Raw genomic sequence first — 115,343 nt, 5'->3', positions numbered from 1 at the left:
GGCCGTCGTGCCGGGCCGCTGTGGGTCCTCGTCCCCGTGCTCGTCGTGCCCACCGCCGTCGTGGTCGGCTACAGCCTGCTGGTGAGCCCGCTCTACAACCCCCGCTACTTCACCTTCGCGGCGCCGGCGTGCGCGGCGCTGGTCGGAGTCGGCGTGACCGCACTCCGCCACCGTGGCGCCCGGGTGGTCGCCCTCGCCGTGATCGTCGCCCTGTGCGTCCCGGTCTGGCTGTCGCAACGTCAGGTCACGGGGAAGAGCGGCACCGACTGGTCCGAGGCGGCAGCGGTGGTCGAGCGGGGCGCGCGGCCCGGCGACGGGGTCTACTTCGCGCCTCTCGACGCCGATCCGCCTCGGGTCGTCGAGCGGTCGACGTCCAACGTCGCCGTCGTCTACCCGGATGTCTTCGACGGTCTCGTCGACGTCACGGTCCGCAGCCGGCCCGTCGACCAGGACAGCCTGCGGGGGACGGCCTGGCCCCTCGGCTCGCCGGAGGCGAGGCTCGACGCGGTCGACCGCCTCTGGGTCGTCGAGCCCGCCGACGAGCCCACGGCCCGCGCCGACGACGTCGTCCTCGAGACCGCCGGCTTCGAGGTCGTCAGCCGGTGGGCTGGCGGGATGACGGCAGTCGAGGAGTGGCGCCGACCCTGAACCGGTCGATCCCGTCGCGGGCCACCGGCACGAATGCCAGGGCCAAGGCGACGACCAGGGTCGGGAACGCGCTGTAGAACGGCGCGAAGAAGAGGTTCCAGCTGCTCTGCGCCGCGGTGTAGAGCAAGATGCCGCTGGCGGTGCCCTCGGCGATGCGACGGACGACGCCGACCCCGAGGATGCCGAGGACGACGGCGGACAGCACGAGCCCCACCACGCCCGACTGCGCCCAGAGGTCGCCGACGACCGAGTGCAGCTCGAAGTGCCCGCCGAACATGAACCGCTCGACGTAGCCGTTGTCGGGTTGGTACCCGATGCTGCTCATGCCTTCTTTGGCGATCTGGATGTCGCCCGCCGTCGGGACGACGCCGGCCCCGAAGCCCCAGGGGTGGTGCTCCATCAGGGCGGCGGTGGCCGCGAGCTCGGGGCGCCCGCCCAGGATGAGGGAGCCCGAGACCCTGAGCTGCTCCACGCTGCGCGACTGGGTCGCGAGGCCGAGGTAGCCGTCGAGGATGAGGGCCTGACCGAGCTGGAAGACGACGACCCCGAGGACGCCGAGCCCGATCAGGACGGCGGCGGCCGACGGACGCCGGTGCGGGCGGACGATCGCCAACTGGGCGAAGACCAGCAACGCCGCGAGGAGCAACAGGCCGAACGCCGAGCGGAAGTCGCTGAGCGCGGCGACGATCGTCAGGGCGAGCAGGACGGCCAGTTCCCACCGGCGTCCGTACCGGGCGGCGAGGGCGAGGGCGATGACCGTCACCGGCAGGGCGAACCCGAACTTCCAGGGGTTGCTCGCGAAGAGCGGTGTGCCCGTGCTGAAGCCCAACGCCAAGCCGATGCCGAACCACAGGACGGCCCGCTCGGGCGTCAGGACCTCCGTTCCCCACAAGAAGAGGCCGACGCCGAGGAGGGTGCCGAGGAGGATGACCGTCATCGGCACCGTCGAGGGCGACGACGAGACGTGGTCCCCCGAATTGGCGACGCCCAGCCAGAGCCCGAGCGCGACGGCCAGGAGGCCCGCCACCATGAACGGGACCCCCCAGTGGTGGCGCCGCAGCGAGCCCCACCACACGGGCAGCAGCAGGGCGGCCACGACGAAACCCGCCTGCATGCCCTGCGGCAGGGTGAAGCGCATGCCGAGCACGACGAGCGCGGCGGCGGCGATCGCCCGGACCCAGGCGCGCGCGTCGCCGGGGGAGGCGCGGGACCGCTCGGGACGGCCGGCCGCCGGCGCCGACGGGGCGGCTCGGAGCAGCGTCATGGGACGAACTCTAGGCGACGCCCGCGACCTCGACGACCCCCGTCCTGGTGTCCCCCACAGTGCCGACACCCGAGGGGGAGCCACCTTGTTGGGGGCTGACGCCCCCTTGCGGAGTACGCGTGAATGTAACAAGATCACCTCTTGTCCTGACCGGGTGAGATTCCGTCCCCTCAGATCCATCCCGCGCAAGCCCCCGTCCTGGGGGCACGGCGTGGTGTTCTTCCTCTCGCACGAGCCTCCGTCCCCGAGGCATGTCGCGGGATCGCCCACACCTTCCCTTGATGAAAGCAGTGACGATGCCCAGCGCCCCCGAGCACCGCCTCTCTCCGCCCGTCCGCGTCCGCACCGCCGTGGGTGCCCTGGCGACGGCCCTCGCCGTCGTGGCCGGGGTCCTCGTCCCGGTCACCAGCGCCTCCGCGGCCCCGACCACGGTCGCCACCGACTCGTCGGCGCGCACGTCGACCACCGGTTGGGGGTCCGCCGACAAGGGAGGGGCCTGGTCGACCTGGTCCGGTCCGTCGAAGGCGTCCTTCACGGTCGGGTCCGGCACCTCCACCATCTCGGACCTCGCTCCCGGTTCGACCGCGACGGCGACCCTCGCGAGCGTGTCGGTCAAGGACGTCGAGGTCGAGGGCACGGTCTCCCTGCCGAAGACCAAGGCCGGCTTCTACCAGGGCTGGGAGCTCCGTCGCCAGGGTGACGGCTCCGCCTACCGAGGCCGACTGGAGTCGGGCAGCTCGGGCAAGGTGGCCCTCGCGGTGACCAAGGTGAAGAAGTCCGGCGAGACCCTGCTCGGCCGCGTCGCCCTTCCCGCCAGCGTGACTCCGGGTTCGACCCTGGCCGTCTCGTTCCGGGCCGAGGGCACGACCGCCGTCGCCCTCAAGGGCAAGGCCTGGGTCGACGGTTCCGCCGAGCCGGGTTGGCAGCTCGCCGTCTCGGACTCCGCGGCGGACCGTGTCTCGCAGGGCGGGTCCGTGGGCCTCTGGCAGTACGCCAGCGCCGGCAACACGGCCCGCTCGAGCACGTCGTTCGACGACCTCGTCGTCATCGGCAGCCCGTCGGACGCCACGCCGGCGCCCACGCCGACGCCGACGCCGACGCCGACGCCGACGCCTGCACCTGCACCTGCTCCTGCGCCTGCTCCAGCTCCAGCTCCTGCTCCGGCGCCCGCGCCCGAGGTCGCTCCCGCCGGCTCGCGGGGTTCGCTCCCCGTCGGCTCGGCCTCCTACCCCGTTCCCTCGGGCGCGATCGTCGTGTCGCCGTCCGGCGACGACGGCGCGGCCGGAACGCAGGCGGCGCCGCTGCGCACCCTCGCGGCAGCCGTCGCCAAGGCGAAGTCCGGGGCGACGATCGTCCTCCGTGCCGGCACCTACAACGAGAGCGTCGTCGTGCCCTTCCAGAAGAAGGTCACGATCCAGTCCTACCCCCGCGAGGCCGTCTGGCTCGACGGCTCCGTCCCGGTCACGTCGTGGTCGCGGTCGGGTTCGGGGTGGAGCACCCCGTGGTCGGCGTTCCCGTCGTCGGTCATGGACAACGTGGCGGACAACCCCCGCTTCGTGTCGCCGTCCTTCCCGCTCGCCGCTCGTCCCGACCAGGTCTTCCTCGACGGGGTGCAGCTCACCCAGGTGACTCCCGACCGTCTCGTCCCGGGCACCTTCGCGGCCGACCCGGGCTCCGGGCGCATGCTGATCGGCAGCGACCCGGCCGGTCACTCGATCCGCATCAGCAACAAGGCCCAGGCCATCTGGGTGCAGTCGCCCGACACGACGGTTCGTGGCTTCGGCGTCCGCGGATACGCGACTCCCTACGCCGAGCGAGGCGCCATCCGCCTGGGCAACACCGGGGCGACGGCCGAGAACCTCGTGATCCAGGACAACGCCATGATCGGCATCAACCTCGAGAACAACGGTGGCACCCTGTCGAAGCTGACGGTCGAGCGCAGCGGCCTGCTCGGCATCGGCACCAACGCCTCGTACGACCTGAGCATCACCGACTCGGTGATCCGTCAGAACAACTGGCAGCGCTTCAAGGAGGCGCCGGTCTCGGGCGGCATCAAGATCACGCGATCACGCGGCGTCACCGTGTCGAACAACGACATCAGCCGCAACTACAGCTCGGGTCTCTGGCTCGACGAGTCCGTCTACGACAGCAAGGTCATCGGCAACACGGCCGAGGGCAACGAGTGGACGGGCATCCAGCTCGAGCTCTCGAGCAAGGCCGTCGTCGCCGGCAACACCATCACGGGCGGCAAGGCCGGACTGCAGATCTTCAACACCGACGACGTCCGCGTCTACAACAACTCGATCGGCGGCTTCAGCCAGTTCGGCATCAAGGTCACGCAGGACGAACGTCGGCAGGCCACGGCCTCCACCGGCCAGGACCGTCGCCGTCCGTTGCCCGACCCGACGGTGACCTGGGTCACGGGCAAGATCACCATCGCCAACAACGCCTTCGGCAGTGGTGGTTCGTACCAGATCTTCGTCCTCGACGGCAAGACGAACCGGTCGGCCGACTCCATGGGCATCACGGTGACGGGCAACGCCTTCAACCAGCGACGCACCACGGCGCAGGCGACGCTCGTCGGCTGGGGGGCCGGGGACAACAAGACCGTGACCCGTCTCGACTCGGTCGCCGCCCTGTCGGCCAAGAACGGATCGTGGCGCAACGTCGAGACGTCCGGGGTGCTCGACCTCGGCGGCATGGGCAGCCTGCTCGCCTCGTCGCTCGGCATCGTGTCCACCCTGCCGGCGGACGTCGCGGCGCTCCTCGGGCAACCCGGGACCGCCCGCCGCATCGGCGCCTTCTGATCGACCGACGACGCCCGGCACCTCGTGGTGCCGGGCGTCGTCGCGTCCGGTCCGGGGTCGATCGGGCGACCGGTCGAGGAGGCGCGGGTCGCCTCGTCGACACCGCCTACGATTGACCCCGTGATCCTGGCCATCGACACCTCCGCCGGCTCGTCCGTCGCCGTCGTCGACCGCGACGGCGGCGTCCTCGCCGAGCACACGGTCGCCGACACCCGGCGACACGCCGAGGTGATCGGCCGTCTGATCGACGACGCCCTGCGCGAGGCCGGCGTGACCCCGTCCGAGCTCTCGGCCGTGGTGGCCGGTCGGGGCCCGGGCCCCTTCACCGGCCTGCGCGTCGGCATCGCCGCCGCCCGGGCCTTCGCCTTCGGTGCCGGGGTGCCGTGCCTCTCGGTCGGCAGCCACGACGCGGTCGCGTTCGAACGGCTCTCGGCGGCGGCGGGCCGTTCCGTCGGCACCGCCGGCGGGTCCGTCGACTCGCCGCTCGTCGTCGTCACGGACGCCCGTCGCCGCGAGGTGGCACACAGCTCGTGGTCGGGGCTCGACGACGACGGCCTGCCCGTGCTGGTGGCCCGCCCCGCCCTCGTGAGGCCGGCCGACCTCGACGAGGCGACCGGCGCCTCCTCGTCCTGGCCGCGCACCGACCCCGACGCGACGACGGTCTCGGCGGCCGCGCTGGGAATGCTCGCCGAGCGGCTCTTCGAGCACGGCCGCGCCTTCGCCGCCGCCGAGCCGCTGTACCTGCGCGAACCCGACGTCACCCCGTCGGCCGGCCCGAAGCCGGTCACGCAGTGAGCGTGCTGCTGCGCACGGCCACCCTCGACGACCTCGACGGCATCATGGCCATCGAGACGTCGACGTTCCTCACCGACGCCTGGTCGCGGGCGAGCATGACGCACGAGCTCACCGCCCCCGGCGGTCGCTACCTGGTCGCCACGGCCGAGGGCGACGACACCACCGTCATCGGTTACGCGGGCATGCTGGCGCTCAAAGGGGCTCCCGAGGCCGACATCCAGACCATCGCCGTCCTCGCCGAGCACCAGGGGCGCGGGCTCGGACGGGCGATGCTGACCCAGCTGCTCACCGAGGCCCGTCACGGCGGGGTGCGCGAGGTGTTCCTCGAGGTGCGGGCGGACAACCCCGGGGCGCAGCACCTCTACGAGACGCTCGGCTTCGAGCGCATCGCCGTCCGTGCCCGGTACTACATGCCCGACGGGGTCGACGCCGTCGTCATGCGACTGCGCGTCCCGCCGGCCGTCACCGAGACCACCGCGGGCCCCCTCGAGCCGATCGACGACGTGCCCCTCGACGAACAGGACGTCCGCCCGTGACCGCGACCCGCGCCTCCTCGTCCGCCGCCGAGCAGGCGGCCGCCGAGCCCGCCGTCCGCGAGCCCCTCGTGCTCGGCATCGAGACCAGCTGCGACGAGACCGGCATCGGCATCGTCCGCGGACGCACCCTCCTCGCCAACGTCATCTCGTCGTCGATGGACGAGCACGCCCGCTACGGCGGCGTCGTGCCCGAGGTCGCCGCGCGCGCACACCTCGAGGCACTCGAGCCCGCCCTCGCCGCAGCGCTCGCCGAGGCCGGCGTGACGACGGCCGAGCTCGACGCGATCGCCGTGACGAGCGGACCCGGGCTCGCCGGGGCGCTCATGGTCGGCGTCGGTGCCGCCAAGGCCCTCGCCCTGGCGACGGGCAAGCCCCTCTACGCCGTGAACCACCTCGTCGGCCACGTCGGGGCGGACGTGCTCCGCGCCGACGGCAGCGAACTCGAGTTGCCGACCATCGCGCTGCTCGTCTCGGGCGGTCACACCTCGTTGTTGCACGTGCGCGACCTCGTCGACGACGTCGAACTGCTCGGCGAGACGATCGACGACGCCGCGGGTGAAGCGTTCGACAAGGTGGCCCGCCTGCTCGGCCTGCCCTACCCCGGCGGGCCGCAGATCGACCGCGTCGCCGAAGGCGGCGATCCGAGGGCCGTCCGCTTCCCGCGCGGGCTGACCCTCCCGAAGGACCTCGCGAAGCACCGGTACGACTTCTCGTTCTCGGGGCTGAAGACGGCCGTCGCCCGGTGGGTCGAACAGCGTCGCAGCGAAGGAGGCGCGGTGCCCGTCGCCGACGTCGCCGCCAGCTTCCGCGAGGCCGTCGCCGACGTCCTGCTCACCAAGGCCCTCGCGGCCTGCGCCGACCGGGGCGTCCCCCGCCTGCTGCTCGGCGGGGGAGTCGTGGCCAACGCCCGCGTGCGCGAGCTCGCGGCCGAACGCTGCGCGGCGGCCGGGGTCGAGCTGCGCGTGCCGCCCCTCTCGCTCTGCACCGACAACGGTGCCATGATCGCGGCACTCGGTGCCGAGCTCGTGTCGCGGGGTCGGGCGCCCTCGCCTCTCGACTTCGGGGCCGACTCGACGCTGCCCGTGACGACGGTCCAGGCCGTCTGAACCCGCTGCGGGGCCCGGGCGGCCGGCCCCCGGTCGCAGGCCATGGGTCGCCGATAGCATGGGCGCTCGACCGACCGCGGCCGTCACCGGCCGACCCTCAGCAGAAGGACGTCTCCGATGACCGACCAGAACCCCGCCCCCCACGGCCAGCCCTCTCCGCAGAATCCCTACCAGGGCCAGCAGCCGGCCTACCCGGGGCAGCCCTCCGGTGGTCAGCCCTCGTACCAGGGGCAGAACGGCGCTCGTCCCGGTCAGCGCAACACCCTCGCCCTCGTGTCGATGATCCTCGGCATCGCGGGCTTCGTGACCTCGATCACGGCCATCGGTGCCATCGTGACCGGCCACATGGCGTTGAGCCAGATCAAGAAGCGGGGCGAAGAGGGCCGGGGGATGGCCCTGACGGGGCTCATCCTCGGCTACGTCGTCGTGGCGCTGACGATCCTGACGATCATCCTGCTCTTCGTCGTCTTCGGTGCGATCGCCAGCAACCCCGACCTCTACGACGGCAGCTACAACTCCTGAGGCCGCGGGCACGCCCCCGAGGGCGTTGCCTCCCAGGGGCCGCTCATCGGCGGCCTCGCTAGCATGACGGGGTCCGCACCGGACGGTGCGGGCCCTTTCGTGTCCCGGGACGCGACCGTCACGGGTGTGACCGGCCGCTCCGGTGGCACGACCGACGCACCGCTCGCGAAAGGCAGCTGATGGCCACCGACGACACCACCCCCGAGAAGCCGTCCTCGGCGCCGACCGCGCCCTCGGCTCCGACGCCGCCCGCGGCACCCACCGCGCCCCCGACGCGCCCGACCGAGGGTGGCGACGCGGCCACCGCCTCACCGCCGCTGCCTCCCACCGCCTTCCCGGGAGCCGCGTCACAGCAGCCGTCGTCCCAGCCGCCCGCGTCGTCGCCCTACGCCGGGGCCGGCGTGCCGCCGACGGGGTCGGCGCCGTACGGGGCACCCCAGGGCGCCCCGGCGCCGCAGTCCCGTCCGGGTCAGGTCCCGCCGGGTGCTCCTCAGCCGCCCCGGCCGCCCTACGGCCAGCCGGGTGCACAGCCGTCGACAGGGTACGGCCAGCAGGCCTACGGGCAGCAGGCGCAGAACCGGCCGCAGGGCTACGGGCAGCAGCCCGGGTACGGCCAGCAGCCGGGGTACGGCCAGCAGCCTCAGGGTCAGCGACCTGGCTACGGGCAGCCACAGGGGCAGCCCTCGGGCCAAGGCCAGCCTCAGGGCCAGCAGTCGGGGTACGGCCAGCCTCAGGGCTACGGCCAACAGCCTCAGGGGCAGCGGCCCTCCGGGCAGTCCGGTGCGCCGTACGGTCAGCAGTCGTTCGGCCAGCAGGGCCAGCCCGTCGGACAGTACGGACAGCAGCCCTACGGTCAGCAGGGCCAGCCCTACGGCCAGCAGCCGTACGGCCAGCAGGGCCAGCCCGGCGGAGCGTACGGCCAGCAGGCCTACGGCTCGCCCTACCCGCCGTACGCCTCGGCAGGCGCCGCACAGCCCCCGCGCCTCCTCAGCCTCCTGGCGATGATCGGCTCGATCGCCGGTCTCGTGCTCGCACCCGTCACCTTCGGGCTCTCGATCGTGGCTTCCATCGCGGGCATCGTGCTCGGGCACCTGGGCATGTCGCGTGAGCGTCACGCGAGGGGGTTCTGGCTCACCGGGCTCATCGTCGGCTACGCCGGCGTCGTGCTCATCGTGATCGGCTGGATCGCCTTCGGCCTCTTCATCGCCGGCTTCTCGTCGGGTTCCGACTACTACGGCGGGTACTGAGTCCGGCCCCACCTCGGTGGGGCACGAGTGGGCAGGAGGCGTCGCCGCAGGGGCGAGAAGCGTCTTCTGCCCACTCGTGCGTCACCACGAGGGCGCGACGGCGGGGGTCGGGCAGCAGCGAGACCCGCCGCTCTCGCGTCCCGCCCGGCGTCAGACCAGGCGCTCGCAGAGCACGGCGGTGTGCCGCCCCGCGACCCGGGTGAGGACGAGGGTCGCCGACCCGGTCCCCTGCAACGAGAGTCGCTTGCGGAACGTCGCGGGGTCGACGTCGACTCCGCGCTTCTTGATCTCGAGTCGCCCGATGCCCCGGGCCCGCAGCTCGCGCTTCAGCGTCCGCTCGTCGAGCGGGAACGTCTCGAGCACGCGGAATCCCTGCGCGAAGGGGGTGTCGACCCGCGCCTCCGTCGTCAACCAGGCGATGTCGCGACTGATCATCCGGGCGTCGATCGAGCGGGCCAGGTCGCCGATGAGGCGTGCCCGGATCACCGCGCCGTCGGGTTCGTAGAGGTACTCGCCGAGGTCGCCCGGGTCGACGTCGTCCGAGTCGGCTGCGGCCGTCAACTCCGACGCCCCGGAGGCGCCGATCACCAGGGCGGACCGGCCCACTCCCGGCCGCGCGAGCGGCCCGAACCACACGCCCACCTCGACCACGTCGCGGTCGACCGATATCCACTGGCATTCGGCGTCCGTCGGCAGGAGCTCGCGGTCGACGCCCGGACCGAGCTTGACCCCGGTGGGCAGGCGGTCGGCGAAGCCGAAGGCGACGTCGAGGCCGGGGGACCAGTCGGCCGGATCGGCGAGGCGCTTGGTGGCGGTGTGGCCGGACGTCCGTCGCGCCGGGTCGAGGAAGACCCCCTCGACGCCTGCGAGGTCGGTCGTGGCGGCGTCCCCCTGCTCGACCCGTGACGACGGCCACGGCGCGAGGTTGTACGAGGCGACGGCCGCGGTCACCTCGTCGCGGTCGACGGCGAGCACGTCGAGGTCGAGTGCGGCGAAGGCCAGGGCGTCGCCCCCGATGCCGCAGCCCAGGTCGGCGACGCTGCCGATCCCCGCCGCGGCGTAGCGTCCGGCGTGGCGGGCGGCGACCGGGAGGCGCGTGGCCTGTTCGAGGCCCGCCTCGGTGAACAGCATGCGGCTCGCGAACTCGCCGAACTTGGCCACGGCCCGGCCGCGGAGCCGGGCCTGCGTGAGCACCGCCGACACGAGGGCGGGGGAATGGCCTTGCTTGCGCAACGCGGCCACCGTGCCGACGACGTCGTCACCGGAGGCGCCGCCCGCCGGCAGCGAGTCGAGCAGCCGCAGCCCCTCGGGCGAGAGGACTTCGAGCAGCTCGGAGGAATCCATGTCGTCCAGTGTGACGCACGCGGGCAGACGCGTTGGCACTCGGATTGACCGAGTGCCAGTCTCGTCCTACAGTTGTTCTGGCACTCGCCCCCGGCAAGTGCCAGCCCCCATGTTTTCGTAGCACCGAGAAAGAAGAGGTCACCCGTGTCGGTCAGCATCAAGCCGCTCGAAGATCGCATCGTCATTCGTCAGGTCGAAGCCGAGCAGACCACTGCTTCGGGTCTCGTGATCCCCGACACCGCCAAGGAGAAGCCCCAAGAGGGTGAAGTGGTGGCGGTCGGCCCGGGCCGCATCGACGACAACGGCAACCGCGTGCCGCTCGACGTCGCCACCGGCGACAAGGTCATCTACAGCAAGTACGGCGGAACCGAGGTGAAGTACGGCGGAGAAGACCTCCTCGTGCTCTCGGCCCGCGACGTCCTGGCGGTCATCGTCCGCTAGCACCACGGCACGGCTCCGGCCGTGCTCCGCGACCCCGGTCGCCGTCCCGAAGGCCCCTGCTCCGGCAGGGGCCTTCGCCGTGTCGGCACCGTGTCGGCCGACGAGGGCCCGTCCCCAGGCGTCGTCGTCCGTCGATCGATCCACGGTGGCAGGAGTGGCCGTTCCGGCGGCGGGCGCAGCCACCTAGAGTCGCCTGGTGACCTCGACCCGCGCCTCCTCGTCCCCCTCCGCCCCGACTTCGGGGCTCGGCGTCGACGGGGCCGGCGGGGCGGGCCTCGCCTACGCCCTGGGGGCCTACGGGCTCTGGGGCGTCCTGCCGGTGTACTTCCTGCTGCTGGCCCCGGCCGGCCCGTTCGAGATCGTCGCCTGGCGGGTGCTCTTCTCGCTCGTCTTCTGCGCGGTGCTGCTCGTCGTGACGGGGGCGCTGCGCTCGTTCCTGGCCCTGCTGCGACAGCCGCGCCTGGTGGCCACCATGGGGGTGGCCGGCGCGTTCATCGTCGTCAACTGGACGGTCTTCATCTCGGCGACGCTCAGCGGGCACGTGGTCGAGGCGGCGCTCGGGTACTTCATCAACCCGATCGTCACCGTCCTGCTCGGCGTGGTCGTGCTGCGCGAGCGTCTCCGCACGACCCAGTGGGTGGCCGTCGGGCTGAGCGCCGTCGCCGTCCTCGTGATCGCCGTCGGGGCGGGCCGGCCGCCGTTCATCTCGCTCGTCCTCGCGTTCTCGTTCGGGCTCTACGGCCTGGTCAAGAAGCAGGTCGGCGGTCGGGTCGACGCGGTCGGCGGGCTCACGCTCGAGACGCTCTGGATCGCCCCCTTCGCGGCCGTCACCCTGATCGTGCTGCACGTGACGGGCCTCGGCGGCGGCGTCGTGCTCGGCACCGTGAGCGTCGGGCACACCCTCGCCACGATCGGCACGGGCGTGATCACGGCCGTGCCCCTGTTGCTCTTCGCTTCGGCGACGCGTCGGTTGCCCCTGACAACCGTGGGGTTGACCCAGTACGTCGCTCCCGTGCTGCAGTTCGTCGTGGGGGTCGTCGTGCTCGGCGAGCACATGTCGACCGCGCGGTGGGTCGGCTTCGCCATCGTCTGGGTCGCATCGATCGTGCTGACCGTCGACATGGTCCGTGCGGGGCGACGATCACGCCGGCCCCTCGCCGTGGCCCCGACCGCCTAGAAGCGACCATCCCTCGCAAAGTCACGAATGGCTAACGAAACGTCACTTTGACGTCGAGAACACACGCCAGAAACATTCGACCCCTAGTTTCGGACCAATCGCGGCAGGTTCGACCGCCACCGGTCGGGCTGCACTGCCGCTGTCCACGAAAGGGTTCCACGGATGATCCGATCCAGCACCGCCCTCCGAGCACTGGCTCTCGCCGGCGCAGCCTCCGTGCTGCTCGCTGCCTGTTCGACGGCATCTCCCTCTGACGACGCCTCGTCGTCGTCGTCGGCCAAGGCCGATCCCGCCGCCAAGTGCGAGGTCGGGACGCCCAGCACCGATCCCTTCGCGATCGGCACCATGCTGCCGCTGACCGGAACCCTGGCCTACCTCGGCCCGCCCGCCATCGCGGGCGCCAACCTGGCCATCAGCGACATCAACGCCGCCGGCGGCGTGCTCGACCAGCCGGCCGAGATCTCGACCAGCACCGACTCGGGCGACAGCAACGACATGACCGTGTCGAGCAACGCCGCGACGCAGCTGATCGACGCCAAGGTGCCCGTCGTGCTCGGTGCCGAGTCGTCGAGCGTCACGCTCAACGTGGTCGACCAGCTCACCAGCAACTGCATCATCGAGATCTCGCCCGCCAACACGGCGAGCTCGCTCAGCGGCTACTCGTCCTACTACTACCGCACCGCTCCGCCGGACTCGGTGCAGGGCTCGGCGCTCGGCCAGCAGATCACGGCCGACGGCAACGCCAACGTCGCGTTCCTCGTCTTCAACGACACCTACGGCACGGGTCTGCGCGACTCGACGCAGAAGTCGATCGAGAGCTCGGGCGGCACCGTCGTGTACGGCGGCACCGGCAAGGGCGAAGAGTTCCCTCCCGGTCAGACCACCTTCTCGTCCGAGGTGTCGGCGGCCATCGCCGCCGAGCCCGACGCGATCGTCATCCTGGCCTTCGACGAGACCAAGTCGATCGTGCCCGAGCTGAAGAGCCAGGGCTGGGACATGAGCAAGGTCTACATGTCCGACGGCAACACGGCCGACTACAGCGCCGACTTCGAGCCCGGCACCCTCGCGGGCGCCAAGGGCACGATCCCCGGTGCCGACGCGAGCGCCGACTTCAAGTCGAAGCTCGTGGCCGGCTACAAGGCGAGCGAGGGCGGCGACCTGGCCGACTTCTCGTACGCGGCCGAGTCGTACGACGCTGTCATCCTGACCGCTCTCGCGGCACAGGCCGGTGGCGGCACCGACGCCGGGACGATCCAGGCCAACATGGCCGCGGTCTCCGGCGCCGACGGCGGCACCGAGTGCACGACGTACGCGGACTGCAAGACCGCGCTCGACGCCGGTGACGACATCCACTACACCGGCCCCTCGGGCATCGGAGCGTTCAACGACAACAACGACCCGTCGTCCGCCTCGATCGGCGTCTACACGTTCGACGACGACAACAAGCCCGTCTACCAGACCGGCATCGAGGGCAAGGTCGAATAACGGCACCTCGCACCACCCGGGGCCCGGCACGAGTCATCGTGCCGGGCCCTTCGGCGTGCCGAGGGGCGCCGTGTCGGGTCTCCGCCTCGGCCCCGCACCTGTCCGCCCCGCCCCACACCTCGTCACACCGCGTTTCGTGCACCGCACCGCGTCGAGACCGGGTGCGCTGCACGAAACGCGGTGTGCACGACGGCACGTCCCGGCGCCAAGGCCCTTCTGCGTGCCAGGGAGGCGCGGAGGCGGGCCGCAGGACGGTCGCGACGTCCGCGCCCTCCGGGGCCGCGCCTCCTCGTCCCCTGGCCCCACCGGGCGTGGCGTCGCACTCCCTCCGCACCGCGTTTCGTGCACCGCACCGCGTCGAGACCGGGTGCGCTGCACGAAACGCGGCGCGCAGCACCCGCGTCCCCGACGCCAGCGCCCGACGCCAGCGCCCGACGCCGGCGCCCGACGCCGGCGCCGGCGCCGGACGCACGCACGAGGCCCCGACCACGCCGGGGCGTGATCGGGGCCTCAGGGCACCACCGGGGGCGTCAGGACGCGTCGACGTCCTTCGCCAGGGTGCCGAGGTAGAGCTCGATGACCTTGGGGTCGTCGGCCAGCTCGCGGCCGGTGCCCGAGTAGGCGTTGCGGCCCTGGTCGAGGACGTAGCCACGGTCGCAGATCTGCAGGCAGCGGCGGGCGTTCTGTTCGACCATGATCACCGAGACGCCGGCCTTGTTGATGCGGCGGGTGCGGATGAACGTCTCGTCCTGGCGCACGGGCGACAGGCCGGCGGACGGCTCGTCGAGCAGCAGCACCTTCGGGTCCATCATCAGGGCCCTGGCCATGGCGACGGACTGCCGTTCGCCGCCCGAGAGCGAGCCGGCACGCTGGCCGCGACGGTCGGCGAGCACCGGGAACAGGTCGTAGATGACCTCGAGGCGTTCGGCGAACTTCTTGGGCCGCAGGAACATGCCCATCTGCAGGTTCTCCTCGATGGTGAGCGAGGGGAACACGTTGTTGGTCTGCGGGACGAAGCCGACGCCCGCCTCGACCAGCTTGTTGGCCTTGAGGTTCGTGATGTCGGTGCCGCCGAGCGTGACCGATCCCGAGTGGATCTTGACCTGGCCGAAGAGCGCCTTGAGCAGCGTCGACTTGCCGGCGCCGTTCGGGCCGATGATGCCGATCAGTTCGCCGGGGTAGCAGACGAGGTCGCACCCGTTGAGGATGTTGACGCCGGGCAGGTAGCCCGCGACGAGGTCCGTCGCGTTCATCACCGGCTCGACGCCCGCGAACTTCTCGGTGCCCGGGTGCTTGGCCGCGGTGGTGGCGCCCGCGCCGTCCTGTGCCGTGCTCATCGCTTGTCTCCGCTCTGCCGTCCGTCGGACAGCTGGTCGTCGGCCGCGTTCGTGGCCTGCGGGGTCGAGGGGTCGGGGTGGCCGGGCAGGTCGCGTCCGGCGACGCCGCCCGTCGACGAGGAGGCGCTGGTCGCCTCGGCCGCGCGGGCCGCGTCCTCGCGTGCCACCTCTTCTTCGAGTTGTTCGAGCGTGGCGTCGTCGAGCAGCGAGTCGTCGCCCAGGTCGGTGTCGTGGTGCGCGCCCAGGTAGGCGTCGATGACGGCCTGGTCGTCCATGACCGTGTCGGCCGGGCCCTCGGCCACGATGCGACCCTCGGCCATGACGATCACCCAGTCCGAGATGTGGCGGACCATGTGCATGTCGTGCTCGACGAAGAGCACCGTGGTGCCGTCGTCGCGCAGGCTCTGGATGTGCCCCAGCAGCGACTGCGTCAGCGCCGGGTTCACGCCGGCCATCGGCTCGTCGAGCATGATCATGGCCGGATCGCTCATCAGGGCACGGGCCATCTCGAGCAGCTTGCGCTGGCCGCCCGAGAGGCTGCCGGCGAAGTCGTCCTTCTTCTCGAGCAGCTTGAACCGGGCGAGGAGGTCCTCGGCCTTGGCCTCGATCTCGCGCTCGCGCTTGCGCCAGAGCGGCGCGACGATCGCGACGAAGAAGTTCTCCCCGGGCTGGTCCTTCGCGCCCAGCAGCATGTTCTGCATCACCGTGAGCCGCGAGAGCGCCTTGGTGAGCTGGAACGTGCGCACCATGCCCGAGCGGGCGACCTTGGCGGCGCCGACGTTGCCCATGGCCTTGCCCTCGAACACCCATTTCGCGACGCCCGGGCCGCTGCGCTTGAACGCCGTGGGGGCCGACGAGGCCTTGTCGAAGCCGGTCAGCAGGTTGAAGAAGGTCGTCTTGCCGGCGCCGTTGGGGCCGATCAGCGCCGTGATGGCACCGCGCTGCACCTCGACGTGGCCGACGTCGACGGCGGTCATGCCGCCGAAGCGTCGGACGACGTTGTCGACCGTGAGGATCGGGTCGGGCTTGGCCGACCCGGGGGTCCGCTCGACGGTGGTGAGCTTCGAACGCAGGACGCTGCGGTCGTAGTCGTAGCCCTCGCGTCGGGGCAGCGTGCTGCCGCTCGAGGCCGGTCCGTTGGTGGTGCTCGAGGTGTCAGACACTGAACGCCAACTCCTTCTTCTTTCCGAGGATGCCCTGTGGCCTGAAGATGATCAGCAGCATGAGGGCGATGCCGACGAGGATGTACGAGAACTGCTCGGCCTGCTGGCCGTTCATGATGCTCGACGGGATGAAGTCGCCGGCGAGGGTGCGCACCAGCAGGCGGGTGACGAAGAACAGGATCGCTCCGAGCACCGGGCCGAAGACGGTGGCGGCACCACCGAGCAGCAGGGCCGTCCAGATGAAGAAGGTCATCGACCGTCCCATGCTGTCGGGCTGCACCGAGCTGGGCAGCACGTAGATGATGCCGGCGAGCGACCCCATCAGCGCGCCGAGCACGAGCGCCTGCATCTTGTACGAGTAGACGTTCTTGCCGAGGCTGCGCACGGCGTCCTCGTCCTCACGGATGCCCTTGAGCACGCGGCCCCACGGGCTGCGGCTGAGCAGGAAGACCAGGAGGCTGAGGAGGGCGACGATGCTCCAGCCGGCGATGCGGATCCACCAGCCGTTGACGCCGTTGTTCTCGTAGGTGAACCACAGGATCGTCGTCTGGCCGTCGGGCAGCGGCGAGAGGGCGGTGAAGGCCTCGCGGTACGAGGCCCCGGGGATGCCGTTCGAGCCACCCGTCGTGGTCGTCAGGATGCTCGACCGTCCCACGTACCGGATGATCTCGGCAGAACAGATGGTGACGATGGCCAGGTAGTCGCCCCTCAGCTTCAGCGTCGGCACGCCGAGGATGAGCGCGAAGACCAACGAGCAGAGCAGGGCGATGATGACGGCGAGCCCGAGGGGCAGGCCGTTGCTGATCGAGATGGCGAAACCGTAGGCACCGAGCAGCAGGAACGCCGCCTGGCCCATGTTGATCAGGCCGGTGAAGCCGAAGTGGATGTTCAGGCCGATCGCCGCGATGGCGAAGGCGGCCGTCGTGGGCGCGAGGGCCTCGGCGCTCAGCGCCCGCAGGAGTTCGATGAAGTACATGGTCGTGTCCCCTTAGCCCACTCGTTCTTTTCGCCCGAAGATGCCCTGTGGTCTGAACACGAGGATCAGGATCAGGATCAGCAGCGCCGTCGCGTACTTGAAGTCGCCGGGCAGCCAGATGTTGGTCAGCTCGACGATGATGCCGATGATCAGCGAACCGACCAGGGCCCCGAAGGCCGTGCCGAGGCCGCCCAGGGTGACGGCGGCGAAGATCAGCAGCAGGATCTGCAGGCCGGTCATCCAGTTGACGCCGTTGAGCACGAGGCCGAGCATGACGCCCGAGAGGCCGGCCAGGCCGGCGGCCAGCGTCCAGACCAGGCGGATGATGCGGTCGACGTCGATGCCCGAGGCCGCGGCGAGGGCCGGGTTGTCCGACACGGCGCGGGTGGCGCGGCCGGTGCGGGTCTTCAGCAGGAACAGTCCCGTGCCGACCAGCACGACCACCGAGATCGCCATGGCGACGTACGACTGGACGGTGAGGGTCACGCCGAGGAAGTCGACGGTGGTCGGGTTGTCGCGGTCGATGCGCACGGTGCCGGCGCCGTAGAAGTACTGGAAGGCGTACTGCAGGGCGATCGAGAGGCCGATGGTCACGATCATCAGCTGCGTGAGGCTGAGTCGGCGCTTCCGCAGCGGTTTCCAGATCGCGAGGTCCTGCAGGTAGCCCGTCGCCGCACAGATCACCGTGCTGAGCACCGCGGCCAGGATCAGTGGCACCCCGATCGAGGTGAACGAGTAGGCCAGCAGACCGCCGAGGGTCACCTGCTCGCCGTGCGAGAAGCTGCTGAGGCCCGTCGTGCCGTAGATCAGCGACAGGCCGATGGCGGCGAGGGCGAGCAGCAGGCCGAGCCGGATGCCCGAGGCGAACTGCTGCGCGAAGCGGTCCCAGTTGAAGCTCGACGCGGTCGCGGCTCCGCTCGTGGCGCCTTCCTCGGCGGTGAGGGCGAACAGGGCGCTCGCCGTGGCGCCGAGGTTCACGGTCACGGTGCGCTCGGCGTTGTCGGCGTTCACCAGGAACTGGCCGTCGGGCAGGGTGTCCTGGTCGACCGTCACGGTGTAGCTGCCGGCCTCGGTCACCGCGATGCTCCACCGACCGGTGTCGTCGGTGGTCGCGGTCTGCTCGTCGCCGGTCGCGTTCGTCGCGGTCACGTCGACGCCCGAGGCGGGTTCCCGCTCGCTGTCGTTGATCGTTCCCTGGATGCAGCCGGTCGTCGCGTCGGTGGTGCAGGCGGCGGCCGCGGCGTGGGCGGCCGTCGGGGCGAAGGCCCCCATGAAGGTCGCCAGGAGTCCGAGCAGTACGGCGGAGGCCGTCACGATCAGGGACTGCCGCAGCCGTGGCCGCGACGCGATGGTCGTCGAGAGTCTCACAAAACCTCCTGGTGGGAAGCGCCCCGTCGAGATTCGGGCGGTCTCGTTCTGCTCCCGGGGCGTCGTCGTCGCTGACAGTAACTCCGCTGTGTGTCGAGCATGTTTCAGGTGCGCGACGGAGTGGAGTCGGTACAGAATCCCCCATGTCGAGCGAGAATCACGAATCTTCCGTGTGTCGGATCGGTAACGGTGCCGTTCCGTTGCGTCCCGGGGGGCCGCGCGCGCCTCCTCGGCGATGCGGCGGGTGCGCCGCCGAGAGGAATGCAGGAGGCGCGGGCTGGGTTAATATCGACTACCGGGCTCGACGGCGATCCGGTGCCAACCCACCCACCCTCATCTCGCTCCTTCGAAGGGGACTCATGGACCAGCCGGACCCGTTCGGATTCATCGGACTCACCTACGACGACGTCATGCTGCTTCCGGGCCGCACCGACGTCATCCCGAGCGAGACCGACACCTCGTCGCAGCTCACCAAGCGCATCCGGGTCGCGGTGCCGCTGCTCTCGGCCGCGATGGACACCGTGACCGAGTCGCGCATGGCCATCGCCATGGCGCGCCAGGGCGGCATCGGCATCATCCATCGCAACCTCTCGATCGCCGACCAGGCCGCGCACGTCGACAAGGTCAAGCGCAGCGAGTCGGGCATGATCACCAACCCCGTCACGACGACGCCCGACGCCACGGTGGCCGAGGTCGACGCGCTCTGCGGGCAGTTCCGCGTCTCGGGCCTGCCGGTCGTCGAGGGCGACGGCACGCTGGTCGGCATCATCACGAACCGCGACATGCGATTCGTCTCGCCGTTCGAGATGTCGACGACGCTCGTCCGCGACGTCATGACGAAGGCGCCGCTGATCACCGCGCCCGAGGGCGTCGACCCCGACTCGGCGATCGCCATCTTCGCGCAGCACAAGATCGAGAAGCTTCCCCTGGTCGACGAGTCCGGGCACCTGCGCGGCCTCATCACCGTCAAGGACTTCGACAAGAGCGAGAAGTACCCCGACGCCACGAAGGACGACGAGGGCCGCCTGCGGGTCGGCGCCGCGATCGGCTTCTTCGGCGACGCGTGGGAGCGCGCCAGCGCCCTGCGCGACGCGGGGGTCGACGTGCTCGTGGTCGACACCGCCAACGGCGAGAGCTCGGGCGAGCTCGACATGATCCGTCGCATCAAGGCCGACCCGAGCTTCGCGCACATCGACGTCATCGGCGGCAACGTCGCCACGCGCAGCGGCGCCCAGGCCCTGATCGAGGCCGGCGCCGACGCCATCAAGGTCGGCGTGGGTCCGGGCTCCATCTGCACCACCCGCGTCGTCGCGGGCGTCGGCGTGCCCCAGGTCACGGCCGTCTACGAGGCGTCCCTCGCCGCTCGCGAGGCCGGCGTCCCGGTCATCGCCGACGGTGGGCTGCAGTACTCGGGCGACATCGCCAAGGCCCTGGTGGCCGGCGCCGACACGGTCATGCTCGGTTCGCTGCTCGCCGGCTGCGACGAGAGCCCTGGCGACCTGGTGTTCGTCAACGGCAAGCAGTTCAAGAACTACCGCGGCATGGGCTCGCTGGGTGCGATGCAGACGCGTGGCAAGAACACGTCGTACTCGAAGGACCGCTACTTCCAGGCCGACGTGCCGAGCGACGACAAGCTCATCCCCGAGGGCGTCGAGGGTCAGGTGCCCTACCGCGGCGCGCTCAACAACGTCGTGTACCAGCTCAGCGGTGGTCTCCGTCAGTCGATGTTCTACGTCGGAGGCCGCACCGTGGCCGAGCTCAAGGCGAACGGCAAGTTCGTCCGCATCACCGCCGCCGGCCTGAAGGAGAGCCACCCGCACGACCTGCAGATGGTCGTCGAGGCCCCCAACTACCGCCGGTGATGCCGCCGGGCCGGGGGCGCGACCCCCGGCTCCGGTAGGGTGGCACGGTGACTGAGGTAGAGATCGGCGTCTCCAAGCGAGCCCGCCGCGCGTACGCGTTCGACGACATCGCCATCGTTCCGAGCCGGCGTACGCGCGACCCGCGCGACGTCTCGGTCGGGTGGTCGATCGACGCGTTCCAGTTCGAGTCGCCGGTCATCGCCGCGCCCATGGACTCGGTGGTCAGTCCGGCCACGGCCATCCGCATCGGCCAGCTCGGCGGCCTCGGCGTCCTCGACCTCGAGGGCGTCTGGACGCGCTACGACGACCCCGAGCAGGTGCTGGCCGAGATCCGCGAGCTCTCCGACGACGACTCGGTCGCCCGCATGCAAGAGATCTACAGCGAGCCGATCAAGCCCGAGCTCGTCCGCGACCGCCTCGCCGAGATCCGCGCCGCCGGGGTCACCGTGGCCGGCGCCCTCAGCCCGCAGCGCACCCAAGACCTGTACCAGACGGTCGTCGACGCCGGCGTCGACCTCTTCGTCATCCGGGGCACGACGGTCAGCGCCGAGCACGTCGCGAAGAACAGCGAGCCGCTGAACCTCAAGAAGTTCATCTACGAGCTCGACGTCCCCGTCATCGTCGGTGGCGCCTCGACCTACACGGCCGCCCTGCACCTGATGCGCACCGGTGCCGCCGGCGTCCTCGTCGGGTTCGGGGGCGGCGCAGCCAGCACGACCCGCGCCTCCTTGGGCATCCACGCTCCCATGGCGAGCGCCGTGGCCGACGTGGCGGGCGCGCGCCGCGACTACCTCGACGAGTCGGGCGGGCGCTACGTGCACGTCATCGCCGACGGGGGCCTGGGCACCTCGGGCGACCTGGTCAAGGCCATCGCCTGCGGCGCCGACGCCGTCATGCTGGGCGCCGCGCTGGCCCGGGCCGACGACGTGCCCGGCGGTGGCTACCACTGGGGCGCCGAGGCGCACCACCCCGAACTGCCCCGCGGCCGACGCATGCACGTGGGCACGATCGGCTCGCTCGAGAAGATCCTCTACGGTCCCGCCACGACGGTCGACGGCACGTCGAACATCATGGGCGCGCTGCGTCGTTCGATGGCGACCACCGGCTACAGCGACCTGAAGGAGTTCCAGCGCGTCGAGGTGGTTGTGGCCCCCTACCAGCCTCACTAGCGTTTGATGGGGTGGTCCGGTCGAGAGACCGGGCCGACCGAATCCAACGATGGAGGCTCGCATGGCCAAGTCCGCGTCCGTTTCGCTCTCCACGAAGCTCGGCCCCGACGAACGGGCCGCAGCCGTCGAGGCGTTGAAGACGAAAGAACTCGACATCCTCGTGATCGGGGGTGGCATCGTCGGTGCGGGTTCCGCGCTCGACGCCGTGACCCGTGGGTTGAGCGTCGGCATCGTCGAGGCCCGTGACTGGGGCTCCGGCACGTCGAGTCGCTCGTCGAAGCTCGTGCACGGTGGCATCCGCTACCTCGAGCAACTGAACTTCCGTCTCGTGCGCGAGGCACTGATCGAGCGTGGCCTGCTGCTGCAACGCCTGGCACCGCACCTGGTGAAGCCCGTGCGGTTCCTCTACCCGCTCAGCAAGCCGGTCTACGAGCGGTTCTACATCGGTGCCGGAATGGCGCTCTACGACATCTTCAGCTGGACCGGTGGTCGCCCGCCCGGCGTCCCCCACCACCGTCACCTCACCAAGACGCAGGTGCTCCGCGCCATCCCGAGCCTGTCGAAGGACGCGGTCGTCGGCGGCCTCACCTACTACGACGCCCAGGTCGACGACGCCCGGTACGTCTCGTCGCTGGTGCGCACCGCGTCGAGCTACGGCGCCCACGCGGCGAGCCGCATCCGGGTCGAGGGCTTCGTCAAGGTGGGCGAGCGGGTCGTCGGCGTGAAGGCGCACGACTACCAGACCGGCGAGCACTTCGAGATCCGCGCCAAGCAGGTCGTCAACGCGACCGGCGTCTGGACGGACGACACGCAGGCCATGGTCGGCGAGCGGGGACAGTTCAAGGTGCGGGCGTCGAAGGGCGTGCACCTCGTGGTGCCGCGCGACCGCATCCACTCCGACATGGGCATGATCTTCCGCACCGAGAAGAGCGTCCTGTTCGTCATCCCGTGGGGCCGCCACTGGCTCGTGGGCACGACCGACACCGACTGGGACCTCGACAAGGCCCACCCCGCGGCGACGGCGGCCGACATCGACTACATCCTCGAGCACGTCAACAAGGTCATGGCCGTGCCGCTCACCCGGGCCGACGTCGAGGGCGTCTACGCCGGTCTGCGTCCGCTGCTGGCGGGCGAGTCCGACCAGACGTCGAAGCTCTCGCGCGAGCACATCGTCGCCCACACCGTGCCGGGCCTCGTCGTCGTGGCCGGCGGCAAGTGGACGACCTACCGGGTCATGGCCGAGGACGCCATCGACGAGGCCGTCGCGGCCCTCGACGGCCGCATCCCGTCGAGCACCACGATGGAGATCCCGTTGATCGGCGCCGAGGGGTACCACGCGGCGTGGAACAAGCGCGGCAAGATCGCGAAGGCGTTCGGCGTCCACAAGGTGCGCATCGAGCACCTGCTCAACCGGTACGGCACCACGACCGACGAGATCCTCGACCTCATCCGCGACGACCCCTCGCTCGCCGAGCCCCTCCCCGGGGCCGACGACTACATCCGCGCCGAGGTCGTCTACGCCGCGAGCCACGAGAGCGCCCTGCACCTCGAGGACGTGCTCGCCCGCCGCACCCGCATCTCGATCGAGGCGTGGGACCGGGGCGAGTCCGCCGCTCCCGTCGCCGCCAAGCTGATGGCGGGCGTGCTCGGCTGGAGCGACGACGAGGCCGAGGCCGAGGTGGCCAACTACCTCAAGCGGGTCGCCGCCGAGCGGGCGAGCCAGCTCGAGCCCGACGACGAGTCGGCCGACCGCGTCCGCCTCGAGGCGCCCGACATCACCTTCGGCTTCGACGAGGACGACATGGTCGTCGCCGGTGCCGACCAAGGAGGCGCGCCCAAGCCGGGCGAGGAGGTCACCGAGCCCGCGGGCACACCGGGCGACGACACCTCGGCGGGCAGCCCGGGCGGCCGCCAGGGTTGATGCCCGGTCGCTCGCGCGACCACCTGCAGGAGGCGCGGTGCCCGTTCGTCGGGCACCGCGCCTCCCGCGGTTCCTCCGTCCGCGGACGCGGGAACACCTGTGGAGGGTGACGGGTTGTCCCCACCGTGAGCAGCCCGGCTGTCGCGGCCGAACCCGCCGCTAGGCTGAGACGACTGCCCCCGAGTCCACTGGAGACGAACCATGGTTGACGTGCGTCGAGTCAAGCTCCCCGGCGTGGGTGTGCTGCACACCTTCATCACCGACGACGGCGGCAAATGCGGTGTCATCACGCACCGCTCGGGTCACAGCGACCTCATCACGTTCAGCGACGACGTCGACGGCGACCACGTCAAGAAGGTCTCGCTGCGCCTCAGCGAGGATGAGGCGCACACGCTCGCCGAACTGCTCGGCGGCACGCGCATCACCGAGTCGCTCTCGGCCCTCGACCAGATCCCCGGCCTCAGCATCGACTGGTTCACGGTCGACTACGACGACCACATCGCCGGTCAGCCGCTCGGCGACCTCGGCGCCAAGGGCGTCGTCGGCCTGACCGTCGTGGCGGTCGTCCGGGGCGACGCGGCCAACCCGGCGCCGTCGGGCGACTTCAAGGTGTTCCCCGGTGACACGCTCGTCGTGGCCGGTTCACCCGAGAAGGTCGCCAAGGCGTTCTCGTTCTACCGCACGGGCGAGCTCAAGCACCGCTCGCCGGTCGACGCCCCGCCCGGGGGCTAGGCCGATGCATCTGGGTGAAGAGCTGATCGTCCTCGGCATCCTGCTGCTGATCGCGTACGTGCTCGGCCGCGCCGGCAAGCTGATCGGCCTGCCGTCGATCCCGATCTACATGATCGTCGGCCTGCTCGCCAGCACGAACACGGGGTGGTTCCCGCTCAGCTTCGAGTCCGACAACATCGAGTTGATCGCCATCTTCGGGTTGATCCTGTTGCTGTTCAACCTCGGCCTCGAGTTCGACCAAGACGAATTCTTCTCGAACGCGGGGCGGCTCATCGTCTCGGGCGGCAGCTACATCGCCATCAACATGGGCGTCGGGCTGATCTTCGGCTTCATGCTCGGGTGGGGCACGCGCGAGGCGCTGATCATCGCGGGCATGACGGCGACGTCCTCGAGTGCGATCGTCACCAAGCTGCTGATCGAGTTGAACCGCCTGGCGAACCGCGAGACGCCGATGATCCTCGGCGTCACGGTCGTCGAAGACATCTTCATCGCCATCTATCTCGCGATCGTGTCCGTCGTGCTCAGCGGCGAGACCGACCCCGGGCCGGTGATCCTTAAGCTCGGCATCGCCTTCGCGTTCCTCGTCGTGATGTTCGGCGTGGCCCGATGGGGTGGTCGCGTCGTCTCCCGGCTCATGCGCACACGTGACGACGAACTCTTCACCGTGCTGTTCTTCGGGCTGGCCGTGCTCTTCGCGGGACTCGGCGAGGTGCTCGGGGTGACCGACGCGATCGGCGCGTTCCTCATCGGCCTGATCATCGGGGCCACGAAGTTCCGCAACCGGGTCGAGCAGTTCGCCCTGCCCATGCGCGACGTCTTCGGGGCGTTCTTCTTCCTGAACTTCGGCCTCGGGCTCAACCCGGCCCTGTTCCCGAGCGTGCTCGGCCCCGTGGCCATCGCCGTGGGCATGACCGTGCTGCTCAACGTGGGTGCCGGGCAGTTCGTCGCGTGGCTCAACAAGCTGGGGCCGCAGGCGGGCATCAACACTACGGTCATCCTGGTCAACCGGGGCGAGTTCGCGTTGATCCTGGCGACCTTGTCCGCGGGTGCGGGTCTCGACGAGCGGTTGCAGCCCTTCGCCGGTCTGTACGTGCTGATCATGGCGGTGCTCGGGCCGGTCCTCGCCTCGAACAGCGAGCGCATCGGCTCGGTGCTGTTGCGGTCGCGCAAGAAGGCCGAGCGTGCCGAGGCCGAGGCCCGTCGTCTCGAACGCGAGGCGCGCAGCGGTGACGAGATCGCCCTGATGGAGGCCGCCCTCGCCGGTGACGACCTCGACCAGGCCGAGGTCACCGAGGACGACGACGAGCGCGAGACCGAGCGGGTCCGGGCCGGTGCGGCGCGGGCCGCCGCAGGCCGGGTCGACACCACGCGACACGGGGCCGACGGTGATGCCGACGCCGACGACGACCTGGACGACCTCGACGCGATGGACGCCGACGAGGCCCGCATCTGGGCCGAGCAGGCGGGCCAACAGAGCGACCAGCGGGCCACGCGCCGACGCGACCCCGAGTACTGAACCGCTCGCCGTCGTCCCAGCGGGTTCGTGGGCGACGCGAGGTACGATCGCCTCCGTGACCCAGACCGAGCAGCGCCCCGCCCTCCTCGGCGTCGACGGCGAACCGCTGCCCGCGACCATGTGGCACGTCGCCCGTCGACCCCGCTGGATCGCCCTGCTCGGCCTCGCCCTCGTCGTGGCGGCGATTTTCGCCTGGCTCGGGCACTGGCAGATCGAGCGCAGCGTCGAGAGCGTGCAGGTCGTCAACCCCGAGACCGAGACCAGCAAGGTGCTGTCGTCCGTCGCGGCCCCGCAGACGCCCTTCGCCGATTCGCTCGGTGCCCAGCGCGTGTCCGTCACCGGTGAGTTCGACCCGGACGACTTCGCCGTCATCGGTGACCGCGTCAACGGTGGCGAGACCGGCTACTGGCTGATCGGCCGTTTCGTCGACGACGCCAACGGCGCCTCGCTGCCCGTGGGGCTCGGCTGGTCCGCGACCCGCGAGGGCGCCGAGGCCGCCGAGCCGTCCGTGGCCGCGACCTCGACCGTCACGGTCGAGGGCCGTTACTTCCCGTCCGAGTCGCCGACCGAGAGCGACTTCGAGAGCGGTGCGCAGACCGTCGTGTCCGTGGCCGCGCTGATCAACGAGTGGCCCGGCTTCGACGGCCAGGTCTACGGCGGCTACGTCGTCTCCGACTCCGCACCCGCGTCGCTGAGCGAGATCGACTCCGCGCCTCCGGCGTCCGACGTGCAGTTCAACTGGCTCAACGTCTTCTACGCGATCGAATGGGTCGTCTTCGCCGGCTTCGCCGTCTTCCTCTGGTTCCGGCTCGTCCGCGACGCGTTCGAGCGCGAGCACGAAGAAGCCGAGGAGGCGCGGGCCGAGGCGGACGCGCGCGGCGCGACCCAGCCGACCCGCGCCTCCTGACCCCGCGCGTCCCGACCTTTCGACGTCGACAGGTGCCGTCCTGGCGCAGGGGTGGGCGCGGCTAGAATCGTCCCCATGCCTCTGAAGCCCCGGCAACGCGACATCCCGAAGATCCCGGGTGCCGTCAGGTTCTACAAGATCTCGGCGTACGTCACCGGCGTGATGCTGCTGCTGCTCATCTTCGAGATGCTCTTCAAGTACACGCCCCTGCAGCTCGAGATGCAGCTCGGCGGTCAGGGCGGGTTCCTCGTGCCGGTCGACTCGACCACGGGCTTCAACCTGTCGACCGCGATCCTCATCGCGCACGGTTGGCTCTACGTCGTCTACCTCTTCGCCGACTTCCGTCTCTGGAGCTTGATGCGGTGGCCGTTCTCGCGGTTCTTCCTCATCGCGCTCGGCGGCGTCGTGCCCCTGCTCTCGTTCTTCGTCGAGAGCCACATGACCAAGCTCGCGACGCGGCAGTACGAAGCCCTGACCGCCGAGACCACCCCCACGACCGAGGGAGCCCCCGCGTGACCGACGCACCCGAGACCGCCGAGGCGTCGGCGACGACCGCCGCCACGGCCCCCGCACCGGCCGACCGCGCGCCCGAGACCGCGCAGAGCCCCGTGCTCGTGGTCGACTTCGGCGCCCAGTACGCGCAGCTGATCGCCCGGCGCGTGCGTGAGGCCAACGTCTACAGCGAGATCGTGCCGCACACGATCACCGCGGCCGAGATCGCCGAGAAGAACCCCGTGGGCATCGTCCTCAGCGGTGGTCCGTCGAGCGTCTACGAAGAAGGCGCGCCGAGCATCGACGCGGGCATCTTCGACCTCGACATCCCCGTGCTGGGCATCTGCTACGGCTTCCAGGCCATGGCCAAGGCGCTCGGCGGCGAGGTCTCGCAGACCGGCCAACGTGAGTACGGCGCCACCGACGTCACGCTCGCCGAGGGCGACAGCACGCTGCTGTCGGGCCAGCCGGCCTCGCAGACGACGTGGATGAGCCACGGCGACTCGGTGTCGAAGGCCCCCGAGGGCTTCGACGTGCTGGCCTCGAGCGCGTCGACCCCCGTCGCCGCGTTCTCGAGCGACGCCCGCAAGCTCTACGGCGTCCAGTGGCACCCCGAGGTCAAGCACTCGTCGTACGGCCAGGCCGTGCTCGAGAACTTCCTGCACCGCGCCGCCGGCATCCCCGCCGACTGGAACAGCGGCAACGTCATCGCCGAGCAGGTCGCCCGCATCCGCGAACAGGTCGGTGACTCTCGCGTCATCTGCGGCCTCTCGGGCGGGGTCGACTCGGCCGTCGCGGCCGCCATCGTCCACGAGGCCGTCGGCGACCAGCTGATCTGCGTCTTCGTCGACCACGGTCTGCTGCGCGCCGACGAGCGTCGTCAGGTCGAAGAGGACTACGTCGCCTCGACCGGTGTGCGACTCGTCACGATCGACGCCGAGCAGCAGTTCCTCGACGCCCTCGCCGGGGTGACCGACCCCGAGCAGAAGCGCAAGATCATCGGCCGCGAGTTCATCCGCAGCTTCGAGGCCGCCGCCGAGGCACTGGTGCTCGAGGCCGCGGCCGAGGGCGACTCGGCCGTGAAGTTCCTCGTGCAGGGCACCCTCTATCCCGACGTCGTCGAGAGCGGTGGCGGTACGGGCACGGCGAACATCAAGAGCCACCACAACGTGGGCGGCTTGCCGGAAGACCTGCAGTTCGAGCTCGTCGAGCCGCTGCGCACCCTCTTCAAGGACGAGGTGCGCGCGATCGGGCGCGAGCTCGGTCTGCCCGAGGTCATCGTCGGGCGTCAGCCGTTCCCCGGCCCCGGTCTCGGCATCCGCATCGTGGGCGAGGTGACGCACGAGCGACTCGAGTTGCTGCGTGCGGCCGACGCGATCGCGCGGGCCGAGCTGACCGCGGCCGGCCTGGACGACGAGATCTGGCAGTGCCCCGTGGTGTTGCTCGCCGACGTCCGCTCGGTGGGTGTGCAGGGCGACGGTCGTACGTACGGCCACCCGATCGTGCTGCGTCCGGTGTCGTCCGAGGACGCGATGACGGCCGACTGGACGCGTCTGCCCTACGACGTGCTGGCCCGCATCTCGAACCGCATCACGAACGAGGTGGACGGCGTCAACCGCGTCGTTCTCGACGTCACCTCCAAGCCCCCGGGAACGATCGAATGGGAATGACCGGGCTGTTTTCGATGCGAAGCATCGAGCCCGGTCATTCCGGGGGAGCCTGCGACCCCGGTGCCCACCAGTAGCCGCGAACGTGGAGTGAGGGAGACCTCCCGCGAAGCGCAGTGACGCGAAACCCCCTCCGGCAGACACCTGCCCGAGGGGGTTTCGTCGTCTCCGCGGGATGTCGTCGTTGCTGGATCTAGGGGTGGTCTCGGGCCAGGGCGCAAACGAGCGGGCAGAACGTGCTCTTCACCCGCCCGCGAACAGCACCTTCTGCCCACTCGGCCATCGACCCCCACCCCCTCGGCCGTCGACCCCCACCCCCTCGGCCGTCGACCCCCACACACGGAAGCGGGGCCCGTCCCGGTCGGAACGAGCCCCGCTTCGGGGTGCTGCTGGTGGCGCCGCGCTGGCTAGTCGCTGCCGCGCAGGATGGCGAGCATGCGCAGGATCTCGACGTAGAGCCAGATCACGGTCATGACGATGCCGAAGGCGGCCGACCAGGCATAGATGCGGGGTGCGCCGCGCTCGACGCCGGTCTTGACCTGGTCGAAGTCGAGGACCAGCGAGTACGCGGCCATGATCACGACGAGGATGCCCAGGATGAAGCCGAGCGGGATGCCGAAGATCTCCATGCCGCGGAGGCCCCAGGGGTTGCTGTTCGCACCGAAGATCATCAGACCGAAGTTGATCAGCGAGAAGACGCCGTAGCCGATCATCGCGATCATGAAGACCTTGGTGGCCTTGGCCGACGCGCGGATCTTGCCACTCTTGAAGAGCAGCAGGGTCGTGGCGAACACCGCGACGGTGCCGATCAGGGCCTGGGTGACGATGCCGTCCCACTGGCTCTCGAAGATCGACGAGATGCCACCGACGAAGAGGCCCTGTGCCGCCGAGTAGGCGAGCACGAGCCCGGGGGAGGGCTTCTTCTTGAAGATGTTGACGAGCGCCAGCACGAAGCCGGCGATGGCCCCGACGAAGGCGAGGGCCGGGATGAACCATCCGATGGCCGCACCGACGAGCACGACACCGAACGCGAACAGCGTCTTGGTGATGGTGTCTTCGTAGGTCATGCGGTCGGTCTGCGTGGGGCCGGCGGCGGGCTGCGAGTAGAGCTGCTGCAGCTGTTCGGCGGTCATGCCGTTGTACTCGACCGGCTGGGCTGCGCCCTGCTGCTGACGGATGACGGGCCCGCCGTTCTTCGAGAAGGCCGGCGACTGACTGAAGCCGGGATTCGAGAATGCCAAGGGGTTCCTCTTCTGATCGCTAGGGATGTGTGGATCGCCCGCGCAGGTTCACGAAGGCGTTTCCGTACAGATGAGGCTAACGCCTGTCGTGCAACGAATGGCTGAAGATCTGCCTGATGAGAGCCGCATTCTCGCAGGGCGAACGTGCGTGCCGTGCATCTTTTGCGTCTGCGGGGGGCGAGACGCCTCGTCCCCAGGGACCGCGCCTCCTCGTCTCTCCACAGACGCTCTTTCCGCAGACGGCCTCTCGCCGGGAGGTCGGGCGGCTCGGGCTGCGCACGGGGACGCCGGTTAGCGTGACCGGGTGTCCATCTCGCCTCTCGTCATCGCCCATCGCGGCGCCAGCGGTCACCGACCCGAGCACGGCGAGGACGCCTACCGTCTCGCGATCGAACTCGGGGCCGACGCCATCGAGCCCGACCTGGTCGCGTCGAGCGACGGCGTGCTCGTCCTGCGGCACGAGAACGAGATCTCGGGCACGACCGACGTCGCCGACCACGACGAGTTCCGGCACCGCCGCACGACCAAGACCATCGACGGCACGAAGGTCACGGGCTGGTTCACCGAGGACTTCACCTGGGACGAACTCAGCACGCTGCGCATCCGCGAACGGCTGCCCGAGCTGCGGCCCGAGAGTGCGGCGCACGACGGCGAGGGGCGCATCCAGCGGCTGGGCGACCTGCTCGACCTGCTCGACGCGGCGGATCGGCCCGTCGGGCTCGTCGCCGAGGTCAAGCACGCCACCTACTTCGACTCCATCGGCCTGCCGCTCGGCGAGCTGCTCGCCGACGAGCTGCGGCAGCGGCGCTGGGTCGACGACCCGCGGCTGACCATCGAGTCGTTCGAGCAGACCGTGCTCGGTCGGCTCGCCGACCAGCGGCTCGGTGCCCGGCTCGTCTATCTGCTCGAGAAGGCCGGCGTCGCAGCCGACCTGGTCGCCTCGGGCAGATCGTCGGTGGGCTACCGCGACCAGCTGCACGCCGAGTCGCTCGAGTCGTTCGTCGACGCCGGGCTGCACGGCGTCAGCCTCGACAAGCACACGCTCGTCGACGCGCAGGGGGCGACCGACGGTCGGGTCGTCGACCGGGCGCACGCGGCCGGCCTCGACGTCTTCACCTGGACGCTCCGCGCCGAGAACGCGTTCCTGGCCAAGGCCCACCGCGGCCCCGGTGGCAAGGCGGCCTTCGGCGACTGGCGCGCCGAGTTCACCTCGCTCATGGCGCTCGGCGTCGACGGAGTCTTCGCCGACCAGCCCGAGCTCGCCGAGGAGGCGCGGGTCGCCTTCGCGTCCCGCTGACCCCGCGCGACGCCGCCTGCGACCGTGGTCGCCCCGCACCCTCTCGCCATGTCGGTGGTCACGCTTAGACTCGACGGGCCATGACGATCGTGCTCGAGCCCTCTGACGCTGCCGGCGGTTCCGGCGACCCCCTGACCGCCGGTCTCAACCCCCAGCAAAAAGAGGCGGTCGAGTACCGCGGGCAGTCGCTGCTGATCGTGGCCGGTGCCGGCTCGGGCAAGACCAGTGTGCTGACCCGCCGCATCGCGGGCCTGCTGGCGACGCGCGAGGCGTGGCCCAGCCAGATCCTCGCCATCACCTTCACCAACAAGGCCGCGGCCGAGATGCGCGAGCGCGTGGCGCACCTCGTCGGTCAAGCAGGCGAGGGCATGTGGATCAGCACGTTCCACTCGGCGTGCGTGCGAATCCTCCGGCGCGAGGCCGAGCAGTTCGGCTTCACCAAGAGCTTCACGATCTACGACTCCGCCGACTCGAGGGCCCTGCTCAAGCGCATCCTGAAAGAGCTCGACGCCGACCAGCTCGGGCTGACCGTCAGCATGGCCTCGGGCAAGATCTCCAAGCTCAAGAACGAGCTCAGCGACGTCGAGTCGTACTCGCGCCAGATCAATATGAACGACCCGCAAGAGGTCATGTTCCTCGAGATCTTCCGGCAGTACACCCGCGAGCTGCAGCGGGCCAACGCCTTCGACTTCGACGACCTCATCGCCCAGACCGTCTACCTGTTCCGCGCCTTCCCGCACGTGGCCGCCCAGTACCAGCGGCGGTTCCGGCACATCCTCGTCGACGAGTACCAAGACACCAACCACGCGCAGTACTCGCTCATCCGTGAGCTGACCCGGCCGGTGCAGGCCGACCTCGTCGACGAGCTCGAGAGGGGCGGCCAGTTCGTCCAGTCGATGCGCGACGGCAGTGGCGGCATCCCCGGGGCGTCGCTCACCGTGGTGGGTGACTCCGACCAGTCGATCTACGCGTTCCGGGGCGCCGACATCCGCAACATCGTCGAGTTCGAGCGCGACTTCCCGAACTCGAAGGTCATCCTGCTCGAGCAGAACTACCGCTCGACCCAGAACATCCTCGACGCCGCCAACGCGGTCATCTCGAACAACTTCGACCGTCAGGCCAAGAACCTGTTCACCACGGTCGGCGCCGGCAAGAAGATCGTCGGGTTCACCGGCTACACCGGTCACGACGAGGCCCAGTTCGTCGCGGACGAGATCGCGGCGCTGCACGAGTCCGGCACCGACTACAAAGACATGGCCGTCTTCTACCGCACCAACTCGCAGACGCGTGCACTCGAAGAGATCTTCATCCGCTCAGCCATCCCCTACCGCGTGCTCGGTGGCACCAAGTTCTACGAGCGTGCCGAGATCAAGGACGCCATGGCGTACCTGATCACCGTCGCCAACCCGGCCGACCCGCTCGCCCTGCGACGCATCATGAACGTGCCCAAGCGCGGCATCGGTCCCGCGACCGAGACCGCGATGCAGCGCTGGGCCGACACCAACAAGGCGCCGCTGCGTGACGCGATGCGCAACGCCGACCAACTCGGCCTCGGGCCGAAGGTCACCGGCGCGATCACGGGCTTGGCGAAGCTGCTCGACGACGTGCAGGCCACGGCGGCGACCGCGCCCGTCCACGAGATCCTGTCGGCCCTGATCGCGGGCAGCGGCCTGGTCGAGGTGCTGCGGGCGTCGCGTGACCCGCAAGACGAGGCCCGCGCCGAGAACATCGACGAACTCGTCGCGGTGACGAAGGAGTTCCAGAAGAACAACCCCGACGGCACGCTGCTCGACTTCCTCACCGAGGTCACGCTGGTCGCAGCCGCCGACGACCTCGACGACACGAGCGGCACGGTGTCGCTGATGACCCTGCACACCGCCAAGGGGCTCGAGTACGAGGCGGTGTTCCTCACCGGCGTCGAAGAAGACCTGTTGCCGCACCGCATGTCGGCGAACGAGCCCGGTGGTCCGTCCGAAGAGCGACGACTGTTCTACGTCGGCATCACTCGCGCTCGACAGCGGCTGTTCCTGTCGCTCGCGATGACGAGGGCGCAGTTCGGCGAGGTCAACGTCGCCATGCCCTCGCGGTACCTGCAAGAGATCCCGGTCGAACTGATCGACTGGAAGCAGTCGCCGGGCATGGCCACGAGCCGTGGGGGCACACAGCCGCGGGCGCTCAACGCCCGTCGCGAGGGGGGCGACGGCAACCGCGGTGCGACGCCGCGGGCCTCGGGCGGCTACGGCTCGGGCAGCTACGACCGGGCCACCGCGGCGGCGAAGACGAAGCCGAAGACCGAATGGGCGAACCGGGTCACGGGCACCGTACGCGACAACGGTGACATGGAGCTCGAGGCCGGCGACCGCATCTCGCACGTCGACTTCGGCGAAGGCCGTGTCATGGCCGTCACCGGCATCGGCGCCCGTCGCATCGCCGAGGTGCTCTTCGACGGAGCCGGGCGCAAGAAGCTGCTGATCAAGGTCGCTCCGATCGAGAAGATCTAGCCCCCTTCCGCGTTCTCGCGAGAGGTCGTGTCGTGTGTCCTGGAAGGCAGGAGGGCCGCGGTCGTGTCGCTCTCGGGTCGGTGCCGGACGACCGTCACGCTGTGGTCGCCGATCGACAGCAGCGATCCGACCCGGGCGCGCGCCGGGGTGTGAGCCTCGAGTTCAGTGACCTCGCCGCTGGGCGACACGAGGGTGGTGCCGTTTCCCGAGCCGAGATCGGTGACCCAGACGGCCGCGTCGGCCCCGATCGCGATCGAGACGTGATGGCGAGACAACGATCGGCCGGCGTCGTCGAGCGCCACGACATCCGCGTCGGTCGGAACGGGCAGGGGGCGGTCGGTGCGACGCCCGACGACGATCGCGCGCCGTGTGACGGGGACGACGCTCTCGTCCGGCAGCCGCAGGCCGTAGTGCCGAGGGCGCACCGTCGTCGCCTCGAGATCGGGAACGGGTGGCACCGCGTCACCGCCGGCCGGCTGATCGGGGGCTGACCGCCTCGGGGTGGTGGCGGCAAACTGCGGCGCGTGAGGGATCGGGGCAGCGCGGGGCGCGAGGGGCGCGAGGGGTGCGACCGCGGACGGTGCCGTGCTCTCCGGAATGACGGGAGCGTGCTGCGCCGACTCGCTTCGACGCTCCTCGACGACGAACCCCGAGGAGGCGCTGGTCGGCGGGGGAGGGGACGTCACGATCGGTGCGGGCAGCTGGAGGGGCAGGGTGGTGACGCGCGAGAGCAGCCCTGCGGCACGCTGCTCACGAATCGTCTCGGCGGTGATCACCGGAGGTGGCGTCGGGTGTTGCTCGCGCCTCCTGGGCTTGTCCTTCTTGCGACACATGTCGACTCCGATCTGTGGAGAACCGTTACGCAAACTATCAGGCATGACATATTGGTCGAGTCCGACCGACCGGTCGGCACCACCAACGAGAGGGACCACCTCATGGCCAATGTCACCGTCACCTACGACGACCTGCGCACGCAGGCCACCCAGCTGCGCAACGGGCAGCGCGCGATCGAAGACCAGCTGGGCCAGATGAAGTCGCAGATCGACAACCTCGTCGGCTCGGGCTACGTGACCGACAAGTCGTCGAAGGCATTCGACGCGACGTACACCGAGTTCACGACCGGGGCGTCGAAGACGATCTCGGCGGTCGAGAGCATGGCGACGTTCCTCGAGAACGCGGCCAGCACCCTCGAGGGCGCCGACCAGCAGCTCGCCAGCAGCCTGGGCTGACCGACCACACACAGGGACGGCCGGGGCGGGTCGCGGTGAGACGCGACGCGCTCCGGCTTCCGGCACGAGGGGAGGACCTCATGGCTCGAACGAGCCTCAACATCGACGGTGCGGGTCTCGAGGCGTTGCTCGCCGACCTGGCCACCGTGAAGACCGAGTTCGAGTCGAGCGACTCCTCGGCGTCGGCCACGGCCGAGGCTTGCGGGCACGTCCGGCTGGCGGCGAAGGTCACGTCGTTCGCGACGAACTGGAACGACCGGCGGGCGAAGCTCGCCGAGCAGATCACCGAGCTGGGCAAGGCGTTGTCGACGATCGACGAGACCTTCACCGAGGTCGACGGAGAACTCGAGGGCGTCTTGGTCGGGGGCGACAGATGACGGCCGGCACGCTCGCCGGTGTGGCGGCCGATTCGTTGGTGGGGGTGTCGGGCGACCCGGTGCTGTTGAACTCCATGGCGAGCCACTACGAGTCGGTGGCGGCCTCGATCCGAGGTGCGGCAGCGAAGCTGCGATCGCTCGAGACGGGGTCGTCGTCCAGCGACGCCCTGGATGCGTTCGTGGTCAAGGCCGAGGAGGTCTCCGCGAGTCTCGGCAAGGCCGAGGGACGATACGGAGAAACGGGGGCTGCGCTCAAGGCGTACGCGTCCGAATTGTCGCTGGCCCAAGAGGCGGCTGCGCCGGCCCTCGCGAACCACCGCGACGCCGCCGACGACCTCGCCGCGGCCGAGAAGCTGGTCGAGCGGTACGAGCACTTCGCGCTCGTGGCTGTCGACGACGTGACGAAGCAGGAGCACCTCGACCAGGCCGCGGCGCAGCGCACGAAAGCCGAGGAGGCGCGGGGCCGGGTCGCTCTCTACGCACGCCGCCTCACCGATGCGCACACGTCCGTCGAGACCGCCGCGACGGCTGCCATCGCGAGGATCGACGACGCCACCGACGACGGCCTCGCCGACACCCTCTGGGACGATCTCGGGGGCGCGTGGGACGCCGGCTTTACCGCCTTCCAGAAGTGGATGGAGGAGAACGACTCGTGGATCAGCGAGCTGATGAATGGGCTCACGATCGTCGGCGGATTACTAGCCGCTCTGGCCTTCATCGTTCCTGGTTTGAATATCGTCGCGGCAATTGTGGCCGTCCTGGCTTTCGCCATCACGGCAGCTCGAGCGAGCGCAGGCACAGCCACTCTTGGAGATGTCCTTCTGGCCGGGTTGTCCTTGGCGACCATGGGGATAGGAGGTGCTGCGGTCGCCTCGGCTCGCGCAGGGATCAAAGGCATCGCTGCCGCGCGAGCCGCGGGCCTCGTGTCCCACAGCGGAGTTTCTCGTGGATCTGCGATGGCGTGGGTTAGTAGGAGTTGGTCGAGAGCTCAACCTGGGTTGGGGGATTGGACCCTCGTGAAAGCGCTTGGCGACAGTGAAGTGGCAAGGATGTTGCACTTCCTTCGGACCAGCAGGCCGGGCGCATTCGCGGATGACGCCGATGAAGTCGCTCGCATCATGCGCAGGTTGAACGTCGCGCGCGCCGTCCAGGCGCTTGACCACGCTCTGACGGCACACGGACTTGCGGGGGTGGGAGTTTCCCGTGTGACATCTCGGGAATCGAACACTGCGACCTGGTCGACTGCTGCTGGAGGTGCCCTTTGAGCTCCGGCCGCCGCGCTGCTCCGGTTTCGTACCGATCCCTGGCTTTGAGGGGTCTTCCTCTCTTCGCTGGGATCGCCGGGATCGCATCGCCGCTCTACATGCAGTTGTCACGACTTGTCTTCGGATCTCTGGCTTTACCCAAGGGAGGGGGGTTTCGAACAAACCCTGCGGGTGATGTTCTCTTCCAAGCCAGTGAGGGGTGGCCCCCGTTCGTCTTGCCGTCCGGCATCTTTTGGTTGGTGAGCGCAGCGATGCTGACCTTGGTCGTGATCGTGTACCGAAAGAGAACGGAATCACTCGACTTCGCACTTCAACCTTGGGTGTTGGCGTTCTGGTGCGGACTAGCTGCTTTCTACGGCTGGCTTCATTCGCGGTTCTTCATCGAGCTCGCGGAGTGGCCGCGCGATTCGTTCGCTGCAGCGCTCGTGCTGGCGGCCGAGTGTCTCGCATTCTTCGCGTTAGGAGCCGAAAGGGCGGTCCGATCCATCGTCGTTCGGCGCGAACTCAAAGCTGCTCAGAGAGGTGACGGCCCCCGTCTTGCGAGGGCCGGGCTTCGCCCCGAGGACCAGTCATGAGTGGCCCGGGGTACGTGGGGCGGACGGCCGGGACGGTGGCGGCGTCGTATTCGATCGTCGTGCCTCCAGGGTTCGTCCGGGTGCCGGGTGGAATGGACGCGCCTGACGCAGCGGCGTTCGTCGCCGAGCAGCTGGGAGACCAACCCGCCCCCGGAACCGGAACGGCCCCCGACGACTGGCGACTGCGGTTCGGGTCGGCACTCGGGCGTGCGCTCGCGGCCGACGTCAACGGCCGTGTGCTCGACTCGTACCTCAGTGCGGGCCCGCTGCCCGGCACCGACATCGTGTGCTCGATCGTCGTCGCGTCCGTGCCCGTCACCCGGACTCCGCATGCCGACCTCGACCGGCTGCTGCTGCGACGCGTCGCCACCCACGGGGCGGCTCCGATCGTCCTCGCCGGCGACCCGGCCGTTGTCTGGACCGACCTCGCAGCTGAAGCCCCGGCACAGGACGGCCATGCCGTACCCGACGAGGTCGCCGACCTCACGCCTCTCCGCCGTCGGACCGTCCTCACACGAGTCGCCGGTCATGACGACCGGCTGCTCACCCTCGTCCTCACCATCGGTTCAGCGACCGATGCGTCGGCCGCACCGGGCGACGCCGACGCCGACACCGGGTCCGACATCGACGCACGAACCCGCATCGTCGACGCCGTCACCGACGTCTTCGACGCCATGCTCAGCACCTTCCGCTGGCGTGACGCCGAAGGGCGCCTGGTCACCGACCGGCCCCTCGCCTGAACCCTCTCGACTGCCACAGAAAGCGACCTGCACCATGACCGAAACCGACACCGACGCCACCACCGACTTCGACATCCTCATCGGGCACGACCCCGAGACCTGGGTGGCCCTTCCGACCTCCTGGCCGCACGACGGCCATCGTGCGCCACGCTCGTGGATCAAGGCGACCGTGCGCACCGTGGCCGAGCGGTCCGAGGTGTCGACCCGCGCCTCCCGGTCCTGGCTGACGGAAGTGCTCTCGGCCCTCGCGCGCTGGTCGCCCGAGGACGAACGCCGGTACCTCTACCTGCCGGACATCGCGACCCCTCCGTCGCTGCTGCGCGTCCAGTACGGGTTCGTCGGAGGCGATCGTGATGTCGCCCTCCGGGCCATGGTCTTCGACAGCGACGTGGCCGCGGTCGAGCCTCCCGTCGTCGAGCAGATCGAGGCGAGCGGTCTCGGGCAGGGGCTCCGGGGCGTGCGGTACGCGGCCGTCGACGGCGACGCCGGCCTCCACGCCACGCTCGTCTACGCCTTCCGGGCCGAGCCGTACGACCTCCGCGTCACCTGCCAGGTCGGCGGGCCGGAGGGCGTCCTCGGCATGATCGACGAAGTCGACGTGTTCGTGGACGACATCAGCGTGGTGCCCGCCGCGTGAGGCTGAGCGTCACCGTCCTGCACGTCCCGACGGGCCACCGGGCGGACCGCTCGGTCCTGGTCGATCCGGACACCACCGTCGACGCCGTGGCGCGGCACCTCGCGTCGTCACTGGGTCACTCGGGTCACGCCCCGCCCGCTGAGCCCTGGAGCATCACGGTCGACGGGGTGCCGGTCGACCCGACTGCGCGCATGAGTTCGGGAGTCCTGCTCGACGGCGCCGTCGTCGGCTTCGGCGGCCCCGCGACGCACCTCCGTTCGCCTGCCGATCTGCCCACCATCCGCATCATCGGAGGCCGCGGGGCAGGGACCATCCACGTCGTCGACGTCGGGCTCGTGCACCTCGGTAGCGGTCTGGACTCGGGCGTGAGACTGGACGACGCGCGGGTGCCCCCGATCGTCGCGACGATCGAACTCGACGGCGCCGGACGCTTCACACTGACCCCCACGGCAGACGCCTTCCCCGAGTCCGACGACGAAGCGCGCGGGCCACTCGTCCTCGTCGACCGGGTTCCCGTCCTCGGCGCAGCCGTGGTCGACGAACACTGCGTCATCACGATCGGCGACGTCCTCCTCGCCGTCGCACCGGCCGGGCGGCCGTCCGCCGCGATCACCGTGAGCGAGGGGGGAGGCGCCCTCGACCACGCACGCCCACCGCGCCTCCTGCCCGAACCGCCGACCACGACGTTCCGGTTCCCCGCCGAACCCCAACAGGGTGCGAAGCGGCCCCTGCCGATCGTCGCGGCGCTGGCGCCGATGCTGATGGCCGTCGTCATGGTCAGCGTGTTCGGGAACGTCGCCTTCCTCGCCTTCGGGCTCATGTCGCCGGTGGTCATGATGGGCAACCACCTCTACGACAAGCGCAACGGGAAGGTCTCGCACCGGCAACGCCTCGCCGACCATCAGGCCACGAAGGAGGCGGTGGCGGCGGATGCCGAGAGCGCCGTGCGCCAGCTGCAGCGCGAGTTGCGACACCTCAGTCCCGACGCCGCCACCGTGCTCGACATCGCCGCCCGGCGTCGCTCGCGGTTGTGGGAACGCCGTCGTGACGACCCGGATCACCTGCGCGTCAGGATCGGCACGGCGGATCTGCCCTCGGGTGTCACCATCGAGGACCCGGCCGAACTCGAGCACCGTCGGACCGTCGCTCGCCCCGCGGTCGACGTGCCCGTCACCGTCGATCTGGCCGACCACGGGGTCGTCGGGGTGGCAGGCCGATCCGAACACGCCAGACCTCTCGTCGCGTGGATGCTGGCTCAGCTCGCCGTCGCCCAGAGCCCCCGCGACGTGCGGTTGGTCGTCCTGACCGAACACGCTGCGGGCGACGACTGGTCCTGGCTGGCCCATGTCCCCCATGCCCGTCCCGAGAACGGTCGTCCAGCCGCCGCCTGGGTCGGCAACGACGCCGAGACCGTCGCCCGCCGCATCGCCGAGCTCGGGGCCGAGATCGACTCTCGCCGCCGGGCGGTGCGGGAGTCGCAGGGGACCCTCCGTGCGGCCACCGACATCGTCCTCGTCGTCGACGGTGCGCGGCGGTTGCGGGCACTGCCCGGGCTCGTCCGCGTCCTGCGGGACGGGCCCTCCGTCGGCGTGTACGCCGTGTGCGTCGACGCCGAACGCCGATCCCTTCCCGAGGAGTGCGTCGCCGTCGTCACCTGTGGCCTCGCGCGGCATTCCCTCGACGTGCACCGCACCGCCGACGTGCGCGAGGTCAAGGCCGACCTGCTGCCCGCCGGTTGGTTCGAGGCCGTCGCCCGGGCCGTCGCCCCGGTGGTCGACGTCGACGACGGCGGCGGAACGGGCGGGCTCCCGGCGCGTTCCCGGCTGCTCGACGTGCTGCAGCTCGAACCCCCCACCGCCGAGGCCGTACTCGACCGATGGGCTCGCACGGGCCCCACGACCGAGGTCGTCATCGGAGAGAGCCTCGACGGCCCGTTCGCCTTCGACCTCCGCAGGGACGGTCCGCACGGTCTCGTGGCCGGCACGACCGGCTCCGGCAAGTCCGAGTTGCTGCAGAGCATGGTCGCGTCGCTCGCCGCCGCGAACACCCCCGAGTCGATGACGTTCGTCCTCGTCGACTACAAAGGTGGTGCCGCGTTCCGGGACTTCGCGCCGCTGCCCCACACCGTCGGGATGGTCACCGACCTCGACACGCACCTCGTGGAGCGGGCGTTGCACTCGCTCGGGGCCGAGCTGCGACGCCGCGAGCACCTCCTCGCCGACGCCGGAGCGAAGGACCTCGAGGACTACGTGGAGGGCGCGGTCGGTGACGATGCGAGGCCTCCGTTGCCACGCCTCCTGATCGTGATCGACGAGTTCGCCAGCATGGTCCGCGAGTTGCCGGACTTCGTGACCGGCCTCGTCAACATCGCCCAGCGCGGGCGTTCTCTCGGAATCCACCTCGTGCTCGCGACGCAGCGGCCGACGGGCGTCGTCACCGGCGACATCAGGGCGAACACGAACCTGAGGATCGCCCTTCGCGTGACCGATGCAGGTGAGAGCAGCGACGTCATCGACGCGGGTGACGCGGCCGGCATCTCCAAGTCGACACCGGGTCGCGCCTTCGTCCGATTGGGGGCCAGTGCACTCGTCCCGTTCCAGGCTGGCCGTGTCGGTGGCCGACGCCCCGGGGCGGTGGCCGAGGTCGTGCCCGAGGTGTGGTCGAGTCCGCTCGACTGGCAGGACCTCGGGCGGGTCGTGGCCGAGCCGCCGCCACGGACGACGACCGAGTCCGTCGGTCGCACCGACCTGGCCGAGCTCGTCGACGCGCTCGCCGCGGCCTCCACCCGTCTCGGGATTCCTCGCCCGCATCGTCCGTGGCTCGACGCCTTGCCCGACAGGCTCGTGCTCGACGACCTGGCAGGGTCGCGGACGGGCTCGGACGTCGACGCGTGCGTCCCCGGCGACGTGGCCGTGCTGCCCTTCGGTCGGCAGGACTTCCCGGCCGAACAGCACCAGGCCCCGGCCGCGCTCGACCTGCAGACCCTGGGGCATCTCTTCGTCGTCGGCGCCCCGCGGACGGGACGCTCGCAGGTGCTCCGCACGGTCGCGGCATCCCTCGCCGACCGGACGAGCTGCGCCGACGTGCACCTCTACGGCATCGACTGCGGCAGCGGTGCCCTGTTGCCGCTCGAGAGCCTTCCGCACGTCGGAGCCGTCGTCCAGCGGACCCAGCTCGACCGGGTCCGGCGCCTGCTGACGAAGCTCGTCGACGAGACCTACCGGCGGCAACAGGTGCTCGCAGGGGGAGGTCATTCGGGAGTGGTCGAGCAGCGACGAGCCGCTCCCGAGGGGGACCGCCTGCCGCACCTGGTCGTCATGATCGACCGGTGGGAAGGGTTCACGGGCAGCTTCGCCGAGATCGAGCACGGCAAGCTCGTCGACCAGGTGGGGGTGCTCTTGCGTGAGGGTGCCGCGGTCGGGCTCCACGTGCTCGTCACGGGTGACCGGCAGCTCGTCGCGGGCCGGCTCGCCGCCCTGGTCGACGACAAGCTGCTCCTGCGCCTGACCGACCGGGCCGACTACGCCCTCGCCGGTCTGAACGCGCGGACTCTGCCCGACGTCCTGCTCCCGGGGCGGGGCTTCACCGCCGAGACCTCGATCGAGACGCAGGTCGCCTTGATCGATGCCGAGGCCACGGGGCAGGCGCAGGCCGAGGCGCTGAGACGGCGGGCGGCGTCGGCGGCTCACCGTGACCGTCATGTTCCTGCCGTCCGTCGGCCCTTCCGCGTCGACGAACTGGCGGGCCCCATCTCGTTCGACGATGCCTGGTCCCGCCGGGGAGCGGCTGACCCGGCGAGCGTCTTCGCCTTGATCGGCGTCGGTGGCGACGACCTCGTGCCGTGGGGTCCCGACCTCGCCGACGGCCCCGGCAGCTACGTCGTGACGGGCCCCCCGAAGAGCGGGCGCAGCACCGTCCTGGCAACCGTCGTCCGGTCGCTCACGGCCCAGAGCATCGGAGTGGTCGTCGTCGCCCCACGGCGATCGCCGCTGCGGGCGCTCGAGGGGTCGCCCGGCGTGGTCGCGGTGATCACCACCCGCACCGTCGAGGAGGCCCTCCTCGCGCCCTTCTTCGCAGACGCCGACGGTCCTCGCGTGCTCGTCATCGACGACGGCGAACACCTCAAGGACTGCCCCGCGGCCGAGTGGCTCGCGGAGTTCCTCAGGTCGTGCCCCGACACCGGTCGCGCACTCGTCGTGGCCGGGACGACCGGTGAGGTGTTGTCCGGGTGGGCCGGCTGGCAGGTCGACGTGAGGAACAACCGGTGCGGCGCCGTGCTCAGCCCACAGCTGCCCAACGAAGGTGACCAGGTGGGGCTCCGGCTGACGAAGTCCGACCTCGCCGACCGGCCGACGCCCGGGTTCGCCCTCGTTGACGACGGCAGCGGTCGAGCCGTCCGGGTGCAGGTGCCGTTCGATCGGGCCGGGTGAGCCCGGGCCGGTTCGGGGCAGCTGCACCCGGGGGCTCATCGCGCCTCGCCCAGGCCGAACGACGACAGGGCGTCGGGCTCGCCTGCACGGCAGGCCGTCTCCGACCCCATGTCCGGGCGGCGCCTCCGGAGGTGCAGCGCACCTGCCGCCGTCACGAGCACCAAGCCGGTACCCACGATGCCGAGGGCGACGAGCAACGGTTGCCCTCCACCGGTCGAACCGGTGAAGGCCAGCCGCGCCCGAGGCGCGGGGGCATCGGCCGGCACCGGTTGTCGGACGGTCGTCATCTCGCTCCGGTAGACGGTGGTGTCGGCGAAGGCCGGCACGATCCTGCTGCCGTCCTCGGCCGCCGCCGACCCCTCCGACGAGAACAGGAAGACGTACGTGCCGGGTCGCTCGAGCGTGACGCAGGGCGTGGCGTAGGTGCCGTCCTCGCTGGTGGACACCGTCTCGCGGGCCACGATCAGGTCCGGGTCGAGGCGGCCGATCGGTCCGAGGTCGCTTCCCACCTCGGGGGCCTCGGCGAACGGTCCGACGAGCACCGACTCGACGTCGACCCCGCCGGGCACGTCGGGGTGGAGGTCGACGACGGTGAGTTCGTCGCTGACGCAGGCACCGGGGTCGATCTCGGCGTCGGACACCACGGTCGAGATGGTCGGCGTCCAGGGCACGAACGTCGTCTCGGTCGCCGTGCCGAAGGGAGAGCGCCAGGAACCCACCCGGTCACGCCCCGCTTCGACCGGAGTGTCCGCAGGATCGATGGTCTCGACCCACGTGTAGTAGCCGCCGGCGGGCAACTCGCAGCCCGGCGTCGAGTAGGTGCCAGGACCGTCGAGTACCTCGAGGGCGACCTCGCAGACCAGCGGGGCGTCGTCCGGCCACGCGGCGGCCTCGATCACGGGAGCGAGGAAGGGCCCGAGCAGGCGGCTCCGCACCGTGACCGGTACGGGACGCCAGCTCCCCGCGTCGTCGTATCGCCCCCACTCGGACAGGAGCCCGTCTCCGGGCCGTACGCCGAGCGACACCTGGTCGGTGACGACCGTCCCGGTCTCGGCCACGGTGTCGCTGGTGACGGTCGACACCGTGGGCTGGAACGGCAGGGGCGACAGCTGCTCGACACTCGCGGCTTCGGAGGCGGAGGCCGCGACCCCGCCCGAGAAGAGGATCATCTGTGAGCCCGCGGGGCTGTTCCCCACCGTGGTCACCCGTCCGTACGGCAGGTCGACGAACTCGACCGAGGCGTTCACGGTGACGTGGGCAGCGTCACCGGTGGCGACGACGGACACGCTCTCGCCGTTGCGGACCACGGCCGTGGTCGAGCCGTCCGCGAACACGGCGCCGTCCAGGGTGACCGTGCCTGCATGTGTCGGTTCGAGACTCGTCGGCCCGCCCGCCACACGGTCGACCGTGAGGTCGGGGCGGATCAGCCCGGTGCCGTCGTCCGAGAGTTCGACGGTGATCGATGCCGCGACCGATTTCGACGCGGCGGACGAGGCCTCGGCGAGCATCTGGTTCGCGCGTTCGAGCACGATCGGCCACCGCTCGTTGGCACGGCCGGCGTAGTACCGCTGCGTGTGGCCGTTCAGGCCGGTGATGGTCCAGACCGCGAGCTGTCCCGCGGCGGCCGTGTCGGCGTCGGTCGTGCCGCCCCAGGTGCGGGCGATGTACGCGAGCCGCGCGTGGTCGTCGGTCGAGACGCCGATCACGTCACCACCCGTGGTCGTGTCGTAGTGGTTGCCGACGGGCGAGCTCTTGCCGGCTTCGAGGCAGAACGCCTGGGTGCCGTCGTCGAGTCGGTAGGTGCCGAGCCACGAGACGTCGTCGCCACGCCAGAGGTGGCCCGGGCCGAGTCCCGTGCCGGTCACGGCGGCGGCCGGAGCGTGGCCGAGCAGCCCGACGGCGACGGAGAACAACAGGGCGAGGGCGAGCGCGAGGCGCCGTCTGGGGGGCCCGAGGGCCTTCGTTGGTGATGTCATGCACCGACGATCGGGCAGCGGCCCCGGCTGCCGAGGCCGGCACCGCGCCTCCTGTGCACGGTTCCCGCTGACGCAGGGCGGGGGAGGAGCCGTGACGCGACGACGCCCCGCCGCGAGCTGCGGCGGGGGCGTCGTCAGACGGTGGTGACCGAGGTCACTCGGTCTCGTCGAGGTCGATCTCGTCGCCCTCGAGGTCGTTCGAGGCGTACTCGGGCGAGCCCTCGCGGGGCGCGCCACCGGTGGGGCCGTCATTGCCCTCGCCGACGCCGGGGAAGACCGTCTCGCCGGCCACGGCGTCGTTCGTCGCGATCTGCTCGGACTCGGCGAACTCGTCGGCCTGGTCGTAGGGCTGCTCGCCCGATGCTGCGGGGGTGTTGGTGTCGCTCATGATGCGTCCTCTCGAAGGCGGTGCGGGGTGGTGGGGGAGCGGCTCAGGCCAGACCGAGCTGCTGCTTCATGCCGGCCTCGTCGGTGGCGCCCCAGCGCTCGACGAGCAGGCCGTCCTCGTCGAACCGGCCGACCTGGATGCCGCGCACGGTGAACGACTTGCCCGTGGGTTCCGCGCCCTGGAACGTGCCGGTGTGCGTGCCCGAGATCGTGAAGACGGCGGTGACGTTCTCGTCGTCGGCGACGAGGGTCTCGACCGCGAGGTCGGCGTCGGGGAAGGCCGCGAAGAACTCGGTCCAGAAGGCCTGGATGCCGGCGAGGCCGGCGGGTGCGTCGGGGGCCGGGTCGTGGTCGACGACGTCGGCGTGGAAACCTTCGCCGAGGCGGTCGATCTCACGGGCGGTCAGGATCTCGCCGAGGCGCTCCTGCGTGGCGAGGTTCTTCTCTTTCGACATGCGTGTCTCCGTCTTCTGGTTCTGTCGGGGGTGTCTCTCGTCTACTCCCCAGGCGGCAGCGGGCCCCCGATGCTCACAGCAGACGCCACGCTCGGCGTACCCCTGGGGTCGCCCGCTAGGCTGACCGCGGCCCATATGTCTTCATGTCGAGATGGCTCGATGTCGAGACGGATCATGGTGAGACAACGCAGCGATGCGGATTGGAAGAACAGCGTGGATCTTTTCGAGTACCAGGCCAGAGACCTGTTCGAGCAGTACGGCGTGCCCGTGCTGCCGGGCATCGTGGCCGACACCCCCGAGGAGGCGCGAGCGGCGTCCGAGAGGCTGGGTGGCGTCACCGTCGTGAAGGCCCAGGTCAAGGTCGGCGGCCGCGGCAAGGCTGGCGGCGTCAAGGTGGCGAAGACCCCGGACGACGCCGAGGCCGCGGCGAAGGACATCCTCGGGCTCGACATCAAGGGCCACGTCGTCAAGCGCGTCATGATCGCCGGCGGCGCCCAGATCGCCCGCGAGTTCTACTTCTCGGTGCTGCTCGACCGTGCCAACCGTTCGTACCTGTCGCTCTGCAGCGTCGAGGGCGGCATGGAGATCGAGCAGCTCGCCGTCGAGAAGCCCGACGCGTTGGCGCGCATCGAGGTCGACCCCCGCGCGGGCATCGACCTCGCGAAGGCCACCGAGATCGCGAAGGCCGGCGGGTTCCCCGACGAGCTCGTCGAGAAGGTCGCCCCCGTCCTGGTGAAGCTCTACGCCGTCTACGAGGGCGAGGACGCGACCCTCGTCGAGGTCAACCCGCTCGTGCTCACCGAGCAGGGCGACATCGTCGCCCTCGACGGCAAGGTCTCCATCGACGAGAACGCCGAGTTCCGTCACCCCGGCCACGCCGAGCTCGAGGACGCCGACGCGGCCGACCCGCTCGAGGCGAAGGCCAAGGCCGCCGGCCTCAACTACGTGAAGCTCGACGGCGAGGTCGGCATCATCGGCAACGGTGCAGGTCTCGTCATGTCGACGCTCGACGTCGTCGCGTACGCCGGCGAGGCGCACGGCGGCGTCAAGCCCGCCAACTTCCTCGACATCGGCGGCGGAGCGAGCGCCGAGGTCATGGCGGCGGGGCTCGACGTGATCCTGGGCGACGCCCAGGTCAAGAGCGTCTTCGTCAACGTCTTTGGTGGCATCACCGCCTGTGACGCGGTCGCCAACGGCATCGTCGCCGCCCTCGGCATCCTCGGCGACGCGGCCACCAAGCCGCTCGTCGTGCGACTCGACGGCAACAACGTCGACGAGGGTCGACGCATCCTGGCGGAGGCGGCGCACCCGCTGGTCACCGTCGTCGCGACCATGGACGAGGCTGCCGACAAGGCCGCCGAGCTGGCTTCGAAGTAAGGACTGCACAGAACAATGTCGATCTTCCTCAACAAGGACAGCAAGGTCATCGTCCAGGGCATCACCGGCGGCGAGGGCACCAAGCACACCGCCCTCATGCTCAAGGCGGGCACGCAGGTCGTGGGCGGCGTGAACGCCCGCAAGGCCGGCACGACCGTCACCCACGGTGACGTCGAGCTCCCCGTCTTCGGTACCGTGACCGAGGCCGTCGCCGAGACCGGCGCGGACGTCTCGATCGTCTTCGTGCCGCCGGCGTTCGCCAAGGACGCCGTCGTCGAGGCCATCGAGGCCGAGGTGCCGCTCGTCGTCGTCATCACCGAGGGCATCCCCGTGCAGGACAGCGCCGAGTTCTGGGCGCTCGCCAAGGCCAAGGGCGGGACGACCCGCATCATCGGCCCGAACTGCCCCGGCATCATCACGCCCGGCGAGTCGCTGGTGGGCATCACGCCCGCCTCGATCTCGGGCTCGGGGCCCATCGGCCTGGTCTCGAAGTCGGGCACCCTGACCTATCAGATGATGTTCGAGCTGCGCGACCTCGGCTTCTCGACCGCCATCGGCATCGGTGGCGACCCGGTCATCGGCACGACGCACATCGACGCCCTCGAGGCGTTCGAGGCCGACCCCGACACCAAGGCGATCGTCATGATCGGCGAGATCGGCGGCGACGCCGAAGAGCGTGCCGCCGACTACATCAAGGCACACGTCACCAAGCCCGTCGTCGGCTACGTCGCGGGCTTCACCGCCCCCGAGGGCAAGACGATGGGCCACGCCGGTGCGATCGTGTCCGGCTCGGCCGGCACCGCCCAGGCGAAGAAAGAGGCGCTCGAAGCCGCCGGCGTCAAGGTCGGCAAGACGCCGAGCGAGACCGCGGCGCTGCTCCGCGAGGTCTACGCCTCCCTGTAGGGGCCGACCCGCGCCTCCTCCACGGGCGTGTTCGTCACGGCTGGTCGTCCTCGGACGCCGGTCACGACGGACACGCCCGTCGTCGTGCGTGCGGGCCGGCGGGTGCGGAGCGGCGTCGTCGTGGCGGGCGGCGGGGCAGCAGGCCGGCCCCGGTCGGCACCGGTACAGTCGCTCGCGATGAACCGCCCAGTCACCGCTCTCTTCTCCGCGCTCGAAGCCCTGCTCGTCGTGGCCATCGGCGTCGGCATCCCCCTCGTCGTGCTGACCTCGCTCTGGGCGTTCCAGTACGGCCTGCAGATCGACTGGGTCGTCTTCTGGCGCGCAGCCGTCGACTCGTGGCTCGTCGGGCACGGCGCCGACCTGACCGTCCAGCTCAGCGCCGACGCAGCCGCGGCGACCGGCATCCCCGGGGCGGACGCCCCCATCGTCATCTCGCTGGCCGCGCTCGGCTTCGCCCTGCTCACGGTGCTGATGGGCATCCGCGCGGGCCGCGCCGCGGCCGAGACCGCGCACCGCCTGACGGGCGTGCTCGTGACCATCGGCACCTTCGGCCTGCTGTCCCTCGCCCTGGCGGCCTCCGCGCAGCACGAGCTCGCACGCCCGTCGTTGTGGCAGGGCACGCTCCTGCCCGCGCTCGTGTACGCCGTGCCGGTCGTGGCCATGGCGGAGGTCACGCGTCGGCGTCGGGGCGAGGCCGCCGACCCCGTGACCGGTGCCGTGATCGGCCTCCTGTCGCGACTGCCCCGACAGGTGACCGGCATCGCGGCCGCCGGACTGCGGCTCGGGACCGTGGCCGCATCCGCCGTCCTGGCCGTGTCGGCCCTGATCGTCTCGGTGCTGATCGTGACGAACTACGCCCAGATCATCACCCTGTACGAAGGCGCGCACGGCGGGTTCCTCGGAGGGCTCGCGTTGACGCTCGGTCAACTCGCCCTGCTCCCCGACGTCGTCGTGTGGGCGGCGTCGTGGCTGGTCGGCCCAGGCTTCGCCATCGGCACCGGGTCGTCGATCTCGCCCCTGGGCACCGCCGTCGGCCCGATGCCCGCGATCCCCTTCCTCGGCGCCCTGCCCACCGCCGACCTGACGTTCGGTTTCGTCGGGCTGCTGGTCCCGGTCGTCGCCGCGTACGTCTGCGCGACCCTCCTGAGGCCGCGGCTGCACCGGATGCTCACCGGGTACGGGGTCGACGACCTGGTCCGTCGCATCGTCGTCGCGGTCGTCGGCGGGGTCGTCGGGGGAACGCTGCTCGGCCTGCTCGCCTGGGCGGCCTCGGGCTCGGCCGGGCCCGGACGCCTGACCTACGTCGGACCCGACCCGCTGCTGGTCGGCGGGTTCGCGGCGCTCGAGTTCGCCGTCGCCGGCGTGCTCGCGATGGTCGTGACGCCACCGAGGTTCGCGGGTGATCGAGCCGAGACGACGCCGGACGGTTCCGATGCGAAGCGGCACGACGACCCGCTCGTCGACGACGACACGCCGACGGGCCCTGTGCCCGGGACCACCCTGCGGCGCGACGGCGACGACACCGAGCGCATAGAGGGCATCACGCGCTGACGCCGTCGTCCGACGGACCGCCACCGCATCCACCACCACCGCCGCCGCACGGGGACCATGGCCGCCACCGCCCTCCGGTGCGCGCGCCCGGGCCGCTAGGCTTGCCGGGTGCTGAAGCTCGTGGTGCTCATCTCCGGTGGCGGCTCGAACCTCCGGGCTCTGCTCGAGGCCGCGAGCGACGCCGAGTACCCCGCCCGGGTGGTCGCCGTCGGCGCCGACCGCGAGGCCGACGGCTTCGAGCACGCCGAGCACTTCGGGGTGCCGACCTTCTCGGTCGCCTTCTCGAACTTCGCCGACCGTGCCGCCTGGGGTGACGAGCTGCTGGCCCAGATCGAGCAGTGGCAGCCCGACCTCGTCGTGCTCAGCGGTTTCATGCGACTCGTGCCGCCACGGGTCGTCGCCGCCCTGGCACCGAACCTGATCAACACGCACCCCGCCTACCTGCCCGAGTTCCCCGGCGCGCACGGCGTGCGCGACGCGCTCGCGGCGGGCGTCGAGCAGACGGGCGCGAGCGTCATCGTCGTCGACGAGGGCGTCGACAGCGGCCCGATCCTCGCCCAGCGTCGCATCCCGGTCCTGCCCGGCGACGACGAGTCGTCGCTGCACGACCGCATCAAGGTCGTCGAGCGCGAACTGCTCGTCCAGACCGTGCTCGACATCGCCAACGGAACGACCACACTCGAACAGGAGCCCACCGCATGAGCGGCCACGCCATCGACCCCAGCCTCTACCGCGACCGTGACGCCGTGACCGTGCGTCGTGCCCTGATCAGCGTCAGCGACAAGACCGGCCTGCTCGACCTGGCCGCCGCCCTCTCGGCCTCCGGCGTCGAGATCGTGTCGACCGGCTCGACCGCCCAGACCATCCGGGACGCCGGCCACGCCGTCACCGAGGTCAGCAGCGTCACCGGGTTCCCCGAGTCGCTGGACGGCCGCGTCAAGACGCTGCACCCCGCGGTGCACGCCGGCATCCTCGCCGACCTGCGGCTCGAGTCGCACGAGGCGCAGCTGGCCGAACTCGACATCGCCGCGTTCGAGCTCGTCGTCGTCAACCTCTACCCGTTCGTCGAGACCGTCGCCTCGGGTGCCGACGTGCCGACCGTCATCGAGAACGTCGACATCGGGGGGCCCGCGATGGTCCGGGCCGCCGCGAAGAACCACGCCAACGTCGCGATCGTCGTCTCGCCGACGAACTACCCGCAGATCGAGAAGGCGCTCACGCTGGGGGGCACGACCCTCGCCCAGCGTCAGCGCCTGGCCGGCGAGGCCTTCGCCCACACGGCCGCGTACGACACGGCAGTCGCGGCGTACTTCGCCGCACACGTGGGTGTGCGCGCCGAGGCCGACGCGTCCGCCGCGGCGACCCGCGCCTCCTCGTCCGTCGTCGACCAGCAGGAGGCGCGGGCCGGCTTCGAGCCCACGGTCACCGTCTCGGCCGAGCTGCAGGACACCCTCCGCTACGGCGAGAACTCCCACCAGGCGGCCGCGATCTACGCGACGCCCGGCGCGCACGGCATCGCGCAGGCGACGCAGCTGCACGGCAAGGAGATGTCGTACAACAACTACGTCGACGCGGACGCGGCCCTGCGCGCCGCCTACGACTTCGACGAGCCCGCCGTCGCGATCATCAAGCACGCGAACCCGTGCGGCATCGCCGTGGCCTCGCCCGACGCCGTTGACGCCATCGCCGACGCGCACCAGCGGGCGCACGCCTGCGATCCCGTCTCCGCGTTCGGCGGCGTCATCGCGGCCAACCGCCCGGTGACCCGCGCCATGGCCGAGACCGTCGCGGACATCTTCACCGAGGTCGTCATCGCCCCGGCGTTCGACCCCGAGGCCGTCGAGATCCTCAGCGCGAAGAAGAACATCCGCCTGCTGACCCTGCCCGCCGACTTCACCCGCGACGCGCGCGAGGTCAAGCAGATCTCGGGTGGCCTGCTCGTCCAGGACGCCGACCGGTTCGACGCGTTCACGTCCGACGGCTGGACGCTGGTGGCCGGCGACGAGGCCGACGCCTCGACGAGAGCCGACCTCGAGTTCGCCTGGAAGGCCTCGCGCGCCGTCAAGTCGAACGCGATCCTGCTCGCCTCGGGCGGCGCGTCCGTCGGGGTGGGCATGGGCCAGGTCAACCGCGTCGACTCGTGCCACCTCGCGGTCGACCGCGCCGGTGCACGTGCCGCCGGGTCGGTCGCGGCGTCCGACGCGTTCTTCCCCTTCGCCGACGGCCTGCAGGTGCTGCTCGACGCCGGCGTGGCCGCGGTCGTCCAGCCCGGCGGGTCGATCCGCGACGACGAGGTCGTGGCCGCGGCGAAGGCTGCCGGCGTGACCATGTACTTCACGGGCGAGCGCCACTTCTTCCACTAGGCCTTCGTCGCCCGGGGCCCCGGAGGCGCGCGTCGCGTCGTCCACGATTCCGAACCGTTCCGTCTTGCGGCGGAGTCGACGGCACGCATATCCTGTAAGGCTGCTCACAGCCGGTCGGACACGACCGCACGGACGGATGACGACACTCAGGAGGACATGATGACGACGACGACACTGACCACGGTGGGCACGGCCACCGACGGTGCTCGCGTGGGTCGCGCCTCCTCGGCGTCTCCGAGCCCGGCGCCGATCGTCTAGACGAGACGGTCCGCCGCCCACCGGCACCCCTCCGACACACCGCCCGCCGACGTCTCCGGGCGCGACCGCGGGACCGCGCGTCCTCCCCGGACGGTCGCCGCACCACCTTCTCCACCACGGGTCACCGCTCCGTTCGGTCGCCCGTGCCAGATCACGACACTTGGATCACCCATGTCTCAGAAGTCCTCGTCCGCACGCCCGCCCGACCCGGCGAAGCGCCCCTCGACGGTGCAGTCGCTCGTGCGGCTCCACCCCTACGTCAAGCCGGCCCTGCCCCGCATCGTGCTGGGCATGGTCGCGGCCCTGCTCGCCGCCGTCGTCGCCCTGCTGATCCCCCTCGTCCTGCAACTGCTCGTCGACGGCCCCCTGTCGAGCGGTGACCGATCGCAGGTCTGGCCCGCGTTCGCCGTCGTGCTGGGCCTCGGAGTGGCCGAGGCGATCCTGATCGGTGCCCGCCGTCGCCTGGTGCTCACACCGAGCACGCACGTCGAGGCGACCATGCGCAACGCCCTCTACGCCAAGTTGCAAGACCTGCCGGTGGCGTTCCACGACCGCTGGCAGAGCGGTCAGCTGCTCAGCCGGTCGGTCAGCGACCTGAGCCTCATCCGCCGCTGGCTCGCGTTCGGTGTCGTCCTGCTCGTCGTCAACGTGCTCACGATCGTCGTCGGCTTCGTCGTCCTGTTCTCGTACAGCTGGGTGCTCGGCCTCGTCTTCCTCGTGGCGTCGCTGCCCGTGTTCTTCGTCAGCTTCGCGTTCGAGAAGCGCTACTCGGTCGTCGCCCGCCGCAGCCAGGACCAGGTCGGCGACCTGGCGACCAGCGTCGAGGAGAGCGTCCACGGCATCCGCGTGCTCAAGGCCTTCGGTCGCGGCAAGCACTCGCTGCGCGAGTTCGCCAAGCAGGCCGAGGACCTCCGCGGGACCGAGATCGAGAAGGCGAAGGCCATCTCGAAGCTGTGGCTCTGGCTGCTGCTCGTCCCCGACGTCGCCTTCGCGCTCTGTCTGCTCGGCGGCGTCTGGTTGGCCGCCGACGGCCAGCTGACCGTCGGCCAGCTCTTCGCCTTCTTCGCGACGGCGACCGTGCTGCGCTGGCCGGTCGAGTCGATCGGCTTCCTCCTCTCGATGACCTTCGACACCCGCACGGCCGTCGACCGCTACTTCGAGGTGATGGACAGCGAGAACACGGTGACCGACCCCGAGGACCCGGCGACGATCGCCGAACCCCACGGTCGACTCGAGTTCAAGGGCACGCACTTCCGCTACCAGGACTCGCCGGCCCAGTTCTCCGACCTCGTCAACGGGGTCGACCTCGTCGTCGAGCCCGGCGAGACGATGGCCCTCGTCGGTCTCACCGGTTCGGGCAAGACGACGCTCCTGTCGCTCGTGTCCCGGCTCTACGACGTCACCGGCGGGCAGGTCCTGATCGACGGTGTCGACGTCCGCGACCTCAGCCGTGAAGAGCTCCGCCGTCACATCGGCATGGCGTTCGAGGACGCGACGCTGTTCAGCGCGTCCGTCCGTGACAACGTCCTGCTCGGTCGCCCCGACCTCGCCGACGACGCCGACGAGGCCGACCGGGTGATGCGCGAGGCACTCGAGATCGCGCAGGCCGACTTCGTCGAGCGGCTCCCCGAGGGCGTCGACACCCGCGTGGGTGAAGAGGGCCTCAGCCTGTCCGGCGGCCAGCGTCAGCGCCTCGCGCTGGCACGGGCCATCGCCGCGCGCCCGGCCGTGCTGGTGCTCGACGACCCGTTGTCGGCCCTCGACGTCGACACCGAGGCGCGGGTCGAGGCCGGTCTGCGACGCGTGCTCGCGTCCACGACCTCGCTGATCGTCGCGCACCGGCCGTCGACGGTCACCCTGGCCGACCGGGTCGCGCTGCTCCAGAACGGCACGGTCACCGCGGTGGGCCGGCACTCCGACCTCATCGCGAGCAACGAGCACTACCGCTACGTCATCTCGTCGCTCGACGACGACTCCACCACCACCCGAGAGGAGGTGCTCGCATGACCGACACGACACTCGAGGACGACCGTCCCGATCGTCCGGCGGTCGCCGACGGCCCCGTCGAGCGCGAGGCGTTGGACGGCCGCACGCCGGCCGAGAGGCGCGCCGAGCAGGGCTCGACGACGCAGGGCGTCCGCGGCGAGGAGCGCGAGAACTTCACCAAGGACGAGAGCAAGAGGCTCCGCCGTCGGTCGCTGCGCCTCCTCGGCTCGCTCGTGCACCCGCTGCGCTGGCGACTCGCGTTGATGGGCGTCGTCGTCGTGATCAGCACGGCCTCGCAGGTCGCGGGGCCGGCCCTGATCGCGATCGGCATCGACACCGCCCTGCCGGCCCTGATGGACGACCAGGACTGGGCACCGGCGATCCTCGTCGTGGTCGCCTACCTGGTGACCGGCGTGATCGGTGCGGTGCTGATGGCGCAGTACACGGTGCTGTCGGCGCGCATCAGCCAGGCGATCCTGTTCGACCTGCGCAAGCGGCTGTTCCTGCACACGCAGCGGCTCAGCCTCGAGTTCCATGAGACGTACACGTCGGGCCGCATCATCTCGCGCCAGACGAGCGACCTGGACTCGATCCGCGAGCTGCTCGACTCGGGCATCAACCAGCTCGTGTCGGGCCTGCTGTACATGGTCTTCACCGCCGTCGCCCTGGTCGCGCTCGACCCGCAGAGCGGCCTCGTCCTCGCCGTCGCCCTCGTGCCGCTCGTCGCGTTGACCCGGTGGTTCCAGGTGCGCTCGCAGAAGCTGTTCCGGGCCACGCGCGTCACGAGCGCTCGCGTCATCGTGCACTTCGTCGAGACGATGACGGGCATGCGCGCCGTGCAGGCCTTCCGCAAGGAGGCGCGCAACGAGAAGGAGTACGCCGGTCACGTCGAGGACTACCGGCAGGCCAACTCGAAGGTGTTCACGCTGTTCGGCACCTTCGACCCGGGCCTGGTACTCATCGGCAACGCGACCCTTGCGGCGGTCGTGCTGTTCGGCGGCTTCCGGGTGATCGACGGCTCGCTCGAGATCGGTGCCCTGCTGGCGGTGGCGCTGTACGCGAAGCGGTTCTTCGACCCGGCCGAAGAGATGGCCATGTTCTACAACGGCTACCAGTCGGCGTCCGCCGCGCTCGAGAAGATCTCGGGCGTGCTCGAGGAGCAGCCGAGCGTGCCCGACCCGACGCGCCCGGTCGACCTGTGGGACGCCAAGGGGCAGGTGCACTTCGACGACGTCGAGTTCGCCTACAACGCCGACACGGTCGTGCTGCCCGGCTTCGACCTCCACGTGCCGGCGGGGCAGACCATCGCCCTCGTCGGGTCGACGGGGGCCGGCAAGTCGACGTTGGCGAAGCTCATCTCGCGCTTCTACGACCCGACGCGCGGTGCCGTGACGCTCGACGGCGTCGACCTGCGCGACCTGCACCCGAAGGACCTCCGCCGCGCCATCGTCATGGTGACGCAGGAGGCGTACCTCTTCTCGGGTTCGGTGGCCGACAACATCTCGCTCGGCAAGCCCGACGCGACGCGCGACGAGATCGTGCGGGCGGCGAAGGCGGTCGGGGCGCACGAGTTCATCGAGGCCCTGCCCGACGGGTACGACACCGACGTGAACAAGCGCGGCGGCCGGGTGTCGGCCGGGCAACGCCAGTTGCTGTCGTTCGCCCGGGCGTTCATCGCGAACCCGAGCGTGCTGATCCTCGACGAGGCGACCGCGTCGCTCGACATCCCGTCCGAGCGCATGGTGCAAGAGGCCCTGCAGACGCTGCTCGCCGACCGCACCGCCGTCATCATCGCGCACCGCCTGTCGACGGTCGCGATCGCCGACCGGGTGCTCGTGATGGAGCACGGCAAGATCGTCGAGGACGGCACCCCCGACGACCTGATCGCGGGCACCGGCCGCTTCGCGCAGCTCCACGCCGCGTGGCGCGACTCGCTCGTGTGAGGCGGGGCCCGGACGGCGGGCCCCGCCCGCCGTTCGGGCTCGGCTAGCGTGGCCTCGATGACCGACGCGACGAGCTACCTGCAGGCCTACGACGAGCAACTCCGCACCGACGCCGAGACGCCGAGCGCGATCGCGGTCACCCGCCACGGTCCGTTGCGGCTCGTCACCTTCGCCGGTGGTCGCGGGTTCGTCACCTACCGCGACCTCGGCGACGCGGACGCCGACGCGGTCCGCGCGCTGGTGGCGGCCGCCGTCGAGCACTTCGACGCCGACGACGAGATCACCCGGGTCGAGTGGAAGACCCGCGGGCACGACCGTGCCCCCGGGCTCCACGACGCGCTCGTGGCCTCGGGCTTCGAAGCCGGCGAGCCCGAGTCGATCATGATCGGGCCGCTCGCCGCGCTCGCGGACCTCGGCGAGGTGCCCGAGGGCGTGACGGTGCGTCGGGTAACCACCGAGGCGGACGTGCGGGCGATGAGTGCGATGGTCGACGAGGCGTTCGGCGAGGCGGTCGACGCGCGGATGGCCGACGCGCTGCTGTCCCGGTTGGGCCGCGGCGACGGCATGGAGCTCTGGGTCGCCGAGGTCGACGGCCGGATGGTCAGCGGAGGCCGGCTCGAACCCGTCCCCGGCACGGACTTCGTCGGCATCTGGGGCGGCGCCACGCTCGAGGCGTACCGCTACCGGGGCATCTACCGGGCGTTGACCGCGGCGCGCGCGCGTTCTGCCCTCGCGCAGGGCAAGACCCTCGTGCACAGCGACTCGACCGACGACTCGCGTCCGATCCTCGAGCGGTCGGGTCTGGTCGCCGTTTCGACCACGACCCCCTACGACCGGACGCGCTGAGGCGACCCGGGCGACGGCGGGCGGCTTCGGGGGAGGCGGGCGGTCGTGGACGACCGCCTCCGACGAACACGCCCGTCCCGGTGATGCCGGTGGTTCGTGGCGCAGTCGCTCAGGGACGGTGGGAGGCGCGCTCCAGATCGACGCGGAAGGTGCCCGACCGGCTCCACAGCAGAGGCGTGCCCTCGACCCGGTACTGCTCGAGGGCGCGCTGCTCGTGGTCGCGCGGGGCATGGCCCGAGGCGCGGATCACCCGCCACCAGGGCAGGTCGGCCCCGGCGTAGGCCATCACCTGGCCGACGGCACGGGAGGCCCGCGACCCCAGGGCGGCGGCGACCGACCCGTAGGTCATCACGTGGCCCGGCGGGATCGACTCGACGACGGCGACGACCTGCGAGACGAAGTCGTCGGGGTCGGGGTCGGGGTCGGGGGCGGGCCCGGGGTCGGGGCCGGGGTGCGGCGCGGGCTCGCCGCCGTGGGGCGAGGCGCCCGGGGTCACGTCGTCGGCCTCGCGCGGTGCCGGCTCAGACCTGCGACGACGCCAGGGTCAGCCCCGCGACGTGCTCGCCGTAGGGCGTCTCGCCGATGACCTCGAAGCCGATGTGGTGGAAGAAGTCCTCGGGCCCGTCGTCACCCGGCTCGTAGATGACGGTGACCCGGTCGAAGCCGCGGCTGCGGGCCTCGTCGGCGAGGGCGTGCACGGCGAACCGGCCGATGCCCCGGCCCTGGGCGTCGGCCTCGACGTTGATGCGCCAGATGCAGCTGCGCAGCGCCTCGTCGTCGGCCTCGGCGTCGAAGTTGCCCATGATGAAGCCGACCACCGTGCCGTCGTCGTCGACCACGACGCGGGGCCAGGCGGTGGTCGGGTTGACGTACGCCTCGGCGATCGAGTGCGAGACGGGGGCGACGAACTGCTCTTGCCCCGGCTTGAGGGTGAGGTTGTTGGCCGCGACGACGGTGGCGGCGGACAGTTCTTCGAGGCGCAGTCCAGACATGCGTTCAGGGTAACGGGGCGTCCCGACGGGCACCACCGTCGGGCGGATGACCGGCGGTGGTGCGCGCGCGACCCCCCGACGTCGTGGATGATGACGAGAATGAACCGCGGGACGAACCTGCCGGCGATCGGCGGCTACAACCGGTCGGTCGTGCTCGACGCCATCCGGCGGGAAAGCGCGGGCCTCAGCCGGACCGAGATCGCCGGGCGCACCGGACTCAGCCCCCAGGCCGTGACGAACGTCTCGCGCCGACTGATCGAGGCGGGGCTCATCCGCGAGAGCGGCACCGTCATCAGCGGTCCCGGCAAGCCCCGCACCATGCTGCAGCTCGAGTCCCGCGGGCGGTTCGCCGTGGGCGTGCACATCGACCCCGCCGTGCTGACGTTCGTCCTGCTCGACCTCGTCGGCACGGTCGTCGCCCACGCCCGAGAGTTGACGCCCTCGGCCAGCGAACCCGACGAGGTGGTGGCCCTGATGGCACGGGCCATCGACGGACTGGTCGTCACGAGCGGCGTCGACCGCGACCTGCTGCTGGGGGTCGGCATCGCCTCGCCCGGCCCGGTCGACATCGAGCCGGGTCTCGTGCTCGACCCCCCGATGATGCCCCTCTGGCGGCACGTGCCGTTGCGTCGGGCGCTCAGCGAGGCGACCGGTCTGCCGGTGCTGCTCGAGAAGGACGTCACGGCCTGCGCGGTCGCCGAGCTGTGGCTCAGCGACGGAGGCGCGGGTGAGCGCAGCGACTTCGCCTTCGTCTACTACGGCACCGGTTACGGCACCGGGCTCGTGCTGGGCGGCGACGTGCTGCGCGGGGCCAGCGCGAACGCGGGGGACTCGGGGCATGTGATGGTCGACGACCACGGCCACCGCTGCACCTGCGGGCGCATCGGCTGCGTCGGGGAGCTCATCACGCCGCACGCCCTCGTGCGGGAGGCCGCGGCCACGGGAGTGCTGCTCGAGGGGGACGTCTCGGACGAGGCGCTCGCCGAGGCGGCTCGCAGCGGGGACGACGTCGACATGCGCCGCATCGACGAGGCGTTCGGCGCCCTGGTCGGCAAGGCCGACCTGGGTGACGCCGGCGCCCTCGGGGTGCTGCACGGCGCGGGCCGACACCTCGCGCGTGCCCTCGTGACCATCGTCAACCTGCTCGACCTCGACGAGGTCGTCTTCGGCGGCCCGTTCTGGGCGCCGCTGTCGCGGCACGTCCTCGCGGTGCTGCCGGCCGCGCTCCGCGACGACCCGGCGCTGATCCCGAAGCACCCGATCCGGCTCGTCGAGTCGTCGATCGGCATCGACGTCGCGGCCGTCGGAGCCGCCTGCCTCGTGCTCGACCAGACGTTCTCGCCGCGACCCTCCGCCCTGCTGATCCGCGCCTGACGGGGCCGACCCGCGCCTCCTCGGGTCCCGACCCGCGCCTCCTGCGGTCGCGACCCGCGCCTCCGGGGCTACCGACCCGCGCCTCCCCGGCTCGTGCGCCGTTACCGGACCGATGCGGTCCGGCGTCTTGACACGAGTTACTCCATACGATGTAGTAATCGAATCGCGGTCGGGCAGAGCAGCCCGGCGCCGACGCGACTGGAGCAAAGGAGCACCATGTCACGCACGTTCACCTCGGTCCGGGGGCGCAAGCGCGCACTGGCCGTCGCCGCCGCAGCGGTCGCCACGGCCCTGCTGGCCTCGGGTTGCTCGGGGGGCGCCGGCAACGGCGACTCCGACACCATCAAGGTCGCGTACCAGAAGTTCGGGACGTTCACGCAGATGGACGCCCACATGAAGGAGACCGCGAAGACCTTCGAGGCGGCCAACCCCGGCATGAAGGTCGAGTTCGTGCCCATCGCGGCGCAGAACGACGACTACTTCACCAAGCTCGCGCTGATGAACCGGTCGGCGGCCACCGCGCCCGACGTCATGTACGAGGACACCTTCAAGGTCAAGAGCGACGCGGCCGCCGGCTACCTGCTGCCGCTCGACGAGTACACCGACGCGTGGGAGGACTGGGACGCGTTCTACGACAACGCCAAGGAGGCCGGCGTCGGCGAGGACGGCAAGACCTACGGCATCCCGATGGGCACCGACACCCGGGCGCTCTGGTACAACAAGGACCTCTTCGCGCAGGCCGGCCTGCCCGTGCCGTGGGAGCCGAAGACCTGGCAGGACGTGCTCGACGCGGCCGAGACGGTCAAGGCGAAGGTGCCCGACGTGGTCCCGCTCAACGTGTACTCGGGCAAGCCGCAGGGCGAGGGCGCGACCATGCAGGGCTTCGAGATGCTGCTGTACGGCACGCCGACCGGCACCCTGTACGACGACGAGACCGGCAAGTGGCTCACCGACTCGCAGGGCTTCGTCGACTCGCTCGGCTTCATCGAGGACGTCTACCAGGGCGGCATCGGACCGAAGCCCGAGGAGGCGCTGGACACCAACATCGCCACCATCGTCGGTGGGGAATGGCTCCCGCAGGGCAAGCTCGCGATCGCCCTCGACGGATCGTGGATGAGCGGCACCTGGCTGGAGACCGGCACCAACCCGTGGCCCGAGTGGAACGACGTGATGGGCCAGGCGCCCATGCCCACCCAGGACGGTGCGAAGCCGGGTGCGACGAGCATGTCGGGCGGCTGGACGCTGGCCGTCGGCTCGAAGACCAAGAACCCCGACAAGGCGTTCGAGTTCATCGCCGACGCCCTCGACAAGGACGGTTCGCAGAGCTACGACATCGCCGCCAGCCAGATCGCGGTGCGCAGCGACGTCGCCGAGGACCCCGAGTACGTCGGCAGCAACCCGACCTTCGAGTTCTTCTCGTCGATCGTGCCGGTGACGCACTTCCGTCCGGCGACCACCGACTACAGCCGCATCTCGAACGAGATCACCGTCGCGATGGAGGCCGTCATGACGGGCCAGCAGAGCCCCGAGGAGGCGGCCGCCGCCTTCGACGACCAGCTGGTCGGCATCGTCGGTGAGGACCAGACGCAGAAGGCGGGGGACTAGCCACATGGCGACCATCGCCCCCACCCCGGTCGGCCGTGAGAGCGGCCGACCGGGGGCCTCCGGGCCCGGCCCCGGGCCCCACGGCGAGAAGCCGGGTCGCCGGGCGGGGGCGTCGAAGGCGCGCGCCCTGCGCACCGGCGCCCGCACCCTGCCGCTCGTCCCGGCCTTCGTCCTGCTGGCCCTGTTCCTGCTGGGGCCCGTCATCTCGAGCTTCTACGGCTCGTTCACCGACGCGTCGCTGACCGGCTACGCCGCCGGCGGCTCGGAGTTCATCGGCCTCCGCAACTACACCGAGCTGTTCGCCGACCCGGACTTCCCGAAGTCGGTGCTGCTGACGCTCGCCTTCGTCTTCTTCTCGGCCGTGGTGGGCCAGAACGTCGTCGGCCTGGGGCTCGCGCTACTGATGCGGAACGGCCACAAGGTCGTGCGCTCGATCGTCGGCACGTTCGTCATCGCCGCGTGGGTGCTGCCCGAGATCGTCGCCGCCTTCGCGGCGTACGCGTTCTTCAACGACGCGGGCACGCTCAACACGGTCCTGTCGTGGTTCGGCATCACGGGCGCCAACTGGCTCTACGCGATGCCGATGCTCTCGGTGATCCTCGCCAACGTCTGGCGTGGTGCCGCGTTCTCGATGCTCGTCTACTCGGCGGCGGTGCAGGAGGTGCCCCCCGAGATCACCGAGTCGGCGGAGGTCGACGGCGCCACCGGTTGGCAACGCCTGGTCTTCATCACGCTGCCGGTCATCCGGCGGAGCATCTCGACCAACCTCATGCTGACCACGTTGCAGACGCTCTCGGTGTTCACCTTGATCTACGTGATGACCGGCGGCGGGCCCGGCGTCAACAGCACGACCCTGCCGATCCTGGCCTACCAGGAGGCGTTCCAGTTCTCGCAGCTCGGCTTCGGGACCGCCATCGCCACGATCATGCTGCTCGTCGGCGCGGTCTTCTCGATCATCTACATCAGGGCCCTCAAACCGGAGGTCGACTGACCATGGCCATGACCTCACCCAGCGGCCGCAGCATGAAGGCCGTCTCGAACGCCGTGCTGATCGTCATCGCGATCTGCTTCGCCGTCCCGCTCGCCTGGCTGCTGCTGGCCTCGTTCGACCCGTCGGCCACGCTGTCGGCGAAGGTGCCGTCGCAGTTCACGCTCGACAACTTCACCGCCGTGCTGACGCCCGAGATCTCGTTCGTCCCGCTCGCCAACAGCCTCATCGTGTCGGGCGGCTGCGCCCTGGTGACCGTCGTCGTGGCGATCCTCGCGGCGTACCCGCTCTCGCGGTACCGGATGCGCATCAACAAGCCGTTCCTCTACGGCATCCTCTTCGGCACCGGCCTGCCCATCACCGCGATGATGGTGCCCGTCTACAGCCTGTTCGTCTCGCTGAACCTGATCGACTCGATCGGCGGCACGGTGTTCTTCCTGGCCGCGACCAGCCTGCCGATGGCGATCTGGATGGCGAAGAACTTCATGGACTCGGTGCCGATCTCGCTCGAGGAGGCCGCGTGGACCGACGGGGCCTCGATGTTCTCGACCCTGACGCGCATCGTGGTGCCGCTCATGCGGCCGGGCATCGCCGTGGTGTTCATCTTCGTGTTCATCCAGGCCTGGGGGAACTTCTTCGTGCCGTTCGTCCTGCTGCTCAGCCCTGACAAACAGCCGGCGGCCGTGAGCATCTTCAACTTCTTCGGGCAGTACGGCTCGGTGGCGTACGGCCAGCTGGCGGCGTTCTCGATCGTCTACTCGGTACCCGTCATCGCGTTGTACGTCCTCGTCTCGCGGACCCTCGGCGGCTCGAACGCGCTGGCCGGCGCCGTGAAGGGGTGAGGCGCCTCCCCACCAGTGCCCCCGCCGCCCTCCCGGTCCACAGAACGACCCGCCCCACCGTGCGCCCCGGCGCGCCCGTCAGGAGACTGATCCCATGCACGACAACACCGTCCTCGTCGAGGCCCGCATCGACCGCTTCGTCCGCGACCGCATCACCCCGGCGGTCTACCGTCGGGCCGTCCCGCTGACGATCACGGCCTGGGAGGCGCCGGGTGAGCCGGTCCCCTTCGCCGAGGCCGTCTCGCAGGCGTTCGAGCCGTTCGCCGTCGGCTCGCCGTGGAGCAGGCCGTGGGGCACCACGTGGTTCCACGTCACGGGGACGGTGCCCGACGATCTCGGCACCGACCCGGCGACCGCCCTCGAACTCGTCGTCGACCTGGGCTTCAGCATCAGGCAGCCCGGGTTCCAGGCCGAGGGCCTCGTCTGGCGACCCGACGGCACGATCGTCAAGGCCATCGAGCCGTACAACGGCTACGTGCCGCTGACGGCGATCGGCGCGGGCGTCACCCCGGGCAGCACGATCGACGTCTACGTCGAGGCCGCGTCGAACCCCGACATCGGTGGCGACGACTTCCATGGCGAGACACCGCTCGGCGACCCCGAGACCGCGGGCGACGCCCCGATCTACGCCCTGCGCAGCATCGTGCTCGCCGAACGCGACGAGGTGGTCGCCGAACTCGACCGCGACGTCTGGACCCTCGTCGGGCTGATGCGCACCCTCGCGCTCACGTCGCCGCGACGGCACGAGATCCTGCGGGCGCTCGACCGGATGTGCGACGTCGTCGACCACGCGGACGTCGCGGGGACCGCGGCAGCCGGGCGTGCCGCGCTCGCCGACGTGCTCGCGGCACCGGCGAACGCGAGCGCGCACCGGGTCGTCGCGACCGGCCACGCGCACATCGACTCGGCCTGGCTCTGGCCCGTCCGCGAGACCCAGCGCAAGGTCGCCCGCACCTTCTCGAACGTCGTCGCCCTGATGGACGACGACCCCGACTTCGTGTTCGCCGCCTCGAGCGCGCAGCAGTACGCCTGGTTGAAGGAGCGCTACCCCGAGCTGTTCGCACGGGTCGCGCAGAAGGTCGCCGAGGGCCGGTTCGTGCCGGTCGGCGGCATGTGGGTCGAGTCCGACACCAACATGCCCGGCGGCGAGGCACTGGCCCGTCAGTTCGTCGCGGGCAAGGGGTTCTTCCTCCGGGAGTTCGGCATCGACGCCGACGAGGTGTGGCTGCCCGACTCATTCGGCTACACCGGGGCGATGCCTCAGATCGCCCGAGCGGCCGGCGCCAGCTCGTTCTTCACGCAGAAGGAGTCCTGGAACGAGACGAACCGCATGCCGCACCACACCTTCCTGTGGGAGGGCATCGACGGCAGTCGCGTGTTCACGCACTTCCCGCCCGTCGACACGTACAACTCCGACCTCTCGCCGGCCGAGCTCGCCCACGCCGAGAGCGGCTACGCCGAGAAGGGGTTCTCGAACGTCTCGATCGTCCCGTTCGGCTGGGGTGACGGCGGTGGCGGCCCGACCCGCGAGATGATGGCGGCCGCGCGCCGGGCCGGCGACCTCGAGGGCTCGCCCCGCGTGACCGTCGGCACCCCCGCCTCCTTCTTCGCGCAGGCACGGGCCGAGCTGGCCGACCCGGCCGTGTGGTCGGGCGAGATGTACCTCGAGTTCCACCGCGGCACGTACACGTCGCAGGCCCGCACCAAGCAGGGCAACCGTCGCAGCGAACACCTGCTGCGCGAGGCCGAGCTGTGGAGCGCCACGGCGACCGCACGCGGACTGCTCGACTACCCCTACGACGAGCTCGAAGAGATCTGGCACGTCGTGCTGCTCCAGCAGTTCCACGACATCCTGCCCGGGTCGTCGATCGCGTGGGTGCACCACGAGGCCGAGCGGCACTACGCGCGGGTCGCCCAGCAGCTCGAGGCGATCATCGGCTCGGCCCAGCGGGCGCTGGCGGGGACGGGGTCGGCGACGACCACGTTCAACGCCGGGCCGGTCCCGTCGGCCGGGGTCGACGCCGCGGCCGGGTCGGCCGCGGGACGGGCCCAGGAGGCGGGGGCCGGGTCGGTGGCACCGGTCACCTCCGACGGCGGCTGGGTGCTCGACAACGGGTTGGTGCGTGCGGTGTTCGACGGTGACGGCCTGGTCGCCTCGCTCGTCGACGCCACGTCGGGACGCGACCTCGTCGCCCCGGGGGCCCGGCTCGGGCTGCTGCAGCTCTTCCGCGACACCCCCAACCAGTGGGACGCCTGGGACGTCGACCAGGCCTACAAGAACGTCCGCACCGACCTGGTCGAGGCCGAGTCGGTCGTCGTCGACGGCGGGGCGCTCGTCGTGACCCGCCGCGTCGGCGACTCGACCATCGTGCAGCGCTGGTGGCTGGACGACGGCGAGGGCGAACTGCACGTGCAGACCGAGGTCGACTGGCACGAGCGGCAGAAGCTGCTCAAGCTGGCGTTCCCGCTCGACGTGCACGCCGACCGGGCGGCCTCCGAGGTGCAGTTCGGTCACGTGCAGCGCCCGACCCACCAGAACACGTCGTGGGACTTCGCCCGGTTCGAGACCGTCGCGCACCGCTGGGTGCACGTCGCCGAGCCCGGCTTCGGCGTGGCCGTGGCGAACGACGCCACCTACGGCCACGACATCACGCGGAGCACCCGCGACACGGCCGAGGGCGGCGACGGCGGCACGACGACGCTCGTGCGCCAGTCGCTGCTGCGGGCACCGACGTTCCCCGACCCGCACGCCGACCAGGGGCGGCACGTGCTGCGCTCGTCCGTGCGGGTCGCGCCCGACGTGCTCGACGCCGCGACCGCGGGCTACCGCATGAACCTGCCCGTCCGGCGGGTCGAGGGGTCGTCGGGCGCCGGGGTCGCTCCGCTGGTGTCGTCGTCGTCGCCGGCCGTGCTGGTCGAGGCGGTCAAGCTGGCCGAGGACCGGTCAGGCGACCTGATCGTGCGGCTCTACGAGGCTCGCGGTGCTCGGGCGGCCACCACCGTCACGGTCGACGCCGACAGCGGGTTCGGCGAGGCGTGGCGCACCGACCTCATCGAGCGCGAACTGGCGTCGGGCACGGCCGGGGCCGGTCGGTGGGCGTCGGGCTCCGCGGTCGAGTTGACGCTGCGCCCGTTCGAGATCGTGACGCTGCGGGTGGCCCGGGCGTAGCGCCGCACCTGCGGCACCGCACCGCGAGATGGTCACAGCGCCAGGTTTTCTCCTGGTGCTGTGACCATCTCGTGGCGGTGTGGCGGTGTGGCGGCGTGGCGGGCAGGGCCGTGGTGGCGGTCAGAGGGCGGCAGCGACGGCCGTCGCGGGTCCGCGGGCCCCGATCGTCGCGGCACCGACGGCCGCCACGGGGAACCCCGGCGGCAGCAGCTCGATGCGCGACGACAGCTCGAGCGAGGCGAGGAACGGCGACCCCGCCGCCCACCGGTCGAGCACCCCGGCGACGTCGTCGAGCAGGGGGCGACCCAGGTTGCTGAGCCCGCCGCCGATCACGACGGAGTCCACGTCGGTCGTCAGGACGAGGAGGCGCACCGCGGCCGCCACCCCCGCCGCGAGGTCGGCACGCACGCGGACGGCCTCGGGGTCGCCGGCGTCGGCCGCCGCGAACAGCGCCACGGCCGGGTACGCCCCCTCGGTCGGCCAGTGACGGGACACCGCGGCGCCGGCCGCGACGGTCTCGAGGCAACCGCGCTGCCCGCAGGGGCAGAGCTCGCCCGCGGGGTCGACGGGGACGTGACCGATCTCGCCCGAGACGCCCCGCGAGCCGCGCCAGAGTTCGCCGTCGACGACGAGGCCGGCAGCGAGGCCGGTGCCGAGGTTGAGGTAGCCGACGGACCCCGACAGCGACATGGCGAGGTACGCGCCGAGCGCGGCCGCGTTGACGTCGTTCTCGACCCGGACCGGGACCCCGAGCCGGGCGCTCAGCGTCGGCCCCACGGCGACGTCGTCGAAGCCGATGTTCACGGCGTGCCGCACGCGACCCGTCGTGCCGTCGACGAGGCCGGGGATGCCGACGCCGACCGACTCGAAGGCCTCGACGGTGACGCCGGAGCGGTCCGCCAACGAGGCGACCGCCGTGGCCGCGTTCGTCAGCACGGCATCGGGGCCGAACCCCGTGGGCAGGCGGAGGCGATGGACGGGGGCTCCGGACCCGTCGACGACGACCGCGTCGATCTTGGTGCCGCCGATGTCGAGGCCGACCCTCACGGCCACTCCGTCGACCCGGCTGCGGACGGTCCCGCCGGCGCACCGCCGACGGCGCCGTGAGGCGCGGCGACGGACACGGTGGCGAGCGTGGACATGTTTGTTAGTAAAGCTTACGAACCTGGTCGCGGCAAGGGGTCGCGGCCCGCGGGTCGCCGTGTTTCGGGTGTTGACCGCCGGTGTTTCGTGTGCGTAAACTCGCCGCCACGCACCTTGACACGTGTTTGTAAGGCCCATTTACTAACGGCACGCCACCACGGCGACGCCACCCGGCACCGCTGCCGACGGGCCCTCTCACCGGGTCCGAGGTCGGCGACGATGCCGAGACGAGAGGACGCGCCCGTGACCAGCACGACGATCACCCGGCAGCAGCAGCCGCCGGTCCGCGCCCACAACCGGTCCCTCCTCCTGCAGGCCCTGTACCGCGACGGCTCCATGAGTAGAGCCGACCTCGCGCGTCGCTCGGGTCTGACGCGCCCCACCGTCTCCGCCCTCGTCGCCGAACTCATCGACGACGGCATCGCCCGCGAGCTCGGCGTCCGCGACGACGCGCGGGTCGGCAAGCCGGCGACGCTCGTCGGAATCGAGTCGGACGCCTTCCACATCGTCACGGTCGACCTGTCGAGCGCCGAGCGTTTCGTCGGGGCCGTCGTCGACCTGCGGGGCGGGGTCGTCGAGCGCGCCGGGGTCGAACTCGACGGGGCCGTCGGCGAGGCCGCCGTGAGCCTGGTCGAGCGGCTCGTCGACGACCTCGCCTCGCGGACGTCCCGCCGGCTGCTCGGGGTCGGCGTCGCGACCCCCGGCATCGTCGACCACGACGGCGTCGTGCGCACGGCCGTCCACCTCGGTTGGTACGACCTCCCGCTGCGGTCCCGACTGTCGGCCCGCACCGGTCTGCCCGTCCACGTGGGCAACGACTCCAACGCCGCGGCGATGGGAATCCGCACCTTCGGCGAAGAGGTCGGGAACGATGCGACCGGGCGGGGCGCGACCGGACCGGGCGCGACCGGACCGGCTGCAGCCGGGCAGAGCGGCGACGGGCGGTCCCCGGCGGGCCAGGGCCTCATCGTCGTCACGATCGACCACGGTGTCGGGGTCGGGCTGATCGTCGCCGGTGCGCTCGTCGAGGGCGATCAGTTCTCGGCCGGCGAGATCGGGCACGTGACGGTCGACGAGAACGGCGACGTGTGCGCGTGCGGTCGACGCGGCTGCCTCGAGGAGGCCATCGCCGCCCCGCAGCTGAGGGCGCGCCTCCGACAGCACGACGAGGGATCGCGCGGCGCCGTCCTCCACGAGGCCGGTCGCGCGCTCGGCCTGGTGCTCGCCCCCATCGTCAGCGCGCTCAACATCGACGAGGTCGTGCTGTCGGGCCCGGCCGACCTGGTCGAGGGCGCGATGCTGCGCGCAGCCCGCGAGACCGTCCGGCAGCGCACGCTGTCCGCCGTCAGCAACGGCCTGACGATGCGGATCGCGGGCAGCGGCACCGACCTCGCCCTGCGAGGCGCCGCGTCGTTCGTGCTGCAGGCCGAACTGGGGTTGACGTGAGCCCGGCGTCGGCACGCCCGGCGTCGGCACGCCCGGTGCCCGGCTCGCCCGGGGCGACCGCCCCACCACAGACCTCGGGGGTCCACCCCCGGAGGCGGCGAGGGCCTCGGCCCGTGCCGCATTCCCGACCCGACGCTTGTGCGAGCGCGGGCCGGGACCACAGCGATGCGGCATCCCCGCTTCGAGAACGAGGAGATGAAATTGCGAATCCAACGCTACACGGCGGTCGGGGCCCTGGGCCTGGCCGCGGCACTCGCCCTGTCCGCCTGCTCGAGCTCGGGCACGGGCGGCAGCTCGTCCGACGAACCCCAGGCCGTGCCCACCACCAAGGGTGACGGCAAGACCCTCACGGTCTGGGTGATGACGGGCGACTACACGCCCGAGACCATCGATGCCGTCAACGAGGAGTTCACGAAGCAGACGGGCGCCGACGTCGACGTCCAGATCCAGCAGTGGGACGGCATCACCACCAAGATCAGCACGGCACTCGCCACGAGCACCCCACCCGACGTGCTCGACCTCGGCAACACGCAGGTCGCCAGCTACGCGGCCAACGGTGCACTCCTCGACCTGACGGCGTACCGCGACGACCTCGAGCAGGGTCAGACCTGGTTGACGGGCCTCGAGGAGCCCGCGACCGTCGACGACTCGCTCTACGCCGTGCCCGGCTTCGCCGGTGCCCGCGCCGTCATCTACAACAAGACGATGTGGGCCGAGGCCGGCGTGACCGAGGCGCCCACCACCTACGACGAGCTCACCGCCGACCTCGACAAGGTGAAGGCCGCGAACACGGCGTCCGACTTCTCGGCGTTCTACCTGCCCGGCCAGTACTGGTACGCGGGCATGCAGTTCGTCTGGGACGCCGGCGGAGAGATCGCCACGTCGAGCGACGGCACCTGGAAGGCGGGCCTGGCGAGCGACGAGGCGCAGCAGGGACTGGCCGACTTCACCGAGTTCCAGAACGCCTACTCGACGCCCGCCTCGCAGACCCTCGACACCGACGCCCCCGACCAGACGCAGGTCTTCGCGGACGGCAAGACGGCGACGATCCTGCACACCAACGGCTCGATCGACCTGATCCAGAAGGCCAACCCCGCCCTGACCGACGACGACTTCGGCACGTTCCCGATGCCGGGCAAGTCGGGCGAGACGCAGCCGGTCATGCTCGGCGGCTCGGACTGGGGAATCGCGGCCAAGAGCCAGAACTCCGACCTGGCCCTGCAGTGGACCAAGATCGCCACGAGCCCGGACATCCAGAGCGAGTGGGTCGTGGGCAACGACGGCTGGATCCCGAACAGCGAAGAGGGCATCGAGGCGGCCGGCAGCGTGGTGACGCCGATCCAGAAGGGCTTCTTCGACGCCGCGCTCAACTCGAAGGCCACCCCCGCCAGCGCGAACTGGGCGGCCCTCGAGGGCGACAAGAGCATCAACCAGCTCTTCTCCTCGGTGGTCTCGGGCTCGAAGTCGCCCGAGGCGGCCGCGAAGTCCTTCGACGAGGCCACCGACGAGGCGCTGAACGACTAGCACCGAGCCCTCGGCAGCACCCCGGGGGCGTCACGCGACCACCTGATCGCGTGACGCTCCCAGCCCCTCGACCCGCACCTCCTGGACTCGAACCGAAAGAGGAACCGTGGCCCTCTCGATCGCCCCCGGTCTCACCGAGACCCCGCCCGGCGCGGCACCCGACCAGAAGGGCGGCCGGCGCCCGAAGGCCGGACGGAAGGCCCCGGTGCGCCCCGGCGGGAAGCGCCAGCTCGCCCCGCTCTGGCTGCTGTCGCCCGCGGGCATCGTGCTGCTCGCCGTGACCGTCGCGCCCATCGTGTTCCTGGTCTTCACGTCGTTCACCGACTACGACCAGCGCTCGCTCTTCACCGGCGCGTACGACTCGGTCGGCGTGCAGCAGTACGCGACCCTGCTGGCCGACACCGACTTCTGGTGGTCGCTCGTCCGCACGCTGGTCTTCACGGCCGCGATGGTCGGCGGCAGCGTCCTGATCGGCACGGGCGTCTCGCACCTGCTCACCCGACTCGGCACGCCGATGCGCTACACGGTGACCGTCGTGCTGATCCTCGCCTGGGCGATGCCCAACGTGGCGTCGTCGATCGTCTGGAAGTGGCTGTTCCAGCCCGGCTACGGCGTCGTGAACTGGCTGTTGACCCGGACCGGCCTGGTGGGTGACATGACCAACGTCGACTGGTCGAACGACGCGGCCCTCGCCTACACGAGCATCTGGCTGCTGATCGTGTGGCAGGCGGTGCCCTTCATCGCGCTGACCATGTACGCCGCCGAGACGCAGATCCCGCTCGAGTACAAAGAGGCCGCGCGGCTCGACGGGGCGAGCGAGTGGCGCGTGTACCGGACCGTCACCCTGGTCTTCCTCAAGCCGACGCTGCTGCTGATCACGATCCTGTCGATCATCTGGGACTTCAACGTCTTCAACCAGATCTGGCTCGTCTCGGCCGGCGGCCCCGACGACGCCACCTCGACCCTCGGCGTCTTCACCTACGTCACCGCGTTCGTCGGCTTCGACATCGGGCAGGGCGCCGCCATCTCGGTGGTCACCACCCTGCTGCTCGTCGTGTTGACCGCGTTCTACGTCCGCAACCTCGTCCGATCCGGAGAAGACCTGTGACCACGACCGCACCCGCCGGCGTCGGCACCACGACGACCGAGACCGTCGCGCGCGACGAGAGAAGCAAGGAGGCGCGCTCGGGCCACGGCACCGGCCGACCGTCGCCCGCCCGCCCGACCCGTCGCCGCCGGAAGCCCCGCTGGGTCAGCAACGCGATCGCGATCGTCTTCAGCCTCGTGTGGCTGTTCCCCGTCTACTGGATGGTCAACACGGCGTTCAAGCCGCGCCCCGAGGTGATGACGGCGACCCCGCTGTTCTGGCCGCAGAACCCGACCCTCGACAACTTCGTCGTCGCGGTGACGCAGTCCGACTTCTTCACGAACCTGCGCAACAGCGTGATCGTCGTGGTCGGGGCCGTCGTCTTCTCGATCGTGCTCGGACTGTTCGCCTCGGCCGCCCTGTCGCGGTTCCGGTTCCGGGGGCGGCGCACGATCATGGTGTTCATCCTGATCGTCCAGATGCTGCCGGCGACGGCCCTGTTGATCCCGCAGTTCCTGATCTTCAACAGCCTCGGGCTGCTCGGCACCTACGGCGGGCTCATCCTGGCGTACGTCGCGTCGACGCTGCCGTTCTCGATCTGGGTGATGCGCGGGTTCTTCCTGGCGATCCCGGTCGAGGTCGAGGAGGCCGCGCAACTCGACGGCGCGAGCACCTGGCAGGTGCTGACGCGGATCATGTTCCCGCTCGTGCTGCCCGGCATGATCGCGACGAGCATCTTCGCCTTCATCGCCGCGTGGAACGACTACCTCGTGGCCTACACGTTCATGAAGGACCAGTCGATGTACACGCTGCCGGTCTGGCTGGCCTCGTTCAGCACGCCGACCAGCGGCACCGACTTCGGCGGACAGATGGCGGCTTCGGTGCTGTTCTCCCTGCCGGTCGTCGTCTTCTTCATGATCATCCAACGCAACCTGGTGACCGGCATGTCCGCCGGCGCCGTGAAGGGCTGACCCCGTGACGACCGACTCCTCGACCCCCTCGACCACCCTGCGGGCCGGCAGCGCGACCCCCGAGACCGCACCGGTCGCGATCGTGCCGCGTCCTGCCCGGCTGACCCGCGCCTCCGGGGCGTTCCGGCTCGACTCGGCGACACGCATCTCGGCGCCCGACGAGCTGGCCGGCGTCGTCGCCTGGCTGCAGCAGGCGCTGCGCCCCGCGACCGGCCTGCCCCTCCGCGAGGGCAGCGCCGACGGGACCGGCATCTCGTTCGACCTGGACGCCTCGCTCGGCGCCGAGGCCTACCGGCTGGAGGCGCGACCCGCGGGGGTGCGCATCACCGGTGGCGACGCGGCCGGCGCGTTCCACGGGGCACAGGTGCTGCGACAGCTGCTGCCCGCGGCCGCGTACCGGACGGCCCTCGTGCCCGGGGTCGACTGGGTCGTGCCCGCCGTCGACGTCGAGGACCGACCACGCTTCGGCTGGCGGGGTACGCACCTCGACGTCGCCCGGCACTTCCTGCCCAAGCACGACGTCCTGCGGTTCGTCGACCTCATGGCCCTGCACCGGCTCAACACGCTGCACTGGCACCTCACCGAGGACCAGGGCTGGCGCATCGAGATCACGAAGTACCCGCGCCTGACCTCGGTCGGCGCGTGGCGGGGGTCGTCGCAGGTGGGGGCCGGGCCGGACGCGACCCAGGACGGCCGACCGCACGGCGGCTTCTACACGCAGGACGACATCCGCGAGGTGGTCGCCTACGCCGCGGCCCGCCACATCACGGTCGTGCCCGAGGTCGACGTGCCCGGCCACTCGATGGCGGCGATCACGGCGTACCCGCACCTCGGCGTCGGCGCCGTCGAGGTCGGGGGGACGCCCGTGGCGGCGCCCCGGCAGATCGCCGTGGGGACCGAGTGGGGCATCTTCGAGGACGTCCTCAACACCGAGCAGACGACCGTCGACTTCTACACCGACGTGCTCGACGAGGTGATGGAGCTCTTCCCGGGCACCTGGATCGGCATCGGCGGCGACGAGTGCCCCAAGGTGCAGTGGCGGGCCGACCCGCGCACGCAGGAGCTCATGCGGGACCGCGGCCTCGCCGACGAGGAGGAACTGCAGGCGTGGTTCATCGGGCGGCTCGACGCGCACCTCACCGCGGCCGGGCGCCGCACCTTCGGGTGGGACGAGATCCTCGAGGGGAACGCCACGATGTCACCCGGCGCGACGGTCGCGTCGTGGCGGGGCATGACCGGCGCGATCACGGCGGCACGACGCGGCTACGACGTCGTGGCGTGTCCCGACGACCAGGTCTACCTCGACTACCGGCAGTCGGACGGGACCGACGAGCCGATCCCGGTGTCGATCCCGCTCACCCTGGCCGACGTGTTCGCGTTCGAACCCGTGCCCGCGCAGCTCACCGAGGACGAGGCACGTCACGTCCTCGGAGGCCAAGCCAACATCTGGACCGAGCACATGGACTCGCCCCGCACCGTCGACTTCTTCGCGTTCCCCCGGTTGTGCGCCGTCGCCGAGGCGCTGTGGACGACCGAACCGCGGGACTTCGACGACTTCTCCACACGGCTGGCCGTGCACCTCGGACGCCTCGACGCCCTCGGCGTCGAGTACCGGCGGGAGTCGGGGCCGCTACCGTGGCAGCAGCGTCCGGGCGTGCCCGGGCGGCCGGCCTCACGCGAAGAACGCGAGGCGTACATCGCGTCGGTCGTGGCCAACATCGTCTGACGCCTCGGCAGCAAGGAGCCCCATGGAGATCGTCATCGTCCGCGACGCCGACGAGGTCGGCCGTGTCGCCGCCCTCAAGATCGCGTCCGTCGTCCAGCGCGACCCCGAGGCCGTGCTGGGCCTCGCGACCGGGTCGTCGCCCACCGGCATCTACGCGTCGCTCGCGGCCCGGGTCGCAGCGGGCGAGCTCGACTTCGGCCGCGCCTCCGGGTTCGCGCTCGACGAGTACGTCGGCATCCCGCTCGAGCACCCCGAGAGCTACGCCTCGGTGATCGAGCGCGACGTCGTCGTACCCCTGGGCATGGACGCGTCGAAGGTCCACGTGCCCGACGGGCGGGCCTCCGACGTCGAGGCCGCGGTCGTCGAGTACGAGCGGGCCATCGCCGACGCGGGCGGCATCGACATCCAGATCCTCGGCATCGGGGCGAACGGGCACATCGGCTTCAACGAGCCCACCTCGTCCTTCGCGTCGCGCACCCGCATCAAGACGCTCGCCCCGCAGACCCGGGCCGACAACGCCCGGTTCTTCGACGACCCGTCGCAGGTGCCCACGCACTGCCTGACGCAGGGGCTCGGCACCATCCTCGACGCGCACGAGGTCGTGCTCGTGGCGCAGGGGTCGTCGAAGGCGTCGGCGGTCGCGGGCATGGTCGAGGGGCCGCTCGGCGCGATGTGCCCCGGCAGCGCGTTGCAGTTGCACCGGCACGCCACGATCGTCGTCGACGAAGCCGCGGCGTCGCTGCTGCAGCTGGCGGACTACTACCGCTACACCTACGCGAACAAGCCCGTGTGGCAGCGCTTCGAGTAGCGCACCCGTCCCGGCGACGACCGGGGTGTTCCCGTGACGGCGGCGGCGTCCGCGTCCGCGTGACGACGGCGTCCCCGTGACGACGCTGGTGCTCGCGGGCGGGACGGTCTGGGACGGGTCCGGAGGCGCGGGTCGCGTCGCGGACGTCGTCGTGCGCGACGGCGTGGTCGCGGCCGTGGGGCCCGGGGCCGCGGCGTCCGTGGGCGACGGTCGCCGCGCCTCCTCGTCCGGGGTGCCGGCCGGGGTCGAGGTGGTCGACGCGAGCGGACTCGACGTGCTGCCGGGGTTCGTCGACGTGCACGCGCACGACGACGCCGCGCTGTTCCGCCTGGGAGGGGTCGCCCCCAAGACCGGGCAGGGCGTGACGACCACGATCGTCGGCAACTGCGGCCAGGGCGTCGCGCCGTCGCCGTCCGACGCGCGGGACCGATCGCTCGAGGACTACTCGCGGCCGGTGCTCGGCGGGTTCCCTGCGCGACGATGGGCGACGTTCGCCGACTACGTGCGGACGCTGGCCGAGGGCGACGCCGACGGCACCTTCGGCCTGCACGCCGCGACCCTCGTCCCGCACGCCCCGCTGCGGGCGGGCGTGCTCGGCTTCGACCGCCGACCGGTCGACGGCGCCCAGCGGTCGCTCATCGCGGCGTCGGTGGGCGAGGCGCTCGACGCCGGGGCGCTCGGCGTCTCGCTGGGCCTCATGTACGCACCCGGCGACGCCGCCGACCGGCCCGAACTCGTCGCCCTGGCCCGGGAGTGCGCGGCGCGGGGCAAGCTGCTGGTCGCCCACGTCCGCAACGAGGCCGACGGACTCCGCGACTCGATCGACGAGCTGGCGTCGCTGGGGCGCGAGACCGGGGCCGCCGTCCACGTCAGCCACCTGAAGGTGACCGGGCCGCGGAACGTCGGCGGCATGCCCGCGATCGTCGAGCACCTCGACGCCCTGCGTGACGACGGTGTCGACGTCAGCGCGGACGTCTACCCCTACGACGCGGGCAGCACGACGGTCGCGTCGCTGTTCCCGCCGGCCACGGCCGACCACGGGGTCGAGAGCCTGCTCGAGGCGCTCCGACCCGGCACGCGCTCGCGGCGGCAGGTGCTCGACGGGTTGCTCGAGCCCTGGGCCGGATCGACGCTCGAGAACCAGTACGCCGCGATCGGCCCCGAGCGGATCTCGGCGGCGGGGTTCACGCGACCCGAGCACGCGGGCTTCGAGGGGCGGCCGCTGTCCGAGATCGCCGAGGCGGTCGGTGCCGACCCGCGCGAAGTGCTCGCCGACCTCGTCCTCGCCGAGCGGGGCGCCTTGACCGTCATCGTGTTCCACACCGACCTCGAGGGCATGCGGACGGCCCTGGCGTGGCCGCACACCCTGGTCGGCTCGGACGGGCTGCCGCGCGAGACCGGCACCGTGCATCCCCGCCTGTACGGGACGTTCTCGCGCGTGCTCGACGAGTACGCCGGGTCGGGGCCGCAGGCCGTGCTCTCGCGGGGCGAGGCGATCGCGCGCATGTCGACCCGCGCCTCCTCGCGGTTCGGGCTGGGGGGCACGGGTGTCCGCGCGGGCGGGGGCGCGGGCGGCATCGCCGGCGGCGGCGGCGTCGGCGCCGTGGGCGGTGGCCGGGCAGGAGGCGCGCTCGGCATCGCCGCCGGGGCCGTCGCCGACCTCCAGCTGGTCGACCCCGGGGCGTACGCCGACCGGGCCACCTACGCGACGCCCCGCCTCGGCCCCTCGGGGCTGGTCGGTCTCTGGGCTGCGGGCCGTCGCCTCCGCTGAGCGTGCCTCCGGTGACCCCGTCTCGTTGACCTGTCTCGGCTGGCCCGATCCGCCCTGCCGCGACCCTGCGCAGGCGTTCTCGGCCCGCTCTTGGTCGGACGGTGTTCGCTTCGATGAACGACAGGAGGCGCGATGAAGGTTCTGGTGTTGGGAGCGACCGGGGGCACGGGCTCCCACGTCCTGCGGGTCGCCCTGTCGGCGGGGCACGACGTGACGGTGCTCGTCCGCAATGCCTCGTCCCTCGACGTCACGGAGGGCGTCCGGGTGCTCACCGGGGATGCGACCTCGGCCGAGGACGTCCGCGCCGCCGTCGTCGGCCAGGACGCCGTGCTGAACGCGATCGGCTCGCGGAACATGCGGCACCCGGTCGAGGTCGAGGTCGGGCGGGCCCTGCTGCCGGCGATGCACGACGCGGGCGTCGACCGACTCGTCGTCTGTTCGGCCTTCGGCGTCGGCGAGAGTCAGACCGATGCGAACACCTTCCAGAAGATGTTCTTCCACACCGTGCTCGGCAAGGTCTACGCCGCCAAGGACGTCGCCGACGCCGAGGTGCGCGAGAGCGGACTCGACTGGACGCTCGTCTACCCGACGCGCCTCACCGACGATCCGGCGACCGGGTCGCTCGCCACGGGGGCGCGGTTGCCCCAGGGGGCGGGCAGCCACGTGACCCGTGCCGACGTGGCGCGTTTCATGCTCGCCCAGCTGACCGACGCGACGTGGTCACGGAAGATCGTGGTCGTGACGGGCGCGGCCGACTGACCTGCGCCTCCTGCGGTGGTGCCGCCTGGACGCCGCACGACTCCGAACACGGGCGTGTCCGGGGCCGGCGGGCGATCGTGTGGGGCCGGAAAGTTCGAACTGGCCCGCTGTCGACGAGCGGCAGGGCGGCAGCTCGGCAGGGCCGCAGGCCGCAGGCCCGCAAGGCGGCAGCGCGTCAGCTGAGGATGGCGAGCGCGTCGATCTCGACGAGCATGGCCTCGTTCGGCAGCTCGACGAACACCGTCGTGCGGGTGGGGAACACCCCGCTCGGGACGTTCTGCAGCAGGTAGGTCTCGTACGCGGCGTTCATCTCGGCGAAGTCGTCGCGCGTGGTGAGGAACACGCGCAGCGACACGACGTCGTCGAACGTCCCGCCGGCGCCCTCGACGATCGCCTTGACGTTGTCGAGCGTGCGGACGGTCTGCGACGTCAGGTCGCCGGGGTGCAGGTACTCGCTCGTGGCGGGGTCTTGCGGGCCCTGGCCCGACACGCTGAGGAACCCGTTCTTGAGCACGCCCTGCGAGAAGGTCGAGATGGGGGTGGGGGCGCCGCCGGTGCGGACTTCGGTCTTCTCGCTCACAGGTCTGCTCTTCTCTGGTGGATGGTCGGTGGGCCCGACGTGAGGTGTCGCCCGTCGGGGGTGGCTGCAAAACTACCGTCAGGTACCGACACACGGCCTGACCGCAGCACCACTCCGCCCACCCCCGAACCGCACCCGTCGGAAGGCCCCATGACCACGTCGTCCTCGACCCCGTCCGCCCCCGCCCCCACCAAGGTGGGCTTCGGCCGCGAGCCCCGGCCGGTCCCGCTGATCGACCTCGCGACCCCGCTGCTCACGATCGACCTCGACGCCCTCACCCACAACGTCGAGACCATGGCCGCCTGGTGTCGCGAGGCCGGGGTCGACCTGGCGCCGCACGGCAAGACGACGATGGCACCCGAGATCTGGCGCCGGCAGCTCGACGCCGGCGCGTGGGGCATCACGCTCGCGACGGCGTTCCAGGTCGCCGTTGCGCGCGAGGCCGGTGTGCCGAACGTCGTCCTGGCGGGGACCGCGTTCGCGCCCGCGACCCTCGCGGCGCTCGCCGCACCCGGCGTCGACGTGCTCATGTGGGTCGACTCGGTCGAGACGGTGCGCCTCGTCGACGCCGCCCTGGCGCGGGCCGAGGGCGAGCGTCCGCTCGCCGTGCTGGTCGAGTTCGGGTCGCCGCTCGGCCGGACCGGCGCGCGGTCCGTGCGCGAGGCGCTGCTCGTCGCCGAGGCCGTGGCGGCGGCACCGCACCTCGTCCTGGCCGGGGTGGCCGGGTACGAGGGCGCCCTCACGCACGACGTCGACGCGGCCGGCATCGCCGTGGTCGACGACTACCTGCGGGGGCTCCTCGAGGTGCTCGACGGCATCGGTGCGCCGGCCTTCGACCCGTGGCTGTCGAGGGGTCACGACGTGGTGGTGACCGCCGGCGGCAGCGTCTACTTCGACCGGGTCGTCGCCGTGCTCGGCGACCGGCACGACCCTTCGGGGTTGCAGGGGCCGCGCACGCGCGTCGTGCTGCGGTCGGGTTCGTACGTCGCCCACGACCACGACCTCTATCGCCGGCTGACCCCGTTCGCCCGCGACACGATGCCGTCGACCCGTCACGCCGTGCCGTCGACCGCAGGAGGCGCGGCCGGCGTCGACGCCGACGTCACGGTCGTCGTCGGCGACGGTTCGGCGGGGTCGCAGGCCGACCGCGAGATGGGCGGGCCGACCGACGGCGAACTCACCGGGTTCGACGGAGCGGCCGAGGGGTTCGACGCCGAGCAGGCCGCGGGGTTCGACGCCGAGCAGGTCGAGGGGCCGACGATCGAGCCCTCGTTCCTGCCGACCCTCGAGCTCTGGGCGTCCGTGGTGTCCCGTCCCGAGCCCGGGCTCGCCCTGCTCAACGTCGGACGGCGCGACACGTCGGACGACGAGGGGTTCCCGGTGCCGCTCGAGGCGTGGCGTCCGCAGGCGGCCGACCGGCGCCTCCCGGGGGTGCTCGACGGGTCGCACGTGTCGGCCCTCAACGACCAGCACGCCTTCCTGCGGCTGGACCCGGCGTCGGGGCTGCAGGTCGGCGACCTGGTGCGGCTCGGCGTCTCGCACCCCTGCACCACGATCGACAAGTGGAACGAGATCGCCACGGTGCGGGGCTCGGCCGACCGCCGCGGTGTGCCACCCGTCGTCGAGGGCGGCATCACCACGCGGTTCTGACGGAGCCTGCTGTTCTGACGGAGCCTGCTGTTCCGACGGAGCCTGCCGTGCTGACCGGTGCCGGCGCTTCCGAGCGGCCGGCGCCCTGACGGCCGGTGCGGCCGGCGGCCTACGAGCCCGAGCCCTCGTCGGTGCCGGGGGTGGGGGTCGGCGCGTCCGTGGGAGGGGCGGGCGCGTCCGTCGGCGGGGTGGGGCGGTCGGAGTCGTCCTCGGTGTCGCCGGAGTCCGTCTTCGGGCCGCCCTTCTCGCCGGGGCCGTGGCCCGGGCCGCGCTTCTCTCCCGGGCCCTGCGGTCCGCCAGCCATCGGGCCGCCGGCGGCGGGGCCGCCCTCCGGTGCCTCGGGCAGAGCCTTCCCGTCGGGGCCGGTGCCGGGGGCCGGCAGGGCTTCGCCCTCGGGGCCGACGCCCGGGGTCGGCAGAGCCTTGCCGTCGGGCCCGGTGCCGGGGGTCGGCAGGGTTTCGCCGTCGGGCCCGGTGCCCTCGGCCGGAGTGCTCTCGTCCGAGTCGTCACCCGCAGCAGGCGGGGTCGGTGCGTCGGTGGGTGCACCGGTGGCGTCGTCGGAGCCTCGTTCTCCCGGCCCCTGGCGTGAACCGTCGGCCTGGTCCGTCGCGTCGTCCCGTCCCGGAGTCGCACTCGAGGAGGCGCTGGTCGGGCTCCCGGCGTTCGACACCGCGACGGCGGTGCTGGTCCCGACCAGGGCGAGGCCGGCCGCCGCGATGCCGATGCCGACGAGCAGGCCCTTCCTCGGGCGCCGTCGCGGGGTCGACTCGGCCCGGAACGCGCTGCCGTCCGTGGGCAGTTCGCGGGTGCGCTGGTCGTCGGCGACGATCGGGGTGGTCGGGGCCGTGGGCTGGCCCGACGGCCGGGCCGGCAGCTCGGTCGTCGCACGGGCGCCCTGGTCCTCGTCCTCACGACGCAGTCGCTCGGCCCACGCATCGTCCTGCGCGGGGGTGTTCTCGTCGCGACGGTCGTCGTCGCGGCCGTCGGGGGTGGTGTCCTTCGCCATGGTGTCTCCAGATGTCGGGTGCCGGGCGAGCCGCGGTGCGGCTGGCGGTCGGGGCGTTCCCTCCGGCAGACACCACTCTCGGAACCGAATCTGAAGCGGGGCTTAAGTGCGGGCGGTGGCTTCCACAGACCCCGGCGATGCAGCTGGCACGCGTCGAAGTCGCTCTGGAGCGAGCCGCTCGACGGCCGCGACCGTCGTGGCGACCAACGATGCACCCCGGAACCAACCATCCCGCTCGATCCGCAACCGCCGGCCGTCACCCATCACCAGGACGACTTCCTCGTCTGAGGCGACGGCGACGGCGACATCGCCCAGGCCGACGGCCCAACCGCGGTCGCCGGACCTCACGACCAAGCGGTCGTCGACGATGCCTACCCGGTCCGAAGCCAGAATCGGTACGACCGAATTGCGCCACGTCCGGTGCCCTCGCATGGCCCGCGTGGCCTCAGATGCTCGCAGCTCGATCGAGGGTGTCAGATCGTCGAAGGGCATGCCGAGCGCCCTCGCGAACTCCTCGGGGTCACCGAGGTCCGTGTCTTCGTCGACCATCACGACCGCCGTTCGCAGGGCCGACGACCACGCTGTTCGGAGGTCTTCGCCGTCGACATGTGATGCCTCGGAGAGATCGACCGCCGCGTCGGTCGCGGGGTCGCCGAGCAAGAGGGAACGAACGGCGTCCCGGGCGTCCAGCTCGGCCCGGGCGTCTTCGTCGGCCATCGTCAATGTGGCTGAGAGTCGAGCGCGGTCGATCGCGATCGAGGAGAACCCCTCATGGCCGAGGCGTCGCGCCAAGTCGACCAGGGCCACGGCGGCTTCGCGGGCGCGATCCGTACCGGCACCGACGACGACGTCCAGTTGGACGGTGTCGGCGTCGATGCGTTCGGTCATGACCTCGACCTGATAAGCCAGGCCTCGGTCGTGGCGCAGCTGCAGGAAGAACTCCAGCTCAGCGGCATGGCCGAGTGAGGGGGCCATCGCGACCGGCACGACGAGCGAGAGCGCCGCCCCACCGAGGGAGGTGGGTACAGCGACTGGGGTCTCGATGCTCGTTGGATCGACGGGCCGGCGTCGGCGATCCGACGGCGGGCCCGGGAGCTCGAGTCCGGGCTCGGCGTCGTCGTCCCAGGGGCCGGTCAGAACGACGGCGGCGTGGTCGCCGGTGAACCACCGCCGGACCCAGCTCACGACGTCGTCCCTCGTGAGGGTGGGCAGGGTTGAGCAGCCGGCACCGTACATGCCTGCGCCGCTGAAACCCCATCTGATGGTCGACAGTGAAGGAATCGTCTCGTGGAATCTCAAGGGGTCTTCACGCTCGACGATGGAGAGTTCCAGAGCGACCTCGTCGTCGGTCAGCTGATCGACCTCGGCGATCGCGGCGGTGATCCGTCGAGCGAAGTCGAGGCAGCCTTCGGCCGTGCCTGTCGTGCTGAAGATCACCGTCGACAGGCCTGTCTCGCCGTCCTTGAACGTGGCGTCGCTACCGGCGAGACGGATGAGTAGATGCTCGGCGAGGTGGGTGATCCCCGCCAGGTACGGAGGTTCGTCACGCTGGCCGACCGCAAGGACGAGATCGATCTGATGTGGTCCTCGGCGGCGCGCGCGGATGACGGGCACGGGGAGGCGGCGGTCGGGGAGTGTCCCGTCGGCGGGGGACGAGGGCGCAGCAGGGTCAGACACGGGCACCGACCTAGAGTGCCAGGGGCGTCCTGCTCGGCGACATGCCCCGTTCGGGAAGGTCGTGGACGTCGATCGCGATATGCCGTCACACACTGCTACCGTCACGGCATGTCCGAGCGACGCGTCCTGGCACCCGAACCGCCCGCCGACGGCCAGAAGGCCAGCGGCCCGGCGTCGTACTTCCCGAGCATCGAGCGCACCTACGGGCGGCCGGTCCAGGAGTGGCTCGACCTGGTCGACGAGCGTCTCGACGAGGACGCGCACATGCAGGTGGTGTCGTGGCTCAAATCCGAACACGGCCTGGGCCACGGTCACGCCAACGCGATCGTCGCGTACGTGCGCCACGCCCGCGGCTGACGCGTCGTCGGGACGCGGTCAGCGACCCCCGGCGGACTGTCGTCCCCTGAGCTCGACGACGACCTGGTCCAGGAAGTCGTCGACCTCGTCCTGGTCGTAGCCTTCCCTGAACCTCGTCGGTCGGAACCGGGCGGCCACGACGTCGACGTCCGCCAGGAGGCCGACGGTGGTCCCCTGCTCGTAGGCCGCGAGGGTGGCCCGGATGCGCTCGAGGAACGGGTCAACGTCCTCCATCGCGTAGCCGTCGCGGAAGCGGGTCGGAGTGAATCTCTTCTCGGTCACGTCTCGTGCGAGCACGTCGCTCCTCGGGGTCGGGTGTCGACAGATCTGTCCTGATCTTTCCACGCCCGTGGTCGCCCGGACGTCCGGAGGTGCGACGATGAGCCCGTGCCCGTCGTCGAGTCCCGGTGCGTCGTTCCTGTCGACCTCCGCGTCGCCTTCGCGGTGTCGCAGACCCAGGGGGAGGCGCGCAAGCGGTGGGACCCGTTCATCCGGCGGCAGTACCTCGTCGGCGGTGCGCCACGGGCCGCCAAGGGGGTCCGGACGTTCACCGTGCAGCGTTTCGGGTTCCGGATGGAGAGCGAGTACGTCTCGTACAACCCACCGACGAACGTCGGCATGCAGATGACGAAGGGGTCGTGGTTCTTCGCGCGCATGGGCGGGGGATGGCGGTTCAGCGAGGTCGACGGCGACCCGAGCTCGACCGAGGCCGTCTGGCGCTACAACTTCTCGTGCAAGCCGGCGTGGCTGGCGCCCGTGGCCGAGCGCATCGGCGCCGTCCTCCTGCAGCGCGACATCGACCGACGCATCCGCGGTTTCGCCCGGGGCTGCGTCGACCCGTTCGTCCTCGCCCACCTCGACCCCGACCTCGGCGGCGCCGGTGACCCGGCCCGCACCGTGCCTCCGGCCCTTCCGTAGAACCCGTTCACCGACGGTCCAGCGGCGCCTCCCCGCATCGATCCGTCTCGGTGGTTCGGCACGGACGAGTCAGGTGTCGGTGGGACTGAATGCCGGTGCCGGGTCGGGCTCGTGCGCGTGCCGGAGGACTTGGCGTAGGCGTCCTACCAGCTCGTCGGCCACAAGGCGTTCGTCGTGTCCGTCCTCGACGCTGGCGGTCCCGAAGTCGTCGGGCCGCTGGGCGTCGGGTCGGTGGGTGGCACCGAGATCGACGTCGATGGTGCCCTTCGCCACCTCATGGAGGGTGTTCAGCACGGCCTCGAGCTGGTCGAGGGGAACGGCGAACCACGGATCTCGGTTCTCGTCGCCCCCGGCATCGTCCTCGAGCGCCCAGGCGGTCCACGCGATGCGTCGTGCGCCGACGGCAGTGGTGCGCGGCGGGCCGGGCCGGGGGGCCGGCGCGTCGCGGGCGGCGCGGGCGGCCCGACGCGACCAGGCGAGTGCGTCCTGCGCATCGAAGCCGATCTCCCTGGCCGGGTAGGGGTCGCGGGAGTCCTCGGCGTCCGCCTCCAGCGCGGCCGACATGAGCAAGAGGTCCTGGGTGGAGAACGCCACGACGATCTGCCTCTTCGTGCCGATCGGGCCTTCGCCTCGGTCGTCGATGAGCAACAGCTCGAGGGTCTCGTCGGCATCGACGCGACGGAGTGCGGGGACGACCCGGTCGTCCCAGACGTGGTGGCGCCAGGGGGCGGAGGAGAACTCATCCAGGTCCGGAGGGATCGGAGGCTGCCGCCGCTGGAACGGCCACCAGCCCGGGGAACTCGGACGGGTCGGGAGGGTCGGGGCGCCAGAGGGCGGCCCCTCACGCTCGGCGATGACGAGGAGGAACAACCACAGGGCGACCAAGAAGAGCCCGAACGCCGCCAACCCCACGGTCAGGTAGGCCGACGGCCACCGGGCCGAGATCGGCCCTCCGAGCCAGAACGCGAGCAGCGACAGCCCCAGCAGCACGCCGCCCGCGACGAGTTGCCGTCGTCGGCGCTGTCTCCCCATGCGCCGACCCTAGCGGCAGGCCGAGCCCGTCTGCGGTCCACCCCTGGTGGCAGTCCGCGACCACGCGACCCACACCGCACCCCCAGCCCGTCCATAGCCTCCGCCCACCGACCGGCCCTACCGTTCCGAGGATGCTCAGCCCCGCCCGTGTCCTCGTGATCGACGACGACGAGACCATCCGCACCGCCGTCGTCACCGCGCTGGGCGCCGAGGGCTTCGCCGTGCACGGTCTCGCGGACGGCTCCGACCTGTCCGAACAGCTGAAGGCGTTCGTGCCCGACCTCGTCGTGCTCGACTGGATGCTGCCCGGGGCGAGCGGCATCCGGCTCGCGAGCACGATCCGCACCTCGTCCGACGCCGCTGTCGTCATGCTGACCGCCCGCGACGAGGTCGACGACCGGCTGCGCGGCTTCTCCGAGGGCGTCGACGACTACGTGGTCAAGCCCTTCGCCGTCGCCGAACTGATCGCGCGCGTCACGGCCGTCCTCCGCCGCCGCGGCCGCATCCCGTCGGTGATCGAGATCGGCGACCTCGTCGTCGACCCCGAGGCGGCCCGCATCACGCGCGGCGGCGAACCACTCGACCTCACCGCGACCGAGTTCCGCCTGCTCGGCTTCCTCGCCGAGAGCCGCGGACGCACCGTCTCGAAGACGCAGATCCTCACCCAGGTCTGGGGCTACGACGACTACGACCCCAACCTCGTCGAGGTGCACCTCAGCGCCCTGCGCCGCAAGATGGAGACCCGGGGCCCCCGCCTGATCCACACCGTCCGCGGCCTCGGCTACCGGATGAGCGCGTGAGGCGCGCCCGCCGTCCCGCCGCGCTCTCGACGGGACACCACCCCCGAGGAGGCGCGGTGCCGGCCCCCGAGACCGCCACCCCCGGGCTGCGCACCGGCTCGTTGCGCGTCCGCACGGTCGTCGCCGTGCTGCTGCTGCTGGCCGTCCTGCTGGCGGCGCTCGCCGTGACGGTCGAGCTCACGCTCGGCCAGAGGCTCCGCGCCCAGGTCGTCGACCGGCTGTCGGACCGCGCCGCGGCCGCCGCCGCCCTGGTCGGCACGGTCGACGGCGACGAGCTCGCCGACCGGCTCTCGGCCCAGGGGCTCTCGGTCGTCATCCGCGACGCCGACGGCGACGCCATCGTCGCCGGCCCGAGCCCCGACCAGCTGCGCGAGGGCCCGCCCTCGCTCGGCGACGGCCCCGGACGCGGCGGCCCGGCCTCGGGGCTCGACGACGGACCAGGAGGCGCGGGCAACGGCAGCCCGGACGGCACCGGCACCGGCACCGGCACCGATGAGACCGGCACCGACTCCTCGAGCGGCACCGACGCCGGGGACGCGACCGGCACCTCCTCGTCCGACGCGGTCACGGTCACCTCGTCCGAGGTGCGGAGCGACGACGAGGTGACCACGCTCGTCTCGCAGCTCAGCGACGGGTCGACGATCACCCTGACCACGGACTCACGGTCGGTGGGCGAGACCCTGGTGCAGCTGCGCTGGTCGATGATCGGCGCCTCCGCGGCGTTCCTGCTGATCGCGGCGATCGGCCTCGCCCTCGTGGTGCGGGCCACCCTGCGGCCGCTCGACCGGATGACCGGCGTCGCCCGGTCGATCGCACACGGCGACCGGGGACGACGCCTGCGGCCGGCCCGACGCGACACCGAGATCGGCCGGGTCGCCGTCGCCTTCGACGAGATGCTCGACGGCGTCGAAGGGGCCGAGCGGGCCGCGCTCGACGCCGAGACGCGGGTGCGCGCGTTCGTGTCGGACGCCGCCCACGAGCTGCGCACCCCCGTCGCCGGGATGCGCGCCGCGGCCGACACCCTCGTGCGGTCGCCCGGCACGGCCGACGAACGCGAGCGGCTGGCGACGCACGTGGTGCGCGAGGCCGAGCGCGCCTCCCGGTTGATCGACGACATGCTGCTGATGGCCCGCGTCGACCAGGGCATCTCGCTGGACGTCGCACCCGTCGACCTCGGGGCGTCATTGCTCGCCGACGTCGAGCGTCAGCGGCTGCGACGGCCGTCGCTCGACCTGCGCGTCCTGCTGCCCGACGGCCCGGTCGTGGTGGCGGCCGACGCGGGTCGGGTCTCGCAGATCGTCGGCAACCTGGTCGACAACGCCGCCCGGGCGACGGGGGGCACGGGGCGGGTGACGCTCTGGCTCGACGCGTCGCGTGCCGACGAGGTCGCGGTGCTCGTGTCCGACGACGGCCCCGGCGTGCCCGAGCGCGACCGCGAGCGGGTGTTCGACCGGCTGGTGCGGCTGGACGAGGCCAGACGGTCCGGCGACGGAGGCGCGGGCCTGGGGCTGCCCATCGCCCGCGGTCTCGCGCGCGCCCACGGCGGCGACCTGGTCTGCGAGCCTCCCGGGGTCGGCCGGCCCGGCGCGGTGTTCCGGCTGACGCTGCCCGTCGCCGTGCGTGCGGTCCGGGCCGGATCGGAGGCGGCTGCGGCTGGTGCGGCGGCTGCGGCGGCTGCGGCGGCTGCGGCGGCTGGCGCCCCGACGGCCGCAGCCGCGCCCGCACCCGAGCTGCGTCGCACCGCCCACTGACCGTCGCACTGCCCACTGAACGTCGCACCGCCCACATCGGCGGTGCAACGTTCAGCCGGCGGTGCGTCGGCGGCCCGGCCCGGCCCGGCCCGGCCCGGCCCGGTGGCCCGGCCCGGCCCGGTGGCCCGGTGGCCCGGCCCGGGGCCGAGGTCGCACCACGCCCGTGTCGTGGAACCACGCCCCCGGGTGGTTCGAGGACGCGACGGTGGTGCGACGTCGAGCTGGCGGTGCGGCGTCCAGCTGGCGGTGCGTCGGCGGGTCGGTGGCCGGGCCCGGGGCCGAGGTCGCACCACGCCCGGGTCGTGGAACCACGCCCCGGGTGGTTCGACGACGCGACGGTGGTGCGACGTCGACCCGAAGCTCCAACGGGCCGGGGCCGGGGCCCGGGGCCGGGGGCCGGGCCGGGGTCGGGACCCGAGTCCGGGCTAGAGCGCGACGAGCCGCTCGTAGGCGTCGTCGACCCAGGGGTCGACCGTGCGCCGGGAGGCGTCGGCGTCGTGCCACGCGACGATCTGGCGGGCTCCCTCGGCGAAGGGGACGCGCGCCTCCCACCCGGGCACCAGCGCGCGGATCTTCGACGTGTCGAACACGGCGGGGTGGCTGCGGTCGCCGCAGAGGTCGGCCGTCCACTCGGGCACCTCGTCGGTCAGGACCTGCGTCGTGCGGTGGACGACGTGCAGCGACGCCCCCGCGGCGTCGGCGAGGTCGCGCGCGATCATGTTCCAGGTGAGCAGCTCGGGCGACATGATGTGGAACGCCTCGCCCAGGGCGCCGGGGTGCCCGAGCAATCCGACGAACGCGCGGGCGAAGTCGCTCGAGTGGGTCAGCGCCCAGAGCGAGGTGCCGTCGCCGTGCAGCACGACCGCGTCCCCGCGGCGCATGCGCTCGATCGGGGTCCAGCCGCCGAGCAGCGGCACGTGCGTCTCGTCGTAGGTGTGCGACGGCCGGACCACGGTCGCCTGCACCCGCCCGGCGAGGTGCTCGTCGCGCAACAGGCGCTCGCAGGCGATCTTGTCGCGCGAGTACGACCACCACGGGTTGAAGAGCGGCGTCGCCTCGGTGATCGGCAACGTCACCGGGGGCTTCTGGTAGGCCGACGCCGAACCGATGAAGACGTACTGGTCGGTGAGCGGGGCCACCACGCGCAGCATCGAGGCGAGCTGGTCGGGCGTGAAGGTCAGGAAGTCGGCCACCGAGTCGAAGCGACGCCCGTCCAGGGCGGCGACCAGCGCCTCCTCGTCCCGGACGTCGGCGACGAGCTGCTCGACGCCCGCGGGCACGGGCCGGATCGTGGTGCTTCCGCGGTTCAGCACGGTCACGGCCAGACCGTCGCGCAGGGCCTGCCGCACCACCGAGGCGCTGATCTGCCCGGTGCCGCCGATCACGAGGAGGGACGTCGATGTCATCGCTCCACTGTGCACCCCCGCGACCGGGGGCGGTCGCCGAGGTGGGCAGGAGTCGGGCAGGAGGCGCGGGTCGGGACCCTGGGGAGGAGGCGCGGGTCGGGACCCCGGGACGGGCCCCGTCGGCGTCGCGGCGGCCGCCGGATCAGGCCTGGTCGAGGGCGTGACGGGCGGCGCGGACCAGGTCGTGGTCGGTCTCGAACCACGAGTCGGTCGACGCCTCGGTGCCGAGCGACACGGTCGTCCCCGACCGGGACGAGGAGGCGCGCACGGCCCGCACCCGCTTCGCCGAGAGGTGGACGGCGTCGACCCCCGCGGCCACGAGCGCCGGGACGTCGCCGAGCTGAACGCCGCCCCCGGCCATCACCTGCACGTCGCCCGCGACCTCGACGAGGCGCGGCAGCACCCCCGACGCCAGACCCGCCCCGACCGTGGAGGAGCCGCCCGACGTCAGCACGCGCGTGACGCCCAGCCCCGCCAGGGCCGTCACCGCCGCGACCGGGTCCGCCGCACGGTCCACGGCCCGGTGGACGGTGATCTCCAGTGGGCGCGGCTCGAGCGTGCGCGGCTCGAGCGGGAGCGACTCCAGCGTGCGCGGCTCGAGTGGTGAGACCCCGGGAACCCGCGCAGACCCCACGCCGCGCGGAGGGACCTCGGCGACGTCCTGCGGTCCGGCGACCCGGTCCCGAGGTGCGGCGGCGTCGAGCGCGGCTTCGACGAACCAGCGGAGGGCGTCGACGTCCAGCGAGCCGTCCTCGCGCAGCGCGCCCACGACGACGCCGGCCACGCCCGAGCGCACCAGCGCCCGGATCTCGCGCACCATCACGTCGAGCTCGTCCGCGTCGTACGCGAACCCGCCGGGCCGGCACCGCACCAGCGCGTGCACGGGCACGCCCGTCGCGACGGCCGCCTCGACGAGGCCCTGCGACGGGGTGACGCCCCCGAGCTCGAGGGCGCTGCAGAGTTCGACCCGGTCGGCTCCGCCGTCGCGGGCCGTGACGGCCCCGGCGGCGCTCGTCACCGCGATCTCGAGCGCGGGCCGCCGGCGGGCGGACGGGTCGGCGGATGAGGAGGCGCGGGTCGCGTCGTTCGTCATGTCACGACCCTAGGCGAGCGGCTCTCCCGCATGCCGGGCCCGGCATGGGTGGGGGTGCATGATGGCGGGATGTCCGACGCACCCGCATCCGCACCCGCCGAGGCCCCGGCCACCGCCGCCTACCGGGCGGCCCGCGACCACCTGCTGGGGCTCGGGCACGACCTCGACCGGGCGAGCGACGAGTTCCGCTGGCCGGACGTCGGCGACCGCTTCAACTGGGCGACCGACTGGTTCGACGTGGTCGCCGACGGCAACGACCGCACGGCGCTCTGGATCGTCGAGGAGGACGGCTCCGAGCAGCGGGTGTCGTTCGACGCCATGCGTCGGCGCAGCGACCAGGTCGCCGCGTGGCTGCACGACCTCGGCGTCGCCAAGGGCGACCACGTCATGCTCATGCTCGGCAACCAGGTCGAGCTGTGGGAGGCCATGCTCGCGGTGATGAAGGTGGGCGCGGTCATCCTGCCGACGTCGACCGTGCTCGGCAGCGCCGACCTCGCCGACCGCATCGACCGCGGGCTCGTCCGGCACGTGATCGCCAACGCGGCCGACGCCCCGGCGTTCGCGGGGGTCGACGGGGTCGAGGCCGTCACGCGGATCGCGGTCGTCCCCGAGGGCGACGCGACCCCCGCGGGCTGGACGTCCTTCGGGGACTCGCACCGCGCCTCCTGGGACCGCCCCGACGTCACGACGGCGACCGAGGACGCCTGCCTCGTCTACTTCACGTCGGGCACGACGAGCAAGCCGAAGATGGTCGTGCACTCGCACGCCTCGTACCCCGTCGGGCACCTGACCACGACGTACTGGCTGGGCGTGCAGCCGGGGGACGTGCACATGACGATCTCGTCGCCGGGCTGGGGCAAGCACGCCTGGAGCTGCTTCTTCGCGCCGTGGACCGCCGAGGCCACCGTGTTCGTCTACAACTACGGTCGCTTCCGCCCGGCCGAGCTCCGCGACCAGCTCGAGCGTGCCCGGGTGACCTCGTTCTGTGCGCCGCCGACCGTGTGGCGGATGCTGATCCAGTCGTCCCTGGGTTCGCGGCCGAGCGCCCTGCGCGAGGCGCTCTCGGCCGGCGAACCGCTCAACCCCGAGGTGATCGGGCGCGTGCAGCAGGGCTGGGGCCTGGACATCCGCGACGGGTACGGGCAGACCGAGACGACCGCCATCGTCGCCAACGCGCCCGGCGGCACGATCAAGGCCGGCTCGATGGGGCGCGCCCTGCCCGGCGTCGAGGTCGTGCTGGTCGACCCCGTCACGGGTGTCGTCGGCGACGAGGGCGAGGTCTGCCTCGACCTCGCCACGCGGCCCGTCAACCTGATGACCGGCTACCTCGGCGACGCCGCCCGCACCGAGTCGTCGATGCGCGACGGGCTGTTCCACACCGGCGACGTGGCGGTGCGCGACGCCGACGGCATGATCACCTTCGTCGGCCGCACCGACGACGTCTTCAAGTCGTCGGACTACAAGGTCTCGCCGTTCGAGGTCGAGAGCATGCTGATCGAGCACCCGGCCGTCGCCGAGTCCGCGGTCGTGCCGGCACCCGACGACACCCGGCTGAACATCGTCAAGGCGTACGTGACCCTGGCCGAGGGGTGGGCACCCGACGCCGAGACCGCGCGGGCCGTCCTGGCTCACGCCCGGGTGTCGTTGCCCGCCTACGAGCGGGTCCGGCGGGTCGAGTTCGCCGAGCTGCCGAAGACGATCTCGGGCAAGATCCGACGCGTCGAGCTGCGTGACCGCGAGGAGGCGCTGGCCCGGTCGGGCGAGCGGGCCGCGGCCGAGTGGCGCGACGCGGACTTCCCCGACCTGAAGGGGTAGGGCCGCTCGGCGAGCCCGACGCCCCACGGCTCCGACTCACGGCACCGCGTTTCGTGCACGGCACCGCAACTCGTCGCGGTGCCGTGCACGAAACGCGGTGCAGTGTCGGGCGGAGCGGAGCGGGGCGGAGCGGGGCGGGGCCGGCTGTCGGGGATCAGCCGGTGCGCAGTTCGCGGCCGGCGGCCCAGACCCGGGCGACCGTCCAGTCGTCGTGCCACGCGACGGCGTCGGCGGCGTGACCCGGGGCCAGGCGCCCGAGCGACGGTCGGGCCCCGGCGGCCTGCGCCGTGCCCGGCGCCGTGCCCAGCCCAGCGCCCTGCGCCGGGTCCTGCGCCGTGCGCGCGACGACGGCCTGCGCTCCGGACGTGCCCGCTCGCCCGCTCCCGGCGTCGAGGCCGAGCACGCGGGCCGGCACGAGCGTCAGCGCCGCGACGGCGTCGACGGCCGAGAGTCCGGTCCGGAGGACGGCGATGCGCAGGGCGGCGTCCTGCGTCAGGGTCGAACCCGCGATGGTCGACGTGCCCGTGAGCGTGGCGACGCCGTGCTCGACCGTCACCCCGAGTTCGCCGATGCGGTAGTCGCCGTCGGCGGCTCCGGCCGCGGCCATCGCGTCGGTGATGAGGGCGACCCGCCGGGGCGCCGAGCGCAGCACGAGGTCCGCTACGGCCGGGTGCACGTGCACGCCGTCGAGGATCAGCTCGATCGTCACGCGTTCGTCGCCGACCGCCGCGACGAGCGGCCCCGGGTCGCGGTGGTGGATGCCGGCCATGGCGTTGAACGCGTGGGTCACGAGGCTCGCGCCGCGGTCGAACGCCGCGCGGGCGAGGTCGAAGTCGGCCTCGGTGTGCCCGACGGCGGCGACCACGCCCGAGCTGACGAGCCGGTCGATCGCGTCGAGCCCGCCGGGCAGCTCGGGGGCGAGGGTGACCTGACGGACGACGCCGTCGCCGGCCTCGAGGAGGCTCTCGACCGTGGCGGCGTCCGGTTCGAGCAGGAAGTGCGGGGCGTGGGCTCCCCGCCGGTCGGGCGCCAGGAACGGTCCTTCGAGGTGTGCCCCGAGCACGAGCGGATCACGACGCATCAGGTCACCGACCAGCCCGAGCGACCGGGACAGCACCGGCACCGGGTTCGCGACGAGGCTGACCAACGAGCGCGTCGTGCCGTGCCGGCGGTGCAGCGCGAGTCCCGCGTCGAGGTCGTCCGGCCCGCCGTCGAAGGCGTGCCCGCCGCCTCCGTGCGTGTGCAGGTCGATCAGCCCCGGGGTGAGCGTGGCGCCCGCGAGGTCGACCGTGACGTCCGCGGGGGGCGGCACCGCGCCTCCTGCGGTCGGGTCGTCGGGTGCACCCGACGCCGCCGAGGAGGCGCGGGTCGCATCGACCCCGTGCCTCGCCCCGGCCGCCGCGCGCGCCCCCGGCACCGTGGCGCCGGTGGCGACGATCACGTCGCCGTCGACGAGCATCCAGAAGCCCTCGACCACGCCGTCGGCGTCGACCTTGCGGGCGTCGGAGAACAGGGTGGTCGTCACCGGCGGGCCCCCCGGCCGTTCTCGCGACGGAAGGCCAGGACGCCCGTGACGCCGGCCAGGACGGCGAACGCCACGGCGACGACCGGGTAGCCGAGCATGGCCCAGGCGGCGACCACGGCACCCATGATCGCGATCTCGACCAGGGCCTTGCCGACGGCGTCGGTCGGGATCGGGGCGCGTGGCGAACGGAACAGGCCCCACACGACGATCGCGAAGAGCGGCGCGCCGATCATGAACGCCAGCGACGGGAACGGGAACGGCCAGGCGAGGTAGCCCCAGAAGCCGAGGCTCAGGAAGGCGAGGATCAGCGTGACGAACCGCACCACGTCGAGGGGGCCGACCGGGCCGCCGCGGGCCGGGACGGGGGAGGGGGCGGGGTCGGTCGGGGTCACGCGTCCAGCGTACGGCCGGTGTGCCCGGGCGGGGCTAGCGGAAGACGATGGTGCGGGCGCCGTCGAGCAGCACGCGGTCCTCGGCGAACCAGCGGACGGCCTGGGTCAGCGTGCGGCTCTCTTCGTCCTGGCCGATCGCCATCAGCTCGGGGGCGCTGCGGGTGTGGTCGACGCGGACCACGTTCTGCTCGATGATCGGCCCCTCGTCGAGGTCGCTCGTGACGAAGTGCGCCGTCGCGCCGATCAGCTTCACGCCGCGGGCGTGCGCCTGGCGGTAGGGGTTCGCGCCCTTGAACCCGGGCAGGAACGAGTGGTGGATGTTGATCGCCCGCCCCTCGAGCGCGGCGCAGAGTTCGGGGCTGAGGATCTGCATGTAGCGGGCGAGCACGACCAGCTCGACGTCGTAGCGGTCGACGACCTGCAGCACGCGCGCCTCGAACGCCGCCTTCGACTCGGGGTCGGTGACCGGGTGGTGCTCGAACCGCTTGCCGTAGAACTCGGCGAGCCCCGACAGGTCGTCGTGGTTCGCCAGGATCAACGGCACCTCGATCGGCAGCTGACCTGCCCGCTGCCGGAACAGCAGGTCGTTGACGCAGTGCGCCGCCTTGCTCGCGAGCACGAGCGTGCGGGTCGGGCGACCGACGACGTCGAGCTTCGCCTGCACGTCGTAGTGCGCGAGCACGGGCGCCAGTGCCGCCTCGAACGCGTCGCGCTCGCCGGGGGCCTCGACCTGCAGGCGCATGAAGAACGTGCCGGTGTCGTGGCTCGAGAACTGCGCCGACTCGGTGATGTTGCCGCCCGCCTGCACGACGGCACCGCTGATCGCGTGGACGATGCCGGGCCGGTCCTGGCAGACGAGCGTCAGCGTCCAGTGCGTCGTCGGGGCGGCCGGGGCAGCGGCCCGAGCGGCGTCGGCCGTCGCGGCGTCGGGGGCGGAGGAGGCGCGGGTGGCGTCGGTCACGTCGGTCACCCGCCCAGGGTAGTGCGGCCGAACCCGGTCACGCGGCGGCGATGAGCAGCGTGACGAGCGCGACGAGCGGGAGGAACCCCTGCGTGACCGCGGCGCGGGTCTTCGTGCGGTCCGAGAGCAGCAGGACGAGCGCGGCGGCGAGCATCGACCCCGTGCCCGCGACGAGCAGGGCGGTGCCCGAGGGGGATGCCTCGAAGGCGCTGCCCGCGCCTCCTGCCCCTCCGGCGGCGATCAGCACGACGCCCACGATCGTGACGATCGCGAGGAACAGGTTGTAGAAGCCCTGGTTGTAGGCGAGCGGCTTCGTGTGCTCGGCCTGGACGTCGTCGGTGATGCCGAAGGTCGCGCGGACGCGGGGGGTGGTCCAGAGGAAGGACTCCATCACGAAGATGTAGAGGTGCAGCAGGGCGGCGAGCGAGGCCGCGACGAGCGAGACGATGAGCATGCCCCGACCCTAGGGCCGGGCGGTCCACGCGCGGGTGGCGGCTGCGGCGGGTCAGTAGCATCGTGGGGGCGCAGCGGGCGCACACGGGCATCGGCACCGGCGAGGACGAGGAGGCGCGGCGTGGCAGAGCGGGTCACCATCGTCGAGGTCGCGGCCCGGGCCGGCGTCGCGATCAGTTCGGTCAGCAGCGCCCTCAACGGTCGCCCCGGCGTCTCGGAGCAGACCCGCGCGCGCATCCGGCAGGCCGCCGACGACCTCGGCTTCGTGCCGAGCGTCCGGGGCCGCAGCCTGAGCGCCAAGCGGGCGTTCACCGTCGGGCTCGTCGTGCACCGCGACCCGTTCGTGCTCGAGTCCGACCCGTTCTTCGGCAGCTTCATCGGCGGGCTCGAGTCGGTGCTCGACCCGCGCGGGTACGCGCTCATCCTGCAGATGGGGTCGGCGGCGGACGAACCGCTCGACCGCTATCGCCGGCTCGCGGCCGGACGTCGGGTCGACGGCGTCGTCCTGAACGAGCTGACGGTGGACGACCCGCGCGTCGAGCTGGTCCGCGAGCTCGACCTGCCCGCCGTCGGGGTCAACCCGGCCGGGGACTTCCCCCTGCCCGCCGTGCGACAGGACGACTCGGCCGGCATCGGCGAGCTCGTCGAGCACCTCGTGTCGCTCGGTCATCGGCGGTTCGCCCACGTCGCCGGGCCCGGGCGCTTCGTGCACTCGCGGCGTCGCGGGGCCGCCTGGCGGGACGCCGTCGCCGGAGCCGGGCACGAGCCCGGGGCGGTCGTCGAGGCCGACTTCACCTACGACGGGGGCGCCCGGGCCGCCGCTCGCCTCTTCGGCCCGGACGCACCGGTCCACGACCGGCCCACCGCCGTCTTCTGCGCCAACGACCTGGCCGCCATCGGGTTCATGACCGAGCTCGACCGGCTCGGGGTCCGTGTGCCCGACGACGTCAGCGTGGCCGGGTTCGACGGCATCGAGCTCGGGTCGTACGTGCGCCCCGGGCTGACCACGCTGACGACGGCTCCGCGGCTGATCGGGGCCGAGGCGGCGCGCCTCCTGCTCTCGGCCGTCGAGGGCGAGGCCGTCACCGACGCCGAGATCGAGCCCGCCCGGCTGCTGGTCCGCGCGTCGACGGGCCCCGCCGCCCGCTGACCCCGCGGCGCCCCGCGCCGCCCTGCGCTGCGTCAGAGTTCGCTCGGCGCCCGGGCGTCGAGGACGCACCACGCTCGCGTCGTCGAACCACGCTCCGAGGTGGTTCGACGACGCGAGCGTGGTGCGCCCTGCGGCGGGAGCCCGGTGGGTGCCCGTCGGGCGTCAGGTCAGGAGGCGCGGGTCGGGAGATCGCGCCGGGAGGGGTTCCGGCGCGGCGGCGGACGTGCTAGCTTCTCGATCTACCGAAACGTTTCGGTAGACCAGTGAGACCGCACACGACGAAGTGGGTGCCCCGATGACGACCGCCAGTGACACGACGAGCACCGAGGCGAGCGCCGACACCGGGCCCGACACGACGCGCGTCGACACCGGGCCCGACGCCACGAGCACCGACACAACGAGCACCGACGCCACGCGCGCCGACACCGGGCCCGACGCCGACGTGGCGCGCGCCGCCTCGAAGCCGTACCTCGTCCCGCTGACCCGGGAGCGCCTCCGGACGGTCCTCGACGAGGCCCTCGTCCACCGCAACGAGCTCACCGGCGCCCTCTCGCAGCTGACCTTCTCGAGCCCCGCCGCCTACGACTCGGCCCGCCCCGACTGGGCGGTCGGCCCCTTCACCGTCGACCCGGCGTTCACCTTCACCCTGGACGGCCAGTGGCCCGACCCCGACGGGCTCGGCTGGACGAGCGAGTCGCTCTACAACCCCAGCCTGATCGAGCACGACGGCACGCTGCACCTCTTCTACCGGGCCTCGCCCCGCAAGGAGAGCCTCGGCAGCCGCATCGGCCACGCCACCCTCGCCCTCACCCCCGACGGCGAACCCGCACCCGGTGCCGCCTGGGTCGACGACCCGGCCAACCCGGTCGTCCGTCCCACCCTCGACGACGAACTGCTCGGCACCGAGGACCCCAAGGTCTACCGCGCCGAGGGTCGCTTCTGGCTGTTCTACAACGGCGTCTTCCCGATCACCGAGGAGGCGCGGGTCGCGCACCCGAGCCCCGGTTACCCCGTCCAGGCGGTCGGCATCGACCTGCTGGTCGCCGTCAGCGACGACCTCGTGACCTGGCAGAAGCTCGGCCCGATCGCGGACCACGAGCAGACGCGGCTCTGGGCCAAGGGCGCCGTCATCCCGCGCGACGAGCACGGGAACGCGGTCCGCCTCGGCGGCAGCGGCGGCGGCAGCGGCAGCGGCGGCCGCGACGACGGGGACTACCTCATGTTCGTCAGCGAGGGTTTCGACGGCGTGCTGCACGTCGGCCGCTCGGACGACCTGCGCCACTGGACCTTCGAGCCCGTGCCGTACCTCGACCTGTCGGGCGTCGGCGGCCACCTGCACGAGGTCGCCGCCGCGATCGTCACGGGTGACGGCCGACTCGTGCTGGACGTCTTCCACGACGTCGACGGGGTCTTCGCGGCGAGCCAGGCGCTCTACGACGTCGGGCGTCCGGTCGACCAGCTCGCCCTCACGTCCGGCGGGTCGCTCAGCTGGGGCGGCCTGCAGCAGATCGGCGGCCGCTGGACCTTCGCCCAGGGCTGGGACGCCCCCGCCGGCCACCGCGACCTGTACTTCTACCGCACCGACCCGCACGCCCCCGTGCCTCAGACCACCCCCTAGCCACACCCGCAGCACCACCCACCCAAGGAGAACACCGTGCAACGACGCACACGCTTCACCCGCCGCGCGACCCTCGGCGCGACCGTCCTGGTCGCCGCCCTCGGCCTGACCGCCTGCTCCGGCGGCGGCGGCGCCTCGAGCGACGCCCTCACCGCCAAGGGCCCCATCACCATCTGGTACTCGAACAACGAGCAGGAGGTGACCTGGGGCAAGGCCATGGTCGAGGCCTGGAACGCCGACCACCCCGACGAGCAGGTCAAGGGGCAGGAGATCCCGGCCGGCAAGTCGAGCGAAGAGGTCATCGGCGCCGCCATCACGGCCGGCAACGCCCCCTGCCTCGTCTACAACACGGCCCCCAGCGCGGTCGGGCAGTTCCAGAAGCAGGGCGGCCTGGTCGACCTGTCGAGCTTCGACGACGGCGCGAGCTACATCGAGGAGCGCAGTGGCGACCTCGCGAAGCAGTACCAGGACGCCGACGGCAAGTACTACCAGCTGCCCTGGAAGTCGAACCCGGTGATGATCTTCTACAACAAGGACCTCTTCACGAAGGCCGGCCTCGACGCCGAGAACCCCGACCTGTCGACCTACGACGACTTCCTCGCGACGTCGAAGACCCTGGTCGACGCCGGCGTCTCGAAGTACGCCATCCACCCGGCGCCGACGAGCGAGTTCTTCCAGTCGCAGTTCGACTTCATGCCGCTCTACGCGGCCGAGACGGGCGGCACCGGCCTCGTCGAGGACGGCAAGGCGACCTTCGCCGACACCGCCGGCGAGGACGTGGCGACCTTCTGGCGCTCGCTCTACGAGCAGGGGCTGGCCGACCAGGAGCAGTACACGGGCGACTCGTTCGCCGACGGCGAGGCCGCGATGTCGATCGTCGGGCCGTGGGCCGTGTCGGTCTATAAGGACGTCAACTGGGGTGCCGTGCCCGTCCCGACCCAGGACGGCACGAGCGCCGACGAGACCTACACGTTCAGCGACGCGAAGAACGTCGGCATGTACACGGCCTGCGAGAACCAGGGCACGGCGTGGGACTTCCTGAAGTTCTCCACCAGCAGCGACCAGGACCGCGCCCTGCTCGAGACGACGGGCCAGATGCCGATCCGCACCGACCTGGCCTCGACCTACTCCGACTACTTCGACGCGAACCCCTCGTACGCGCTCTTCGGCGACCAGGCGGCCCGCACGGTCGAGGTGCCGGCCGGCCCGAACACCGTCGCCGAGTTGCAGGCCTTCCGCGACGCGTGGTCGAGCAGCGTGATCTTCGGCAAGGGCGACGTCGACTCGTCGCTCAAGGACGCCGCGGACAAGATCGACGAGCTCGCGGCGCAGGGCTGATCGTGTCCACCGTGCACGAGGCGGCGGCAGCGTCGCCGACCGCCGGACGAGCCGAGGAGGCGCACCGCGCCTCCTCGGGGGGTCCCGGCTCCGGGCACCGGGCGGGCCGTCGCCGCGACGGCGACCCGCGCGGGCGTCGGCGGGGCGGCCCCCTCGGCAAGCACCCGCTCGGCCTGCTGTTCAGCGCGCCCTACCTGGTGTTCGTGCTGGCGGTGTTCGCGTACCCGTTGGTCTACGCGGTCTACATCGCGTTCCACGACTACTTCTTCACGGCGCCCGGTGCCGTCGTCGCGCGGCCCTTCGTCGGCCTCGACAACTTCGTCACCGCGTTCACCGACCCGGCGGTCATCCGCTCGTTCGGCAACGTCGGCGTCTTCCTGGTCATCAACGTGCCGCTGACCGTCGTGCTGAGCATGGTGCTCGCCACGGCGCTCGACAAGGTCGCGCACTTCCGGGGGTTCCTGCGGGTGGCGTTCTACGTGCCGTACCTGACGGCGAGCGTCGCCGTCGTCGCGGTCTGGTTGTTCCTCTTCAACGGCGACGGTCTCGTGAACAACGTGCTCGGGCCGTTGGCCCCGACCCCGTCGTGGCTGATCAACTCGGCCTGGGCCATGCCCTCGATCGCGTTGTTCGTCACCTGGAAGCAGCTCGGGTTCTACATCCTGCTGTACCTCGCGGCGCTCCAGAACGTGCCGAAGGAGCTGTACGAGGCGGCCTCGAGCGACGGTGCCGGCCCGATCCGGTCGTTCTTCACCGTCACCGTCCCGGGCGTGCGTCCGGCCACCGTGCTCGTGCTGCTCGTCTCGACCGTCACCGGGGCGAACCTCTTCACCGAGCCGTACCTGCTGACCGGGGGAGGCGGGCCGAACGGCGCGTCGACCTCGCCCGTGCTGCTGATGTACCAGAAGGGCATCGAGCAGGGGAACCCCGACCAGGCCGCCGCGATCGGCGTCGTGCTCGTGATCCTCGTGCTGGTCATCGCCCTGCTGCAGAACCGGTTCGCCGGCGGAAAGGAGGACTGAGATGACCGTCTCCGACGAGACCACCGCCCGCCCCCTGCGGGTCGGCAAGAAGCCGCCGTTGACCCGGGCCCAGACCACGCTGCGCGGCGTCGTGCTGGCGATCGGCGCCCTGGCGTTCCTCTTCCCGTTCTACTACATGGTGATCGGGTCGCTGCAGACCAAGCCCGACCCGACCGTGGCCGGGGCGTTCCCCCACCCGTCGAACCTGACGGTCGAGAACTACGCCGCGATCGACAGCCGCATCGGGCTGCTCAGCGGCCTGCTCAACTCGGGCATCTTCACGGTCGGCGTGCTCGCCTGCACCCTCGTGTTCGGGGTGCTGGTCGGCTACGCGCTGGCCGTGCTGCAGTGGCGTGGTCGCGGGGTCACCTTCGCGCTGGCGCTGCTCGTGCAGGTGGTGCCCTTCCAGCTGCTGATCATCCCGCTGTACGTGCTCATCGCGCGCAACTACGGGCTGAGCGACAACTACCTGGGCATGATCCTGCCGTTCGCCATCAACTCGACGGCGGTGATCATCTTCCGGCAGTACTTCCTGCAGCTGCCGAAGGAGCTCTTCGAGGCCGCGCGCATCGACGGCACCGGCGAGTTCCGGCTGCTGTGGAACATCGCGTTGCCGCTCGTGCGCCCGGCGCTGGTCACGGCCCTGCTGCTGACCTTCATCGGTCCGTGGAACGAGTTCCTCTGGCCGTTCCTCATCACCAAGGAGGCGTCGATGCAGCCGCTCGCCGTGTCGCTGGCGAACTACATCAGCAACGTGGCGGCGACCGCGGCGAACCCGTTCGGCGCGACCCTCGCGGGCGCCGTCGTGCTGGCCGCTCCGGTCGTGCTGCTGTTCATCGTGTTCCAGCGCTACTTCATCTCGACCGACGTCGGCTCGAGCGTGAAGGGCTGACCGACCGCCTCCCGACCCGAGGAGGCGCGCTGCGCGACCGGCGCGCCCCGCGCCTCCTCGGCTCCCCACCCCCAGACCGGGTCGTCGTGCCGACGGCCCCCACCGCAGGAGGCGCGGTGCGATCCCCCCTCGCATCGCGCCTCCGTCGCCTCCCGCCTCCCGCCTCTCGCCTCTCGCCTCTCGCCTCTCGAAAGGGCCTCCCATGGCTGACTTCCCGTACCGACTGACCCGCCTGGGCGTCGTGATGACCCCCGACCCCGACTCGCCCGACGAGGCCGAGGGGGTGCTCAACCCCGGTTCGGGACGCGGGCCCGACGGCGAGCTCTACCTGCTGCCGCGGCTCGTGGCCACGGGCAACGTGTCGCGCGTCGGGCTGGCCCGGGTCGTCGTCGAGGACGGCGTGCCCGTGGGCGTGACCCGCGAGGGCGTCGTGCTCGCGCCCGACCGCGGGTGGGAACGCGGCGCGACCCACGCCGGCGTCGAGGACCCGCGCGTCACGTGGATCGAGGAGCTCGGGCTGCACGTGATGACCTACGTCGCCTACGGGCCGCTCGGGCCGCGCACCGCCGTCGCCGTGAGCGACGACCTGCGCGACTGGCGCCGGCTCGGGCCCGCGACCTTCGAGTACGTCGACGAGCTCGACACCGACCTCGGGCTGTTCCACAACAAGGACACCGTGTTCTTCCCGTCGCCGGTCACCGCGCCGGACGGCGTGCGCAGCTTCGCCGTGCTGCACCGACCGATGTGGCACATCGGTGCGACGGTGCCGGGCGAGGGCAGTCCGCTGCCGGCCGGGATCACCGACGGGCGGCACTCGATCTGGATCAGCTACGTGCCGGTCGACGCGGTCGCCGCCGACCCGCGGGCGTTGGCGCGGTGGGGGCAGCACCGGTTCGTCGCCGGCCCCGAGTTCCCGTTCGAGGAGCTGAAGATCGGCGGCGGCCCGCCCCCGCTGCGCGTCGACGAGGGCTGGTTGCTGCTGCACCACGGCGTCACCGGCGTGATCGACGACGCCTTCGCCCAGCAGCAGAACGTGAACTACGCGGCGGGCGGGATGATCCTCGACGCCGACGACCCGTCGCGCGTGGTCACCCGGTCGGAGGTGCCGCTGCTCGAGGCCGAGACCGCCGACGAGCGCGACGGCATCGTGCCGAACGTCGTGTTCCCGACCGCGATCGAACACGTCGACGGCGTCCCCTACGTGTTCTACGGCATGGCCGACTCGAAGATCGGCGTCGCCCGCCTCGACCGCGCCTGAGGTCGCGCACGGACCGACGACACCCACGGCCCGACGACACCCACGGCCCGGCGACACCCCCGGACCGGCGACACCCACGGATCACCGACAAGAAGGAGGCGGTCGACGATGATCGCACGCAACTCACGATGGACGGGCGCGGCACTGGCCGCGGCCCTGGCGACCGTGCTGGGGGTGACGGGGGCGCTGCCTGCTGCCGCCGCGCCTCCTGGTCCGGCGGCCGCGCCGCCCGGGTCGACCGCGCCGACCGCCCCGGCGGCTGCACCGGCCGTGGCACCGTTGACGAACCTCGCGCACCTGGACTTCCTGCTCGACCAGACGACGCCCGTGCCCGAGGCCGGGCACTCGACCTACCGGCAGAGTGCGGAGCCGACGCTCACCCTGCCGTGGACCTATGCGGACGCCCGCGACGGCGGCACCTTCGCCCGGGTGGGCGGCGGTCCGCTCGACCCCGCGACCGGGTACTGGGGGCAGGGCGCGTACAACAGCGACGACGTCTCACGGACGGCCGTCGTGTACCTGCGCGACTGGAAGCAGACCGGCTCGGAGTCGAGCCGGCAGAAGGCCTACGAGCTGCTGCGGGCGACCGCGTACTTCCAGACGACCACCGGTGACGCCGCCGGCAACGTCGTGCTCTGGATGCAGCCCGACGGCACCTTCAACCGCAGCCCGGTGCCGGTCGAACTGCCCGACCCGTCCGACAGCGGCAACAGCTACTGGCTGGCCCGCAGCATCTGGGCGTTCGGCGAGGGGTACGCCGCGTTCGCGGACGACGACCCGGAGTTCGCCGCGTTCCTGCAGCAGCGGCTGCAGCTCGGCGTGACGGCGCTGAACCGCGAGACGCTCGCCCGCTACGGTCGGTACGACGTGGCCGACGGGGCGAAGGTGCCCGCCTGGCTGATCGGCTCCGGAGCCGACGCCTCGGCCGAGGCCGTCCTCGGGCTGAGCGCCTACTCGGCCGTCGTGCCGGGTGACGCGGCCTCGCGCACCGCGCTGACGCAGCTCGCCGAGGGCGTCGCCGCGATGTCGTCCGGCGACGGGCAGACCTGGCCGTACGGAGCCGTGCTGCCCTGGGCGAAGTCCCGCTCGATGTGGCACGCCTGGTCGTCGCAGATGCCCGTCGCCCTGGCCCGGGCGTCGACCGTGCTCGCCCGACCCGACCTGCTGAAGCCGGCCGTGCTCGACCAGACCTCGTTCACGACGACGCTGCTCACCGCGAGCGGGCCCGACAACGCCTGGTACCCGACGCCCGTCGACCAGACGCAGATCGCCTACGGAGCCGACTCGCGGCTGCAGTCGGCGCTCGCCGTGGCCGGTGCAGGCGCGGGGGCCCCGGGTCTGAAGCGCGTCGCGGCCGTCGCCGCGAGCTGGTACTTCGGCACGAACCGCTCGGGCACCCCCGTCTACGATCCGGCCACCGGGGTGACCTTCGACGGCGTGCAGGCCGACGGCACGGTGAATCGCAACAGCGGTGCCGAGAGCACGATCCACGGCCTGCTGTCGATGATCGCCCTCGACGGCGCCCCCGACGTCTCGGCCGAGGCTCGAGGGCTGACGAGCGTCACGTCGCGTGACGGCCTCACGGTGGTCGAGGCCGAGACGGCGTCGCCCACCACGGGCACGGTCGTCACCCCCGACTCGGCGTGGACGGGCGAGTCGCAGTACGGCGGTGGGTCGGCGCTGCGGCTCGAGCCCGGGCAGAGCGCGACGATCACGGTGCCCGCGGGCTCCGGGTTGCGGCACGTCGAGCCGGTCCTGCTCGCCGCCGAGGGAGTGCGCTCGACGTCGGTCTGGAAGGCGGGACGCGTGCCCCTGGGGACGTTGACGACGCAGGCCGGGTCGCAGGGCGTGACCGCCGCCTCCGGGGCCCTGCTGCCCCAGACGCTGCCGGTGCCGATCGGTTCCGGAGCGACGGCGATCACCGTGACCGCCGGCCGCGACGCGACCGTGGTCGACGGCCTGATCGTGCGGCCGCTCGTCCAGCGGCTCGTGCTCGCCGGGACGGCGGCCGACGGTCGCCCGACGACGACCGAGCTGCTGTCGTCGACCTCGCGGCTGCCGTTGCCGACCCCGGTCGGCGTGCGGGGCAGTCGGACGTCGGCGTCGTCGTACGACGCGCAGGGCCGCCTCGTGCAGCAGCGCGACGTGCAGGGCCGCAGCCTCGTGCTGGTCAAGCCCGGCGGCTTCGTCGTCCTCACCCGCTAGCCGGCGCCGAGACCCAGGAACCCGCTCAGACCCCACCAACCCGCTCGGACCCCAGCAACCCCCGTGAGGGTCTGGGCGGGTTCCCAAGGTCTTGTGCGCGGCGCATGCCCGATCGTATATAGTCCGGTCATGATCACCACGGACGTCGCCTCGCGTCTGCGGGAGGCGAGGGTCACCGCACGACTCACCCAGGGCGAGGTGGGGCGGAGGGCAGGGCTGCCGCAGAGCGCCGTCTCGCGCTACGAGGGCGGCTCGAAAATCCCGTCCCTGCCCGTCCTCGAGCGGCTCTTCGAGGCGACGGGCCTCGACCTGACGCTCACGCTCACGCCGTCACGATCTCGTGCGACCGCGACCGCGACCGCGACCGCGACCGCGACCGCGACCGCGACCGCGACCGCGTCTCCGTTCGGCGGGCCGGTGGGGCGCATCGTGCATCCTCGCCGTGCCGAACTGCGGTCGTTCTTCGCGCGCGAAGGGTTCGGTCACCCCCAGGTCTTCGGCAGCGTCAGCCGAGGTGATGACCGCGTCGACAGCGACCTCGACGTCGTCGTCGACCTGCCCGACGGTCTCGGGTTGTTCGGGCTGGCGGCGGCTGCGCGTCGGGCGAGCGACATCGCCGGGGTCGTGGTCGACGTCGTGCCCCGCGACGGCCTGACCCCCGAGGTCGCCGAAGCGGTCTCGCGGGACGGGGTCGCCCTGTGAGTCGTCACGATCGGGCGCGGTTGGACGACATCGCGGCGGCTCTGGGCGCCATCGACGCCCACCGGTACTTCGACACCTCGCATGCCGTCGTGGCGCACACCGTCGACCACGACCTGCCGGTGCTGTCATCGGCCGTCGAGCGGCTGCGTCGCGGCTGACGCGCTCCGCGGACGAGGAGGCGCGGGTACGGTCGACCGCATGAGCGACGACACGCAGGCCCCCGGTCCCGACGACGCCGGCCGCGACACCAGCCCGGGGCACGAGGTCGACCACGACCCGACCGGCATGACCGACGACGAGAAGCGGCACGACCAGCTGACCCGTGCCCCGAAGTCGGACGAGTCGGACGCCGCCCCGCGCATCACGACCGAGGACCGCGGCGACGGCGTCACCCGCATCGACGTCGCCGACACCGCCAAGGTCCGCCCGGGCGGGGCCGGCTGACGCCGACGCACCACGGGCTCGCCGAGACCCTCTGCGCGCACGGGCGCCTCGGCGGAACCCGGGGGTCTCGGGCCTCAGCGGAGCAGGTGGATGCTGCCGTCACGGTCGCGCAGCGGAGCCCGCGAGGCGCCCGACCGCACGGCGAGCACCTCGGCCAGGATCGACACGGCCGTCTCCTCGGGCGTGCTCGCCCCGAGGTCGAGCCCGATGGGGGAGTGCAGTCGGCCGAGCGCCGCCGGCCCGACTCCGCGATCGGCCAGGGCGGAGACGCGTCGGTCGTGCGTGACCCGTGACCCCATGGCCCCGACGTACGCCGCCGGGGACGCCAGCGCCGCCTCGACCAGGTCGGCGTCGAACCGCTCGTCGTGCGACAGCACCGCGATCACGGTGCGCTCGTCGACGTCGGTCCGGGCCAGGTAGTTCGGCGGCCACTCGACGACGACCTCGTCGGCCGACGGGAAACGCTCGCGGGTCATGAAGACCGGGCGCGGGTCGCACACCGTCACGCGGTAGCCCAGTACCGCCCCGGCGTTGCAGAGGGCGACGGCGAACTCGACCGCCCCGAAGACGAGGAGGCGCGGCGGCGGCACCGAGCGCTCGCTGAAGACCCGCAGACCCTCGCAGTCGTCGACGGTCGGCACGACCTCGCCGGTGCGCACCGGGCCGAGCACGACATGCGCCGACGCCTCACGCCCGGCGGCGGCATCGCGGAGGGCGGCGATCGTCTCGGCGTCGTCAGGGGTGACGAGCCGGGCGAACACCTCGATGCGCCCGCCGCAGCTGAGCCCGACCTCGAACGCCGTCTCGTCGCTGAACCCGAACGTCTCGAGCTGCGGCGTGCCGTCGTCGAGCACCTGCGTGCAGATCTCGTAGACCGCGCCCTCGACGCAGCCGCCCGAGATGCTGCCGATCACGGTGCCGTCGACGGTGACGGCCATCGACGTGCCGACGGTCCGGGGTGCGCTGCCCACGACCGACACGGCCGTCGCGACGGCGAGGCGCTCGCCGGCGTCGAGTCGCGCCAGCAGGCGGTCGGCGATCTCGAACACGGGGCTCCTCGGGTGCGACGGGCGAGCGGGTGGTCTCTGGTGGTGCCAGGTCTCGATGGTGTCACGGCCTCGGCCCCGCGACCTACCGCGACGTCGGACGTCGCTGGCCGGGGTGAGGTGCTCTCCGGGGCTGGATAGCCTGACACCATGCCCGGTGACGACTCCTCGACGTCCGTCGGCCTGCTGCTCGCGGCCGGCGCCGGGACGCGCATGGGCCGTCCCAAGGCGCTCGTGGTCGACGAGCGCGGGCCGTGGCTGACCCGCGCCGTGACGACGCTGCTCGACGGGGGCTGTGGCAGCGTCGTCGTCGTGCTCGGGGCGGGCGCGACCGAGGCGCGGGCGCTGCTGGCCGCCGACCCGCGCCTCCTGACGGTCGAGACACCGGTGCCGGGCGGGGCGACGGACGCGCCGCACGCCGACCCGCGCCTCCCGCCGGTCGACGGTCGGGCGAGGGTGGCGGTCGTCGTCGCGGACGACTGGGCCGACGGCCTCGCCGCGTCGTTGCGGGTCGGGTTGGCGGCGCTCGCCGCCTCCGACCCCGAGGAGGCGCGGCTCGCCCTCATCACGCTGGTGGACTACCCGGGTCTGCCGCCGTCCGCGGTCGCGCGGCTGCTGTCGTCCCCGGCCGCCGACGTGCCCCTGGGCCCGGCTGCGCTGCGGCAGTCCGTCTTCCACGGACGCCCGGGTCACCCCGTCGTGGTCGGTCGGTCCCACTGGTCGGCCCTCGCGGCGTCCCTCACCGGGGATCGCGGGGCGGGCCCCTACCTCAGGGCGCACGCCGCCGAGCCGGTCGACTGCTCCGACCTCTGGGACGGCGCCGACGTCGACGCGCCCGCCTGACCTTCGCCGTTCCCGAGGGTCAGTTGCATTTCCCGCTGCCGCTGAAGCACGGGGTGTAGTTCGCGGGCAGGGGTTCCTGGCGGGGGGTGGGGGACTCCCACCGGTCCCCGGGGACCGGTGCGCCGACGGCACCGATCACGACCAGCCCGGCGACGACGACGGCCGCCACGACGACACCTCGATGCCCGGCGGTGATCGCGGCGAACAGCGTCACGACGAGGCACGCGAGGCAGGCGACGAGGGTCCGGAGCCAGCTGTCCGCGGCCTCCTGGCTGACGGTCACGGGGGTGCCGAAGAGGCTGAACTCGGCCGAGAACCACTGCCCGGCCAGCGAGAGCGTGAGCAGGACGCCCGCCGCGAGGGCGAGCGCCTCGACGATCACGGCGACGCGGTGCACGAGGTGACGGGGCGGGTGGGGCGCCCGGTCCGCCCGGGCCGCGGGGGCGTCGACGGGGGCGTCGACGGGTGCGTGCTCGGACGGACGTGCTCCGTCGTGCGCCGAGGCATCGCGGCCGCCCCGACCCGACCGCGCGGCGAGGACGACGAACGACGCCAGGCCGACGGTCGCGACGAACGGCAGGCTGACGAAGACGACGGTGGGCAGTGTGTAGAGGGAGAACCCCGCCCGGAGGCCCGACGTGATGCCCGACCCGACGGTGAGCTCGACGCCGGCCCGGGCCACAGCCGCCGCGGCGACGTAGAGCCAGGCCCGGCGTGACGCCGGCGCCTCGGACCACCGCCACGCGACGAGGATGACGAGGACGGCCCACACCACGAACGGCACGAGCGCGGTCTGCGCGAGCGCGCCCGGCAACTCGAGCAGCGACGCGACCACCCGCCCGGCCGAGGCCGTCAGGCCGACGAGCGCCGCGCCGGCGACGAACAGGGCCGCGGTGGTGCCGACGACCCACGCCACCTCGCGGCGGTCGACCCGCCGTCGCAGGCTCGCCGCCGCCCCCGCGAGCCGGCCCTCGTGCTGAGTGTTCGTCATGGGTCGACGGTAGCGGCGGGTCGCGGGGCCGACGTCATCCCGGAGGCGGATGTCGGTCGGGCGACGCCGGTAGCCCGAGCCCCCGTCCCGCCGCGCCCCGCCCCGTCCCGCCGCTCCCGCCGCTCCCGCCCCGCCATGAACCCGGTTTCGAACCGTGCACCCGGTAGCAACCGGGTGCACGGTTCGAAACCGGGTTCCTCGCGTGGTCGCGGTTGGCGCCGGGGGCACCGACGTCGGCAGGATCTCGATGGCGGGTGCCGGGTCGCGCGTCCTAGCGTCGGTCCCATGCCGATCACGCCCGACACGAAGAACTGGACCTGGGTGCTCGAACGCCCCTGCGACGACTGCGGCTTCGACCCCGCCGAGGTCACGTTCCGCGACGTGCCGCGCCTCGTCCGCGAGAACGCCGCCGCCTGGCCCGCCGAGCTCGCCCGGCCCGACGCCCGCACCCGGCCCGACGACGCCACGTGGTCGCCGCTCGAGTACGGGGCGCACGTGCGCGACGTGTTCCGGGTCTTCGACACGCGCCTCCGGCTGATGCTCGCCGAGGACGCGCCGACCTTCGCGAACTGGGACCAGGACGCCACCGCGCTCGACGACGACTACGCGTCCCAGCAACCTGCGGTGGTGGCCGACGAACTCGTGGCCGCCGCGGCCGTCGTCGCCGACGCGTTCGAGGCGGTGCCCGACGACCGGCTCGGTCGCACCGGCCTCCGCAGCGACGGCTCGGCCTTCACGGTCGACTCGCTCGCGCGCTACTTCGTGCACGACCCCGTGCACCACCTCCACGACGTCCGCCGCTGACCCGTGCCCCGGCCGGCACCATCGCCCGGGCCACCGCTGTCGCACCGCCGACTGAACATCGCACCGCCCATGTCGACGGTGTGACGTTCAGTCGGCGGTGCGACCCCACCGCCGCCCAGCCCCACCGCCGCCCAGCCCGACCGCTGCCGAGCCCGGCCCCGCGCAGCCCGGCCCTCGACCCCGGCGGCCGACGCGGGCAGACTGACGACATGACCCGCGCCTCCGTCCTCTCGGTCAACGTCGACGACGTCCACCGCTTCAGCAAGCCGCCCGTGGAGCGGGTCACCCTGCTCGCCGGGCTCGGCGTCGAGGGTGACGCCCACCTCGGGCGCACGGTGCAGCACCGTTCCCGCGTGGCGCGCGACCCGAGTCAGCCCAACCTGCGGCAGGTGCACCTGATGCACGCCGAGCTCTTCGCCGAGCTGGCCGCCCACGGCTACGGCGTCGGGCCCGGCGACCTCGGCGAGAACGTCACCACCCACGGGGTCGACCTGCTCGGTCTGCCCGTCGGCACCGTGCTCACCCTCGGTCAGGAGGCGCGGGTCGAGATCACCGGACTCCGCAATCCTTGCCTGCAGATCGACCGCTTCGAGTCGGGCCTGCTGAAGGCGGTCGTCGGACGCGACGAGGCCGGCGAGCTCGTCCGCAAGGCGGGCGTCATGGGCGTCGTGCTCGCCGGGGGAGAGGTGCGACCCGGCGACGCGGTCGGAGTCGACCTGCCCGTCGAGCCCTGGTCGGCCTTGCAACCCGTCTGATCCCGATCGGTCGCCCCGATCGTCCTCAGCGTCCCTGGCAGCCCGCTCGCCCCACGCGTCGTGTCGACGCCCGGCTCAGGACCGGTGCCGACGGATGCGGATCGGGCCCTTCGCCGTGGACGGGTCGACCACGGACCCGCCCTGCGTGATGTCGACCTCGCCCGCGGCGACCAGGCGTCGGGCCGCGCGACGGACGGGCTCCATCAATCCGCGCCAGGCGTCCTCGTCGTCGGGGTGCAGCGACCGCGCGACGTCCGAGGGGCAGATCGTCGAGGTGGCCGCCCGGGCCGCCAGGAGGTCGCGGATGCGCTGCTCGAGCTCGCGGTCCTGCGCCGTCACCTTGCGCTTGCGGCACGCGTCGCTGCAGTACGCGACCTCGTCCCAGTTCGACGCCCACTTCTTGCGCCACTCGATGGTGCGCCCGCACGATCGGCAGGTCTTCGGGTCGGGGGTCGCGGCGCTCATGCTGACAGTCAACGCGGGAGGCGCGGTGTGCGTTCCCGGGGAGGCAGCCGTCGGTCCCTCCGCCGCGGACCGCATCCGCGCCTCCTGGCCTCGTGGCACCGCCTTTCGTGCAGCACACCCCGACGAGTCGCGGTGCCCTGCACGAGACGCGGTGCGACGCTGCGGGAGGGGACATCTCGCTCGCGTGGGGGATGGAGGCGCGGGCACGGTCCCCGTATCGTCGTCCCGATGAGCGAGGGCACGGCGGCAGGCACGACGAGGGGTTCGTGGTTCGAGGTCGACCGTCAGCCCCTGCCCGGCGCGACCCCGATGCAGGCTCTCCGGCGGTTCGTCGGCAACGCCTACGTGGTGCACGCCCGCGCGGGCCGGGCCGAGTTCTGGTGGATCTGGCTCTTCCAGACCGTCCTCGCCCTCGTGCTCAACGTCGGCGTCGGGTCGCTGGTGCGCGGTGCGAGCGTGGCCTCGTGGTCGATCGGCGCTTACGGCTCGTCGCTCTTCGCGCCCTGGCCGGTCGTCGTCCTCGGCCGCCCGGCCGGTGCGGGCCCGGGCACCAGCCTGGGCCAGGGCGCGTCCCTCCAGATCGGACAGTTCTCGCTCGGCCCGTTCGGCCCCGCGGGTCCGGCCTGGGGCGGCACGAGCTGGGTCGCCCTCGTCTGGGGTCTCTGGTGCCTGATGACCTTCGTGCCGATGACGACGCTCACCATCCGTCGCCTGCACGCCGCCCGGGCCTGGGGGTGGGGTTGGTTCTGGCTCGGGGCGCTCATCCCGTTCCTGCAGATCGTCGTCGTGTTCATGCTGGCTCGCGAGACCCAGCCGCCGAGCGCCCGCTTCCTGGACCGCGACCGCGAGCGCGAGCCCGACCCGCACCGCGCCTCCTGACCCCACCGCACCGCGTTTCGTGCACTGCACCGCGACTCGTCGAGGTGCGGTGCACGAAACGCGGTGCGCCGCCGCACACCGGGCCCCTGGCCAGGCCGGGCACGAGCGGGTAGGCTCGACCTCGGTCGGGCGGTACTCCCGGCCCCGGGCGTGCACGACAGCGCGCAGTCGGGATCACCATCCTCCCCGAGTCACCCACGGTCACGAACGGCACCTGCCGCGAAGGCCGTGCCGCCGGCAGATCGTCACGATCGGCCGGCCCGTGGCCACCATCGGGTCGAGAGAACGGCGCCCGCCGACCACCCCAGGTTCCATGACACTCGCACCCCCGCGCCCCACCGCGCCGTCGTCCACCCCGTCCGCCCGCTTCCCGTGGGCCGGCCTGATCGCCATCGCCGTCGCCACGTTCCTCTCGATCTCGGGCGAGATGCTGCCGACCGGCCTGCTGCCCGAGATGAGCGCCGACCTCGGCGTCACCGAGTCGAGCATCGGCCTGCTCGTCAGCGTCTTCGCCTTCACGGTCGTGCTCACCAGCACCGGCCTCACCCACCTCACCCGACGCCTGCCCCGCCACCTGATCGTGGTCGGCCTGATCGTCGTCCTCGCGATCAGCGCCGGGCTCACCGCGATCGCACCGACCTACGAGCTCGTGCTCGCCAGCCGCGTGCTCGGCGGTCTCGCCCACGGCATGTTCTGGGCCATCGGCGGCGCCTACGCCGGTCACCTCGTGCCCCGGGCCCAGGTCGGCCGCGCGCTCGCCGTCGCGATGAGCGGGGGCACCCTCGCGTTCGTGCTGGGCGTCCCGCTCGGCACCGCGCTCGGCCAGGCCCTCGGCTGGCGTGAGGCGTTCGGCATCCTCGCCGGGCTCATGGCGCTCGGTGCGGTCTTCGTCTACAAGTTCCTGCCGCCGGTCGGTCGGGGCACGGCGCACGAGTCGGTGCCGGAGCCGGTGACCGACGCGGTCCCGACGCTGGTCGACGGCACCGCGCCTCCTGCGGGGGCCGTCCGTCGCCGTCGCTCGCTGCCGAGGCCGAGCGTGCTCGGCGTCGTCCTGAGCTGCGTGATCACGGCGGTCTTCATGATCGGCCACTACTCGTTCTTCACCTACATCACGCCCTACCTCGTGCGCTCGACCGGGGTGCCCGAGCAGGGTCTGGCCGCGTGGCTCTTCGCGTTCGGCATCGCCGGGGCCGTGGGGCTCGGCATGGTCGGGTGGTTCCTCGGGGCGCGACCGCGGGTGAGCATCCCGATCGGCGTGGCCGTCGTCGGACTGGCCGTGACCGGCATGCTCGTCTTCGAGGGCATGCTCGTGCCGTCGCTCGTGGCCTTCGTGCTGTGGGGCGTCACGTTCGGAGCGCTGCCGCCGCTGTTCCAGACACGCATGCTGCAGGTCGCCCCCGAGCGGATGCGCGACCTCGCGAGCGCGTTCTACACGACCGGCTTCAACGCCGGCATCGGCGGCGGAGCACTGATCGGTGCCCTCGTGCTCGACGGGTCCGGGCTCGACTCGCTGCCCGTCCTCTACATCGTGGTCGCCGCGGTGGTGCTCGTCGCCGTGCTGGCGAGCGACCGCCTGCTCGCCCGTCGGTCGGCCCGCCCCGCCGCCTGAGCAACGCTGCCGGGACGAAAAGGACGCAGGAGGCGCGACTCGCGTGAGTCGCGCCTCCTGCGTCCGAGGCGGTGCGGATGGTGCGCTTCGGTCAGCGACGGCGACCGGGCTGCTGGTAGCCGCCGGCCTGGCCGTTGCCGCCGCCGCGCTTGTTCATGATCTTCTTGATGACGAAGCCCACGATGAGCGGGGCGAAGCGTCGGAGCAGTGATGCCATGGGGTGCCTCCTGGGGCGATGGTGCACGGGTCGTGCGGTCGAGCCGGTCGGCTCGGTGGGGTGCGGCCCGCGGTGCTGCGGGGACGATCGTGTCGGGACGACCGCCGCGGGTACCAGTGAACTCGCTGTCTACTGAACCCGCTGCGAGTCGTTCGTGCCGTCCGAGTCGTCGTCCTGTCCGGCGATGAAGATGTCGCTGACCTCGATGTTGATCTCGACGACCTCGAGCCCGACGAGCTGGGTGATGGCGTCGGCGACGGCCTGGCGGACGTCGTCCGCCACCTGCTGCACCGACAGCGGGTAGTCGACGACGATGCTGAGGTCCGCGGCGGCCTGGGTCTCGCCGACCTCGACCTTGACGCCCTGGCCGTGGTCCTGCTGGCCGACGGCGGTGCGCAGCGCACCCACGGCACGCGACGCGCCGCCACCGATCGAGTGGACGCCGGGCACCTGACGGGCGGCGATGCCCGCGACCTTGGCGACGACGCCGTCGGCGATCCGCGTGGTGCCCGCGGCGTCGGACGACACGGTCGAGGCACCGTCCACGCGCGCGGCGCCGTCGACGCGCGAGTTGCTGGTCAGGGTGGCGGGGGTGGGAGCGGCGGTGTTCGACATCTCGGGTCCTCTTTCGGCTGGGGGAGTCGTGCGGATGGTCGTGCGGTGGTCGTCGTGCGAGCGGGCGTGTCCGGGCGAACCGGGGCGACCCGGGCTGCACGTCAATGAGACGCCGCGCCCGCCCCGTTCGTCACGGTGAACATGCTGGCAACCCGCTGAGTGCCCACGTCTACTGTCGGGGCATGCAGCGCACCCGGTGGATCTTCCTCGACCAGCTCGGCCCGCACTTCGACGACGGCGACCCCATGCTGCTGGTCGAGAGCCGGTCGTCGTGGCGGGGCCGCACCCTGCACCGCGCCAAGCTGCAGCTGATCCTGTCGGCGATCCGGCACCGGGCGGCCGAGCTCGGCGACCGTGTCGACTTCCGGCAGGTCGAGCACTACTCCGAGGCCCTCGAGGGGCGGGACGACCTGCAGGTGGTCGACCCCACCTCGTACCGGGCGCGCCGTCTCGTGCGGTCGGTGGGAGCCGAGGTGCTGCCGAGCCGTGGCTTCGTCTCGAGCGAGGCCGAGTTCGCCGAGTGGGCCGCGGGTCGCCAGGGCGGACGCGGTCCGGGCCGGTCGGCAGGCGCGACGGCGGACGCCGACGACGCCCGTCGAGGAGGCGCGGGTCGACCGACCGGCGCGTCCGGCGGTCGACCGGCACCGCGCCTCCTCATGGAGGACTGGTACCGGGCGGTGCGCCAGCGCACCGGACTGCTGATGGAGGGCCCGCAGCCCGTCGGAGGCCAGTGGAACTACGACCACGACAACCGCGAGAAGCCGCCGAAGGGCGCGGCCACTCTCGGCCTGCCGCCGCAGGAGTGGCCCGACGAGGACGACATCGACGCCGAGGTGCGGGCCGACCTCGACCGCTGGGAGCGCGACGGGGTCGTCCGCCTCGTCGGCGACGACGCGCCCCGACGGTTCGCGGCGACCCGGGCCGAGGCGACGGCCGCGCTGGCGGACTTCGTCGAGGTGCGGCTGCCCGACTTCGGCCCGTTCGAGGACGCCACGCTGTCGGGCGACTGGACGATGGCGCACTCCCTGCTCAGCGCCCCCATGAACCTCGGGCTGCTCGACCCGCGCGAGGTCGTCGAGGCCGCCGTCGCGTCGTACCAGGCCGGAGACGCCCCCCTGCGGAGCGTCGAGGGGTTCACCCGGCAGATCGTCGGCTGGCGTGACTGGGTCTGGCACCTCTACTGGCACCTCGGCGAGGACTTCGCGACGACGAGCAACGCCCTCGGGGCGACGCAGCCCCTGCCCGAGGTGTTCGCCGGGCTCGACGTCGAGGCCGTCGAGGCCGAGTGCCTCAGCGAGACGCTCGACGGCCTGCGGCGGCACGGCTGGAACCACCACATCCAGCGGCTGATGATCCTCGGCAACTGGGCCCTGCAACGCGGGGTCGACCCGGCGGCACTCAACCAGTGGTTCGTCGACATGTACGTCGACGGCACGCCCTGGGTGATGCCGGCCAACGTCGTGGGCATGTCGCAGCACGCCGACGGCGGGATCGTCGCGACGAAGCCGTACGCGTCGGGTGGTGCCTACGTCAACCGCATGACCGACCACTGCGGCTCGTGCCGGTTCGACCCGAAGAAGCGGCTCGGCGAGGACGCCTGCCCGGTGACCGCCGGCTACTGGGCGTTCCTCGACCGCGTCGAGCCGGTGCTCTCGGGCAATCCGCGCATGGGGCAGCAGTTCGCCGGGCTCCGCGGGCTCGCCGACCGCGAGGCCGTCGTCGAGCAGGAGCGCACCCGCACGACCTGGTGAGCCGCGGAGCCCGACGCCGCCGGGGGTCGCACCCTGGGGGGGGGGGGGGGGGGGGCCCGCGGCGGGGGGGGGGGGGGGGGGGGGGCGGGGGGGGGGGGGGGGGGGGCGGGGGGGGGGGGGGGGGGGGGGGGGGGGGGGGGGCCCGGGGCCCCCCGGGGCCCCGCCGGCCTCTGGGGGTCTTTTTCCCCCCCCCCCCCCCCCCGCCCCGGGGGGGGGCGGGGCGCCGCCGCGTCCGGTCCGGGGTCGATCGGGCGACCGGTCGAGGAGGCGCGGGTCGCCTCGTCGACACCGCCTACGAT

98 protein-coding genes and 2 pseudogenes (1 of these 100 running past the window's edge) are annotated in these 115,343 nt (G+C 71.9%); 69 read left to right on the top strand and 31 right to left on the bottom strand.

Annotated elements, in window-relative coordinates; genetic code table 11:
- On the top strand, positions 1-648 hold the 3' portion of the coding sequence (locus tag ACIOSR_RS12045) for a glycosyltransferase family 39 protein (protein WP_402752744.1). It extends 915 nt beyond the left edge of the window; only the last 648 of its 1,563 coding nucleotides appear in the window; its start codon lies off the left edge, out of view; it ends in the stop codon at positions 646-648.
- Here the strand turns inward: ACIOSR_RS12045 and ACIOSR_RS12040 are convergent.
- Positions 596-1,912, bottom strand: coding sequence for a hypothetical protein (locus tag ACIOSR_RS12040; RefSeq protein WP_402752743.1), 1,317 nt, complete (start codon positions 1,910-1,912; stop codon positions 596-598). The genes ACIOSR_RS12045 and ACIOSR_RS12040 overlap by 53 nt on opposite strands.
- 281 nt (positions 1,913-2,193) lie before the next feature.
- On the opposite strand from ACIOSR_RS12040, the gene ACIOSR_RS12035 reads away from it, so the two are divergent.
- From ACIOSR_RS12035 to ACIOSR_RS12010, 6 genes are all read left to right on the top strand, one after another.
- Entirely contained in the window at positions 2,194-4,719 is a 2,526-nt protein-coding gene (locus ACIOSR_RS12035) for a nitrous oxide reductase family maturation protein NosD (protein WP_402752742.1), read from the top strand.
- A gap of 120 nt (positions 4,720-4,839) precedes the next feature.
- Entirely contained in the window at positions 4,840-5,514 is a 675-nt protein-coding gene (gene tsaB, locus ACIOSR_RS12030; protein WP_159824993.1) for a tRNA (adenosine(37)-N6)-threonylcarbamoyltransferase complex dimerization subunit type 1 TsaB, read from the top strand.
- A 2-nt stretch (positions 5,515-5,516) separates the two neighbouring features.
- Complete coding sequence (gene rimI / locus ACIOSR_RS12025) at positions 5,517-6,050, top strand: ribosomal protein S18-alanine N-acetyltransferase (RefSeq protein WP_173153387.1); 534 nt, start codon at positions 5,517-5,519, stop codon at positions 6,048-6,050.
- 68 nt (positions 6,051-6,118) lie between these two features.
- Entirely contained in the window at positions 6,119-7,156 is a 1,038-nt protein-coding gene (gene tsaD, locus ACIOSR_RS12020; protein WP_173154850.1) for a tRNA (adenosine(37)-N6)-threonylcarbamoyltransferase complex transferase subunit TsaD, read from the top strand.
- A gap of 117 nt (positions 7,157-7,273) precedes the next feature.
- Entirely contained in the window at positions 7,274-7,678 is a 405-nt protein-coding gene (locus ACIOSR_RS12015) for a DUF4190 domain-containing protein (RefSeq protein WP_123571267.1), read from the top strand.
- A gap of 179 nt (positions 7,679-7,857) precedes the next feature.
- Positions 7,858-8,925, top strand: a complete 1,068-nt coding sequence (locus ACIOSR_RS12010; protein WP_402752741.1) for a DUF4190 domain-containing protein — start codon at positions 7,858-7,860, stop codon at positions 8,923-8,925.
- Positions 8,926-9,075: 150 nt separating this feature from the next.
- On the opposite strand, the gene ACIOSR_RS12005 is transcribed toward ACIOSR_RS12010, so the two are convergent.
- On the bottom strand, positions 9,076-10,269 hold the full coding sequence (locus ACIOSR_RS12005) for an SAM-dependent methyltransferase (RefSeq protein WP_402752740.1): 1,194 nt from the start codon (positions 10,267-10,269) through the stop codon (positions 9,076-9,078).
- Positions 10,270-10,413: 144 nt separating this feature from the next.
- Between ACIOSR_RS12005 and groES the strand changes: the two genes are divergently transcribed.
- The 3 genes from groES to ACIOSR_RS11990 all read left to right on the top strand — a co-directional run bounded on the left by groES (position 10,414) and on the right by ACIOSR_RS11990 (position 13,372).
- Positions 10,414-10,710 carry a co-chaperone GroES gene (gene groES / locus ACIOSR_RS12000; protein WP_043595988.1) on the top strand — a complete coding sequence of 99 codons (297 nt, stop codon included), beginning with the start codon at positions 10,414-10,416 and terminating at the stop codon, positions 10,708-10,710.
- 196 nt (positions 10,711-10,906) lie between these two features.
- A complete protein-coding gene (rarD, locus tag ACIOSR_RS11995) occupies positions 10,907-11,887 on the top strand; it encodes an EamA family transporter RarD (RefSeq protein WP_082460051.1) in 981 nt (326 codons plus the stop codon).
- Between the two features lie 162 nt (positions 11,888-12,049).
- Positions 12,050-13,372, top strand: coding sequence for an ABC transporter substrate-binding protein (locus tag ACIOSR_RS11990; protein WP_056043452.1), 1,323 nt, complete (start codon positions 12,050-12,052; stop codon positions 13,370-13,372).
- Between the two features lie 530 nt (positions 13,373-13,902).
- On the opposite strand, the gene ACIOSR_RS11985 is transcribed toward ACIOSR_RS11990, so the two are convergent.
- The 4 genes from ACIOSR_RS11985 to ACIOSR_RS11970 form a co-directional block, all read right to left on the bottom strand.
- Positions 13,903-14,625, bottom strand: a complete 723-nt coding sequence (locus ACIOSR_RS11985; RefSeq protein WP_043595993.1) for an ABC transporter ATP-binding protein — start codon at positions 14,623-14,625, stop codon at positions 13,903-13,905.
- An 80-nt stretch (positions 14,626-14,705) separates the two neighbouring features.
- Positions 14,706-15,821 carry an ABC transporter ATP-binding protein gene (locus ACIOSR_RS11980; protein ID WP_123571475.1) on the bottom strand — a complete coding sequence of 372 codons (1,116 nt, stop codon included), beginning with the start codon at positions 15,819-15,821 and terminating at the stop codon, positions 14,706-14,708.
- Positions 15,822-15,864: 43 nt separating this feature from the next.
- The gene (locus tag ACIOSR_RS11975) at positions 15,865-16,848 is read right to left on the bottom strand and encodes a branched-chain amino acid ABC transporter permease (RefSeq protein ID WP_056043448.1); all 984 of its coding nucleotides are present in this window, start codon (positions 16,846-16,848) and stop codon (positions 15,865-15,867) included.
- 12 nt (positions 16,849-16,860) lie between these two features.
- Entirely contained in the window at positions 16,861-18,216 is a 1,356-nt protein-coding gene (locus tag ACIOSR_RS11970; RefSeq protein ID WP_056043445.1) for a branched-chain amino acid ABC transporter permease, read from the bottom strand.
- A 359-nt stretch (positions 18,217-18,575) separates the two neighbouring features.
- On the opposite strand from ACIOSR_RS11970, the gene guaB reads away from it, so the two are divergent.
- The 8 genes from guaB (at position 18,576) to guaA (ending at position 28,485) form a co-directional block, all read left to right on the top strand.
- Entirely contained in the window at positions 18,576-20,078 is a 1,503-nt protein-coding gene (gene guaB, locus ACIOSR_RS11965; protein WP_402752739.1) for an IMP dehydrogenase, read from the top strand.
- Positions 20,079-20,125: 47 nt separating this feature from the next.
- Entirely contained in the window at positions 20,126-21,247 is a 1,122-nt protein-coding gene (locus tag ACIOSR_RS11960; RefSeq protein ID WP_056043439.1) for a GuaB3 family IMP dehydrogenase-related protein, read from the top strand.
- A gap of 61 nt (positions 21,248-21,308) precedes the next feature.
- Complete coding sequence (locus tag ACIOSR_RS11955; RefSeq protein WP_082460137.1) at positions 21,309-23,168, top strand: glycerol-3-phosphate dehydrogenase/oxidase; 1,860 nt, start codon at positions 21,309-21,311, stop codon at positions 23,166-23,168.
- Between the two features lie 201 nt (positions 23,169-23,369).
- Positions 23,370-23,900, top strand: a complete 531-nt coding sequence (locus ACIOSR_RS11950; RefSeq protein WP_043595745.1) for a cation:proton antiporter regulatory subunit — start codon at positions 23,370-23,372, stop codon at positions 23,898-23,900.
- Positions 23,901-23,904: 4 nt separating this feature from the next.
- Positions 23,905-25,416 carry a cation:proton antiporter gene (locus ACIOSR_RS11945; RefSeq protein WP_056043436.1) on the top strand — a complete coding sequence of 504 codons (1,512 nt, stop codon included), beginning with the start codon at positions 23,905-23,907 and terminating at the stop codon, positions 25,414-25,416.
- A gap of 55 nt (positions 25,417-25,471) precedes the next feature.
- Positions 25,472-26,323 (top strand): SURF1 family protein, encoded by an 852-nt coding sequence (locus ACIOSR_RS11940; protein WP_402752738.1) that lies wholly within the window; start codon positions 25,472-25,474, stop codon positions 26,321-26,323.
- Between the two features lie 75 nt (positions 26,324-26,398).
- The gene (locus ACIOSR_RS11935; protein WP_043595742.1) at positions 26,399-26,839 is read left to right on the top strand and encodes a DUF3817 domain-containing protein; all 441 of its coding nucleotides are present in this window, start codon (positions 26,399-26,401) and stop codon (positions 26,837-26,839) included.
- Positions 26,840-26,931: 92 nt separating this feature from the next.
- Complete coding sequence (gene guaA / locus ACIOSR_RS11930; RefSeq protein WP_200412454.1) at positions 26,932-28,485, top strand: glutamine-hydrolyzing GMP synthase; 1,554 nt, start codon at positions 26,932-26,934, stop codon at positions 28,483-28,485.
- A gap of 404 nt (positions 28,486-28,889) precedes the next feature.
- Here the strand turns inward: guaA and ACIOSR_RS11925 are convergent, their stop codons facing one another.
- A complete protein-coding gene (locus ACIOSR_RS11925; protein WP_173153367.1) occupies positions 28,890-29,723 on the bottom strand; it encodes a Bax inhibitor-1/YccA family protein in 834 nt (277 codons plus the stop codon).
- 304 nt (positions 29,724-30,027) lie between these two features.
- Between ACIOSR_RS11925 and ACIOSR_RS11920 the strand changes: the two genes are divergently transcribed.
- Positions 30,028-31,020 carry a glycerophosphodiester phosphodiesterase family protein gene (locus tag ACIOSR_RS11920; RefSeq protein WP_402752737.1) on the top strand — a complete coding sequence of 331 codons (993 nt, stop codon included), beginning with the start codon at positions 30,028-30,030 and terminating at the stop codon, positions 31,018-31,020.
- 80 nt (positions 31,021-31,100) lie between these two features.
- Entirely contained in the window at positions 31,101-33,521 is a 2,421-nt protein-coding gene (locus ACIOSR_RS11915) for an ATP-dependent helicase (RefSeq protein WP_402752736.1), read from the top strand.
- On the opposite strand, the gene ACIOSR_RS11910 is transcribed toward ACIOSR_RS11915, so the two are convergent.
- A complete protein-coding gene (locus tag ACIOSR_RS11910; RefSeq protein ID WP_402752735.1) occupies positions 33,518-33,946 on the bottom strand; it encodes an FHA domain-containing protein in 429 nt (142 codons plus the stop codon). The genes ACIOSR_RS11915 and ACIOSR_RS11910 overlap by 4 nt on opposite strands.
- Before the next feature lie 510 nt (positions 33,947-34,456).
- On the opposite strand from ACIOSR_RS11910, the gene ACIOSR_RS11905 reads away from it, so the two are divergent.
- The 6 genes from ACIOSR_RS11905 to ACIOSR_RS11880 all read left to right on the top strand — a co-directional run bounded on the left by ACIOSR_RS11905 (position 34,457) and on the right by ACIOSR_RS11880 (position 42,774).
- Positions 34,457-34,750: a WXG100 family type VII secretion target gene (locus ACIOSR_RS11905; RefSeq protein WP_043594286.1), complete on the top strand. Its 294-nt coding sequence runs from the start codon at positions 34,457-34,459 to the stop codon at positions 34,748-34,750.
- 80 nt (positions 34,751-34,830) lie between these two features.
- Positions 34,831-35,127, top strand: coding sequence for a hypothetical protein (locus ACIOSR_RS11900; protein ID WP_402752734.1), 297 nt, complete (start codon positions 34,831-34,833; stop codon positions 35,125-35,127).
- A complete protein-coding gene (locus ACIOSR_RS11895; protein ID WP_402752733.1) occupies positions 35,124-36,392 on the top strand; it encodes a putative T7SS-secreted protein in 1,269 nt (422 codons plus the stop codon). Before ACIOSR_RS11900 ends, ACIOSR_RS11895 begins: the two co-directional genes overlap by 4 nt.
- A gap of 571 nt (positions 36,393-36,963) precedes the next feature.
- Positions 36,964-37,707 (top strand): hypothetical protein, encoded by a 744-nt coding sequence (locus tag ACIOSR_RS11890; RefSeq protein ID WP_402752732.1) that lies wholly within the window; start codon positions 36,964-36,966, stop codon positions 37,705-37,707.
- A gap of 34 nt (positions 37,708-37,741) precedes the next feature.
- Positions 37,742-38,344, top strand: coding sequence for a hypothetical protein (locus ACIOSR_RS11885; protein ID WP_402752731.1), 603 nt, complete (start codon positions 37,742-37,744; stop codon positions 38,342-38,344).
- Positions 38,341-42,774 carry an FtsK/SpoIIIE domain-containing protein gene (locus ACIOSR_RS11880; protein ID WP_402752730.1) on the top strand — a complete coding sequence of 1,478 codons (4,434 nt, stop codon included), beginning with the start codon at positions 38,341-38,343 and terminating at the stop codon, positions 42,772-42,774. Before ACIOSR_RS11885 ends, ACIOSR_RS11880 begins: the two co-directional genes overlap by 4 nt.
- 35 nt (positions 42,775-42,809) lie before the next feature.
- On the opposite strand, the gene ACIOSR_RS11875 is transcribed toward ACIOSR_RS11880, so the two are convergent.
- The 3 genes from ACIOSR_RS11875 to ACIOSR_RS11865 all read right to left on the bottom strand — a co-directional run bounded on the left by ACIOSR_RS11875 (position 42,810) and on the right by ACIOSR_RS11865 (position 45,592).
- Positions 42,810-44,750, bottom strand: coding sequence for a thioester domain-containing protein (locus ACIOSR_RS11875; RefSeq protein WP_402752729.1), 1,941 nt, complete (start codon positions 44,748-44,750; stop codon positions 42,810-42,812).
- Between the two features lie 154 nt (positions 44,751-44,904).
- Positions 44,905-45,138 carry a hypothetical protein gene (locus ACIOSR_RS11870; RefSeq protein WP_056043406.1) on the bottom strand — a complete coding sequence of 78 codons (234 nt, stop codon included), beginning with the start codon at positions 45,136-45,138 and terminating at the stop codon, positions 44,905-44,907.
- A 43-nt stretch (positions 45,139-45,181) separates the two neighbouring features.
- On the bottom strand, positions 45,182-45,592 hold the full coding sequence (locus tag ACIOSR_RS11865; protein WP_056043403.1) for an ester cyclase: 411 nt from the start codon (positions 45,590-45,592) through the stop codon (positions 45,182-45,184).
- A gap of 213 nt (positions 45,593-45,805) precedes the next feature.
- Here ACIOSR_RS11865 and sucC point away from each other — a divergent pair, with 213 nt between their 5' ends.
- From sucC to ACIOSR_RS11825, 8 genes are all read left to right on the top strand, one after another.
- Positions 45,806-46,969: an ADP-forming succinate--CoA ligase subunit beta gene (gene sucC / locus ACIOSR_RS11860; RefSeq protein ID WP_402752728.1), complete on the top strand. Its 1,164-nt coding sequence runs from the start codon at positions 45,806-45,808 to the stop codon at positions 46,967-46,969.
- 15 nt (positions 46,970-46,984) lie between these two features.
- The gene (sucD, locus tag ACIOSR_RS11855; RefSeq protein WP_043594275.1) at positions 46,985-47,872 is read left to right on the top strand and encodes a succinate--CoA ligase subunit alpha; all 888 of its coding nucleotides are present in this window, start codon (positions 46,985-46,987) and stop codon (positions 47,870-47,872) included.
- Positions 47,873-48,049: 177 nt separating this feature from the next.
- Positions 48,050-49,423, top strand: a complete 1,374-nt coding sequence (locus ACIOSR_RS11850; protein ID WP_402752727.1) for a DUF6350 family protein — start codon at positions 48,050-48,052, stop codon at positions 49,421-49,423.
- Between the two features lie 108 nt (positions 49,424-49,531).
- Positions 49,532-50,125 (top strand): phosphoribosylglycinamide formyltransferase, encoded by a 594-nt coding sequence (purN, locus tag ACIOSR_RS11845; protein WP_054147430.1) that lies wholly within the window; start codon positions 49,532-49,534, stop codon positions 50,123-50,125.
- Positions 50,122-51,786, top strand: a complete 1,665-nt coding sequence (gene purH, locus ACIOSR_RS11840) for a bifunctional phosphoribosylaminoimidazolecarboxamide formyltransferase/IMP cyclohydrolase (protein ID WP_402752726.1) — start codon at positions 50,122-50,124, stop codon at positions 51,784-51,786. Before purN ends, purH begins: the two co-directional genes overlap by 4 nt.
- A 429-nt stretch (positions 51,787-52,215) precedes the next feature.
- The gene (locus ACIOSR_RS11835; RefSeq protein WP_056043391.1) at positions 52,216-54,051 is read left to right on the top strand and encodes an ABC transporter ATP-binding protein; all 1,836 of its coding nucleotides are present in this window, start codon (positions 52,216-52,218) and stop codon (positions 54,049-54,051) included.
- On the top strand, positions 54,048-55,973 hold the full coding sequence (locus ACIOSR_RS11830) for an ABC transporter ATP-binding protein (RefSeq protein ID WP_402752725.1): 1,926 nt from the start codon (positions 54,048-54,050) through the stop codon (positions 55,971-55,973). The genes ACIOSR_RS11835 and ACIOSR_RS11830 overlap by 4 nt, the downstream gene beginning before the upstream one ends.
- Positions 55,974-56,030: 57 nt before the next feature.
- On the top strand, positions 56,031-56,819 hold the full coding sequence (locus tag ACIOSR_RS11825) for a GNAT family N-acetyltransferase (RefSeq protein ID WP_402752724.1): 789 nt from the start codon (positions 56,031-56,033) through the stop codon (positions 56,817-56,819).
- 109 nt (positions 56,820-56,928) lie between these two features.
- Here ACIOSR_RS11825 and ACIOSR_RS11820 read toward each other — a convergent pair whose 3' ends face one another.
- The gene (locus ACIOSR_RS11820; protein ID WP_402752723.1) at positions 56,929-57,315 is read right to left on the bottom strand and encodes an MGMT family protein; all 387 of its coding nucleotides are present in this window, start codon (positions 57,313-57,315) and stop codon (positions 56,929-56,931) included.
- A gap of 25 nt (positions 57,316-57,340) precedes the next feature.
- Positions 57,341-57,811, bottom strand: a complete 471-nt coding sequence (locus ACIOSR_RS11815; protein WP_159825071.1) for an N-acetyltransferase — start codon at positions 57,809-57,811, stop codon at positions 57,341-57,343.
- Between the two features lie 99 nt (positions 57,812-57,910).
- Between ACIOSR_RS11815 and ACIOSR_RS11810 the strand changes: the two genes are divergently transcribed.
- The 5 genes from ACIOSR_RS11810 to ACIOSR_RS11790 all read left to right on the top strand — a co-directional run bounded on the left by ACIOSR_RS11810 (position 57,911) and on the right by ACIOSR_RS11790 (position 65,789).
- A complete protein-coding gene (locus ACIOSR_RS11810; protein ID WP_402752722.1) occupies positions 57,911-59,185 on the top strand; it encodes an ROK family protein in 1,275 nt (424 codons plus the stop codon).
- Between the two features lie 216 nt (positions 59,186-59,401).
- Positions 59,402-60,790: an extracellular solute-binding protein gene (locus tag ACIOSR_RS11805; RefSeq protein WP_402752721.1), complete on the top strand. Its 1,389-nt coding sequence runs from the start codon at positions 59,402-59,404 to the stop codon at positions 60,788-60,790.
- A 4-nt stretch (positions 60,791-60,794) separates the two neighbouring features.
- Entirely contained in the window at positions 60,795-61,781 is a 987-nt protein-coding gene (locus tag ACIOSR_RS11800; RefSeq protein WP_402752720.1) for a carbohydrate ABC transporter permease, read from the top strand.
- A gap of 2 nt (positions 61,782-61,783) precedes the next feature.
- Entirely contained in the window at positions 61,784-62,620 is an 837-nt protein-coding gene (locus ACIOSR_RS11795; RefSeq protein WP_043594260.1) for a carbohydrate ABC transporter permease, read from the top strand.
- A 94-nt stretch (positions 62,621-62,714) separates the two neighbouring features.
- Positions 62,715-65,789: an alpha-mannosidase gene (locus tag ACIOSR_RS11790; protein WP_402752719.1), complete on the top strand. Its 3,075-nt coding sequence runs from the start codon at positions 62,715-62,717 to the stop codon at positions 65,787-65,789.
- Positions 65,790-65,909: 120 nt separating this feature from the next.
- Here ACIOSR_RS11790 and ACIOSR_RS11785 read toward each other — a convergent pair whose 3' ends face one another.
- Complete coding sequence (locus ACIOSR_RS11785; RefSeq protein ID WP_402752718.1) at positions 65,910-66,836, bottom strand: ROK family protein; 927 nt, start codon at positions 66,834-66,836, stop codon at positions 65,910-65,912.
- A 339-nt stretch (positions 66,837-67,175) separates the two neighbouring features.
- Between ACIOSR_RS11785 and ACIOSR_RS11780 the strand changes: the two genes are divergently transcribed.
- The 8 genes from ACIOSR_RS11780 to ACIOSR_RS11745 all read left to right on the top strand — a co-directional run bounded on the left by ACIOSR_RS11780 (position 67,176) and on the right by ACIOSR_RS11745 (position 77,024).
- Positions 67,176-68,378, top strand: coding sequence for an ROK family transcriptional regulator (locus ACIOSR_RS11780; protein ID WP_199736332.1), 1,203 nt, complete (start codon positions 67,176-67,178; stop codon positions 68,376-68,378).
- A 201-nt stretch (positions 68,379-68,579) separates the two neighbouring features.
- On the top strand, positions 68,580-69,902 hold the full coding sequence (locus ACIOSR_RS11775) for an extracellular solute-binding protein (RefSeq protein ID WP_123571471.1): 1,323 nt from the start codon (positions 68,580-68,582) through the stop codon (positions 69,900-69,902).
- A 106-nt stretch (positions 69,903-70,008) separates the two neighbouring features.
- Positions 70,009-71,010, top strand: coding sequence for a carbohydrate ABC transporter permease (locus tag ACIOSR_RS11770; protein WP_200412434.1), 1,002 nt, complete (start codon positions 70,009-70,011; stop codon positions 71,008-71,010).
- Positions 71,007-71,960: a carbohydrate ABC transporter permease gene (locus ACIOSR_RS11765; RefSeq protein ID WP_199736328.1), complete on the top strand. Its 954-nt coding sequence runs from the start codon at positions 71,007-71,009 to the stop codon at positions 71,958-71,960. Before ACIOSR_RS11770 ends, ACIOSR_RS11765 begins: the two co-directional genes overlap by 4 nt.
- 4 nt (positions 71,961-71,964) lie before the next feature.
- Positions 71,965-73,686, top strand: a complete 1,722-nt coding sequence (locus tag ACIOSR_RS11760; RefSeq protein WP_402752717.1) for a beta-N-acetylhexosaminidase — start codon at positions 71,965-71,967, stop codon at positions 73,684-73,686.
- A gap of 22 nt (positions 73,687-73,708) precedes the next feature.
- The gene (nagB, locus tag ACIOSR_RS11755) at positions 73,709-74,494 is read left to right on the top strand and encodes a glucosamine-6-phosphate deaminase (protein ID WP_056043373.1); all 786 of its coding nucleotides are present in this window, start codon (positions 73,709-73,711) and stop codon (positions 74,492-74,494) included.
- Between the two features lie 76 nt (positions 74,495-74,570).
- On the top strand, positions 74,571-76,265 hold the full coding sequence (locus tag ACIOSR_RS11750; protein ID WP_402752716.1) for an amidohydrolase family protein: 1,695 nt from the start codon (positions 74,571-74,573) through the stop codon (positions 76,263-76,265).
- A 132-nt stretch (positions 76,266-76,397) separates the two neighbouring features.
- On the top strand, positions 76,398-77,024 hold the full coding sequence (locus tag ACIOSR_RS11745; RefSeq protein WP_402752715.1) for an NAD(P)-dependent oxidoreductase: 627 nt from the start codon (positions 76,398-76,400) through the stop codon (positions 77,022-77,024).
- A 175-nt stretch (positions 77,025-77,199) separates the two neighbouring features.
- Here ACIOSR_RS11745 and ACIOSR_RS11740 read toward each other — a convergent pair whose 3' ends face one another.
- Entirely contained in the window at positions 77,200-77,604 is a 405-nt protein-coding gene (locus tag ACIOSR_RS11740) for a RidA family protein (RefSeq protein WP_056043363.1), read from the bottom strand.
- A 150-nt stretch (positions 77,605-77,754) separates the two neighbouring features.
- Between ACIOSR_RS11740 and ACIOSR_RS11735 the strand changes: the two genes are divergently transcribed.
- Positions 77,755-79,254: an alanine racemase gene (locus ACIOSR_RS11735; RefSeq protein WP_402752714.1), complete on the top strand. Its 1,500-nt coding sequence runs from the start codon at positions 77,755-77,757 to the stop codon at positions 79,252-79,254.
- Between the two features lie 109 nt (positions 79,255-79,363).
- Here ACIOSR_RS11735 and ACIOSR_RS11730 read toward each other — a convergent pair whose 3' ends face one another.
- Entirely contained in the window at positions 79,364-80,260 is an 897-nt protein-coding gene (locus tag ACIOSR_RS11730; protein ID WP_402752713.1) for a hypothetical protein, read from the bottom strand.
- Between the two features lie 102 nt (positions 80,261-80,362).
- Positions 80,363-81,937: a hypothetical protein gene (locus ACIOSR_RS11725; protein ID WP_402752712.1), complete on the bottom strand. Its 1,575-nt coding sequence runs from the start codon at positions 81,935-81,937 to the stop codon at positions 80,363-80,365.
- Between the two features lie 108 nt (positions 81,938-82,045).
- Between ACIOSR_RS11725 and ACIOSR_RS11720 the strand changes: the two genes are divergently transcribed.
- Entirely contained in the window at positions 82,046-82,294 is a 249-nt protein-coding gene (locus tag ACIOSR_RS11720) for a DUF4287 domain-containing protein (protein WP_267659302.1), read from the top strand.
- Between the two features lie 45 nt (positions 82,295-82,339).
- Here the strand turns inward: ACIOSR_RS11720 and ACIOSR_RS11715 are convergent.
- Positions 82,340-82,450 (bottom strand): annotated as a pseudogene (locus ACIOSR_RS11715) (DivIVA domain-containing protein); the annotation flags it as partial.
- A 45-nt stretch (positions 82,451-82,495) separates the two neighbouring features.
- A pseudogene (locus ACIOSR_RS11710) lies at positions 82,496-82,576 on the bottom strand (DivIVA domain-containing protein); the annotation flags it as partial.
- Positions 82,577-82,681: 105 nt separating this feature from the next.
- Between ACIOSR_RS11710 and ACIOSR_RS11705 the strand changes: the two are divergent.
- Positions 82,682-83,212, top strand: coding sequence for an SRPBCC family protein (locus ACIOSR_RS11705; protein WP_402752711.1), 531 nt, complete (start codon positions 82,682-82,684; stop codon positions 83,210-83,212).
- A 69-nt stretch (positions 83,213-83,281) separates the two neighbouring features.
- On the opposite strand, the gene ACIOSR_RS11700 is transcribed toward ACIOSR_RS11705, so the two are convergent.
- The gene (locus tag ACIOSR_RS11700) at positions 83,282-84,244 is read right to left on the bottom strand and encodes a hypothetical protein (protein ID WP_402752710.1); all 963 of its coding nucleotides are present in this window, start codon (positions 84,242-84,244) and stop codon (positions 83,282-83,284) included.
- Positions 84,245-84,375: 131 nt separating this feature from the next.
- On the opposite strand from ACIOSR_RS11700, the gene ACIOSR_RS11695 reads away from it, so the two are divergent.
- Both ACIOSR_RS11695 and ACIOSR_RS11690 read left to right on the top strand, forming a co-directional pair.
- Complete coding sequence (locus ACIOSR_RS11695; protein ID WP_173153288.1) at positions 84,376-85,044, top strand: response regulator transcription factor; 669 nt, start codon at positions 84,376-84,378, stop codon at positions 85,042-85,044.
- Positions 85,041-86,795, top strand: coding sequence for a sensor histidine kinase (locus ACIOSR_RS11690; RefSeq protein WP_402752709.1), 1,755 nt, complete (start codon positions 85,041-85,043; stop codon positions 86,793-86,795). The genes ACIOSR_RS11695 and ACIOSR_RS11690 overlap by 4 nt, the downstream gene beginning before the upstream one ends.
- A 425-nt stretch (positions 86,796-87,220) precedes the next feature.
- Here ACIOSR_RS11690 and ACIOSR_RS11685 read toward each other — a convergent pair whose 3' ends face one another.
- Entirely contained in the window at positions 87,221-88,201 is a 981-nt protein-coding gene (locus ACIOSR_RS11685) for an NAD-dependent epimerase/dehydratase family protein (protein ID WP_056043339.1), read from the bottom strand.
- 142 nt (positions 88,202-88,343) lie between these two features.
- Positions 88,344-89,294, bottom strand: coding sequence for a copper homeostasis protein CutC (locus tag ACIOSR_RS11680; protein ID WP_402752708.1), 951 nt, complete (start codon positions 89,292-89,294; stop codon positions 88,344-88,346).
- Between the two features lie 69 nt (positions 89,295-89,363).
- Here ACIOSR_RS11680 and ACIOSR_RS11675 point away from each other — a divergent pair, with 69 nt between their 5' ends.
- Positions 89,364-91,109 (top strand): AMP-binding protein, encoded by a 1,746-nt coding sequence (locus ACIOSR_RS11675; protein ID WP_402752707.1) that lies wholly within the window; start codon positions 89,364-89,366, stop codon positions 91,107-91,109.
- A 154-nt stretch (positions 91,110-91,263) separates the two neighbouring features.
- Here ACIOSR_RS11675 and ACIOSR_RS11670 read toward each other — a convergent pair whose 3' ends face one another.
- The 4 genes from ACIOSR_RS11670 to ACIOSR_RS11655 all read right to left on the bottom strand — a co-directional run bounded on the left by ACIOSR_RS11670 (position 91,264) and on the right by ACIOSR_RS11655 (position 94,441).
- Positions 91,264-92,634, bottom strand: a complete 1,371-nt coding sequence (locus tag ACIOSR_RS11670; RefSeq protein ID WP_402752706.1) for an N-acetylglucosamine-6-phosphate deacetylase — start codon at positions 92,632-92,634, stop codon at positions 91,264-91,266.
- Positions 92,631-93,026 carry a YrdB family protein gene (locus ACIOSR_RS11665; RefSeq protein WP_056043326.1) on the bottom strand — a complete coding sequence of 132 codons (396 nt, stop codon included), beginning with the start codon at positions 93,024-93,026 and terminating at the stop codon, positions 92,631-92,633. The genes ACIOSR_RS11670 and ACIOSR_RS11665 overlap by 4 nt, the downstream gene beginning before the upstream one ends.
- 34 nt (positions 93,027-93,060) lie before the next feature.
- On the bottom strand, positions 93,061-93,891 hold the full coding sequence (gene purU / locus ACIOSR_RS11660) for a formyltetrahydrofolate deformylase (protein WP_055977478.1): 831 nt from the start codon (positions 93,889-93,891) through the stop codon (positions 93,061-93,063).
- A gap of 133 nt (positions 93,892-94,024) precedes the next feature.
- Positions 94,025-94,441 (bottom strand): DUF1304 domain-containing protein, encoded by a 417-nt coding sequence (locus ACIOSR_RS11655; RefSeq protein WP_402752705.1) that lies wholly within the window; start codon positions 94,439-94,441, stop codon positions 94,025-94,027.
- A gap of 120 nt (positions 94,442-94,561) precedes the next feature.
- Here ACIOSR_RS11655 and ACIOSR_RS11650 point away from each other — a divergent pair, with 120 nt between their 5' ends.
- The 10 genes from ACIOSR_RS11650 to ACIOSR_RS11605 all read left to right on the top strand — a co-directional run bounded on the left by ACIOSR_RS11650 (position 94,562) and on the right by ACIOSR_RS11605 (position 105,069).
- Positions 94,562-95,590: a LacI family DNA-binding transcriptional regulator gene (locus ACIOSR_RS11650; RefSeq protein WP_402752704.1), complete on the top strand. Its 1,029-nt coding sequence runs from the start codon at positions 94,562-94,564 to the stop codon at positions 95,588-95,590.
- A 295-nt stretch (positions 95,591-95,885) separates the two neighbouring features.
- Complete coding sequence (locus ACIOSR_RS11645; RefSeq protein WP_402752703.1) at positions 95,886-97,208, top strand: hypothetical protein; 1,323 nt, start codon at positions 95,886-95,888, stop codon at positions 97,206-97,208.
- A 36-nt stretch (positions 97,209-97,244) separates the two neighbouring features.
- Entirely contained in the window at positions 97,245-98,546 is a 1,302-nt protein-coding gene (locus tag ACIOSR_RS11640; protein WP_402752702.1) for an ABC transporter substrate-binding protein, read from the top strand.
- Positions 98,547-98,557: 11 nt separating this feature from the next.
- Entirely contained in the window at positions 98,558-99,568 is a 1,011-nt protein-coding gene (locus tag ACIOSR_RS11635; protein ID WP_056044485.1) for a carbohydrate ABC transporter permease, read from the top strand.
- Between the two features lie 136 nt (positions 99,569-99,704).
- Positions 99,705-100,460, top strand: a complete 756-nt coding sequence (locus ACIOSR_RS11630; RefSeq protein ID WP_218141852.1) for a carbohydrate ABC transporter permease — start codon at positions 99,705-99,707, stop codon at positions 100,458-100,460.
- A gap of 202 nt (positions 100,461-100,662) precedes the next feature.
- Positions 100,663-101,718 carry a glycosidase gene (locus tag ACIOSR_RS11625; RefSeq protein ID WP_402752701.1) on the top strand — a complete coding sequence of 352 codons (1,056 nt, stop codon included), beginning with the start codon at positions 100,663-100,665 and terminating at the stop codon, positions 101,716-101,718.
- Between the two features lie 108 nt (positions 101,719-101,826).
- The gene (locus ACIOSR_RS11620; protein ID WP_402752700.1) at positions 101,827-103,923 is read left to right on the top strand and encodes a hypothetical protein; all 2,097 of its coding nucleotides are present in this window, start codon (positions 101,827-101,829) and stop codon (positions 103,921-103,923) included.
- Between the two features lie 129 nt (positions 103,924-104,052).
- Positions 104,053-104,625 carry a helix-turn-helix domain-containing protein gene (locus ACIOSR_RS11615; protein ID WP_402752699.1) on the top strand — a complete coding sequence of 191 codons (573 nt, stop codon included), beginning with the start codon at positions 104,053-104,055 and terminating at the stop codon, positions 104,623-104,625.
- Between the two features lie 20 nt (positions 104,626-104,645).
- Positions 104,646-104,783 carry a hypothetical protein gene (locus ACIOSR_RS11610; RefSeq protein WP_173153262.1) on the top strand — a complete coding sequence of 46 codons (138 nt, stop codon included), beginning with the start codon at positions 104,646-104,648 and terminating at the stop codon, positions 104,781-104,783.
- Positions 104,784-104,823: 40 nt separating this feature from the next.
- Positions 104,824-105,069 (top strand): hypothetical protein, encoded by a 246-nt coding sequence (locus tag ACIOSR_RS11605; protein WP_159827843.1) that lies wholly within the window; start codon positions 104,824-104,826, stop codon positions 105,067-105,069.
- Positions 105,070-105,143: 74 nt separating this feature from the next.
- Here ACIOSR_RS11605 and ACIOSR_RS11600 read toward each other — a convergent pair whose 3' ends face one another.
- Positions 105,144-106,118, bottom strand: a complete 975-nt coding sequence (locus ACIOSR_RS11600; RefSeq protein ID WP_402752698.1) for an XdhC family protein — start codon at positions 106,116-106,118, stop codon at positions 105,144-105,146.
- 147 nt (positions 106,119-106,265) lie between these two features.
- Here ACIOSR_RS11600 and ACIOSR_RS11595 point away from each other — a divergent pair, with 147 nt between their 5' ends.
- Positions 106,266-106,958, top strand: a complete 693-nt coding sequence (locus tag ACIOSR_RS11595) for an NTP transferase domain-containing protein (protein ID WP_402752697.1) — start codon at positions 106,266-106,268, stop codon at positions 106,956-106,958.
- A gap of 19 nt (positions 106,959-106,977) precedes the next feature.
- Here ACIOSR_RS11595 and ACIOSR_RS11590 read toward each other — a convergent pair whose 3' ends face one another.
- Complete coding sequence (locus tag ACIOSR_RS11590) at positions 106,978-107,949, bottom strand: hypothetical protein (protein ID WP_402752696.1); 972 nt, start codon at positions 107,947-107,949, stop codon at positions 106,978-106,980.
- 285 nt (positions 107,950-108,234) lie between these two features.
- Between ACIOSR_RS11590 and ACIOSR_RS11585 the strand changes: the two genes are divergently transcribed.
- Both ACIOSR_RS11585 and ACIOSR_RS11580 read left to right on the top strand, forming a co-directional pair.
- The gene (locus tag ACIOSR_RS11585) at positions 108,235-108,753 is read left to right on the top strand and encodes a DinB family protein (protein WP_402752695.1); all 519 of its coding nucleotides are present in this window, start codon (positions 108,235-108,237) and stop codon (positions 108,751-108,753) included.
- A gap of 209 nt (positions 108,754-108,962) precedes the next feature.
- Entirely contained in the window at positions 108,963-109,508 is a 546-nt protein-coding gene (locus tag ACIOSR_RS11580; protein ID WP_402752694.1) for an MOSC domain-containing protein, read from the top strand.
- Positions 109,509-109,583: 75 nt separating this feature from the next.
- On the opposite strand, the gene ACIOSR_RS11575 is transcribed toward ACIOSR_RS11580, so the two are convergent.
- Positions 109,584-109,973, bottom strand: coding sequence for a DUF2256 and DUF3253 domain-containing protein (locus ACIOSR_RS11575; protein WP_054147090.1), 390 nt, complete (start codon positions 109,971-109,973; stop codon positions 109,584-109,586).
- Positions 109,974-110,201: 228 nt separating this feature from the next.
- Here ACIOSR_RS11575 and ACIOSR_RS11570 point away from each other — a divergent pair, with 228 nt between their 5' ends.
- The gene (locus tag ACIOSR_RS11570; protein WP_402752693.1) at positions 110,202-110,852 is read left to right on the top strand and encodes a DUF805 domain-containing protein; all 651 of its coding nucleotides are present in this window, start codon (positions 110,202-110,204) and stop codon (positions 110,850-110,852) included.
- A gap of 313 nt (positions 110,853-111,165) precedes the next feature.
- Positions 111,166-112,461, top strand: coding sequence for an MFS transporter (locus tag ACIOSR_RS11565; protein ID WP_402752692.1), 1,296 nt, complete (start codon positions 111,166-111,168; stop codon positions 112,459-112,461).
- Positions 112,462-112,552: 91 nt separating this feature from the next.
- On the opposite strand, the gene ACIOSR_RS11560 is transcribed toward ACIOSR_RS11565, so the two are convergent.
- Complete coding sequence (locus ACIOSR_RS11560; RefSeq protein ID WP_255349713.1) at positions 112,553-112,678, bottom strand: hypothetical protein; 126 nt, start codon at positions 112,676-112,678, stop codon at positions 112,553-112,555.
- Between the two features lie 129 nt (positions 112,679-112,807).
- Positions 112,808-113,293, bottom strand: a complete 486-nt coding sequence (locus ACIOSR_RS11555) for an Asp23/Gls24 family envelope stress response protein (RefSeq protein ID WP_402752691.1) — start codon at positions 113,291-113,293, stop codon at positions 112,808-112,810.
- A gap of 182 nt (positions 113,294-113,475) precedes the next feature.
- Here ACIOSR_RS11555 and ACIOSR_RS11550 point away from each other — a divergent pair, with 182 nt between their 5' ends.
- A complete protein-coding gene (locus ACIOSR_RS11550; RefSeq protein WP_402752690.1) occupies positions 113,476-115,044 on the top strand; it encodes a cryptochrome/photolyase family protein in 1,569 nt (522 codons plus the stop codon).
- Positions 115,045-115,343 lie beyond the last annotated feature (299 nt).

The organism is Frigoribacterium sp. NPDC087798, assembly GCF_044742985.1.
Lineage (GTDB): Bacteria > Actinomycetota > Actinomycetes > Actinomycetales > Microbacteriaceae > Frigoribacterium.
Note: the sequence above shows the minus strand (reverse complement) of the source record. Positions and strands in the feature narration are given on the sequence as shown.

Excerpts from the sequence above, each read along its gene's own strand:
- ACIOSR_RS12040 (WP_402752743.1), bottom strand. The coding sequence starts at position 1,912 with ATGACGCTGCTCCGAGCCGCCCCGTCGGCGCCGGCGGCCGGCCGTCCC.
- ACIOSR_RS12035 (WP_402752742.1), top strand. The coding sequence starts at position 2,194 with ATGAAAGCAGTGACGATGCCCAGCGCCCCCGAGCACCGCCTCTCTCCG.
- ACIOSR_RS12015 (WP_123571267.1), top strand. The coding sequence starts at position 7,274 with ATGACCGACCAGAACCCCGCCCCCCACGGCCAGCCCTCTCCGCAGAAT.
- ACIOSR_RS12010 (WP_402752741.1), top strand. The coding sequence starts at position 7,858 with ATGGCCACCGACGACACCACCCCCGAGAAGCCGTCCTCGGCGCCGACC.
- ACIOSR_RS12005 (WP_402752740.1), bottom strand. The coding sequence starts at position 10,269 with ATGGATTCCTCCGAGCTGCTCGAAGTCCTCTCGCCCGAGGGGCTGCGG.
- ACIOSR_RS11990 (WP_056043452.1), top strand. The coding sequence starts at position 12,050 with ATGATCCGATCCAGCACCGCCCTCCGAGCACTGGCTCTCGCCGGCGCA.
- ACIOSR_RS11985 (WP_043595993.1), bottom strand. The coding sequence starts at position 14,625 with ATGAACGCGACGGACCTCGTCGCGGGCTACCTGCCCGGCGTCAACATC.
- ACIOSR_RS11975 (WP_056043448.1), bottom strand. The coding sequence starts at position 16,848 with ATGTACTTCATCGAACTCCTGCGGGCGCTGAGCGCCGAGGCCCTCGCG.
- guaB (WP_402752739.1), top strand. The coding sequence starts at position 18,576 with ATGGACCAGCCGGACCCGTTCGGATTCATCGGACTCACCTACGACGAC.
- ACIOSR_RS11955 (WP_082460137.1), top strand. The coding sequence starts at position 21,309 with ATGGCCAAGTCCGCGTCCGTTTCGCTCTCCACGAAGCTCGGCCCCGAC.
- ACIOSR_RS11950 (WP_043595745.1), top strand. The coding sequence starts at position 23,370 with ATGGTTGACGTGCGTCGAGTCAAGCTCCCCGGCGTGGGTGTGCTGCAC.
- ACIOSR_RS11945 (WP_056043436.1), top strand. The coding sequence starts at position 23,905 with ATGCATCTGGGTGAAGAGCTGATCGTCCTCGGCATCCTGCTGCTGATC.
- ACIOSR_RS11935 (WP_043595742.1), top strand. The coding sequence starts at position 26,399 with ATGCCTCTGAAGCCCCGGCAACGCGACATCCCGAAGATCCCGGGTGCC.
- ACIOSR_RS11915 (WP_402752736.1), top strand. The coding sequence starts at position 31,101 with ATGACGATCGTGCTCGAGCCCTCTGACGCTGCCGGCGGTTCCGGCGAC.
- ACIOSR_RS11905 (WP_043594286.1), top strand. The coding sequence starts at position 34,457 with ATGGCCAATGTCACCGTCACCTACGACGACCTGCGCACGCAGGCCACC.
- ACIOSR_RS11900 (WP_402752734.1), top strand. The coding sequence starts at position 34,831 with ATGGCTCGAACGAGCCTCAACATCGACGGTGCGGGTCTCGAGGCGTTG.
- ACIOSR_RS11895 (WP_402752733.1), top strand. The coding sequence starts at position 35,124 with ATGACGGCCGGCACGCTCGCCGGTGTGGCGGCCGATTCGTTGGTGGGG.
- ACIOSR_RS11890 (WP_402752732.1), top strand. The coding sequence starts at position 36,964 with ATGAGTGGCCCGGGGTACGTGGGGCGGACGGCCGGGACGGTGGCGGCG.
- ACIOSR_RS11885 (WP_402752731.1), top strand. The coding sequence starts at position 37,742 with ATGACCGAAACCGACACCGACGCCACCACCGACTTCGACATCCTCATC.
- ACIOSR_RS11875 (WP_402752729.1), bottom strand. The coding sequence starts at position 44,750 with ATGACATCACCAACGAAGGCCCTCGGGCCCCCCAGACGGCGCCTCGCG.
- ACIOSR_RS11870 (WP_056043406.1), bottom strand. The coding sequence starts at position 45,138 with ATGAGCGACACCAACACCCCCGCAGCATCGGGCGAGCAGCCCTACGAC.
- ACIOSR_RS11865 (WP_056043403.1), bottom strand. The coding sequence starts at position 45,592 with ATGTCGAAAGAGAAGAACCTCGCCACGCAGGAGCGCCTCGGCGAGATC.
- sucD (WP_043594275.1), top strand. The coding sequence starts at position 46,985 with ATGTCGATCTTCCTCAACAAGGACAGCAAGGTCATCGTCCAGGGCATC.
- ACIOSR_RS11850 (WP_402752727.1), top strand. The coding sequence starts at position 48,050 with ATGAACCGCCCAGTCACCGCTCTCTTCTCCGCGCTCGAAGCCCTGCTC.
- purH (WP_402752726.1), top strand. The coding sequence starts at position 50,122 with ATGAGCGGCCACGCCATCGACCCCAGCCTCTACCGCGACCGTGACGCC.
- ACIOSR_RS11835 (WP_056043391.1), top strand. The coding sequence starts at position 52,216 with ATGTCTCAGAAGTCCTCGTCCGCACGCCCGCCCGACCCGGCGAAGCGC.
- ACIOSR_RS11830 (WP_402752725.1), top strand. The coding sequence starts at position 54,048 with ATGACCGACACGACACTCGAGGACGACCGTCCCGATCGTCCGGCGGTC.
- ACIOSR_RS11825 (WP_402752724.1), top strand. The coding sequence starts at position 56,031 with ATGACCGACGCGACGAGCTACCTGCAGGCCTACGACGAGCAACTCCGC.
- ACIOSR_RS11815 (WP_159825071.1), bottom strand. The coding sequence starts at position 57,811 with ATGTCTGGACTGCGCCTCGAAGAACTGTCCGCCGCCACCGTCGTCGCG.
- ACIOSR_RS11810 (WP_402752722.1), top strand. The coding sequence starts at position 57,911 with ATGAACCGCGGGACGAACCTGCCGGCGATCGGCGGCTACAACCGGTCG.
- ACIOSR_RS11805 (WP_402752721.1), top strand. The coding sequence starts at position 59,402 with ATGTCACGCACGTTCACCTCGGTCCGGGGGCGCAAGCGCGCACTGGCC.
- ACIOSR_RS11800 (WP_402752720.1), top strand. The coding sequence starts at position 60,795 with ATGGCGACCATCGCCCCCACCCCGGTCGGCCGTGAGAGCGGCCGACCG.
- ACIOSR_RS11795 (WP_043594260.1), top strand. The coding sequence starts at position 61,784 with ATGGCCATGACCTCACCCAGCGGCCGCAGCATGAAGGCCGTCTCGAAC.
- ACIOSR_RS11790 (WP_402752719.1), top strand. The coding sequence starts at position 62,715 with ATGCACGACAACACCGTCCTCGTCGAGGCCCGCATCGACCGCTTCGTC.
- nagB (WP_056043373.1), top strand. The coding sequence starts at position 73,709 with ATGGAGATCGTCATCGTCCGCGACGCCGACGAGGTCGGCCGTGTCGCC.
- ACIOSR_RS11745 (WP_402752715.1), top strand. The coding sequence starts at position 76,398 with ATGAAGGTTCTGGTGTTGGGAGCGACCGGGGGCACGGGCTCCCACGTC.
- ACIOSR_RS11735 (WP_402752714.1), top strand. The coding sequence starts at position 77,755 with ATGACCACGTCGTCCTCGACCCCGTCCGCCCCCGCCCCCACCAAGGTG.
- ACIOSR_RS11730 (WP_402752713.1), bottom strand. The coding sequence starts at position 80,260 with ATGGCGAAGGACACCACCCCCGACGGCCGCGACGACGACCGTCGCGAC.
- ACIOSR_RS11720 (WP_267659302.1), top strand. The coding sequence starts at position 82,046 with ATGTCCGAGCGACGCGTCCTGGCACCCGAACCGCCCGCCGACGGCCAG.
- ACIOSR_RS11700 (WP_402752710.1), bottom strand. The coding sequence starts at position 84,244 with ATGGGGAGACAGCGCCGACGACGGCAACTCGTCGCGGGCGGCGTGCTG.
- ACIOSR_RS11695 (WP_173153288.1), top strand. The coding sequence starts at position 84,376 with ATGCTCAGCCCCGCCCGTGTCCTCGTGATCGACGACGACGAGACCATC.
- ACIOSR_RS11685 (WP_056043339.1), bottom strand. The coding sequence starts at position 88,201 with ATGACATCGACGTCCCTCCTCGTGATCGGCGGCACCGGGCAGATCAGC.
- ACIOSR_RS11680 (WP_402752708.1), bottom strand. The coding sequence starts at position 89,294 with ATGACGAACGACGCGACCCGCGCCTCCTCATCCGCCGACCCGTCCGCC.
- ACIOSR_RS11675 (WP_402752707.1), top strand. The coding sequence starts at position 89,364 with ATGTCCGACGCACCCGCATCCGCACCCGCCGAGGCCCCGGCCACCGCC.
- ACIOSR_RS11655 (WP_402752705.1), bottom strand. The coding sequence starts at position 94,441 with ATGCTCATCGTCTCGCTCGTCGCGGCCTCGCTCGCCGCCCTGCTGCAC.
- ACIOSR_RS11645 (WP_402752703.1), top strand. The coding sequence starts at position 95,886 with ATGACGACCGCCAGTGACACGACGAGCACCGAGGCGAGCGCCGACACC.
- ACIOSR_RS11630 (WP_218141852.1), top strand. The coding sequence starts at position 99,705 with ATGGTGATCGGGTCGCTGCAGACCAAGCCCGACCCGACCGTGGCCGGG.
- ACIOSR_RS11625 (WP_402752701.1), top strand. The coding sequence starts at position 100,663 with ATGGCTGACTTCCCGTACCGACTGACCCGCCTGGGCGTCGTGATGACC.
- ACIOSR_RS11620 (WP_402752700.1), top strand. The coding sequence starts at position 101,827 with ATGATCGCACGCAACTCACGATGGACGGGCGCGGCACTGGCCGCGGCC.
- ACIOSR_RS11615 (WP_402752699.1), top strand. The coding sequence starts at position 104,053 with ATGATCACCACGGACGTCGCCTCGCGTCTGCGGGAGGCGAGGGTCACC.
- ACIOSR_RS11605 (WP_159827843.1), top strand. The coding sequence starts at position 104,824 with ATGAGCGACGACACGCAGGCCCCCGGTCCCGACGACGCCGGCCGCGAC.
- ACIOSR_RS11595 (WP_402752697.1), top strand. The coding sequence starts at position 106,266 with ATGCCCGGTGACGACTCCTCGACGTCCGTCGGCCTGCTGCTCGCGGCC.
- ACIOSR_RS11590 (WP_402752696.1), bottom strand. The coding sequence starts at position 107,949 with ATGACGAACACTCAGCACGAGGGCCGGCTCGCGGGGGCGGCGGCGAGC.
- ACIOSR_RS11585 (WP_402752695.1), top strand. The coding sequence starts at position 108,235 with ATGCCGATCACGCCCGACACGAAGAACTGGACCTGGGTGCTCGAACGC.
- ACIOSR_RS11580 (WP_402752694.1), top strand. The coding sequence starts at position 108,963 with ATGACCCGCGCCTCCGTCCTCTCGGTCAACGTCGACGACGTCCACCGC.
- ACIOSR_RS11575 (WP_054147090.1), bottom strand. The coding sequence starts at position 109,973 with ATGAGCGCCGCGACCCCCGACCCGAAGACCTGCCGATCGTGCGGGCGC.
- ACIOSR_RS11570 (WP_402752693.1), top strand. The coding sequence starts at position 110,202 with ATGAGCGAGGGCACGGCGGCAGGCACGACGAGGGGTTCGTGGTTCGAG.
- ACIOSR_RS11565 (WP_402752692.1), top strand. The coding sequence starts at position 111,166 with ATGACACTCGCACCCCCGCGCCCCACCGCGCCGTCGTCCACCCCGTCC.
- ACIOSR_RS11560 (WP_255349713.1), bottom strand. The coding sequence starts at position 112,678 with ATGGCATCACTGCTCCGACGCTTCGCCCCGCTCATCGTGGGCTTCGTC.
- ACIOSR_RS11555 (WP_402752691.1), bottom strand. The coding sequence starts at position 113,293 with ATGTCGAACACCGCCGCTCCCACCCCCGCCACCCTGACCAGCAACTCG.
- ACIOSR_RS11550 (WP_402752690.1), top strand. The coding sequence starts at position 113,476 with ATGCAGCGCACCCGGTGGATCTTCCTCGACCAGCTCGGCCCGCACTTC.